Below are 88,139 nucleotides of genomic sequence, written 5' to 3'. Positions count from 1 at the left end.
GTATTAGGAACAACAATTGATGTTTATGTAAAAGACAATAATGGTTGTGTTGCTCCAAAAAAGACCATCACAATAGCATCAGAAACACCTCCACAGATTAACACACCTGCGGCTCAATGTTATACAGGATCACTTGTTTCTGTTAAGATAACAGGAACGGTTCTTGGAACTCCGACTTACAGTATTGATGATGTTACTTATGGCGGCAATGATACCTTCTTATTAGGAGTTGGTACACATACATTATATATCAAAGACGGTTTTGGCTGTAAAGCTCAAACTACATATAAGGTTGCAGAGCAGTTGACACTTGGAACAGATATAGTTCCGGATACAAGCTGTACACCAAACACAACAATTAAGCTTACTGCCAATGGCGGAACAGTACCTTATGTTAAATATGAGGTATCTACAAGCGGAGCAGGCGGACCATTCACGACTATTACAGATACTTATACTGCAACGGCAGCAGGAACTTATACTTTCAGAGTAACAGATTCGGCTACACCGGCATGTACTGCAGTTTCAGCACCGGTAACAGTTACCCTAAAAGCAACGGCATTAACAATCAATGCAACACCAACAGATGTAAAATGTAATGGAAGTGCTACCGGAGTAATCACGATTACGGCGTTATCAGGAAAAGCTCCTTTTAAATATAATGTAACAAAAGCAGGCGTTTCAGTTTCTACTTCAGCTATTACTACGGGATTACAAGCTGGTTTATACAATGTTGTTGTAACGGATGATTTAGGATGTACATCTGCATCTACACCAGTTACAATTAATCAATTGGATCCATTGACGGCTACTACTGCATTGACTACGGCTTTAACTTGTGGAACTGCAAATGCACCACAAAAAGCGGTTATTACCGTTAGTGCTCCATCTGGAGGAAGCGGTGGATATGAGTACAGCTATAATAATGGATCTTACACTACAGACACTACTTTTGAAACTACACTTTCAGGAACAGTAACAATTCGTATGCGTGACAGCAATAATTGTACACAGGATCTTGCAGATGTGGTGGTTAATACTTTAAATCCACCAGTAATTACGTCTGTAACTCCTTCGATTATTACTTGTAAAACTGGAGAAGATACAAGTACCGCGACAATAGTTGCAACTGGAGGAACAGGAACAAAAGTTTATTCTATTGTTTCAGGACCAGTTAAAAATGCAACAGGTGCATCTAATGGTATTTTTACAGGTTTAACTGCCGGTACATATCTATTTAAAGTAACAGATGATAATTTCTGTAGTGATACATTTGATTTGACTATTCCTGGAAGAGTTAATATAAATGCGAGCTGGTTATCTCAGGTTAATGTATTATGCTACGGTAACCCAACTGGAAGCGCAAAAATTACAGTTACAAATTCGACTTCATATACAGCTGCTTTAACTTCTGGAACTGGAACTGTTTTAGCTACAGGAAGTACTGTAGATGTTACAGGATTAGTTGCCGGCGCATATAATTTGAGAGTGACTGATACTGGTACAGAGTGTTTTAAAGATGTTCCATTTACTATTACACAAAGCGCAGATCTAGCTTTGTTATCAAATACAGATGTTAATGCAAATTGTAATAAACCTACTGCTACAGTTACAGTAACTGCTACAGGAGGAAAAGCTCCTTATAAATATGCTTTTGTTGCAAATGGTGTAACTCCAACTGCAGCAAATTACTTAGACACTAATGTAGGTAATCTAGATCCTGCAACTCCAGATTGGGATGTTTATGTTTTGGATGCAAATAACTGTAGCAAAAAAATCTATGATGTTACGGTTGCAAAAGATGCATTGCCATCTATCAGTGCCCCGGCTGCACAGTGTTTTACAGGTCCGTTTACAATTACACTTTCAGGAAGTGGGGGAGTTGGTACTCTTAAATACACGGTAAATGGAGCGAGTATTTCTGGTAATACTTATAAAATTAATGCACCTGGTACTTATATATTAGGCGTAATTGATGGTAATAATTGTCCGCCTGTGACAGTATCTTATGTTGTTGATAAGCAATTAATTGCAGGTGCAGAATTAAGAAAGGACATTACTTGTACAGCTCCGCAAGATGCAATAATAGATGTGACTATTACAAATGGCGTTGGACCATTTTCTTATCAGATTTATAACGGAGGAACAGCTTTTGGAGCTTTAAAAACTAGCAGTACAGCAACGTTCACAGAAACTTTTGCTACTCAGGGTAGTTATACTTTCGAAATTAAGGACAGTAAAACTTGTACTTTTACGACAGCTCCTGTAGAAGTAACGCCAACACAAACGTTAGTTTTAAACAAAACTCTTTTGGCTAAGCCAATTTTATGTAATGGTCAATCAGATGCTGAAATTACAGTTACTTACAACAATAGTCAGGGAACTGGTCCTTTTGATATTAATGTGAAGCAATATGCTGACGCTACACATTTATCATTAACAAAAGATTTTGGTACGCAAACTTCTGGATTACCAGCTGGTTTCTACGTGGTAACGCTTACCGATTCTAGAGGTTGTTTTAAAACAGATGAAATTGAAATAAAAGAACCAACCCCAATAAGCGTTACATATATACCAACAAATATTACTTGTAATCTTGGTAATTCTGGAAAAACTAAAGGAAGAATTGAAATTACTCAAATTTCAGGTGGAACAGGACCTTACAATGTATATGTAACGAATAATTCTGCTTATTATGAAGAAAGACTGGGAGTAGACGGATTAAGTAGTGAAACTTTTGATATTATTGATTTTGGTTTATACCAGATCGTTGTAACGGATGCTAATGGATGTCCTTGGATTGAAAAAGACATTCTAATTGCTCAGCCACCTGGAGGTCTAGGACTTACAGTATCTGCAACTCCACCAGTTTGTGGAAGCCTTGGTAGTGCTGAAGTTAAGATAACAACTGCCTTTACAGGTACAGGACCATTCTATTTTGCATTATATACACCTGGAATTGAATACGCTGTTGGTGATCCTAGATGGATTCCGGAAGTAACTCCAAATGTAAGTAAGAATGCTTTTTTCAATAACCTTATACCTGGAGTAACATATACTTTTATTGTGTATGATAAAGGAACAAATTGTTATTATTATGAAACGTTTAAAAACACAATACCAAGTAATTCTACTTTAACAGCTACAGGAAAAGCTGTTCCAATTAAGTGTAAAGATGATGATAATGGTTCAGTGGATTTACACATTGAAAATATATATAGTACTGATGTTGATGTCTCTTACGAAATTTTTGATTCAGCAACAAGGGTATCAACTGGAATTTCTGATAATGGTACTGTTCCTGCTAAAGTAGGTTCAGTAAATGGAGTATTAGATGTAGATGATTTTGGTTTTACACCAGGATTGAAATATGGTACTTATTATGTATTAATAACTGAGACTTCTGGCCCAAATGCTGGTTGTGCGGTTACAACAGTTCCATTTAGTATTACAGAATCAATTAATGAGTTAAAAATAATTGCAACTAAGACTAAAAACGATAATACATGTAAGGTAGCAGGTACGATTACGGCATCTGGTATAGACGGAACAAGTCCTTACACATATGCAATCGTTGATGATGGAGATCCTGAGCCTACGGCATTTGCTGGTGTTAACACTTTTACAGTAGATTCTGGAGATTATGATGTTTATGTAAAAGATGCTTATGGTTGTATTAAGAAAGCGGATGTTAATGTTCCTTTGGATGTTGCACCGGTAATTGATGTACCAGCAGCAGTTTGTTACACAGGAACTCCAATTGCTTTAACTATTACTGGAAATACTGCGGCGATTGTGGGTCCAGTAACGTACAGCGTAGACAAAGGAGCGGCAATCGGTGCTTACAAAAGCGCCGCTAATTTTAGCCTGCTTCCAGGGACTTATACATTAAATTTAAAAGACGGTAATGGTTGTGTTTCTTCTACTACTTATGTAATTAATGATGTATTGACAATTAAGAATCCTTTAAATAAACCATTGGATTGTTATACAACGGGCGCAAATGCAGAAGTAACTGTTGCAGCTGACGGTGGCTCAGGAACTTATGCATATACAATTAAGGCCGGTCCAACTACTAATGTAACAGGAGCTACAAGTGGTATCTTTACTGGTTTAGCTTCTGGAGATTATACTTTCGAGGTAAATGACGGAAACTGTACTGAAACGATCGATGTAAAAATCGCTCCGTTAAATACTATTACACCAGCTGTTGCTGAAACTCAACCGTTATGTATTGGTAATAATGGTAAAGTCGTAGTTTCTGCTACTGGAGGAAAAGGTAATTTTGAATATAAAAAAGGAGCAGCTGGTACTTATAGTACTAATGATACATTTACTCAATCTGCAGCGGATGGAACAGTTACTTACTACGTTAGAGATGCTAATCATTGTGAAGTATCTATTACAGCAACGCTTACTGATCCTTCACCAGTTATTATTACTAAGGTTGATATTAGCCAATTAACATGTGGCGCAAGTAATAGTACAAATGAAGCAACTATCACAGTTACAGCTTCAGGTGGAACAGGTGCTTTAGAATACAGTTTCGATAACGGAGGACATTTTTCTGGAAATAACATTTTTAAAACGAGTATCGCTGGTCCTTACGATATTATTGTAAGAGACGCTAATAAATGTACATCAGTTATGCAAACTGAGACGATTGATGTATTAGTTCCGCCAACAATGGTACCAACTAAAACAGTTATCGATTGTCAGCTTGGAAATGAGAAAAGTACAGTGAATTTACACAGAGGTAATGGTGTTGGACCATTTACATATTCTGTTGTGTATGCTTCTAATGGAGCAGTTATTCCTTCTCAGGTAGATAATGACATATTTACTTCTCTTGATGCTGGTGAATATTTATTCCGTGTAACAGACAATAATGGTTGTACAGATGAGGAGTTGGTTAGAATTCCTGCTTTAATTCCTATCGAATTGCATGATGCCATTGCAACAGATGTAAAATGTGTTGGCGCAGCTACAGGTAAAGCAGTATTTACCGTGACAGGGGTTTCAGCAGCAGGTTATAATGTAACTAATGTATCGCCTTCTGTTCCTTATACAATAGCGGGAGATGTTATCACTTTGCCTAATCTAACAGCTAGAACTTATACTGTTACAATCGAAGACAATACAACAAAATGTCAAAGCAGTAAATCAGTTACTATTAACGAACCTCTGGTAGCGTTGGCTATTACAGCAACAGCTTCTAATGTAAGTTGTTATAAACCAATAAGTACTATCACGGTTACTCCGGTAGGTGGGGCAGGTAATTATGAATTTGCTTTCCAAGAAGGCGGAACAGTTACACTTCCAACAGTATTTAGTAGTAATACAAAAGTAGATACCGCATTGTTGACAAACGCTGTAACAGTTGGAGCTGTAACAACTTGGAGTGTTGACGTATATGTAAAAGATGGTAATAATTGTACTGAAGTTGTCAATGTTACGATTACTAAAGATGTTGCACCAACGATTATTGCTCCTGCACCACAATGTTATGAAGGAACAAACCTAATCGTTGATTTGAATGCATTGACGACCGTACATGGAGGGCCGAAAAGTTACACATTAAACGGTTCAGATTTGACAACATCAACTGCTACGTTGACAGGTCCTGGTAAATATAGATTAGGAGTTAGAGACAATAACGGTTGTGAGGCTTTTGTTGATTATATTATTGAGAAACAATTACGAGCAACTGCTGATCTTAAAAAAGATTTATATTGTACAGGAACAACTGATGCCTCTATCTATGTTGAGATTAAAGATGGTGTTGCGCCATATAAATACCAGATGTATTTGGGAGCAGCTCCGGTTGGTGGTTTAACAACAGTTCCTACAGTTCCAGGAAACAGTTTTACTGTATCGGTTGCTACAGCTGGTGATTACACATTTGTAATTACAGACAGCAATGCTGCATCTTGTAGTGTAACAACAACGAAAGTGACTGTTAATACACCTACACCGGCAGTAATTGTTTCTACACCAGTCACACAGTCTATATTGTGTAATGGCGGAACAGCTACTATGAAAATCAATTTGAGTGCGACAGCTGGTTTGGAACCGTTTACTTATACAGTAACGAGAACATTACCAACACCTTTAGCTTCTAAGATCCAGACATCTGATAATGTATTCACTAATTTACCAGCGGGTACTTATGAAATCACTGTTACGGATAAGAAAGGTTGTGTTTCACTTGTGACAACAACGGATATTAATGAGCCTGCATTATTGACTGCAGCAGCAGATCCATTGCCAAGAAATACTACATGTAGTACTTCAACAGTAATCACTGTCGTGGCTAATGGCGGTACAAAAACAGGAAGTGGGACAGGTTATTACTATAACTTCAATAATGAGGGTTATACAACTGATAACACTTATACAGTAGAAAATGACGGAACCGTTCAGACAATAACTTACACCGTTAAGGATGCGAATGGATGTGAAACAGGTGGTCAGACAGTTGACGTTTACCCATTGAACAAACCAAACAAATTAGATTTCAGCGCAAGCACAATCACTTGTAAAGCTGGCGAAGATGTTAGTACGGTAACAGTAAGAGCAAGAAATGGAGTTGGTCAGTTGACTTTCACAATAGTTGGTACAAATACAACGACATCTAATACATTGTTTGGTCCTAAAACGACACCGGATTCTTCAGTAGCGGCAAGTTTCCCTGGATTACTTCCTGGCGATTATACTTTCCAGGTTGAAGACAGCAACGGATGTACTTTTGTAGATCTGTTCACAGTGCCTAAATTGGTAAACTTAGCTTTAGATGCACAATTAGTAAATGATATTTCATGTAACCCAGTTAATGGAATATCTAATAATGGAAAAGCAACATTTACAGTATCAAACGTTAGTACATCTGGATTTACAGTGGTTGGTGTAACACCTGCTGTTCCGTACAGTGTTGCTGGAAACGTGATTACTTTAGACAATATTTCTTCAGCAGGAACTTATACGGTTTCTATTAAAGACCTTGGAACAGATTGTCCTAAAGATGCTACTGTTAAATTTACAGTTCCTGCAGCTATAACATTTAATACAGTTTCGACTAAAGTATTCTGTTCTCGTGACGAGTCAAATATCACAATAAGCGGTGTTCTTGGTGGTACAGGAATTTATTCTTATGCAGTTGTTAAGGCAACTACTACAGCGCCTTCTGCAAGTTCATACTTGGATAGTCCTACACTTAAGGTAGACACTAATTTGACTGATTTATCATGGGATGTTTATGTAAAAGATACTAATGGTTGTATTGCTGTTAAAACGGTATCAGTGACTCACGATGCACCACCATCGATTTTGCCACCTGCACCACAATGTTATACAGGAACAAACCTAGTTGTTGATTTAAATGCATTGACTACTGTTTATGGAGGAGCGAAAAGCTACACATTAAACGGTTCAGATTTGACGACATCAACTGCTACGTTGACAGGTCCTGGTAAATATAGATTAGGAGTTAGAGACAATAACGGTTGTGAGGCTTTTGTTGATTATATTATTGAGAAACAATTACGAGCGACTGCTGATCTTAAAAAGGATCTATATTGTACAGGAACAACTGATGCCTCTATCTATGTTGAGATTAAAGATGGTGTTGCGCCATATAAATACCAGATGTATTTGGGACCAACTCCAGTTGGTGGTTTAACAACAGTTCCTACAGTTCCAGGAAACAGTTTTACTGTATCGGTTGCTACAGCTGGTGATTACACATTTGTAATTACAGACAGCAATCCTGCATCTTGTAGTGTAACAACAACGAAAGTGACTGTTAATACACCTACACCGGCAGTAATTGTTTCTACACCAGTCACACAGTCTATATTGTGTAATGGCGGAACAGCTACTATGAAAATCAATTTGAGTGCGACAGCTGGTTTGGAACCGTTTACTTATACAGTAACGAGAACATTACCAACACCTTTAGCTTCTAAGATCCAGACATCTGATAATGTATTCACTAATTTACCAGCGGGTACTTATGAAATCACTGTTACAGATAAGAAAGGTTGTGTTTCACTTGTTACAACAACGGATATTAATGAGCCTGCATTATTGACTGCAGCAGCAGATCCATTGCCAAGAAATACTACATGTAGTACTTCAACAGTAATCACTGTCGTGGCTAATGGCGGTACAAAAACAGGAAGTGGGACAGGTTATTACTATAACTTCAATAATGAGGGTTATACAACTGATAATACTTATACAGTAGAAAATGACGGAACCGTTCAGACAATAACTTACACCGTTAAGGATGCGAATGGATGTGAAACAGGTGGTCAGACAGTTGATGTTAACCCATTGAACAAACCAAACAAATTAGATTTCAGCGCAAGCACAATCACTTGTAAAGCAGGAGAGGATGTTAGTAGTACGGTAACAGTAAGAGCAACAAATGGAGTTGGTCAGTTGACTTTCACAATTGTTGGTACAAACACAACCACATCTAATACATTGTTTGGACCTATAACGACACCAGGTTCTGCATCGGCGGCAAGTTTCCCAGGATTACTTCCAGGTGATTATACTTTCAAGGTTGAAGACAGCAACGGATGTACTTTCGTGGATCTGTTTACAGTGCCTAAGAGAATAAATATTTTGGCTGATGGCCAATTGGTTGCTGGCGTTGCTTGTAAAGGTGAAGCGAATGGAAAAGTTACATTCACTGTTTCTTCAATCGGAACTTCAGGATTTACACATACTATTTCTGGTGTTACAGGAGTAGGAACAATCACTCCTGTTGGAACGAATAAATTTGAATTAACAAATCTTGTAACAGGTACTTACAAAATAGATGTGAAAGACAACGCAACTGATTGCGTATCTACTTTCTCTGTTTTTGTTCCAGAACCTAACGCACTTAGAGTAAATTATGCAACAAATAAAAATGCAAATTGCAACAAAGGTGCAGAAATTACTGCTACAGCGCTTGATGGTACTCCAGGTTATACATATGCATTTGTTAAAGCAGGTGATCCAAAAGTGTATGGAAATAGTGATACTGCAGTTTTAGACAAAGCATTCACTTGGGTAATTTGGGCTAAAGATTCTCATGGTTGTGAAACTTCTATACCAGTTACTATTATTACAGATCCATTGCCAAATATTGTAAGCGCAATAGCGACACAATGTCCTAGTTCAAATGGAACTTATGATATTACGGTTACAGCAACTGGATTTGACCCGGCGAAAGCTTTAGAATATAGTGTTGATGGAAATAGTTTCCAAAACTCTAATGTATTAAAAGTGAATAACACTGGTCAACATACAGTAACAGTACGTGATGCAAATCTATGTCCTGTATCAACTACGGTGACTATTTTAGAGCCTTTAAAATTAGATTATGAACTTACAACAACACCAATTTGTCTTGGAAACCAAGGAGTTGTAACATTAAAACCTTCTGGAGGAACAGTAACACCAAGTTATGAATTCAGTAAAGATGGTGTTAATTACGGACCTTCTCCGATCTTTACAGGTCTGGTTCCTAACACGTATACATTTACTGTTAAAGATAAAGGTACAGGTTGTACAAAATCAGTTCGTGTAGTTATCGAAACACCAAATCAGGCTATCGATTTCACATTAGAAAAGACAAATATTACTTGTAATGGATATTCTGATGGTACTGTTACAGTAAAAATGGCTGATCAGACATTAACTGTAAATAACAACCCGGTTTATACATATAGTATTAGCCCGGCAGCAGGAACGTTGACAGGTAATGTGTTTAAAAACCTTCCTGTTGGTACTTATACTATAACTGTAACTTCAGGAAAAGGATGTCCTGTTTCAAGATTAGTAGCTATTGGAGATAAATTACCAATTGTAGTTGCAAATCCAACAGTTGCTGAATACGGTTGTACGACTGGTAACGGAACAAATGATGCAACAATTACAGTAAGTTTACCATCTGGTGGTTCTAATTCATATAAGATCTATGAATTCATTAGAAACGGAAATCCTGTACCAGTTCAAAGTAATGATAGTCCTGTTTATACAGAAACTGATTTACTTGGAGGATCTTATGTAATCAATGTTTACGATACAAACGGATGTGTAGGTACAACAACTGCGACAATTAAACCATTTGTTGGAATTGAATTTGGAATGCCGTCTGCAATAACGGTTACTAAAGCAATTACTTGTATAAATGATGAAGATATTAAAGTAAACGTTGTCATGGTTGGAACGACAGTACCAATGCCTGTATTGGAGTATAATTTGAAAGGAATTACTGCCGGAAGTACTTATGACGTTACTAATAACGATGGAATTTTCACTGGATTAACTATTGGAAATTATGCTGTTACGGTTACAAATCCTATAACAGGTTGTGTATTGAGCAAAATACATTACGTAAACAATCCAAATACATTTAGTATTGTAGCAGAAAACTTGAAAAATGTTAGTTGTTTTGGAACTCCAACAGGAAGTGTTGACTTGACTTTTGTTGATAATCAAACTGATCCTACTAACGATGCAGGACCTTTTGACTATACAATTTCAGGACCAGTTAATTTAGCTGGAAGAACAACAACTGCTACAATCAATATTCCAAATTTACCGGAAGGAACTTATACGGTAAAAGCGAAATTAGTTGGTTTACCAGCTTGTGAGGTTGAAACAAGTTTTGCAATCGAACAGCCTTCAGCGGCATTAGTATTAACAGAAATTCATACACCAATTTCTTGTAATCCAGGAAACGACGGTACAATTTCATTAAGTGCTGTAGGCGGATGGCCAGGAAGTTATAAATTCGAGTTATCAGGACCAATTAGCGTTACATATTCTGATCAAACTTATTTTGAGAATTTAACTCCAGGAACTTATACAGTAAGAGTTAAAGATCTTAACGGTTGCGTTGACGTGAAAACTGTTCAATTGAAGAATCCAGATCCAATTTTGGTTACAGCAAGTGCTACAGTAAGTACACTAGTTTGTAATGGAGACACAACGGGTCAAATAACAGTTGATCTTCCAACAGGAGGTCAGGGTACGAATTATTCTTATATCCTGAATTATTTATCAACGAATCCAGTTATTTCATCTGCGCCTCAGCCTTCACCTGTATTCTCTAATTTAGGAGCAGGAACTTACTCTGTAACTGTTGTTGATGGACTTAACTGTGCGTCTCAGCCAACTGCAGATATAGTAATCGATGAGCCAAGTAAAGTTGAACCGTTATTAGCTCTGAATACTAGATTAACATGTAAAAATGCTGCAACGCTTAAATTAAGCGCGGTAGGCGGAACAGGTCCTTACGAATACAGTACCGATGCTAATTTTGCAACAGTATTAGGATCATTTGCATCTAGTACAATAATTACTGTAGGATTAGGAGATCACCAGTATTATGTACGTGATTCAAAAGGATGTATTAGTACAATTTCTAATAACATTTCAATTAACCCGCTTACACCTTTAGCATTAGAAACTATTGATGTTGATATGGTTTATTGTAAAGATGATCCGTCTGGAAGAATTGATGCATCGGCTATAGGAGGTCTTGGAGATTATATCTACACATTATTAGATGATCAGAAAAACGAGGTTAGACCTGGTCAGCTTAGTGGATATTTTGAATTACTTCCAGCAGGTAAATACATTGTTCGTGTTGATAGTGGAGATTGTCAGTTCGATTCAGCTGTAATTGAAATTACTCAGCCAACTGCGCCATTAATAGCTACGGCAAATCCTGTTGCAATTACTTGTAATGGTTTCAATAATGGTAAAATTGAGATCACTGCTTCTGGAGGAACTGGAAAAATTTTATATGCAATTTCTCCAAATATGGATCAGTTCTTCGAAGGAAATACTGCCGGTGGACATGTGTTTACAAACTTAAAACCTGGAGAGTATGATATTTTAGTAATGGACGAAAACAGCTGTAATGTTCAAGAGAAAAAAATCTTGATTACTGAGCCTGATGAGATTCTTGTTACTGAAATCGTTGCTGATCAGATTCCGGAATATTGCTTTGATGATAAAAACGGAATGGCCGTTGTAAAAGCTGAAGGAGGTACAGCACCTTATACTGCAAGTATAAAAGGAAATGGTGTTACACTAGACTACAGAGGTCCGGATATTGATGGCGATAAATTTATTTTCGACGGTCTTTCTGGAGCGGTTGATTATGAAGTGATGGTTAAAGATGCAAATGGTTGTGAGAATGGAGCAACAATAAGACTACCAGATCCTGTTAAGTTAACTGCAACAGCCGAGGTGTTTTATGATTGTTTAGATGATCATCCAGTGAATTCACTAGTGGTTGAAGTTGACAATACTATCGATGCTACAAGAAAAGCAACTATAGTTTATACTTTATTCAAAGATGGTCAGGCAACGACTACCGTTCAAACAGGAGATGGTACATTTAAGAATCTTGTTACGGGAGATTATAGTGTTCAAATGGCTTTAGAAGGCTGTACTAGATCTACAAATGAAGTTCATGTTGATGCCGTTGAAGAATTAACAGCGGTACCGGTAGTAAGTAAAGAAATGAACATTATCGAAGTGAAAGCTTCTGGAGGTGTTCGTCCATATACATACAGTTTCAATAATGAAGCGTTTGGATCTTCTAGTACATATAGAATCTATAAAGATGGTCGTTATGATGTAATTGTTAGAGATAATAACGGTTGCGAATTCAAATTGCAAGTGCCTGGAGATTTTGTTGACATTTGTTTCGCGAATTTCTTTACACCAAACGGCGACGGAGATCACGATACAATCGGTCCGGACTGTGGAGCATTGGCATACAAAGATTTGACTTTTGATATTTTCGACAGATATGGTAGAGTTGTTGCTAAGTATCACGTAGGAGAAAAATGGGACGGTAAATACAATGGTGCCGAACTACCTACTGGAGATTACTGGTATGTTCTTAAACTAAATGACGAGAAAGATGCGAGAGAGTTTGTTGGACATTTCACTTTATACAGATAACAAATTTTAGCCCCGAAGTATGTTATCTAAAAAAATTATTACAATGAGAAAGTTATTATTATCCTTAGTACTCATGGCTGTAACATCAGGTTACAGCCAAGAGTTAAACCTACCAGTTTTTACGCAATACCTTGCTGACAACCCATTTATTCTTTCTCCTGCTTATGCGGGTATAGGTGATAACCTTAGAATTAGAGCAAACGGATTAACACAGTGGGTCGGAATTAAAGATGCTCCCGAAAACCAGTCTTTATATGCTGATTTCAGGATATTGGATCGTTCCGGTGTCGGAATTTCACTTTACAATGATAAGAATGGTAATACTAGACAGGCGGGTGCAAAAGTTTCCTTTGCGCATCACATCATTTTGGATTATTATTCAAAACAATATTTGTCTTTTGGTATTTCGTATAACTTCAATAGTTTCCGTATAGATGTAAATAATTTCACTGGCGACGTAAATCAGCCTGGCACACCTGCGCAAGATATTTATGTTTCAGACAATCGTTATACTTCAAATAACAACTTTGATATTAGTGCTTTATATCGTAATAAAGGGTTTTACTTAAGTTTTAATGCAAACAACGTTTTAAAGAAAAATGTTGACAATTACAGTAAAACAGAACCTTATGTACTTTCTAATTATCAGGTTTATACTGGTTTTACTTTCAGAGATGGAGAAAATAACCGAATCGAATACGAACCATCAGTATTCTACCAGTATTTTGCAAGTGACGGACGTTCGAGTACCGATTTTAACTTTAAGTACAGAAGATACAATCGTTATGAAGATTACTACTGGATTGGAGCTTCGTACCGTTTCTTAAACGATCAATTTCCAAAACCATTATCTGTAGGACCAATGGCCGGTTTCATGAAGTCTAAGTTTTATTTCGCTTACTCGTATCAAATTATGTTCAATGATCTAGGTAACTATAATAGCGGAACTCACATGATCACAATCGGATTTGATTTCTTACAATCTATCAGTAACTGTCCTTGTACGCAAGGCCCGGTTCACGATTAAAAATAAAACCATTCAGAGGCAAATTATGCCTTAATTATAGAGCGAGTCGCAACATTATGTGTTTTTACCGCAATAATTTGAAATAAACTTGTAATAACGTTAAATTTGAGTTGTATCATTTTGTATTGTCAAAATGAGAGATCAAATTTGATTTATGAAAGCAAAATTTTCACTTTATGCGAAACATATAGTTTTGTGTCTCGCTTTTCTTTTTTTGCCGTATGCTTTTACGTCGACAAATACGATTTTTTCATTGCCGCATTTGTATACCAATGCGCATGATCGAATCTACTTTTTTATCTATTTTACACTGCTTTGTTTTTTCTATTTTAACTACTATTTTTTAATTCCAAAGTTCTATTTTTCTGAAAAGAAGATTTTATATTATCTGATTATCACGCTTTTTCTACTTTTTTTTCTTTGGATTTCAACCACTTTAGATCATCCGGATCGGAATTTTTTAGATTTTAGATCTTCGCCACAGCATTTTGGAAATCCTCCTCATCCGTTTCCGAAGGATTTTCCTAAACCACCTTCTTTTGTAAAAGAAATGCCTTTTGATTTTGTAGGCGGCCCGCCAACGCAATACGGACATACTGCTTTGGTTTATTTGATTGGCGTAATTTCAAGTTTGCTTTTCGCTATAAGCGGAAGATTGCAGAGTGTTGAAAAAGAAAAAGTAAAATCGGAATTGGCATTTCTGAAGGCACAAATAAATCCACATTTTTTGTTTAATACTTTGAACAGTATTTACGCTTTGGCTTTAAAAAAAGACGATAAAACGCCAGATGCCGTTGTTCAGCTTTCAGAATTGATGCGATACATTATGACCAATTCTAATGATGAAGTTATCAATTTGACTAAAGAAATAAACTACATCAACAATTTTATTTCACTCCAGAAAACACGTCTCGGAAATACCGTAATTGTAGATTACAAAGTCAACGGGAATACTTTCGGAAAACAAATTACGCCACTTATTTTAATATCATTTATTGAAAATGCGTTCAAATATGGTGTAAATCCAGATCAAACTTCAGAGATTTGTATTAGTATCGATATAAAAGAAGAGCAACTTGCTTTGTTCGTTTCGAATAAAAAGACTTTTTCAGTACATTCTGAGTCCGGAATTGGACTCCAAAATACAATCGAAAGATTAAAATTGGTTTATCCGAATAAACATCAGCTCAAAATAGAAGATACGCTTGAAAAATACGTTGTGAACTTAAGTATTAAATTAGGATGATTAAAGCAATTGCATTAGATGACGAGCCATTGGCACTGGAGATTCTCCAGAGTTTATGTGATACAATTGATTACATCGAATTGGTAAAAACCTTCACAAAATCGGATGAAGCTTTAAAATACCTCAAAAAATATCCAGTCGATTTATTGTTTTTGGACATAAATATGCCATCCATTTCTGGATTGGATTTTCATAAAAAACTGCCTCACAAAACAATGGTTATTTTTACAACAGCCTATTCTGAATTTGCTGTTGAAGGTTTCACACTAAGTGCAACCGATTATCTTTTAAAACCAATTTCATTAACAAGATTTCAGCAGGCAGCAGAAAAAGCTTTTCTACAATGGAAACAGCAAAACCAGAACATCGAGCAACAATATCTTTTCATTCGCGCCGATTATAGTCTGATTAAAATCTTATTTTCTGATATTCGTTACATTGAAGGTTTAGACGATTATTTAAAAATACACATTCAAAACCAGAAAACCGTTGTAGCCAGAATGACGCTGAAAGCAATACTTCAGAAATTGCCCGAAACCGAGTTTATACGAGTACATCGTTCGTTTATAATTCCGGTTTCTAAAATTGAGAAAATCAGAAATAAAATAATCTTTATCGAACAGGCCGAAATTCCGGTAAGCTCAAGTTATGAAGATGCTTTTTTTAAACTTTTGGATCAAAAGTAAAACTGTTTTGTTTGAATTATTTTTACTACAAAATAAAATATTCTCCGAGTTTACCGCATAATTTTTAGCCTTTACCTCAAACTTTTTACAACGCTGCAATTTCAGATAATTTTGCTTGAAAATAACTGTTAATCATTCTATTGACATAACATTTAAATCAAAAAGCAATGAAAAGAAAAGAGTTTTTAAGAGGTTTGGGTTTAATGGGAATTGGTTCTTTGGCCATTCCAATTATAAACTCATGCAGTAAGGATAACGATTCTTCAGACACTTCAACAGACACAGGTTCAGATTCGGGTTCAAGTACCGGTTCTGGCGATTGTTCGGTTACCAATTCAGAAACGGCCGGACCGTTTCCAACAATTTCTCCGTCTTCTTTAGTAAAATCGGATATTGTGATGGATAGAACAGGTGTTGCTTTTACTATAAAAATTACAGTCAACAATACAAAAGCAAGTTGCACAGCGCTCAAAGATGCGATCGTAGATATCTGGCATTGCGATAAAGACGGATATTATTCAGAATATGGTGGAACCGGAATGCAGTCTGTAAATTACACTTCAGTACATTTTTTAAGAGGAAGACAAACAACAGACGAAAACGGACTGGTAACGTTTACCTCTATCTTTCCAGGTTGGTACAACGGCAGAGCGACTCATATTCATGTTCATATTTACAATGCATCCGGAACTTCATTATTGGTAACTCAAATTGCTTTTCCGGAAGGAGCAAATAGTGCAGTTGCATTAGTTAATGCATCAACAGAAAATGGTTATACAAAAGGATTGTCCGGTTACACTTATAATGCGACAGATAATGTTTTCTCAGATTCTACGGCAAACGAAATGGCTGCCGTGACAGGAAGCGTAAGCGATGGTTTTGTTTTAACACATACTATAAACGTTGCCAGCTGATTTTAAAAATAAACTTTAGACAGTTTTCAAAAGTTAAATTAAAATGATAACACAAATTTCGGCTCAAATTTACAAATCAGATGCTCGTGGCTTTTTAGATTCAGAGAAGCACAATTGTTTTGCGACTTTCAATTTTGAGGAATATCAGGATCTTTCGAGAAACGCATTCGGATCTTTGAAAGTGTTAAACGAGGTAATATTGGCTCCCCGACAACATATTGCCCGATTTGTAAATTCGAGTACGAATCTCATTATTCTTCCTTTGTTTGGCGGAATTGAATTCAAAGATAATTTTGGCAATGAAGATTTTCTGCATCTAGAACAAATCAGGGTTTTAGCTGCAGATGAAGATTTGTCTTTATCATTTTTTAATCCGTACGAAAAAGAAAATGTGAGTTTTTTGGAAATTGAGTTCCAAATGGGAAAACAATATTTCAAGAACTATTTTCAGCAATATAAATTTGATTTTTCGACCAGGAACAAACTCAATTCGTTGTTTGAAGTGGAAAGAGCCATCGGTTTTATTGGCGTTTACGATGGAAGAAAGGAAGGATTTTATACGTTGAAAAACAGTAAAAATGGTGTTTTTGTGTTTGTCGTTCACGGTGCTTTTGAAGTAGAAAACAGACTTTTAGAAGCCAAAGATAGTTTAGCAATTACAGAAACGAATAGTATCGAATGGGAAGCGCTTTCAGAAAATGCCGTTTTGATGGTGATGGAAGTTGCACAGAAACTTTAGAAACAGAAAATGGAAATGAGAAAAATAAAATTGGCTTACCGAATCATTTTAGATAGTTCGTCAACTTTTCTATGGGATAAATATGTTTTTGAAGATACTTTCAAAGAATATCAAATGCAAAGCCAGCAGTTTAATTCAGAAACAAATCCGAAGAATACTTTTCGGGAATTGTTGTCCGAAAATCCAAAAGCCGAGAAATTACATTTTTTAACAGGAATGGCGGCAAGCGGTTATGTAGATCAGCTTAAAGAAAATTTTCATCGTGTTTCGGATGTTTTAGGAAACAATTATTTTCCGTTTATCAATTACAAACTTGATATCATAAATACCGATACGACGGCAATAGCGAAACACCGAATCGGAATTACTTTTTATTCGCCTTTATTAAATTATTTCGGAATTATTGAAGGAAATTATCTCGTGTCACTAAATACAGATGATGGAAATGAATTTGAAACCTTAATGTTTCCGGTTCAGAAGAATTTATCCATTTGTTTCGTCCAAAAAGAATAGTAAGCACAATCTCCAAAAACAAAAATAATTGATTTGATTTTTACCTTTTCTGTTGATCTGTAGACAGAAAAGGTTTTTTTATTGTAAAGCCGATGTAAACTTTGCACGTAAAATTGTGTTTAATATTCAATAAACGATTTTATTTGTGAAATTATAACGTTTTCGTTGTTTTACTTATGGATTTTTTAGTTTATTCGAATTTATTAGTACTGCAAAAGTTCTATATTTGTTGTTCTTTCTAAAAAATTAAAAAACAATCAAAATGAAAACTTTAAACGATTTCGATTTTAAAAATAAAAAAGCAATTATCCGTGTTGACTTTAATGTGCCTTTGGACGAGAATTTTAATGTAACGGATGCAACACGTATTGAGGCTGCTAAACCAACTATTGATGCTATTTTGGCACAAGGAGGAAGCGTAATTTTAATGTCGCATTTAGGAAGACCAAAAGGTGTTGAAGAAAAATACTCTTTAAAACATATCTTAAAAACAGCTTCTGAAATTTTAGGAGTTGAGGTTAAATTTGCTGAAAACTGTGTAGGCGAAGCTGCTCAGACTGCTGCAAAAGATTTAAAACCGGGAGAAGTTTTATTGTTGGAAAATTTACGTTTTCATGCTGAAGAAGAAGCTGGAGATGTTGCTTTCGCGAAAGAATTAGCTTCACTTGGCGATATCTACGTAAACGATGCTTTTGGTACTGCGCACAGAGCGCACGCTTCAACAACGATTATTGCTCAGTTTTTTCCAACTGAAAAATGTTTCGGAACTTTATTGGCTAAAGAAATTGAAAGTTTAAATAAAGTATTGAAAAACAGTGAAAAACCGGTTACTGCTGTTCTTGGAGGTTCTAAAGTTTCTTCAAAAATTACAGTTATCGAAAACATCTTAGATAAAGTTGATCACATGATTATTGGTGGAGGTATGACTTTTACTTTCATCAAAGCACAAGGTGGAAAAATTGGTGAGTCTATCTGCGAAGATGACAAACAAGATTTGGCTCTTGAAATTTTAAGATTAGCAAAAGAAAAAGGAGTTCAGGTTCATATTCCAGTTGATGTAATTGCTGCTGACGATTTCTCAAATACTGCAAACACTCAGGTTGTTGATGTAACTGCAATTCCTGACGGATGGCAAGGTCTTGATGCAGGTCCTAAATCTTTAGAAAACTTCAAAAAAGTAATTTTAGAATCTAAAACTATTTTATGGAATGGTCCATTAGGTGTTTTCGAAATGGAAACTTTCTCTAAAGGAACAATTGCTTTAGGTGATTATATCGCTGAAGCTACTGCAAATGGGGCATTCTCATTAGTTGGTGGAGGTGATTCAGTTGCTGCTGTAAAACAATTTGGTTTCGAAGATAAAATGAGCTACGTTTCAACTGGTGGAGGAGCTATGTTGGAGATGTTAGAAGGAAAAGTTTTACCTGGAATTGCTGCAATTTTAGACTAAAATATCACAATTAACATTTTTTTACGTATTTTTAAGGCTTAAACTTTTTAAGTTTGCAAAAATAGGAACTCTATAATGATCTGAATTATAGAATTTTAAAAAAATGTTATATGATTGTAAAGAAAATATCCTTAGTGGTTACGGCCCTCTTTTCCATGACGATGTTTGCTCAGGAAACTGCTTCATCTTCACAGGAAATTAAGCCGGAAGTAAAGTTATCGTATTTAGATTCAGTTAAAAGCACTTTCAAAAAAAATGATATGGCTGCGCGAGTAGACAGTCTTTGGATGAAAGAACTAACAAGTCTGGATATTTACGATGATTTATCGAAAGATATACAAACCATTAATTCTGATGTTACGGTTGATGAAGAATTGCCTACTGAATTGCTAAAGCAGCGTTTACAGGCGATGAACGAAAAATCACCATTCAATATCGAATATAATCAAGGATTAGAAAATATAATAAAGTCATTTCTTAAGAACCGAAAAAAATCGTTTTCTCGATTAATGGCTTTATCAGAATATTACTTCCCAATTTTTGAGGAGTCTTTCGCAAGACACAATATTCCTTTAGAAATTAAATATTTAGCCGTTGTAGAATCTGCTTTAAATCCTAAAGCAGTTTCTAAAATGGGCGCCACAGGACTTTGGCAGTTCATGTACGGAACAGGAAAACAATACGCTTTAAAAATCGATTCGTATGTTGATGAGCGTAGTGATCCAATGAAATCTACAGCAGCAGCAAGCGATTATTTTACTAAAATGTTTGAGGTCTTTAATGACTGGGAACTTGTTTTAGCTTCTTATAATTCAGGACCAGGAAATGTTACTAAGGCCATTCGTCGTTCTGGAGGACAAACAAAATACTGGGATATTCGCCCAAATCTTCCAAAAGAAACTCAAGGTTATGTTCCGGCATTTTATGCTACAATGTATCTTTTTGAATACCACAAGGAACACGGAATCAATCCGGAAAGAGCGGTTGTCAAAAACTTTGAAACCGATACGTTGAACATTAAAAAAGAAATGACATTCAAACAAATTGCTGATTTGCTTGATATGCCACAATCTCAGATTCAGCTTTTAAATCCTTCTTATAAATTAAATGTTGTGCCTTATTATCAGGGTGAAGAGCATTGTCTGCGGCTTCCGAAAGATAAAATCGCCACTTTCGTTTCTAACGAAAAACAAATTTACGCTTACGTAGATTATCAATCAACGATTCGTACTATTCCGTCAAGACTCGCTGCAAAAGTGGCACCAAAAGTTAGAGCGGTACAGCCTGAAAAAATCAACGATTCAGAACTTCAATTATACAAAATACAAAAAGGTGATAACCTTGGAGCAATTGCTGAAAAGTATGATGTTAGTATTGCAGATATAAAAAAATGGAATAATCTAAGAACAAATGCGGTAGCATTGGGAAGAACATTAAGAATTAAATCAAATGTTGATCCGCTTAAAAAAGAGGTTAAATCAATTCCTGCTATCGAGAAAAAATCTGACGAAGCCATCGCTAGCACTGACGATAAAGACAAAAATGCAACGCAGTCTCAGGAATATGTTGTGGCTGCCGGTGATAATTTAGGAAGCATTGCGAAGAAATTCGGTACGACTATTGCGGAGTTAAAAGAACTTAATAATCTTGCTTCTAATAATATTGGTTTAGGCAAAACATTAATTGTTTCTAAAGAAGTTCCAGTTATTGAAGAAACTGCTTCTGTAAATTCGGCTTTAGCATCAAATGCTTCAGTTGATTCATTTAAGAAAGGCGCAACATCTAAAAAGATGAGCGAAGATTATTACGTTAAAAAAGGAGATTCGTTATATAGTATTTCAAAAAAATATCCTGGAGTTACGATTTCAGATATTAAAAAATGGAATGGCATTAAAGACGGAGATATTAAACCCGGAATGAAACTTAAAATAAACGGATAATAAAAAAAACATCTAAATTTGGGTTTTATTTCATAAATTAAAAAAATGAATAAAACCCATTTTTTATTTATAATACTGCCCTTTTTGCTTGTTTCGTGTTTAAAAACCGACAAGCAGCCGAAGCCCGTATCTGGAAAAACCAATACAATTTCGATAATTATCGATGACCAATTATGGTATGGCGAAGTAGGTGACAGTATTCGAAATAAATTTGCTTCTCCGGTTTGGGGACTTACCCAGGAAGAACCGCTTTTTACAATTAATCAATATCCGGCGCGACTTTTAGAAGGTTTTGTAACAGACAGCCGCAGTATTATTGTGGTAAAAAAAGCGCCTACAGATAAATTTGAAATCATTCGAAGCAAGAATCTCCCGCACAATACTTTTAGGATTTACGGAAAATCAGTCGATGATATCATTTGTAGTCTTGAATTGAATTCGGCCCAAATTATCAAAATGATTCGTGATGCTGAAATCCAGAAAATTCAAGAGGACAACAGTAAATCTTTGTTGAATCCTGCCATTATCAAGAATAAATTTCATGTCGAGATTCAAATTCCGATAGGATATGAATATATGTTACATAAAAAGAATTTTATCTGGCTCAAAAAAAATATCATAAGCGGAAATACAAGTTTGTTGATTTATCAAATTCCGTTGCGCACTTTCAAAAAAACAAATGTAGTTGGCGATATTATCAAAATGCGTGATTCTATTGGTAATTACATTAAAGGAACAGAACCGAATACCCGCATGATTACCGGTGAAGCTTACGCACCGTATTTCTCCAATACTTTTTTAGACGGAAAACAAGCTTATGAAACTAAAGGAACTTGGGAACTTAAGAATGATTTCATGGCCGGACCTTTTATTAATTATGCGATTCTAGACAAGCCCAATAACCGAATTTTGGTAATCGAAGGCTTTTGTTATTCACCTTCAAATCAGGAACGCGATCTTATGCTGGATTTGGAAGCGATTATAAAATCGGTTAAAATTGATAAACGGTAATTTTTTGTTTCAAGTTTCAGGTTTCAAGTTTTATGCACTAACCTGAAACCCGAAACTTTAAACCCGAAACTTCAAACCCGAAACAAAAAAACCTAAGAACATTTTTCTTACATTTGTTTATAACAAACATAAAAACAAATACTTATGAAAAATGTGACCACAATTTTAGTAATGATAGTATTGTGTTTTATTTCCTGTAAAAAAGAAGTAAAAACCGAAACCGTAACGACAAAAGATTCAGATAGTATTAAGACCGAAGAACCAATTGCCGAAGAACCTGTAGATTCTGCTACACAAATGAAAGCCTGGCAAGCCTACGCAACTCCCAGCGATGCACACAAATGGCTAACGGAAGAAGTTGGAACATGGAGTTGTGATATGACTTTTTGGTACGAACCAAATAGTAAACCTGAAAAAGCAACTGCAACTGCAACTGTAAAAATGATTCTTGGTGGACGTTATCAGGAAACCGATTATAAAGGAACGATAATGGGAGCGCCTTTTGAAGGAAAAGGAACTGTAGCATACAATAACGCTAGTAAAGAATATACCAATACTTTTATCGATAATATGGGTACCGGAATGATGGTTTCCTATGGAACATATGATGAAGCTACCAAAAGCATGCAAATGAAAGGCGAAGTGGTAAATCCTGTATCGGGAAAAAAAGCGCCATATCGCGAAGTGTATACCATTGTCGATGCAACTACGCGTAAAATGGAAATGTACGATACGAAAAATGGTACCGAATATAAAAGCATGGAAATTATTATGAAGAAAAAATAGTTTTTAAAATAGTTACAGAGATACAGAGTAACAAAGTGACAAAGTTTTTCAATATTGGAAAATTTTATAAAGTAAATCGCCCGATTCCAGTTTGGAATCGGGCTTTTTATTGAAATCAGTATTATTAGCCAAAAAATAAAAAGTTAACTTTGCGACTTTGTGCCTTTGTGGCAAAACTTTAGCAGAATGGAACTAAAATGGAAAATAAAGCCTTTTGAGGCATTAACAGTAAACGAGCTATATGATTTGCTCAAACTGAGAAGTGAGATCTTTGTAGTAGAGCAAAATTGCGTTTATTTGGATCTTGACGGAAAAGACAAGAAAGCATTGCATCTTTTAGGTGAATTTGAAGGTAAAATTGTTGCCTATTCGCGTTTATTCGATGCCGGAATCAGTTTTGATAATGCATCAATTGGGCGAGTGGTTGTTGATGCAAATTATCGCGATAAAAAATGGGGACATGAATTGATGATAAATGCTATTGCCGGAATAAAATCTAATTTCGATAAGGATAAAATTACAATTGGTGCTCAGCTTTATTTGCAGAAATTCTACGAAAGCCACGGATTTGTACAAACCAGCGAAATGTATCTTGAAGATGATATTCCGCATATTGAAATGATTCGCGGTTAAGAACAACCAATAATTCAAAAACAAAATAATTTTTAAAACCCTTAGGCGTTATCTCGCATCTGAGGGTTTTTTATTTAAGATTCTTTTGTGAAAGGGCTAACATTTTTTAAAGATCCTTTTAGGGTATTTTAGATTCACCAATATTTTAACTAAATCTTTGTAAATGAGTAAAACTACTTTTTCTGTTGTGTTTTTTATTTTTAGCTTTTTAACTTTTGGTCAAAATGAATCCAATTCAAAAATAGAAACCAAAAAAGTCGAAAACTTGACCAGTCTGGCAAAAGTCTGGGGATTTCTGAAATATTATCATCCAAATGTAGCAAAAGGCAATTTTAACTGGGATGAACAATTAATTCAGATGATTCCAAAAGTAGAGCAAGCGCAAAACAAGGAAGAATTATCTAAAATTTACATCAATTGGATTGCTGGTTTGGGTGAAGTAAAAGAATGTAAATCGTGTAAAAACACTTCAAAAAGAGAATCTTTTGATGAGAATTTTGATCTTTCCTGGACACAAAATCCTGATGCGTTCACAACCGAACTTTCTCAAAAACTCAAATTTATTGAAGAAAATAGGTTTCAAGGAAAAAACAAATACATCACAACAAGTTCTGATGAAAATGTTTTAGTGACCAATGAACCGTCATACACAGACTTCAAATATCCGGATCGCGCACATCGTATCGCAAGTTTTTTTAGATATTGGAATATCGTCGAATACTTTTTTCCCTATAAATATGTAACCGATCAGAAATGGGATTCGGTATTGACAGAAATGATTCCGAAGTTTGAGAATGCAGGAAATGAAGTAGAATATCATTTAGCAATGCTTGAAACAGTCGTAAAACTAGGCGATTCTCATGCTAATTTTTTTACTGAGGAACTCTATGATTATTTTGGCAGAAAGTACATTCCGGGATTTATTAATGTAATTGAAAACAAAGCGGTTATAACAGGATTTTATAATGATTCTTTAGCGAAACTAAATGATCTTAGAATTGGCGATGTGATAGAAGAAGTAAACGATAGACCAATGCAGCAGATTTTAGAAGAAAAGGCCAAGTTTTCGCACGGATCAAATAAGAGAACGAAAAATATAAATTACGATTTTACGATTTTTAACGGAAGCACTGATTCTGTAAAACTTAAAATTACCAGAAATGGTATTGCTTTTACTAAGATGATGGGGCGTTATAAAGAAATAGTTTATCATAGAGCAAAAGCGAAATCGGAAAAATATAGTATCGATGAAAACAACATCGGCTATATCAATATGGATGCATTAAACAGATTGGACGTTGATGAAATGATGGAAAAAATGAAATCGACAAACGGAATTATTATTGATGTTCGAAATTATCCTAACTTTTTTGGTTTTGATATTGTAAGAAGAATAATTAGTTCAGAACGACCTTTCGCAAGGCTTATATATCCTGATTTGACATATCCCGGAAAGTTTTTTTGGGAAAAACCAGTAGTGTTTACTCCAAATAAAAGTAAATATTATTCAGGTAAAGTAGTGGTATTGGTTAACGAAGAAACCCAAAGCAGAGCAGAATTTTTTGCGATGGCATTGCAAAGTGGAGATAATGTTACTACTATTGGAAGCCAAACTGCGGCTGCAGACGGAGATATTACAAAAGCAGAGTTTTTTGGCTTTAAGGCTTTTATGAGCGGACTTGGTGTTTTTTATCCTGACGGAAGAGAAACACAAAGAGTTGGCGTAAAAGTTGATGTTGAGGTTTTTCCAACAATAAAAGGAATTCAGGAAGGAAAAGATGAGGTTTTAGAGGCAGCAAAAGAATATCTAAAGAATATCTAATTTAAAAAAACTTTGCGCCTTAGTGGTCTTCGTGGCAAATCAATTAAATCTTCGTAATCAAAAATTCAACCCGCCGATCGAAATCATCGCCTTTGCCCAATGGATATTTATTCCCGCAGCCTTGATAACTCATTCTGTTTTTGGACACTTTTTGAGAACTCAGATAATTAAATACCGTTTTTGCACGATTCCAGGATAGTCTTCTTTCGTTGGTGTCTTTGTCGATTCCGTCGCTGTATATTTCGGGTGTACAACAAACATGACCTCTAATTTCAAATTGTATGTTTTTTTGATTTTGAAGTTTTGCGGCAATTTTATCAAGTTCTTTTTTTGAAGCCGCAGTCAGTTTTGAACTTCCAATATCAAATAATATATTATTCATATAAATTTTATCACCGACTTTCAAATTGTCTTTGAAAGAAGTATAAACCCCTTTTCCAAAACTGTTTCGTTTTACCACAATCAAATCGACGCGACGGTTTTTGGTTCGGGTTTCATGAAGGTTTTCAATTGTATCGGGTTTTACGACAATGCGTCCTTTTCCTTCAAGAATTACAATTTTGCTTTGGTTAAAGCCAGTAGATACAAGCAGTTTCTGAATAGTATTAGCGCGATTGTTAGACAAAGTATAGTTATAGCCGTCGTTACCACGATCATCGCAGTAGCCATAAATTTGTATCGACTCCACTTTCGCAGTATCAATACTTTTAATGAAATTAGTTACAACTTCGGTTTGTTTGGGAGTCAGATCATATTTATCAAACTCAAAATAAATGGTTTCAATGGGTTTTTGCTGTGCCGATAAATTGTAAATAGAAAACAGAAATAGGGCTAAACAAAGTTTCATTTTTTCTACATTTTTAAAATCGTTTTATATTCCGCTTGATTATTTAAAACACTAACTGCTTTTTTAATTTCTGAATTGTTTTTAATGTAAAATTGATATAAACCTTCCTGATATTGATATCTTTTAATCAGTTCTTCTTGAATCAGGTTTCGAATTTCTTTTTGGTTTTTGTCGAGTAAAGTATTTTCGCTTTTTTCTAATGCAGCTAATAATTGCTGGTATTCCGGGGCAATTGTTTCGTCTATTTTTTCATTTTTAGCTGCCGCTAATGTGTTTTTTAATGCGATTTCGGTTTCGGTATCAAAAGTGATTTTGTTGGTTTTCAGATATTGTTTAAAAGCAGTATAATCAGCATCTGTTACAACCGGAATTTTGTCTCCCAGATTTGGATTTTTGTAATAATACGTTGTCGCATAGTCAAAAATACCATCGTTTTTTAATAAAGCGCTGGTAATTGGACTCATTTTGGTTTCGTCCAATTCGATATCCGGCAAAACGCCTCCGCCATCATAAACGGTTCTTCCTTTTCGGGTTTTAAAGGCATTGAAATTTTTGGCATCTGTTTTTTGAGCAACACCATTTTTGTCTTTATGTGCATAATCAAGCGCCTGAATACAACGTCCTGATGGTGTGTAATAGCGCGAAATTGTAACTTTCAATTGTGTTCCGTAAGTTAAATCAACAGAACGCTGTACCAATCCTTTTCCGAAACTTCTACTTCCTAAAATAACCGCTCGGTCTAAATCCTGCAACGCTCCGGATACAATTTCAGATGCCGAAGCACTTCTTCCGTTTACTAGAATAGCCAGCGGAATTTCTGTATCAACAGGTTCTTTCGTAGTTTTATACGTATTGTTGTGTTTTTCTATTCTTGATTTTGTAGTTACAATAACTTCATTTTTCGGAACAAATAAATTACAGATATCAATAGCCTCGTTCAGTAAACCTCCCGGATTTCCTCTTAAATCAAGAACAATCTGAGTTGCACCGTCTGCTTTTAGTTTTTCCAGCGCGTCTTTTACTTCTGCGGAAGCTTTTCTGCTAAAATGTGCCAGAACAATATATCCGGTTTTGGCATCTATTTTTCCGTAAAATGGAACCGATTTGATATCAACTTCATCCAAAATCAATTCAGTTGTATTCATTTTTCCCTGACGAAGGTATTTTATGGCAATTTTGGTATTTTTAGTTCCTTTCAGCAATTGCGAAGCGTCATCTTTGAAATCGGCAATTAAAACATCTCCAATTTGTATGATTTCATCGCCCGCTTTTAATCCGGCTTTGTCTGCAGGATAATTTTTATAAGGTTCGCGAACAATCAGACGGTCTTTTTTTCTGGCAATCATCGCACCAATTCCGGTATATTCTCCGGTATTGTTGATTTTGAAATTGACAACATCCTGTTCGTTAAAGTAAACCGTATACGGATCCAAGCTTCCTAACATGCTCTTAATGGCTTTGTCCATCAAATCGCCCGGATTTGTTTCGTCTACATAATTGGTATTAACGGCTTTAAATAAAGTCGTGAAGATTTCAATTTGCTTGGCAATCTCAAAAAAATCTTCTTTGAAACTGGTTCCAACAAACAACATTCCCGCCGCAGCGACAGGTATTATAAATTTCTTTTTGAAATACGGATACATGATTATTCTTTTTTTCTTCTTTTTAATCTTTTTCTAATAAAATATACAATGGCGCCAAAAAGTATAAGAAATGGCCAAACACTCACAATAGAAATTAAAAAATCGGATAAACTAAAAAATCCGGTTTTAATTGCTGTTAGAATTTTTGATCCGTATGATACTTTAACATTCTCTTTTTGGGCTATTGTTTTATAAAATTCAATACTAATAGTGCTTTCCGAAACGTGGCTTTCTAAATATTTTAGCTGATTTTCTTTGGCCTCAATTTCTTCTCGAATGGTTGAAATCTGTTTTTCGATTTCTAAAATCTCACTTATTTTAGTGGCTTTTTGTAATATTTCTAAGTAACGTTTTTCTAGTTTACGTTTTGTACTCAGTCTTGAATTTAAGTCAATATATTGTTCAGTAACATTATCTGAAGTGATGTTTTTTTCATCAAAATAAGATACTCCTTTACTTATCGCTTCCAAGAAAGAATCAAATTTTTCACTCGGAACACGAATATTTAGAGTCCTGCTTATTTGGTTATTGCTCTTTTCTTGATAATCATTTTGAACATTTCCTTTATTTGCAGTAATCGTTTCGTTTATTTGATCAAAAGTAGCCTCTAAATCATTAGTTTCAAATTTAAGACGAGCTTGTTTGATGATCTTTTCGGGAATAACAATTTCGCTGGGAGCAGATTGGCTGGGAGTTGATACTTTTGCAAGCGTTATTGCAGAATCATAAACAACATCAGCTTTTGTGGCTTTTTTTTCACAGCTGGAAAAGGTCAAAATAGCAAAGAGAAAAAAGAAAATATATCGCATAAAATTTCAATTTAGAGCTAAAACTACGATTTTTTTGTCTAAGTTGAATAATAATCTTACGTTTTGGAATTTACGATTCGGATTTATTTTCAGAATCCGGAGTTTTGTTGACTTGCTGTAGAAATTTCTCGAACAATTGTATCGTTTTGGTGTTGATTTCTTCGAAGGTTAAACGGTCTTTGCTTTGGTAGAAAAACATTAAAGAATAGTTGCCTTCTGCATTGTCCCAAAGTAAATGTTTGTTTAATCTGTAGGTTTCTCTAAGCACTCTTTTGAAGTAATTTCGATCAACGGCTTTTTTGAAATATTTCTTTGAAACTGAAACACCAATCTTGATTTTTTCTTCTGAATTTTCTTCCGCTTGACGAAAAACCAAACGAAGCGGATATTTTGACACTGATTTCCCTTCAGAAAACAGTAATCCGATCGTCGTTTTGCTCTTTAAGCGTTCTTTTTTTGGGTAAGTGAAGTTCATTTAATTCAGAAAAAATTTGCAAATTTTGTGACAAAGGTACAATTAAACCATAAAAACACTTATTGTTTTCAAATTTTATACGGCTAAAAATATATTTATTACTTTTGGCAATTAATTTTTGAAGCATGCAAAAGATAATTTCGTATCCCATCTCCGTTATTTACTATTTATGTTTTGGATTGTGTTTGGTTGTTTTTCATCCAATTCAATGGATTTGCCTAAATGTTTTTGGTTATCAGGCGCACAAAAAAAGTGTAGATTATCTTAATTTTTGTTTGCTAAGATGTACCAATCTGGTTGGAACGACTTATAAAGTTAGCGGTGTTGAAGATATTCCGAAAGGAGTTCCGATTATTTTTGTTGCCAATCATCAAAGTATGTACGATATCGTGACAATGATTTGGTACTTTAGACGTTTTCATTGTAAATTTGTAAGTAAGAAAGAGTTAGGTAGCGGAATTCCAAGTGTTTCTTTCAATTTGAAATACGGCGGATCAGTGCTAATTGACCGTAAAGACCCTAAACAAGCGATTCCTGTAATCAAAGGCTTGTCTGAATATATCGAAAAAAATACCAGATCTGCAGTGATTTTCCCGGAAGGGACACGTAGCAAAACTGGAAAACCTAAAGAATTTGCGCAAAGCGGTTTAAAAATCTTGTGTAAATATGCACCGTCAGCATACGTTGTGCCTGTGAGTATTAATAATTCATGGAAAATGGTACGCTTCGGAATGTTTCCTGTTGGTTTAGGAAACCATTTAACTTTTACTGCACACAAAGCAATGGCAGTAAAAGATTATGATTTTACAGATTTAATGGCTTTGACAGAAAAAGCCGTGGTTGAAGGAGTAAACGAGTATAAATAGATTTTTGTTTTTAGTCCGAGCTAAAACAAAAATCCCAAATCAAAAATAAGTAATGTCTATAAAAAACATTAGATTAGAAGTAATGCAGTTTTTGGAAAAAAACGTGGATAGCTTCGTTGAACAGTATTTAATTCCAGTGGAAAAAATTTGGCAGCCGTCAGATTTCTTGCCTAATTCTGAAGGAGAAAATTTCTTTGAAGAGGTTAAAGAATTGCGCGAAATTGCTAAAGAATTACCATATGATTTCTGGGTTACGCTTGTTGGTGATACCATCACTGAAGAAGCTTTGCCTACTTATGAATCATGGTTAATGGATGTAGAAGGTGTAGATCAGGTGGAGAACGGTGGAAATGGCTGGTCAAAATGGATCAGACAATGGACTGGTGAAGAAAACCGCCACGGAGATCTTTTAAATAAATACTTGTATTTGTCTGGTCGTGTAAATATGCGTGAAATCGAAATGACAACGCAACATTTGATCAACGACGGTTTTGATATCGGAACTGGAACTGACCCGTACAAAAACTTTGTATACACAAGTTTTCAGGAATTAGCAACTTATGTTTCGCACAATAGAGTGGCGCAAATCGCAAAGAAATTTGGTGATAACAAGTTGTCTAAAATGTGTAAAATGATTGCTGGTGACGAAATGCGTCATCACCATGCATACAGCGAATTTGTAACTCGAATTTTCCAGGTTGATCCAAGCGAAATGATGTTGGCGTTTCAATACATGATGAAACAGAAAATCGTTATGCCGGCTCACTTTTTAAGAGAATCAGGACAGAAGATAAGTACTGCATTTGAACAGTTTTCAGATTCGGCACAACGTATCGGAGTTTATACAGCAAACGATTATGTTGATATCATGCAGAAATTAATGAATAAATGGGAAATTGATAAAATTTCTAATTTGACAGACGAAGCTGAAAAAGCTCGTGATTATTTGATGAAATTACCAGCGCGTATGGCTAGAATTTCAGAGAGATTGGTTATCCCTGCAGAAGGTCACATCTTTAAATGGGTGGAGCCAGCTAAATTGTAATTTCTATTTGAAATATAAATACTTTTCTACTTGCAACTTTGTTGCGATTTTAAGAAAAGTTTAAAATATATGTTGATTGTTAAGGTTTTAAAAGCTTTGACAATCAACATTTTTTATAAAGCAGAGATACATTATCTTTGCAATCCGTTTAATTTGCCAAATTTGTCTGTATTGAAATAGAGACAGAAAAACTAAATGCCATGAATAATCCTCAATTAATAATTAAGACGATTGCTTTTGTAAAAGAAAAACTAAATGATGCCGAAGGCGGACATGATTGGTTTCATATTGAACGTGTTTATAAAAATGCTATTTTGATTGCAAAAGAAACCGAATGTGATCTTACAATTGTACAATTGGGAGCTTTATTGCACGACATTGCAGATAGTAAATTTCATAATGGAGATGAAACTATAGGACCAAAAACAGCAAGAGCGTTTCTAGAGTCCGAAAATGTTTCTGAGGACACAATTGTTCATGTTGTGAATATCATTGAAAATATCTCCTATAAAGGCGGAAATTTCGAAAAGAAGTTTTCTTCTGTCGAATTAGATATTGTTCAGGATGCGGATCGTTTGGATGCTATTGGTGCCATTGGCGTTGCTAGAGCATTTAATTACGGAGGATTTAAAAACAGAGCGTTGTATAATCCGGAAATTGAGCCGGTAACGAATATGACAAAAGAGGAGTATAAAAAAAATAACGCTCCAACAATAAATCATTTCTACGAAAAGCTGTTGCTCTTAAAAGACAAAATGAATACAGAAAAAGGAAAGGAAATTGCTGCTGAAAGACATCGTTTTATGGAATCGTTCCTAGCGCAGTTTTACGCAGAATGGGAGGGAGTGAAATAGTATCCAGTTGCAGTTCAGTCTCGGTTTTCAATATTGGACTGGGAATGCTCCGGCGGAGTAATATATTTATAGAATATAGTATTACGAAAGACTATAAGTAAAAAGGCTGTTCAAAATTGAACAGCCTTTTTACTTTGTCCCTACTTTAAGAACACCCACAATCAGTTCCGTTGCCACAATCTTTTTTCTTTTTCGATTTAAAGAAGAACTTCTTAATCAAAAAAGCAACGGCTAATCCTAATATTGTAAAGGCTATAATTTCTTGAAACATAACTTTTTATTTTAAAAGTTGATACGCAATTAATGCAGCAAAATAAGCTAGACCGCTCATGAAAACTAACTGCATTGCAGGCCATTTCCATGAATTGGTTTCTTTTTTGGTAATCGCCAGTGTACTGGCGCACTGCATAGCAAAAGCATAAAAAAGTAATAACGAAATTCCTGTTGCAAAGTCAAATACTTTTTTTCCTGTGTCAGGACGAACTTCTGCTTGCATTTTGCTTTTTATGGTCGATTCGTTATCGGTATCACCAACGCTGTAAATGGTGGCTAATGTTCCAACAAAAACTTCACGCGCTGCAAACGAACTGATTAATGCAATTCCGATTTTCCAATCGTAACCTAAAGGCTGAATTGCGGGTTCGATCGCTCTTCCCATTAAACCAATATATGAATTTTCTAGTTTTTGAGAAGCTACTTCATTTTCATATCGGGTTTCGTCTAAAGCAGTAGTTGCAAATCTTTCTTTTACGATGTTCTCGGCATCATTAAATTCTTTTCCAGGTCCGTAAGATGCTAAAAACCATAAGATAATTGAAATCGCTAAGATGATTTTTCCAGCTCCAACTATAAAGGCTTTTGTTTTTTCTACCACATTAATTCCAACATTTTTCAAAAGTGGCATTTTATAACTTGGCATTTCGACTACAAAATACGTTTTAGAGTTTATCTTTAAAACTTTGTTCAAAATGTAAGCGGATAGGATTGCAGCAACAAAACCTAAGACATAAAGTGCCATTAAGGTTAATCCCTGAAGGTTTAAAACTCCAAAAACTCGTTTGCTCGGAATTACAAGTGAAATAATAATGGCGTAAACCGGTAACCTTGCAGAACAAGTTGTAAACGGTGTTACTAAAATGGTAATTAAACGTTCTTTCCAGTTTTCAATGTTTCTTGTTGCCATAATTGCCGGAATCGCGCAGGCAGTTCCTGAAATCAAAGGCACAACACTTTTCCCCGAAAGACCAAATCGGCGCATGATTTTATCCATCAAAAATACGACACGACTCATATAACCGCTTTCTTCCAAAATGGAAATAAACAGGAATAAAAAGGCAATTTGTGGAATGAATATAATAACTCCGCCAATTCCCGGAATAATTCCCTGCGAAAGTAAATCGGTTAAAATACCGCTTGGTAGTTCTTCGGCAACCCAGCTGCTTAAAGAAGCAAATGTGCTGTCAATGAAATCCATTGGAATCGTTGACCAACTGAAAATCGATTGGAATATCAAAAACAAAATCGCAAAGAAAATAACGTAACCAAAAATTTTGTGCGTTAAAACGCGATCTAATTTGGCACGAATGTCTTTTGCAATTGAAGTATCAATTTTTAAACCTTCTTTTAATACATCATTGATGAATTGATATCTTTTGATAGTTTCTTTTTGTTGTAGTCGCTTAAGTTCTGAATGTGATTTGGTAAAACTGCTTCTGACTTCATTTCGATCCAAATTAGAAAAATTGACATCCTGCGTAATTACAAGCCATAATTTATACATCAATTGATTTGGAAAAGCTTTTTGTAAATGCTCAAAATATTCCGGATCAATAACTGATGCATTTAAACAAGGTTCATGCGCAATGTTTTTATACGAAACGATTAACTCTTTTAACTCATCAATTCCCAAACCTTTACGAGAACTTACCAACGCGATTTTGGTTTTCAGTTTGTCTTCTAAATACGGAATGTCAAGGGTAATTCCTTTTCTTTCCATACGATCAGACATGTTAATCACTAAAATCGTCGGAATTTCAAGGTCTTTTATCTGAGTGTAAATCAGTAAATTTCGCTTTAGATTTTCAACGTCGGTAACGACAACCGCCACATCTGGATATAATTTGTCGTTTTTGTTCAGCAAAAGTTCGATTACAACGCTTTCGTCCATCGAACTGGCATTCAGACTGTAGGTTCCCGGTAAATCGAGAATGTTGGCTTTTACATTATTTGGTAATTTGCAAAATCCTATTTTTTTCTCAACCGTAATTCCCGGATAATTTCCAACTTGCTGATTTAAGCCTGTTAACTGATTAAAAACTGAGGTTTTTCCTGTATTTGGATTTCCAATAAGAGAAACATTAATATTTTGAACACTCATTATAAATTGTTTTTGATAAGTTCAACTTCAATTTCACGAGCAGTTTCAATACGAATCGCAACGTGCGAACCGTTGATGTCCAGATATAATGGATCTCCAAAAGGAGCAATTTGAAGTAATTCAACTATGCTGCCCGGCAAACAACCCATTTCTAATAATTTTAGAGGAATAAGATCGATATCAAAATCTTTGATAATGGCTTTCTCGCCTTTTTTCAGAGTGTGGATAGTATTTTGCAAGCTTATTTAGATTGAATTTAGATTGCAAAAATAGGTAATTATTCTTTATTTAAAGGCATTTAACACTTTTGAATATGCTAAATCTTTCTAAAAATGCCTTATTTTACTCATTACTTAAGAAATCAATGTCTTCTAGTAGACGTTTAATTTCTTCTTTGTTTGTTCCGTCGTAAAATCCACGAACGCGTCTTTTTTGGTCAACCAATACAAAATTCTCCGTATGTACCATATCGTACAGTTGATCCGGTCTTCCCAATTTTACTGCCAAATAAGATTTTCTGGCCATAGTGTAGATTTCTTTTTTGTCTCCTGTCACTAAATTCCATTTGCTGTCAACCACATGATGTTTGATGGCATACGCTTTTAGAACCGGAATACTGTCAACTTCGGGAAAAACCGTATGAGAAAGCAGCATTACTTTTGGATTATTTAAAACTGCTTTTTGGACATCTTCAAGATTGGTTGTCATTTTAGGACATATTGAACCACAGGTCGTAAAGAAGAAATCGGCAACATAAATTTTTCCTTCGTAGTTTTTTTGTGTAATCGTATCGCCATTTTGATTTACAAAAGAAAAATCAGCAATAGTGTGGTATTTGCTTTTGTATTGAATCGTGCTATCCACTAATTCCGGATTTACATCGGCTGGATTGTAAATAGGAAGTGTTTTTTGTGGTTTTAATGCCGAATAAAATAAGGATATAGTAACTACCGAAAACACTATTAAAACAATAAAGAATTTGCGGTATTTGTAAAGCAACGATTTCATAAAAAGAATTTGGCGCAAAAATACGAAAAGCGCTTTTTAAATGTCACAATTATAACTCTTTTTAACAAGCTTGAGATGAAATAGAATCGAATTCTTGAAGTAATTTTAACACTTTTTTCCAATTATTAGCAATATGTTTGTGTAAGAACGAAAAACTTAAATATAAATGAGAAAACAACTTGGTAAACCTCTTTTTTGTGCTTTTTCTGTAATGTTTTCATTTACAGCTGTTGAGGCTCAGAATGTTGCTTCAAAAGAACCTGGGATTAATCTTTCGTATATGAATCGAAATATCAGTCCGAGTGAAGACTTTTTTAAATTTGTAAACGGGACCTGGCTGGATCAAACCGAGATTCCAAGTGACCGAACTTCATGGGGAAGTTTTAATGAATTGCGCCAGAAAACGGATGATAATTCGATGGCGATTTTAAAAGAAGCTTCAAAAAATCCAAAATACAAATCAAATACAGATCAGGGAAAAGCAGTTGCTTTATTCAATACCGTTCTGGATACCATAGGAAGAAACAAGAAAGGTATTTCACCTTTAAAACCCTATCTTAAAAAAATTGATGCACTAAGAAATGTTGCTGATTTGCAAAAACTGCTAATTGAGATGGAACCTGAAGGCGGAATTGGTTTTTTCTCCATTTCTATTGGATCTGATGCCAAGAACAGTAATGCTTATGCTGTAAATATTAGTCCGGGACGTTTGGGTTTGTCTGATAAAGATTATTATAATTCTGACGATAAAGATTCTAAAGAAAAACGTGAAAAATATCAACTTCACGTTGCCAGAATGATGCAGTTTATTGGCGAATCTTCGGCTCAAGCCAAAGAAAGCGCTGCTAAAATTGTTGCATTAGAAATCGAAATGTCTGCACCAAGATTGGATCGTGTTGAACGTAGAGACAGAAGAAAACAATATAATCCAACAGCAATAAAAGATTTGAAAAAGAGTATTCCGTCAATAGAATGGGATAAATACTTTACCGGAATCGGAATGACAAAAATCGATACGGTAAATGTGACGCAACCAAGATACATGATGGCTCTTGAAAAAATCTTTGCAGAGAAAAAAATCGATGATCTAAAGCCGTACTTAAAATGGTGTGTTTTAAATAATTCGACTTCTCAGTTAACTACCGATATTGAAAATGCAAATTTCGATTTTTACGGAAAAACACTTACTGGAGCTTTAAAACAACGCCCAAGAGAAGAAAATGCTTTGCAGGTTGTCAATCAATCTACGGGAGAAGCTTTAGGAAAATTGTATGTCGAAAAGTTGTTTCCGGCTGAAGCAAAGACGAAAGCGGTCGACATGATTCACAATGTTATTGCGGCTTATCAAACCCGTATCAATAATTTGGTTTGGATGTCTAACGAGACAAAAGCAAAAGCAATTCAGAAACTAAATAAAATAAACATTAAAGTTGGTTACCCTGATAAATGGAAAGATTATTCGGCACTCGAAATTAAAAACGTTTCAGAAGGCGGAACTTATTTTGAAAATGCAAAGAACCTTGCAAAATGGAATTATAAAGAAAGTGTAGATAAACTTGGCAAACCAGTTGATAAAACGGTTTGGGGAATGTCTCCGCAAACTGTAAACGCTTATTACAGCCCGTCTTACAACGAAATTGTGTTTCCAGCGGCAATTTTGCAACCGCCTTTTTATAATTATCAGGCTGATGAAGCAGTAAATTATGGTGGAATCGGAGCGGTTATTGGTCATGAAATTTCACATGGTTTTGATGATTCAGGAGCACGCTACAACGCCGAAGGAAATCTTGTAGATTGGTGGACAGCTGATGATTTAAAACAATTTACACATCTTGGTTCTGAATTGGCAGATCAATACAGTGCCTTAGAGCCGTTGCCGGGAATTCATGTAGATGGGAAATTTACTTTGGGAGAAAATATTGGTGATTTGGGTGGAATTAACGCTGCTTATGACGGTTTGCAATTGTATCTGAAAGCACACGGAAACCCAGGATTGATAGACGGATTTACTCCGGAACAGCGTTTCTTTATTTCATGGGCAACAGTTTGGAGAACAAAATCGAGAGATGAAGCGATTAAAAGTCAGGTAAAAACAGATCCGCATTCGCCTGGAATGTACAGAGCTTATGTTCCAATCCAGAATGTAGATGCTTTTTATGAAGCGTTTGGTATTAAAAGCGGAGACAAAATGTTTGTTAGTCCGGATAAACGAGTTAAGATCTGGTAAATTCATAAACAGAAAAGGGCGCTGATTTCAGCGCCCTTTTTTTTGAATATATTTTCTTTTTATTTCAAATGACTGTTGATATAAGCTTCAATGGCTTTTAATTCTGCATCAGACATTTCTTTGGTAATCGCTAAATTGGTCTGCATTACAGCAAACTGACTCGGATCAACAATTGGATCTGCGTTTCCTTTTAAGAAAGTAGAAATGTCACCTTTTTTGTCTTTGTATATTTTTGCTATTTCCTGAATACTTGGCCCAATAACTTTTTGATCTGGCTGATGGCAAGAAGTACAATTTCCTCTTCCTTCAAAAATTTCTTTTCCTAAATCTACTGGAGTTTTGGCTTTCGCCGATTCTCCTTCAGCAGAAGTTTCGGTTGTAGTTTCAGATGAATTTCCAAAAGGTTCCTGACTCTCTTTTTTGCAGGACGCAAATACTAAAACTGCGGCTAAGAAAACTGCTTTTTTCATTTTATTTATTTAAAATTACAGCAGCTTCTTTTGCAAAATAAGTAGAGATAATACTAGCGCCCGCACGCTTAATGCAATAAAGTTGCTCTATCATGATTTTGTCGTGATCTAACCACCCTCTTTCTGCTGCGGCCTTTACCATAGCGTACTCACCAGATACTTGATAAACTGCAACCGGCACATGAACGGCATTTTTTACCTCACGAACGATATCCAAATAAGCCATTCCCGGTTTTACCATTACGATATCTGCACCTTCTTCAACGTCTAATAAAGCCTCACGAATTCCTTCAATTCTGTTAGCATAATCCATTTGATAAGTTTTCTTGTCTTTTGGAATATTTTGAGAATCTACCGGAGCAGAATCCAAAGCATCACGAAACGGTCCGTAAAATGCCGAAGCATATTTTGCACTGTAACTCATAATCCCCACGTTATGGTGACCATTTTCTTCCAGTGCTTTTCTGATCGCCAAAACTCTTCCGTCCATCATATCGCTTGGTGCTACAAAATCGGCTCCGGCTTCAGCGTGGCTTAAACTCATTCTTGTTAAGGCGTCTACAGTTGCGTCGTTGATCAATTGACCGTTTTCGATAATTCCGTCGTGACCATAAATCGAATATGGATCTAAAGCGACATCCGGCATAACAATCATTTCTGGAACTGCATCTTTAATCGCTCGGATAGTTTGTTGCATCAAACCGTCTTTATTCCAGGCTTCAGTACCTTTATTGTCTTTTAAATTATCGCTTACTTTCACATAAATATTTACCGCTTTGATTCCTAAATCCCAAGCTTCTTTTACTTCTTTGATTGTATTGTCTAAAGAATGACGATAAATTCCAGGCATTGAAGGAATGGCAGATTTTATATCTTTTCCTTCAGCAACAAACATTGGAAGCATAAAGTCCTGTGGGCTTAAACTTGTTTCGCGAACTAAAGAACGAATTGATTCATTAGTTCTTAAACGACGGTTTCTTTGTAATGGGAACATTTTTTTGAATTTTAGATTTTAGAGTGCAGATTTTAGATTTTTCTACAATCTTATTTTTAAATTTTTATTTATTGATTTAAAGACTTTTGACTTTACGACTTTAATCTTTTGACTTATTTATGTAATTGATGCTTCGTAGATTTCGTTAATAGTTTGGCCAATTTTAGTATTAAAATCAGCATCCGATTGATTGGCAGAAAGTCCTTCAGAAAGCGCTCTTGAAAAACTGGCAATCAATCCGTGGTTTTCTGCTAATTTTTGATTGGCTTCGTCTTGTCCATATCCACCGGATAATGCGACAACTCGAACAACATGCGGATCTGACATTAATTCTTTGTAAAAATCATTCACCGTCGGAATCGATAATTTCAGCATTACTTTTACATCTTTGTCCAATAAACTAAGCTGTTTTTTGATTTCTTCCTTTAGAATTTCTTCTGATTTTTCTTTGTCGGAACTATAAATATCAACTTCAGGTTCAATAATCGGAATTAATCCTTTTTCGAAAATTTGTAAACCAACTGCAAATTGCTGTTCAACAACTTCGCGAATTCCAACAGGATTGGCTTCTTTGATAACAGAACGCATTTTGGTACCAAAAACATTTCGCGCTACAGCTCTTGTCAGTAAATCATCCAAATTAGAAATTGGCTTCATGATTTGCACTCCGTTATTTAGATCGGCAAGACCTTTGTCTACTTTTAAAAACGGAACTATATTTTTCTTTTCCCATAAATAATCGGCCGTCCATTGTCCGTCGATTTTACGATCCATTGTATTTTCAAACAAAATCGCTCCAAGAATATATTGACTGTCAAACGCAGGACTCTTAATTATTCGCGTTCGCATTTCATGAACAAGTGTGTACATTTCTTCTTCATTTGCATAACTGCTTTCCTGAACTCCGTATTGTGCCAAAGCTTTTGGAGTACTTCCACCACTTTGATCAAGTGCGGCGATAAAGCCTTTTCCGGAATGCATACGATTTAATTGTGCCGTTTTTACATCTTTATTTTCCATAATAATGATTTTTAATTATTAGAAATCCCTGCTTATGCTTGTTTTTGCTATTTTAAAGGCCTTTTAAAGCCCTATTTTCTCATTTGCCTTGTCGTATATTTCTTTTACTTTTTTTGGAGGATCAAATCGATAACCTGCAGAAAGTTTTAAAGTGACAATATTATCATTTAGTCGCGGATCGACTTTTTCATCCTGATCAAAGCTTGTCGCATTAAGACTTGCAAAAGCAAAGAAACGATCTTGATTATAGGCTAATTTTAAATTTAAATCGGCTTGATATAACGCTGAGGTATCACCGTCAATATCATTGATTCCGGCGCCCAAACCAATTCCAGCTCCAATTAATACACGATCACTGATTACAAAATTGTAAAAATAGGAAGGGGTTAAGGTAAATACGTAAATGTCGCCAGGTGATGAATCGGGTGTATTGAAGTCTATATTAGTGTAATAAAAGGAAAAAGTTGGAATAAAACTTCCGGAACTTTTAGTTTGCCATTCGTTTTGGTTAACTAGTGTTTTAAAAGAGAATTTATCATTAAAAATGTACGATGTCGATCCGCCAATTTTTGTAGTCCGCATCTGTGGCAGTTGAGCGGTAAAATTATCTTCGCTAATATAAAAGCCTTTTTGATTGATGAAAGTGAAAGACTGCATCCATTTTTTATAATAAAAACGGGTATTGAAATTAAAGTTTTTAGAATGAGAATCTCCTTTATTTCCACCAAGAAATTTGGGAGCAAAACCAATCGTAACGTCAATGATTTTATAATTCAAATTAAAACCAATTTGTTCTCGTCTATTTGGAATAAGATTGAGATATATTTTCGGATCTGTATTATCTGAGGCAATCTCGAAACTATTTGAAGTGTCCAAATAATAAGCGCTCGCGGTGATTTTATCACTATATGATTTAATATAGGGATTTTGCAAAGTATCGTTTTGGGCAAAACACCCAAAAATACTTGTAAAAAACGCTATGTAAATCAGTTTTAAATCCATTCGCGTGGGTTTTCTAACACATTTACCAATTTTTCTTCTTCGCTTCCGGCTTCTGCATGATGATCATAAACCCATTGCACGTGTGGAGGCAAACTCATTAAAATACTTTCAATTCTTCCGTTTGTTTTTAATCCGAATAAAGTTCCTTTGTCATGAACCAGATTAAACTCAACATAACGACCACGACGGATTTCCTGCCAAGTTCTGTTTTCAGGCGTATATTCTAAATTTTTTCTTCTTTCCACAATCGGAACATAAGCTTCAAGGAAACTATTACCAACCTCAGTTACAAAGTTATACCAATTTTCCATTGACATTGATTCATTTGCTTTGCAATAATCAAAAAATAAACCGCCAATTCCGCGAGCTTCATTTCTATGCGCATTCCAAAAATACGAATCGCATTGTTTTTTATATTTCGGATAAAACTCTGGATTGTGTTTGTCGCAAGCTGTTTTGCAAGTTTGGTGAAAGTGTTTTGCATCTTCTTCAAACAAATAATAAGGCGTTAAATCTTGTCCGCCCCCAAACCATTGTTCGATTACTTTTCCAGATTCATCATACATTTCAAAATAACGCCAGTTTGCGTGAACCGTTGGAGTCATTGGATTTTTTGGATGTAAAACCAAACTTAATCCGCAAGCAAAAAAATCAGCTTCGCCAACGCTGAACATTTTTTGCATCGTTTCAGGAAGTTTTCCGTGAACGGCAGAAATGTTTACACCGCCTTTTTCGAAAACAGCACCGTTTTCAATAACGCGTGTTCTTCCGCCACCGCCTTCCGGACGTTTCCATAAATCTTCACGGAATTTCGTCGTTCCGTCAACGGCTTCTAATCCAGCGCAGATTTGGTCTTGTAAGTTTTGTATGTATGCGTAAAATTTATCTTTCATTTTTCTTCTAATTCTAAATAAACATCTCCATTTGGATTCTTAAGTGTTATAGTTTTATAACCTGGTTTAGAAAATTCGGCATCAAAATCAGGACATTCAGAAACGCACCCTCCAAATTTGCCTTCTACATAATATTTTCCAAGAGAATCGGTGTATTCAATATAATCAATTCCAACAGCATAATAACGCACACTGTCCAAAGGCTTATTGGTAGATTTGTCATAAACGATTCCTGCGCCTGTTTTATAACCTTCACAACTAATTAAAAAGATAAAAGCAACTATTAAAACTATATTTTTTATCATAAATAAATTATTTCAAGCTTTTAGTTAGTGTGATTGTATTCTGATTTAAGCAATCCGAAATAAACAGTATTCTGTAATGTTCCGTCGCCATTTCTAAATTCGTCTCTTAAAATTCCTTCTTGTTTGAAATTATGTTTTAATGCGATTCTTTGGCTTGCCAGATTAATTTCTGAAGTACAGATGAAAACTTTATTCAGCTTTAATTCATTGAAACAAAACTCAAGCGCATCAGAAACCATTTTTGATGTGATTCCTTTTCCTTGAAAATCTTCATCAATAAAATAGCCTAATTCACATTTTGAAATGCGGTAATCAATAGTTTTTATGCATAAATAACCAATTAGATTATTGGTTATTATTTCTCGGGCGAAAAAATAATATCCTTCGCTATTTTTTTCTTTGTCTTTATTAAAGGAGATAAAATTTTCTGCTTTTTCTGGTGAATCAGAATTGGCAAGTGTTACAGGAAAAGTTTTTGCAATGTGATTTCTATTCTTATCAATCAGTTTATAAAACTCGTTGGGAAGAATAAGGTCAATTCGGTCTATTTTCCAATCTGTAAAACTCATTTTTTGTTTGTTTTTAGAGAAGCAATTTTAGTATTGATTCCGAAAGAAAAAACTTTGCTTTCTTGCTGGATATATTGATAAATGGCCAAAGCTTTATTTTCAAAATTATAGTTTTCGGCTTTAGAAAATTCGACTAGAATATCAGCAAATTGTTCCAATTGTTCCCAATCAAAAGAAAGACGAATCAAGAAATCGATTAAATCGCCATTTGAGTAATCAATTAAACTTTCAATGTTTAATCCGAATTCTTTTAGTTGATTTTCAATATCAGTTTTTTGTAAAGAAGTCAAAGGATAAGGTACAAAAACAAGAGTTCGCAATGTTTTTAGGACATTGTCAATTCTAATTTTTTCTTCGTCTCTTAGGCCTTTGTTGAGCATTGTGTTTCATTTCCTGCAAGGTTTTAAAAACCTTGTGGGTATTGTTGTTAAATATTAAATATTGTAATCTTGTTTTAGACCTACAAGGTTTTTAAAACCTTGCAGGACAGACCTGAATTACTCAAAAGTATAAGTTTCATTTAAAAACTCATTTTTCTGATTATGACAAAAGATGAAATTTTCTAAATCTCCAAATAAAGTCAAAACTTCAGCTCGTTCTACTTTTGTTTCCCGATTTGATAAAAAAGCTTGATAAGATGAAAACTTAAAATCTGTAAAATCTATATCGAAATGATGTCTTGGATTTAAATGAACATAAACAATCAGTCGTCTTAAATAATTTTCATCTTTTAAATTTATTCTTTTAAAATGCTTTTCGAATAAACTTCCGGTTCTGTTGGTTTGTTTATTAAATGCTTTTGCGTAAGAATTAAATAAATTTGAGAATGCTTGTGTAACCTCTTTTTCTTCAGTGTTCAACCGAATAACCAAATGAAAATGATTGTTCATCAAACAATAACCGAAAATGGAAATTTTATTCTCCAAATATTTAGCTAATTGCTTTAAGAAATAAAGTTTATTAGCGTCATTTTCAAAAATGTTTGTTCCATTAATTCCTCGATTATAAATATGATAATAATAATCTTTTTTCAATACTTCAAGTTTCATTTTTAATTTGTTTTATATTTACTGTAAGTTTTTACTGTAAATATAAAACAAATTTAAACCTACAAGGTTTTGAAAACCTTGCAGGAATGCCAATGAGACTGAATACTAGTTCCCGTATTCCTTAACCGCGTCAATAAACGCTTTGGCGTGATCTACAGGGATATTTGGTAAAATTCCGTGACCTAAATTTACAATATATTTATCTTTTCCGAACTCGTCGATCATTTCGTGAACCATTTTTTTGATAGTCGGAATTGGAGAAAGCAATCTTGACGGATCAAAATTCCCTTGTAAAGTAATATTTCCACCAGACAAATAACGAGCATTTCTAGCTGAACATGTCCAGTCAACTCCTAATGCAGAAGCTTTACTTTTACCCATTTCGCCAAGCGCAAACCAACATCCTTTTCCGAAAACAATAACCGGCGTAATATCCGCTAAAGCGTCAACAATCTGATTGATGTATTTCCATGAAAATTCCTGATAATCAACCGGAGAAAGCATTCCTCCCCAAGAATCAAAAATCTGAACAGCATTCACTCCCGATTTTACTTTTTCCTTTAAGTATAAAATAGTTGTATCTGTGATTTTTTGCAATAAAGTATGCGCTGCAACTGGGTTTGAAAAGCAGAAACCTTTTGCTGTATCAAAGCTTTTAGAGCCTTTTCCTTCAACAGCATAACAGAAAATTGTCCAAGGCGAACCTGCAAAACCAATTAATGGAACTTCATCATTCAACATTTCCTTAGTCAATTTCACAGCATCAAAAACGTAACCTAAAGTTTCATTTACATCTGGAACAATAACCTGATTCACCTGTTCCATTGTACGGATTGGATTTGGAATAATCGGTCCCAAATTATCTTTCAATTCAACGTGAATTCCCATTGCACGAGGCACTACCAAAATATCCGAGAATAAAATCGCAGCATCTGGAGCGATTCTACGAATTGGCTGAACTGTAATTTCCGCAGCTAATTCAGGAGTTTCACAACGCGTAAAAAAATCATATTTATCACGAAGTTCTCTAAATTCAGGTAAATATCTTCCTGCCTGACGCATCATCCATACCGGCGGACGCTGAACAGTTTCTCCTTTTAATGCTCTTAAAAATAGGTCGTTTTTTAACATCTCTTATTTGTTTTTCCTGCAAGGTTTTCAAAACCTTGTAGGTATTGTTGTTGATTTATATTTAAACCTACAAGGTTTTGAAAACCTTGCAGGAGGTCATTTACATTATTTGTATTCGTGAATTACATCTTCGATCACGTCTTCAATTGTAGGTTGATCTGCGATGATGATGTTTTTTGTAATTTTTGATAAAGCTTCTGCGGTGGTATCGCCAATGCAGAAACAGATTTGTTTACTGATGGTATTGTGTTTCAGATAACTTTTAACTCCAGACGGACTAAAGAACAAAATCGCTTCAGGATTTGCTTTTATTTTCTGTGGCTGAAGCGTAGTTTCGTAAACCTGAATTTCATTGAATTTAATTCCAGCTTCTTTTAAAGCTTCGGGTAAAGTGTCTCTTCTGAGGTTTCCGCTGAAAAAAGTATAACTGTCGTTTCCGTAAATCAAAGTGATGATTTCGGCTAAATCCGAAGCGTAGCCAGTATAAGCCACAACATTAAATCCATTATCTGTCAATAAAGTTTTGGTTTTAAGACCAACGCAGTACACGTTTTTCTTTTTTAATTCTTCTGATTTTGGATCAGATAAAACACTTCGAACAGCATTCTGACTTGTAAAAATCAAACTTTCGTTGAGGTCTTTTAATTCGAAAGGTTTGTTTTCAGTTTTAATGAAATCGGCTTCGATTAATTCGACGCCATATTTCATTAGTTCTTGCTTATGAAGAGGAGATAATATTTTAGTGGATACTATTTGTACTGATTTTGCCATTATTTTTTCAGAGATTCTTTAATAGTTGCCATCAATTCAGTTCCGCCATTATTCAAAATCTCCTGAGCCGAATGAAAACCTAGTTTTTTCCATTCTGAAATATCAACGGTTTTATTGATTTCCAGTTTTTGTTTTCCATCAACAGAAAGTAAAACGCCTTGAAAATGAAGTGTATCTTCGTCCTCATTATAAGTAACCAAAGCTCCAATTGGTGCTGTACAACCGCCTTCTAAAGTTCGTAAAAACTGACGTTCGATGTAAGTACAGATTTCAGTTTCGATATGATTTAATTGCGAAAGTGCATCTAAAGTATAATTGTCATCTTCCATCGCCACAACAAGCATTGCTCCTTGTGCTGGCGCCGGAATCATCCAATCTAAATTAATGTAATTTTCAGGTTTTAAGTTAATTCGCTCCAAACCTGCAGCAGCAAAAACAGCTCCGTCCCAATTATTGTCTTGTAATTTCTGCATGCGTGTATTTACGTTTCCACGTAAATCAACTACAGTATGATTTGGGTATTTGTTGTACCAAAGTGCCTGACGACGTAAACTTCCTGTCGCAATCGTACTTGGGTTCGTGAAATCGTGGTTTCCTTTATGAACCAAAATGTCTAAAACATTGGCTCTTTCTAAAACTGCTGCCTGAACAATTCCTTTTGGTAAAGCAGTAGGAACATCTTTCATCGAATGCACGGCAATATCAATATCACCGTTGATCATTGCAATGTCAAGCGTTTTAGTGAAAATTCCAGTAATCCCTAATTCATAAAGAGGTTTGTCCAGAATAATATCACCTTGAGATTTAACGGCAACAATTGAAGTTTTATAACCTAAATCGTTCAGTTGTTTTTCGACAGTATGTGCCTGCCAAAGTGCTAATTCGCTATCGCGCGTTCCTATTCTGATTGTTTTTTCAGCCATTTTTTGTTTTTTACCATTAAGGGCATTAAGAGAATTAAGTCAATCTTTGTCAAGAAAATTAAGCTTAACTTTCTTAATATCTTAAGGGTTTAAATTTAATCTATTAATCTTGCGAAATGATCATTTACAAGAGGTTTCATTGATTTTGTAATGTTTGTTGTGTTGAAATTTATTAATAGTCCTTGAGGTCTTTGTAATAATTTCATATATGTCAATAATTGTGCTTCGTGAATTGGCAAAAGATTTTCAATAGCTTTTAATTCAACAACGACACAATCATTAACCAATAGATCTATTCTTAAATCAGATTCAAATTCAAGATCGTAATAATCAATTTTAACAGATAATTGTTGTTTTACATCATATCCGTTTTGTTCTAATTCATATTTGAGGCACTTCTCATATATGCTTTCTAAAAGCCCAGGTCCCAAAGCTTTGTGCACTTTTATAGCAAAACCTGTAATTTCATAAGCCAATTGCGTAACCTCTTTTTTTGTCATAGAACTTTTTGCTTTTTACCATTAAGGGCATTAAGAGAATTAAGCTTTTGCGGTGAATTTTAAGATTATTAAGCTTTGTATTACAGCGTGGCTTAATTCTCTTGACAAAGATTGGTCTTAATTTCCTTAATATCTTAATGGTTTAAATTAAAAACTAAGATGCTTTTATTTTGAAGACTTTTTCGATCCATTCGATGCTTTCATCGACCATGGTGTCGTCGTCTTTTAAATGATTTGCGAAATGTGTAGTGATTTTTTGGATGATTCTGTTGCTGATGATTTCAGCTTGTTCTTCATTAAAATCAGCGATTTTTTTGCTTTGAAAATCTAATTCCGAGTTCTTAATAGCGTTTAGTTTTTCTTTTAAGGCGTTAATTGTTGGGGCAAATTTTCGGCCTTTCATCCAGATTACAAATTCTTCTTTGATTTCTTCGATAATTGCTTCCGCTGCCGGAATGTGTAATTTTCTGTTTTCCAAAGTTTCATCTGTCAATTGAGACAAATAATCCATGTGGATCAACGTTACGCCTTCTAAATCCTCAACATTTTCATGAACGTTTTTAGGAATAGACAAATCCAGAATCAACAAAGGTTTTTTAAGATTCAAAATCGCTTTGTCAACTGTTGGGTTTTGCGCGCCTGTTGCCACAACCACAACATCCGCTTTTTGAAGTTCTAAATGTAATTCAGAATAATCTTTAACAATAAGATTTAATTTTCCGGCCAATTTCTCAGCCTTGTCTTTCGTTCTGTTTATTAAAGTAATATGCTCGTTTTTAGTATGTTTTACTAAATTCTCACAAGTATTTCTTCCGATTTTTCCAGTTCCGAAAAGCAAAATATTTTTGTTGCTGATATCTTCAACATTCTTCAAAATATATTGTACCGATGCAAAAGAAACCGAAGTAGCACCAGAGCTGATCTCCGTTTCATTTTTAATTCTTTTGCTTGCCTGAATCACCGCATTCACCAATCTTTCCATGAAATTATTAGCTAATCCCATTGATTTTGAATGAACAAAACTAGTTTTGATTTGAGATATAATTTCAAAATCGCCCAGAATCTGACTGTCTAAACCAGTTCCTACACGAAATAAATGATTTATTGCTTCTTGATTTTTGTAAACGAAACCAACTCTTTGAAAAGCGTCAACAGAACCGTTGCTGTTGTCGCAGATAAGTTTTATTAATTGAAATGGATGTTCAGCAAAACCGTAGATTTCAGTTCTGTTGCAAGTTGAAGTAACTATTAAACTTTCTATTCCATCGTTTTTAGCCTGTTCCAGCAAACGCGTTTTCGCAACTGCATCCAAACTAAATTGACCTCTGACCTCAGCATCAGCTTTTTTATAACTCAGACCAACTGAGTAAAAATAAAGGTGTTTCGGTACATTATTGTTTTCCATAAATTCACTTTCATAAAGTGCAACAAAATTATTACTATACCATTGATAAAAATAACGCTAAAAGTACTTTTTATATCGCTGTATGTTTTTTTGAACCTAAATGGGTGTTTTTGAGTAAAAAGGACTATTTTTGTAGCAAAATCAGCTCATTTCAAGTGATTAGTTTAGAGTGATTCTAAATAACATTTTAAACTTGTTTTGATTTTTGTAAAAAAAAAATATCGCTATGAGTTCTCAAGAAGTTATAAAAATTGAAGACGACTTTACGCTGATCCGTTTTCAAAATGATAGTTTAGAGCCTTTTTCTGCACAGCATGAAATAGGTACTGGACTGATACAGTTTCACTTCGGGATAAAAGGCAATGCGAAATTCTTATTCAATCAAGGTTCTTATGCTTTGGATTTGAAAGAGGAAAAATCGTTGCTTTTGTATAATCCACAGAAAGAATTACCGCTTAATTTAGAATTGGCTCCAAACTCGTGGGTGATTTCGGTAATTGTTTCCATCAAAAAATTTCACGCGTTGTTTTCTGCGGAAGCAGATTATATTACGTTTTTAAGTCCTGATAATAAGGATAAAAAGTATTATAACGAAGGAAATATAAGTCCGTCAATGGCAATTGTACTTAGTCAGTTATTCCATTATAATCTTCATCCGTCTATTAAAAACCTTTATTACAAAGGAAAAGGATACGAATTATTGAGTCTGTATTTTAATAGAACCGAAGATCCAAACGCAGAACAATGTCCGTTTTTGATTGATGAAGATAACGTGCTGAAAATCAGAAAAGCAAAAGAGATCATTATCGCTAATATGGCCGAACCGCCAGGATTACAAGAATTGGCAGATGAAATTGGTTTGAATTTGAAGAAACTAAAAATGGGTTTCAAACAAATTTACGGCGATACGGTTTACGGTTTCCTTTTCGATTACAAAATGGATTTCGCAAGAAAATTATTAGACAGCGGTTCTTATAATGTAAACGAAGTTGGGCTTAAAATTGGCTATAGTACTGGAAGTCATTTCATCGCGGCGTTTAAGAAAAAGTTTGCCACAACTCCAAAGAAGTATTTAATGTCGATTAATGCGAATGTTTAAGTTTTTTCGCCACGACCCGAGCGATAGCGAACAGGCGAAGCAATTCACGAATTAATCTGCAACATCTGCTCTAATCTGTTTAGATCTGCGTGAAAAATTTCACGAATTGTTCAAATCGATTTTGAATATTCAACAATAATTAAAAAGTAATAATTATCATATTTCTAAAAAGTTCAATAGAATACTTTTGACGAAATTTTTAAAAACAAATAAAAAGCTTAAAGCCTAGCGCTTAAAGCCTAAAGCAAAAAAAATAATGAAAGGCGTATTATTAATAAACTTAGGATCTCCAGATAGTCCAACTCCAAAAGATGTAAAACCTTACTTAGATGAATTTTTAATGGATAAATACGTGATCGACGTTCCGTATTTATTGAGAGCATTATTAGTTCGTGGAATTATTTTAAGAAAAAGACCAGAAGAATCAGCGCACGCTTACGCGAAAATTTGGTGGAAAGAAGGTTCTCCGTTAATCGTTCTTTCTGAAAGAATGCACAAAAAAGTACAGCCTTTAGCCAATGTTCCAGTTGAATTGGCGATGCGTTACGGATCAATGACAATCGAAAAAGGTTTACAGAAACTGCACGATCAAGGCGTTACTGAAGTTTTACTTTTCCCGCTTTATCCGCAATATGCGATGGCTTCTACATTGACGATTTTAGTTTTGGCAGAAGAAATCCGTAAAGCGAAATTTCCTCACATGAAATTCTCTGATGTTCCGGCGTTTTACAACAAACCGGATTACATTAAAAATGTAGCCGATTCAATTAAAACACATTTGCGTGATTTCGATTATGATCAATTGGTGTTTTCATACCACGGAATTCCAGAACGTCACGTTCGTAAAACCGATAAAACAAAATCACATAAAAAGTTTACAACCAATGAAATGTGTTGCGAAGTAGGAACTCCAGAAGCGGAATTCTGCTACAGAACACATTGTTACGAAACAACGCGTTTGGTTGTAGAACAATTAGGAATTCCAAAAGACAAATATTGTGTGACTTTCCAATCAAGATTGGCGGGCGACAAATGGCTAGAGCCTTACACAGATGTTGAAATCGACAAAATGCCTTCAAGAGGAATCAAGAAAATTGCGGTTGTAACTCCAGCTTTCGTTACAGATTGTTTAGAAACTTTAGAGGAAATCGCGATGCGCGCCAAAGAAGATTTTGAAGCAAACGGAGGCGAAGAATTCTTGGCAATTCCGTGTTTGAATGATGATGATGAGTGGTGTCAAACGGTTTCTAACTGGATTAATGATTGGGCTAAGTAAAATTTGTTTCAGGTTTAAAGTTTAAAGTTTTTCTCAAAAGTTGATTAACTTGAAACTTGAAACCTGAAACCTGAAACAAAAAATAATGGAATACTATAACTATCTAAAATCACTGCATTTAATATTTGTAATCACTTGGTTTGCAGGTTTGTTTTATATTGTGCGTTTGTTTGTGTACCAAATTGAAGCCAATGAAAAACCTTCGCCGGAAAAAGAAATTCTGCAGGCGCAATACAAAATAATGGCCTATCGTTTGTGGTATATTATTACGTGGCCGTCGGCGGTTTTGGCAAGTATTTTTGCTTTTTGGATGCTGTTTTTTACAGAAGCCGGTCATATTTGGATACAAATGCCGTGGATGCATGTAAAATTATGTTTCGTTTTTCTTTTATATTTATATCACGGAAAATGCCATCAGATTTTTAAACAATTGCAAAACGATGAGGTAAAATATTCCAATAATTTTATGCGTTTATGGAATGAAGGCGCAACGATTATTCTGTTTGCCGTTGTCTTTTTAGTAGTTTTAAAAAGTGCTATCAACTGGATTTTCGGCGTAATCGGAATAGTTTTATTTTCGGTTTTAATAATGTTGGGATTCCGTTTTTACAAGCGCATACGAGAAAAAAAATAAAAAGTTTGCCACAAATTACACAAATTAGCACGAATTTATTTTTATACTTTTTGCCACAGATTAAAATGATTAATGGGATTATACACAAAGCTTAAAAATCATTAAAATCTTTTTAATCTGTGGCTAAAATAAAAATTAGCGTAAATTCGTGTAATTCGTGGCAAAAAATAAAACTATGTTTAACAACTTCAAAATGACAATGCTTTCTCTTCGTACCAGGATTTTCCTGTCGATGATTGTATTGATTGTTGTGGCATCTTTTTTATTGGCTTCGATTTCGATTATTCAGTTTAAAACCGAGGCCAAAGAATATCATCAAGAACGTTTAGAACGAAAAGAAAATGCGGTTAAAGAACACATCAATTATGTGCTTTCAACTACGACTTATCCGCTTAAAACTCAAAATCTGGATTTGATTTTTAAAGATAAAATCCACGAACTAGCTCAGATTCACAAAATTGAAATCAACATTTACAGCCTTGACGGAAAACTTTTAAAATCCTCAAAAGAGTCTTTTGCTGTTGATAAAGCACCGCCACCAATTCCGGAATATATTCTGAAGTTAGTCCGTTCTTCTATCGAAAAGCGTTTTGTTGATATTAAAACCATCGATGGGGTAAAAAACAGATCATCTTATAGTTTAATTAAAGATGAGAAATTCAAACCACTCGGAATTCTAAATCTTCCTTATCTAGAAGATGACGGATATTATGACAATGAGTTGAATACCTTTTTAATTCGTTTAAGTCAGGTATATTCTTTTATGTTGATTGTGGCTTTTGGATTGGCTTATTTCCTTTCGACTTATATTACAAAATCGCTGAAAACCATTTCTGATCGTTTGGAAGAAACCAATTTGGATCAGAAAAATGAAAAAATTGTTTTAGAAGCCAACAGTAAAGAAGTGAACTTCCTTATAAAAGCCTATAACGGAATGGTCGACAAACTGGAAACGAGTGCCATAAAATTAGCGCAAAGCGAACGTGAAGAAGCCTGGCGCGAAATGGCGAAACAAGTCGCGCATGAAATTAAAAATCCGCTTACGCCGATGCGTTTGACCGTTCAGAGTTTTCAACGAAAGTTTGATCCTTCAGCTCCAGATGTCAAACAGAAAATGAATGATTATTCAGAGACTTTAATTCAGCAGATTGACACCATGACCGCAGTAGCTTCAGCATTTTCGAACTTTGCTTCGATGCCGGCACAGCAAAACGAAACGTTGAATGTTGTTGAAGTTGTCGAATTGGCTTTGGATATTTTCAATGAAGATTATATTGTTTTTGAAAAAGAAGAGGAAGAAATTATCTCCAAAATGGATCGTACGCAGTTAATCCGCGTTATTACCAACTTGGTTAAAAATGCAACACAAGCCATTCCTGAAAGTCAGTTTCAAAAATCAATAATTGTTACGGTAAAAAGACGAAACAATAATGTTGAAATTGCTGTAAAAGACAACGGAATCGGAATTCAAAAACAAGATATTAGCCGAATTTTCGAGCCAAAATTTACCACAAAAACAAGTGGAATGGGACTTGGACTCGGAATTATCAAAAACATTATAGAAAATTACAAAGGAACAATTACCTTTGAATCAACATACGGAAAAGGAACTACATTTAGAGTTTCTTTGCCTATTACAAACTCATAAAATCAGCGTCATGAATTACGAAAATATTTTAATTGCGATAGAAGAGCGAATTGCAACAATTACAATTAACAGACCGGCTAAATTGAATGCTTTAAATAAGGAAACAATTAGCGATTTGAGTAAAGCGATCAAATTATTAAGCAAAAACGAGGAAGTTCGCGCTATAATTTTAACCGGAAGCGGAGAAAAAGCTTTTGTTGCTGGAGCCGATATTTCGGAATTTGCAAATTATACGATTGTTGAAGGTGCGCAATTAGCTGCAGAAGGTCAGGAAATTTTATTCGATTTTATCGAAAATCTTAAAAAACCTGTAATTGCAGCAGTTAATGGTTTCGCTCTTGGAGGCGGATTAGAATTGGCAATGGCGTGTCACTTTAGAGTGGCTTCAGACAATGCAAAAATGGGATTACCAGAAGTTACTTTAGGATTAATTCCTGGTTACGGAGGTACACAGCGTTTGCCGCAATTAGTTGGAAAAGGCCGTGCAATGGAAATGATCATGACAGCAGCGATGATTTCTGCAGAAGAAGCCAAACAATACGGTTTAGTAAATCATGTTGTGCCTCAAGCTGAACTTTTATCATTTACGACAGTTATTGCTCAAAAAATCATTAAAAACGCTCCATTTGCAATAGCAAAAGCGATAAAAGCAATCAATGCAAATTATGAAGACGGTAAAAACGGATTTGATACTGAGATAAAATCGTTCGGAAAATGCTTTGGAACACAAGATTTTAAAGAAGGAACAACAGCATTCTTAGAAAAACGTAAAGCTGAATTTACAGGGAAATAATAATTATACTGCAGAGTTTGGCTAAGTTTCCACAAAGAAATTAAAACTTAGAACCTTAGTATCTCAGCAATTTAGAATCTTAAAAAAATGTACGAACCAATATTTGCCCTTTTTTGTGAACGAGTTAAAGAAAGTATCCAAGCCGGAACTTTCGCAAAACTGACTTTGGCAAAAACAATGGGCGACAACGAAATCAAAAACATCTATTTCAGACTGGTTCTGAATGAAGATAATTCGTTTTCTATTTCATTAACAACTCGTTACAAAACCGAAGAAATCGAAAGCATTCATACTTTAGATGAAGCTTTATTGGTTTTGGGAACTTATATTAAAAATCCGTTTTTGACAGCGCTTTTGTTTACTACAGATAACGATGTTACTTTCAAAGTAAATAAAAAGAACGCCGGAAGTATTATTGAGCAACCGCCAACATTTAAAAATGCATCGCCGGTTATGTTGGAGATGATTGAAAAGGGGATTGTTTAATAACCATATTATTAGCTTTGTCAGGCTGAGCGGAGTCGAAGCCCCGTTTGCTGAATCACTTTGCACGGCTTCGACTCCGCTCAGCCTGACAAATGAATAAATCTTTGTGAACCTTTGCGAAATTCTTTGCGAATCTCGGCGAAATAACCCTAAACCAGCTTCACAAACAAATTAGAAGCAATTTTATTCGAAATTGATAATTCCCTTCCATCAACCTTAATTTTTATCGATAAATCAAAGGATTCTTTAGAAAGAAATTCGATTTTAGAACCCAAAGCAATTCCTTGTTTGTCTAAATATTTCAAGAATTCTGAAGAAGTGTCCTTCACGCCAACACAAACGCCAGTTTGGTTTTCTTCTAATTCTGATAAAAGCTGTTTTTCAATTTTTATAATTCGGCCATTTGCATCCGGAATTGGGTCACCATGCGGATCTTCAGTAGGATTTCCCAGAAAATCATCCAAACGATTAATCAATTGTTCTGATTTGATGTGTTCCAATTGTTCGGCAATTTCATGAACCTCATCCCAGCTGAAATTTAGTTTTTCCACTAAAAACACTTCCCATAAACGATGTTTTCTAACAATCATCTTGGCGGCAAGTTTTCCGTTTTCGGTTAACGAAACACCTTGGTATTTTTTATAATTTACTAAATCCTTTTCTGCGAGCTTTTTAAGCATATCAGTAACCGATGAAGCTTTGGTTTCCATCACTTCAGCAATAGCATTGGTACTCACCTCGGTTTCCAAAGAAGCCGTTAGGTGATATATAGATTTTAGGTAGTTTTCTTCTGAGAAAGTCATTTTTTTCTTTTTTTAGGGACAAAGTTGCAGACAAAGGTTCAAAGTAGAAAACCTTTGTCCCTTTGTTACTTTGAATCTTTGAGCCTTTTTTATTTAACAATCAACAAAGGTATTGAAATTTTATGTCTCAATTTATCTACCGTTGTGCCAAAAAGAATATCTTTTAATCCAGTGTGGCCGTGGGTTCCCATAACTAAAATGTCAAAATTTCCTTCGTTTATAATTTTCGGAATTACTTTGTTGGGTTTTCCAAAACCAAGTTCAGTTTTGATTTTGAATCCCTTTTCTGAAAGCATATTTTGATATTCTAAAAGCAATTTTTCGTCGATTGTTGTTTCATGATCGTGAATGTTAACACCGTACATTAATGCGCCAACCGTTTCAACAATGTGAATCAATGTGTATTGTGTATTGCTTCCTCCTAATTCAAAAGCTTTGTTTAGCGCTGCTTCGTCAGCTTTGGAGAAATCCACAGAAACCGCTATGTTTTTAATACTTTGGCTTTCTTTTGGTGTAAACTGAAGTTTTAAATTATGCGGTGAATGATTGATGGTTTTTGATTTGGCTTTTGTAATAAAAGGTTTAAACACAATGTACAGCAATAATCCTGCGAATGCAAAAGCAAGCGGAACGACTGTAAACCACAGCACAGTCGGGTTGCTTGAGTTTTGAAGCCAAGATGTAATTTCATCGTAAACTAATTTTGCATTTAGCGAAACAATGATCGAAGCAATAATCCAGGAAACGACTTGAGTAGTTTTGGAAATATGAAAACCATTCATTTTTGATTTATCACTAACAAAATGAATCAGCGGAATAATGGCAAATCCTAATTGGAGACTTAAAACGACCTGACTCAAAATCAGTAATTTTCCTGTAACGCTTTCGCCATAAATGTAGATTACGATCAAAGCAGGAACAATTGCGATTAAACGTGTAATAATTCGACGAACCCAAGGTTGAATGCGTAAATGCAAATAGCCTTCCATTACGATTTGTCCGGCTAAAGTTCCCGTAACAGTTGAACTTTGCCCGGCAGCGATTAAGGCAACGGCAAATAATATTGGCGCCCATTTGGTTCCTAATAAAGGTTCTAGAAATTGATGTGCATCTTGAATTTCAGCAACTTCAAACATTCCGTTTTTGTGAAATGTTGCTGCAGCGAGGATTAAGATTGCAGCATTTACGAAGAAAGCGAGATTCAACGCGATTGTAGAATCGATGAGGTTATATTTTAGAGCTTGCTTGATTCCGGCTGGCGTTCGGTCAAATTTTCTGGTTTGCACCAAAGAGGAATGCAAATACAGATTGTGAGGCATTACCGTTGCGCCAATAATTCCGATTGCAATATATAAAGCAGCCGAATTTGGAATAGACGGTATAAGTCCGGCTAGGATTTTTGGAACTTCAGGTTGTGCAAAAATCATTTCGAAAATAAAAGAAAAGCCAATAATTGCGACCAAAACAATTATAAACGCTTCCATTTTGCGAATACCTTTATTGATCAGGAATAATAGGAGGAAAGTGTCAAGAACAGTAATTAAAACACCTTCAAGCAATGGAATTCCAAATAAAAGATTAATTCCGATTGCCATTCCGAGAACTTCGGCGAGATCACAGGCGGCGATGGCAATTTCTGCCAAAAAGTATAAAATGTAGTTGATGAATTTCGAATAAGTTTCTCTCGAAGCTTGCGCCAAATCGCGCTGTGTTACGATTCCAAGTCTTGCACTTAGACTCTGCAAAAGCAAAGCCATTAAGTTACTCATCAATAAAACCCAGACAAGTGTGTATCCAAACTGACTTCCGCCGGCGATATCTGTTGCCCAGTTTCCAGGATCCATATAACCAACGCTAACTAAATATGCGGGACCTAAAAAGGCTAATATTTTCCTGAATCCTGTTTTTTTATGCTCCGTAGCAACCGATTGGTTTACTTCTTCTAAAGATTTGGTCATTTTGCAATTGTTATTTTAACAAATATATGTAAAAATTATATTCGTATAACAATATTTTTAGGCGAGTCTAAAACTTAGATGTTAGAATTCAAACATTTTGGACATAATCCTGATAAAGTAAAATTTATCTCGTTTACTTTATAATTATGAGGCATAATATAACTTGGTTTTACAGTATCAAGACAAGTAATTTCATGGCAGTTTTCGCAACTAAAATGAGCATGATTATGTATGTGAACACGCTGATGAGAATGATTGCATTTTGCATATTTTACCGTTCCGTCAAGGTTCGAAATTTTGTGTACTATATCGTCGTTAACCAAACGGTCGAGGATTCTATAAATGGTGACGCGATCGCATACGTCGTTCAATTGTTTTTGAATTTCGGCGTGTGATAATGCGGTTTTGGATTTCTCAAAAACCTCTAAAACGGCCGTTTTTGCTGTGGTGTTCCGTGTAGTTTTCATTTTTTAAAATTAAAAATTTTATCGCAACATTGTTGCAAATAATAAAATTATGATATATTTGCAACTAAATTGCATTAAGCAAATCTACAAAATATGAAGAAAACAACAACATCTTTTTACGATATTTTAGGAATTTCAAGCGCGACATTTTGCCTCGTTCATTGTTTGATTTTTCCTGTTCTCACGATTCTTCCTTTAGGACTAATTCATAATCCAATAATCGATTTGATTTTTGCTTCTTTTGGTTTATTTGCAATAATCAAAATTATGAAAAAATCATCGCTTTTGGTGTCGTCAATTTTAGTTGTTTCGATGGGTTTAATTTGGATCAGTATTTTGAGTGAAATAATATTTAAAATACATCTTGATCTAATTTATTTGGGCGGAATCGGAATGATCATTGGTCATTTACTGAATTATAAATTGCACAAAAAAGAAAATCATTAAAAAATAACAGTATGAAACAGAAAGATTTTGATGTGATTATCATTGGCGGAAGCTACAGCGGACTTTCAGCTTCTATGAGTTTAGGACGTTCCCTTCGTCAGGTTTTGGTTATCGACAGCGGTTTGCCTTGCAACAGGCAGACACCGCATTCACATAATTTTATTACCCAAGATGGGGAAAAGCCCGTTGTTATTTCGGCGAAAGCCAAATTACAAGTTGAGCTTTATAAAACGGTTCAGTTCTACAATGGACTTGCAATACGAATGCAAAAAATTGAAAACGGATTTGAAGTTTCGACGGAATCAGGTGAAGTTTTCACTTCCAGAAAAATCTTGTTCGCAAGTGGCGTCAAAGATTTGCTTCCAGAGATAAAAGGTTTTGCAGAATGTTGGGGAATTTCGGTTTTGCATTGTCCGTATTGTCATGGTTATGAAGTGAAAAATGAAAAAACAGCGATTATTGCAAATGGCGAAATGGCTTTTGAATATTCAAAACTAATTTCAAATTGGACAAAAGACTTGAGATTATGCACGAATGGAAAATCAGCTTTGACTTTGGAACAAACTCAAATTCTGAAGGAGAAAGGAATTTCAATTTTTGAAGAAGAAATAGATTCGTTTGAACATAAAGACGGATATATTTCTAATATTGTTTTCAAAAATCAGGAAAAAGTTGAAGTAAAAGCCATTTATGCAAGACCGCCATTTGAACAGCATTGTTCATTGCCAGCGGATTTAGGTTGCGATATAAACGAGCAAGGTTTAGTAAAAGTCGATGCCATGCAAAAAACAAATATTCCTGGAATTTATGCCAGCGGAGATTGCACAACGCAAATGCGATCTGTAGCTATTGCGGTTTCTACCGGTTCTTTCGCCGGAGCGGTTATTAATAAAGATCTTATTGATGAAGATTTTTGATATTTTAAACCCGACAGGTTTTTAAAACCTGTCGGGTTTGTGAAATTCATCATTTTGATTTTAATAGCCCCTAGCTTCAGCTAGGGGAATAAGATTCGAATTGAAAAAAGGCTTTAGCCAAACTTTATATATTCGGCTAAAGCCCTTCTGTTTGATTTATGTTAACATCCAGCTAAAGCTGGACGCTATTCAACTTATTTTGTTTTAGATCTTAAAAAACAAAAATCTAACACATTGAATTCAATCCGTTTAAAATTAATGCAAATAGAAACAATATTTGTCAAATTTAATTTTTAGTTTTGTCTAAATTTAATTTTATAAGAATGAAATATTTATTTTTGACAATATTAATAATTTCTGCTACACGCCTTTATTCGCAAAATATCTCGGGAAGAATTGACGGATTAATTCCTGCAGGACAGGAAATTAATATCAGTTTATTAAATACAAACTTTAAAACTCAAGCCGATTCAGTTGGATTTTATAAACTCGAAAATGTTCCGAAAGGAAATTATAAAATACACGTGACCTCGACTGGATTCAAACCTCAAACCCAAAAAATTTCGGTTTTAGAAAATCAAAATTTAAAACTTGATTTTGAATTGACAGAAGATCAAAATGAACTTAACGAAATTGTAGTTTCAGGAACTTTAAAAGCAGTAAAACGTTTGGAAAGTGCTGTTCCGGTTGAGGTTTATTCACCGGTTTTTTTCAAAAAAAACCCGACTCCAAGTATTTACGATGCATTGCAGAATGTGAATGGCGTTCGACCTCAGCTTAATTGCGGTGTCTGCAACACGGGCGATATTCATATTAACGGATTGGAAGGTCCTTATACTTTGATTTTAATTGACGGAATGCCAATTGTCAGCAGTCTTTCGACGGTTTATGGTCTATCCGGAATTCCGAATTCTTTGGTTGAAAGAATTGAAATCGTAAAAGGCCCCGCTTCGTCTCTTTACGGAAGTGAAGCAGTTGGCGGTTTGATCAACATTATTACTAAAAATCCAACAAACGCTCCAATGTTTTCTGCCGATTATTTTACGACGACTTATTTCGAAAATAATCTTGATTTGGGAATGAAATTTAATGTCGGGAAAAAAGCCAATGCACTTTTGGGCCTTAATTATTTCAACTACAATCAGGTTATTGATAAAGATAAAGACAATTTTACGGATGTGACGCTTTCTGATCGAATTTCGATTTTTAATAAATGGAGTTTTCTGCGAAATAACAATCGCCTTTTTACGGTCGCGGTACGCGGAATGTATGAAGATCGCTGGGGCGGAGATGTGCGCTGGGAGAAAAAATTCCGCGGAGGCGACGAAATTTACGGTGAAAGTATTTATACCAAAAGAGCCGAATTGATAGGAAGTTATCAATTGCCATTTGAAGAAAAACTGATGCTTTCATTCTCTGGAAATGTGCATTATCAAGACAGCCGTTACGGAACAACATCATATATCGCGAATCAGAAAATTGGTTTTTTGCAATTGACTTGGGATAAAAAAATCGGAAGAAATGATTTATTAGCCGGAATTGCAAGCCGATATTCGTATTATGATGACAATACAACAGCAACCAAAGAAGCAGAAAGCACTTGGCTTCCGGGAATTTTTGTTCAGGATGAAATTACATTTTCGCCAAAAAGCCAGGTTTTGCTTGGAATGCGATACGACTATAATTCAATTCACGGTTCTATTTTTACGCCAAGATTTGCCTATCGATTCAAAGCCAATGAAAACACGATTTTCAGATTAAATGCCGGAACAGGTTTTAGAGTTGTGAATTTATTTACCGAAGATCACGCGGCGTTGACAGGTTCGAGAGATGTTGTGATTGCGAATGATTTGAAACCGGAACAATCTGTAAATGTGAATTTGAATTATATTCAGAAAATTAATTTTGGCAACGGAACGTTTATGGGTATCGAAACAACCGCTTTTTATACCCGCTTTAGCAACAAAATCATTTCTGACTACGAAAGTGACCCAAACAAGATTATTTATGATAATATCGACGGATATGCTTTGAGTCAGGGAATCAGCACGAATGTGGATCTTAATTTTCCTTCCGGTTTAAAGTTTATCGTAGGGGCAACAGTTTTAGACAATAAAAATGTGCAAAGCGGAATTTCTGAGAGACCTTTTCTAACGGAGAATTTTACCGCAACTTGGAGCGTTTCATATAAAATACAACCGTGGAATTTAGGAATTGATTACACCGGGAATGTTTACAGTCCGATGAAATTGCCTTTGCTGAGCGAAACCGATCCGCGAAGTCCAAATTCGCCTTGGTACAGCATTCAGAATATTCAGTTTACATTTACCGGCTGGAAGAATTTTGAACTTTATGGTGGCATCAAAAATTTGCTGAATTTTACACCAATGCAAAAGAATCCGTTTTTGATTTCGAGAACAAATGATCCTTTTGATAAAAATGTGCAATACGATTCGGCCGGAAAAGTTTTGGTCACGCCTGATAATCCTTATGGTTTAACTTTTGACACGACTTATGTTTATGGGCAAAACCAAACGATTCGTGGGTTTTTGGGATTGCGATACACTTTGAGGTAAATGAAATAAGGCAATAATGCAATTCATAATTAAACTGGACTGAAGTCCAGCCCTACAATATAAATCGAGCCTCTGGCTCTTTAAGTTCCAACGGAACGAACTATTTTGTAGGGCTGGACTTCAGTCCAGTTTACTTAGAACAATGAAAAATCGGCAAAAAAACAAAAAACAAATGAAAAAGCTTTTTCTATTAATCTTCTTCTTCGGAATTTCAACGACAGGTTTTTGTCAGCTGAAAAGCTATTCTTTTGAAGAAATTGACAGTTTACAGCAAATTCAAAAACGAAAAGTCATTGTTTTCATTCACACTGATTGGTGTCAGTTTTGCCAAAGAATGAAAACGACAACATTCAAAAATCAAGAAATAATCGAAAAACTAAATTCAGAATTTTATTTCATTGATTTTAATGCCGAGGAAAAACGAGATATTACTTTTAATAATCACGTTTTTAAATTTCAGCCTTCGGGAAATAATGTTGGCGTTCATGAACTGGCTTTACAACTCGGAACAATTAATAATCAAATAACATATCCGACTTTATGTGTTTTGAACGAGAAAAATGAAATCATTTTTCAATACAATATCTATTTGAGTCCAAATGATTTTAAAATTCTTTTAGAAAAACTGGAAAAATAAAATTCCTTATTTTTGAGAATGAATTCTTCGCAAATCAAACATTTCGATTACATTTTTACCGGCGCCGGATTGGCTTCTTTGATGACCGTTTATAAAATGGTTTTGTCTGGCAAATTTTCAGATAAATCAATTTTATTGCTTGATAAAGATTCAAAGAAAACTAATGACAGAACTTGGAGTTTTTGGGAAAAAGAAGAATCAACTTGGAATTCGATTATCTCCAAAAAATGGGATTCTGCCTTATTTGCCAATGAAAATTTCAAACGTGATTTAGAGCTAGAACCTTATTCATACAATAAAATCAATGGTTTAGATTTTTATAACTTCGTTTTTGAGACTCTTTCAAATCAGGCGAATATTACTTTTCTACATGAAAAAGTAACGGATATCAACGAACTCGAAACGCACGTTTTTGTTGGAACAGAAGAAAACAGATATACTTGCAATTATTTGTTCAATAGCATTTATACAAAGGCTTTCGCCGAAAGTCAAACGAAATATCCCGTTTTGCAACAGCATTTTGTGGGTTGGTTTGTGAAAACGGAAGTTGAAGTTTTCAGTCGGGAACAAGCTACATTCATGGATTTTTCGGTGGAGCAAAAAGGAAATACAAGATTTATGTATGTTTTGCCAACTTCTAAAACTGAAGCTTTAGTGGAATATACTTTGTTCTCAGAAAAACTTCTTCCGAAAGAAGAATATGAAAATGAGATTTGGCTTTATTTAGAAAAACTCGGAATAAATCAATTTGAGATTATAGAAAAAGAGCAGGGAAGTATCCCGATGACGAGTTATCCTTTTTGGAAGAAAAACACCAAAAGAGTTTTAAATATTGGAACTGCCGGCGGTTGGACAAAAGCGAGTACGGGTTATACGTTCAAAAATTCGGATAAAAAATCTTCGGAATTGGCAGAGTTTCTTTGCGTTCCTTCGACTTCGCTCAGGATGACAAACTTTCATAAAAAATGCCGATTTTGGTTTTATGATTTACTGCTTTTGGATATTCTGTATCGTCAGAATGAATTGGGAAGTTCTATTTTTTCTTCTTTATTCAAAAACGGAAATCCCAAACTAATTTTTAAGTTTTTGGATGAAGAAACGAATCTCTTTGAAGATTTTCAAGTGATTTTAAAATGTCCGAAAGTACCATTCATAAAAGCTTTATTTCGAGCAATATTCAAATAAAAGCAAACCAAATTTAGACTTTAGACTTTATGACTTTCCAAGTTTCGACTTTTTCAATCGAACTATAACAAAACTTTATACTTCAAATTAAGTAGTTGCGAGTAAACTTTGTAACTTTGCAGTTCAAAAGTAAAATTTAAAAAATAAGAAATATGTATCCACAAGAAATGGTAAAACCTATGGAAGCTGAATTAACTTCTGCTGGTTTTCAAGATTTACATAGTGCTGAAGCAGTTGATAACGCTATCAAAGCTGAAGGTACCACTTTAGTTGTTGTAAACTCTGTTTGCGGTTGTGCTGCTAGAAATGCACGTCCGGGAGCAAAAATGAGTTTAGAAGGCGCTAAAAAACCAGATCACCTTATTACAGTTTTCGCTGGTGTTGACAAAGAAGCAGTTGATGCTGCAAGACAACATATGTTTCCTTTTCCTCCATCATCGCCATCTATGGCTTTGTTCAAAAACGGAGAATTGGTTCACATGTTAGAGCGTCACCACATCGAAGGACGCCCAGCTGAAATGATCGCTGAGAATTTGCAAGATGCGTTTAACGAATTCTGTTAATTTTTAAGATGCTAAGTTGCTGAGATTCTAAGATACTAAGTTTTTTTAAGAAGCAGATTCGCAACATAAAGATTTAAAACAAAAGCACTATTTTCATAGTGCTTTTGTCGTTTTATGCGTTTAGCAAGAAACTTAGTATCTTAGAATCTCAGCAACTTAGCATCTTACAGATTCCATCCCCCGCCAAGTGCTTTATACAACTCAACCATTGAACTTAATTGTCGTTCAGATAATTGAGCAAGGCTTAATTGAGCGTTGAACAAATTAGTTTCAACATCTAGAACTTCTAAGTATGAAACATAACCGCTGTCATATCTTTCGCGGGAAAGATTAAAGTTTATCAAGGCAGCCTTAACTTGTCTGTCGCGGGCTTTCCATTCTTCTTTATACGTTCTGATGTTTTGTATGGATTGTTCTACTTCAGAAACGGCGCCAATATAAGTTCTTTGGTAAATGAATTTGAATTGTTCAGCTTGTTGCCTGTTGATTTCGACTCTTCTTTTGTTTTTTCCGAAGGCAAATATCGGACCTGCAATTCCAGCCGATGCGTTTTGTAAATAAGAACTTCCCAGAAATAAATTGCTTAAATCTGCACTTGCAAATCCGGCTATTGCAGCTAGATTCAGAGAAGGGAAACGCATTGCTTGTGCTACACCAATTCTTTCATTTGCTGCTTTGTATCGTAATTCAGCCGCTTTTACATCGGGTCTGTTTTCTAATAATGCCGATGGAAGCGAAAGCGGAATTTCACTAACGATTCTCAGTTCGGTATTGCTTTTTCCTCGTGGAATTTCGGTAGGAAGCTGACCTGTAAGCAACGCAATTGTATTTTCCTGATACGTTATTTGTCGCTGGATGTTCGGAATTGCAGCTTCTGCAATCGCAACTTGCTGTTCGATTTGAACTTTATCAACTTCGGAGATATAACCACTTTTAAATCTTTCGTTTATAATTTCATAGTATTTCTCTCGGCTGGCAAGTGTTGACTTAGTAATTTCCAGCTGATCGTCCAGATTTCGCATTTGAAAGTAAGCGACAGCAATATTGGTCACGATTTCTGAAAGTACAACTTTGCGGGCTTCTTCTGTAGCCAAAAGTTCGGCTTTTACAGCGTTATTTTCATGGCGGTATTTCCCCCAGAAATCAAGTTCCCATGACATACTTGCGCCGGCCGTTGAAGGCGTAAAGTTTTTGTCGTTACTGTTTATCGTTGCACCATATTGAAAAGCAGGGAATAAATCGGCTTTAGCATAACCTAATTCGGCGCGAAGCTGATCGATTCTGGACACTGCAATTTTTAGATCGTAATTGTTTTGAAGGCCTTTTGTAATCAGATCTTTTAAAACATCATCATTAAACAAATCAAACCATTTTAAATTGGTAACATTTGCCAGACTGTCTAAATTTCTTTCGTTTTTATAAGAATCTGATTTTTGCTGTTCTGGTTTGCTATATTTTGGCCCCACCATACAACCGACAGGAAATAGGATGAGGATAAATAAAACAACGATTATTTTATGTCTCTTAATCATGGTCAGAAGTATTTGATTCCACATTATGTCCTTCAGTCAGAGTTGAATCATCTTTCTTTTTTCCGATGTTTTCAATCATTACAAATAAACCAGGTACAATTAATACACCCAAAACCGTGGCGATTAACATACCGCTGAACACCGCCATTCCCATTACGATACGAGCTTGTGAACCCGCACCAGTTGCTGTCAATAACGGAACTACTCCAAGAATGAATGCAAACGCCGTCATTAGAATTGGCCTGAAACGCAACTTTGCAGCTACCATCGCCGATTCGTAAAGTGGTTTTCCTTTTTCGTATTCTTCTTTGGCAAACTCTACAATCAGAATGGCATTTTTGGCGACCAATCCAATCAATAATACGAGTCCAATTTGAGCAAATACATTATTTACGTAAGCATCGCTTCCAAGTCTTGCCAGCATTAATCCTAAAAATGCACCAAAAACGGCAAAAGGAGCACCAAGCAATACACTGAAAGGTAGTTTCCAACTTTCGTATTGTGCAGCAAGAATTAAGAATACAAATACCAATGCCATTATGAAAACCGAACCACCGCCTGGTGAATGTTTTTCCTGATAAGATAAGTTGATGTAATCGAAACTCATATCGGCTGGCAAGGTCTGTTTGGCAACCTCTTCGAGAGCGGTTAAGGCTTGCGCACTACTATAACCGTCATTTGGGCTTCCGCCGATTTCTGCTGATCGGAATAAGTTTAGACGATTGGTAAAATCCGGTCCCGTAACCTTAGTTGCCGTAACCAATGTCGAGACAGGAAGCATATCGCCCAAATTATTTTTTACATAAATAAGATTTAGATCTTCCGGACTGACACGATCGGCTGCTTCACCCTGGAGGTAAACCTTGTACTGACGGCCAAAACGGTTGAAGTCATTCACGTAACTTCCTCCCAAAAAGGCACCTAATGCTTCGGTAACTTTTGAAACAGGTATACCTAATTTCATGGCTTTGTCATTGTCAATTTCTAATTTGACTTGTGGAGTACCGGCATTAAAAGTGGTGTAAATTCGTTTAATTTCTGGGCGCTGCTGAGCCGCAGCAATAAAAGCCTGAGTTTGTTCAGCCAAATATTGAGGTGTATTTCCACCTCTGTCCTGTAGCATCAAACTAAAACCTGCCGATGCACCCAAACCTTGAATTGCCGGTGGACCAAATGAAAAGCAAGTTGCTGTTGTAATTTGGGTGGCAAGTTTAATATTTAGTCTGTCTACAAATTGTTTCGCTGTTTCTGCTCGGTCTTCCCATGGTTTTAATGAGATGAAAATAAAGGCATTATTTGGTTGATAAGAGTTAGTAAGCATACTAAATCCATTGATTGTTGTATAAGATAGGATTGATTTTTCTTCTTTTAAGAAACTGTCTACCTTTTTCGAAATTTCATCTGTACGTTGTAATGACGATGCAGGAGGCAAGGCAATATTTACTAAAACATAGCCTTGATCTTCTTCAGGAATAAATCCTAGTGGAATCTTCTTTCCTAAAAATGCGGTAGCTACTAATATTACTACCAGTAAAAGAACAATTCGCATGGCTTTTTTAGCAAAAAATGTTGCTCCACTAATATATTTTCCGGTAACTTTTTCGAAGATTCTATTAAATCCGGCAAAAAACTTCGCCAGCCATCCTGATTGTTCTTCAATAGGTTTGGTCGGTTTTAATAACATAGCACAAAGCGCGGGACTTAGTGATAATGCACTAAATGCCGAGAACGCGACCGAGACGGCAATCGTTATGGCAAATTGTTGATAAAATCGTCCGGTAATTCCAGGTGTCATCGCAACCGGAATAAACACAGCACATAAAATCAAGGCAATCGCAATTACGGGGCCAGATACTTCGCGCATGGCCTGAACGGTAGCTTCTTTTGGAGTTTTTCCGTGTTCGATATGATGAATAACAGCTTCCACAACCACAATAGCATCATCGACCACAATACCAATTGCTAACACTAATCCTAAAAGTGACAATGTATTGATAGAAAATCCTAGCATAGGGAAAACCGCAATGGTTCCGATAAGAGAAACAGGAACGGTAATCAACGGAATTAAAGTAGCGCGCCAGTTTTGAAGAAAGATAAACACTACTAAAATTACTAATATAATGGCTTCAAAAAGCGTGTGTACAATGTCGTCAACTCCTGCAGTAATGGCTAAAGTTGTATCTAAAGATTCTTGATATTCTATATCTTTTGGAAACTTTTCGGATAAAATTTTCATTGTGCTTTTTGCTGTTTCAGCTACATCAAGAGCATTACTTCCTGGCATTTGATAAACGGCTAAAACGGCACTTGGTGAACTGTTTCTTCGGGCTGTCGAACTGTAGTTTTCTGTTCCTAACTCGATTCGGGCAATATCAGCCATTAAAACCTGCGCTCCGTCTTGTTTACTTCGAACGACGATATTTCCAAATTCCTTTTCCGTAACTAATCGATCTTGCAGTGTTACACCATATGTGAATTCAGTATTGGCAGGAGCCGGTTCAGCACCAAATTTTCCCCCAGGACTAATCATGTTTTGGGAGTTCAGCGCATTTTTTACATCATCAACTGTGACTCCAAGTTTGCTCATCATATCGGCCTTGAGCCAAATTCTCATTGAGTAATCACTTCCTCCAAACAGCGTAACTTCTCCAACTCCTTTTATACGAGCCAATTGATCTACGATGTTAATGCTGGCGTAGTTGTTCAAAAACTTAGCATCATATTTTGGATTAGTTGATGTTACAGTGAAAAGCATCATCGGGAAAGACAAAGATTTCTTTACTACAACTCCCTGTTGTTTTACACTCGAAGGCATAAAAGGAGCCGATTGGTTTTGTCTATTCTGCGTAAGCATATTGGCATTATCCAGATTAGTTCCTACATCAAAAGTTACCTCGATTGTACAGGCACCGTCAGAAGTGTTGATGGATTTCATGTATAACATGTTTTCAACACCATTTACTTTTTGCTCAATTGGCGTTGCAACTGCCTGCTCAACATTCAGGGCATTTGCTCCTGTGAAAGAAGTAGTAATTTTTACAACAGGAGGATTAATATCCGGATATTGCGAGATAGGCGTTTTTTGTAAAGCTAGTAATCCAAGTATCACAATAATAATACTGATTACAATAGCAACTATTGGTCTTCGAACGAAAAATTCTCCCATAATACTATGTATCTAGATTATTATTTAGTAACTGCAGTTTCTGTTTCACCTAATTGCCATTGTGTGACTTTTGGTGTAATAACGCTTCCGTTTTTCAATAATGAAGTACCTCCCATGGCTATCTTGTCGCCAGGTTTTAAACCTTCTTCTATAATGTATCCATTTTGAACCGCCGGACCAGGTTTTACAATTTGCATTTGCACTTTGTTGTCATTTCCTAAAACATACACCTGATAAATTCCCTGCACCTCAATAACGGCGCGTTGCGGAATTACAATGGCATCTTTGCGAATATCTGTAAGCAATGCAATTTTTGCATATTGTCCTGGACGAAGCAATTTGTCGGGATTAGGAAATGCAGCTTCAAATGTGATGGCACCTGTAGAGGGATCTATTTGTCTGTCAGTAAAACTAACTTTACCTGTTTGTGGATAAATGGATCCATCTGATAATTTTAAAGTAACAGATGCGCCGGAACCTTTTAAAACCGAATTAGGTTTGTTGAATTCTCTGTAAAGGCGCAAAAATTCCTGCTCGCTCATGGTGAAACGAACTCTCACATCTCCTAAATCAGAAATGGTGTTTAAAATTGAGGCTGGACCCGGACGAACATAATCTCCAACTCTTACTTTAGAAATTCCTATTAAGCCGGAAATTGGTGCAACAATTCGGCAATAGCCCAATTCAATTTTGGCATTTTGCACTGATGCGTCTGATGCTTTGATCTGTGCTATAGAAGCTGTGTAAGCTGATTTGGCAGAAACTAATTCTCTTTGGCTGACCGCGTTAATTTTTGCTAATGGCGTAATCATGTCCAAATCTGATTTGGTTTTTGATAATCGTGCCTGAGATTCTGCAGCACCGCCTTCTGCTTCGTTGAGTTTGGCTCTATAAGGCAGAGCATCAATGGTGTACAATAGTTGTCCTTTGGTGACAAAACTACCTTCCCTAAAATTTATACTTTCGATAAGGCCATCAACTCGAGGATTAATTTGGATATCTGATTGACCAAAGGTTTGTCCAGTATATTCAGATTCAATTTTAACATCCTGCTGTAATACGGTAGTTACTGAAATTTCTAAAGGCTTGGGTTGTGGCGGGGCTTCTTTTTTGCAGGATAGCATTAAAAAAAGTAAGAAAATTGCTGGGGAGTAAATCTTGTTCATTTTTAATTCTTTATTAAAATCGATTAAAACTCAACTAACTAAAAACCAAATAAATCCTAAGCTAAGTTAACATTTTTTTAATTAAAATTTTAAATATTATTTCCACTTTGCTTTTTTTTCTAAATTTATATTCAATTGAGCTTCAGTGGATAAAAAAACGTTGAAATGCTATAAATTAACGTCAAAATGCACTAATTGTAAGAAAAAATATTTCGATGTATACAATAACAATTTCAAAAATGTGTAAGTATGTCAAAAAAGGATAAAAAAAAATCGCATGATCTGGATGAAATTCCAAACGATTTAAAATCGTTAAATAAGAAAGAATTGCTGCACAGAGCAAAGAAATTTTCAGAACAATATTGTGTTGGTGACGGAAAGGATTTTACACTCAAGGGCAAATCTACCTGTGATTATGCTGGCGAAGAAAAATCGAGAATAAAAAAGACATTGAAAATGGGAGTCAAAGCATTGGCAGCAATGCAGGAGACTCTTTATGCCCAAGATAAATGGTCGGTTCTACTCATTTTTCAGGCCATGGATGCTGCGGGAAAAGATGGAGCAATTAAACATGTAATGTCTGGTATAAATCCGCAGGGTTGTCAGGTTTCTTCTTTCAAAGGACCAAGTTCTGAAGAATTAGATCATGATTATCTTTGGCGTTGCCAAAAACATTTACCTGAAAGAGGCCGAATCGGAATTTTTAACCGTTCTTACTATGAAGAAGTATTGGTGGTTCGTGTACATGAACAAATTTTGAGAGGACAAAAAATACCTGAAAAACTAATCACTGAAAATATCTGGGAAAATCGTTTTGAGGATATTCGAAATTTTGAAAAATATTTAAATCGAAACGGAACGATTGTAATTAAGTTTTTTCTGAATCTTTCGAAAGAAGAACAAAAGAAAAGATTTATCGAGCGAGTAGATAATCCTGATAAAAACTGGAAATTTAGCGCTGCCGATGCCAAAGAACGAGGCTTTTGGGATGATTACATGTTTGCCTATGAAGAATTAATCAAAAATACATCGACCAAAAAATCGCCATGGTATGTAATTCCGGCCGATAATAAATATTATGCCCGAATTGCAATCGCCTCAGCAATTATTCACGCCTTAGACGAAATGGATTTAGAATATCCAAAAGTTAGCGCGGAAAAACTCGCGGAGCTCAATGCAGTCAAACAAGCGCTATTAGACGAAAAAGAGTAGTATTTTTGATATTTTATAAATTATGCGCTAATCGCAAATGGCAGCAACTATTATAAATTATGGTTTCTAAACTTATACCCGCTTTAGACTGGATTAAAGAGTATAAAAAAGAGTATCTCAAAAGTGACTTTATAGCCGGAATTACGCTAGCAGCATACGGAATTCCTGTATCTTTAGCTTATGCAACTCTTGCAGGATTACCTCCGCACTACGGAATTTATGGTTATTTAATAGGCGGAATATTTTATGCTTTTTTGGGCACTAGCAAACAACTTGCTATCGGGCCAACCTCGGCTATTTCGTTATTAATTGGTACGACAATAGCAGGTATTGCTCATGGAGATTTGCAACGATGGGCCGAAATTGCATCACTCACTACTTTGGTATTTGCTGTAATGGCGGTAATTGCTTATCTGCTAAAGCTAAGCGGAATTATAAATTTTATAAGCGAAACTGTTTTGTTGGGCTTCAAGGCAGGCGCGGCAATTACTATTGGCTTAAGCCAATTACCCGAATTGTTTGGCATAAAAGGTGGAGGGCATAATTTCTTGGAAAGTTGTGTAGCACTTTTTGAGCAGATTCATAATTTGAATTTTGCGGTTTTTCTTTTTGGTGTAGTTGCCATAATACTGTTATTAGGTGGAGAGAAATTTGTTCCAGGACGCCCAGTTGCCATCTTAATTGTTGTATTATCAATAGTTCTCATTTCTGTAACTTCTTTAGAGAATAGCGGATTTGATATTGTTGGTGCAATTCCAAAAGGGCTTCCTGAATTCTACATACCTTCGATCTCAATTCATGATGTAGATGGAGTATTACCGTTAGCAATGGCTTGTTTTCTGCTATCTTATATCGAAAGTGTGTCGGCGGGTAGAACATTGGCACAAAAAAATGGCTATGTTATTGATCCGCGACAAGAACTTTTGGCATTAGGTATTGCCAATGCAGCTGTTGCACTAGGACAAGGTTATCCTGTTGCGGGTGGACTTTCGCAATCTGCTGTAAACGATACAGCGGGTGCCAAAACTCCTTTATCGCTTTTATTTTGTTCGGTAACAATTGCTTTTTGCTTACTGTTTTTAACAGATTTTCTTCAAAATCTGCCAACCGTAATTTTGGCTGCGGTCGTTTTGGTTTCAATTAGGAGCTTGGTGGATATAAAAGAAATCAGACATCTTTATAAGATTGATAAACAAGAATTTAGTGTCGCCATGATTGCATTAATTGGTGTTCTTATATGGGGGATTCTTACGGGTGTTTTGTTGGCAGCGATGGTTACGTTGTTATTGTTATTGAAAGCAGCTTCAAAACCTAATGTGGCTTTTTTAGGTAGAATTCCGGGTACTAAAATTTATACCGATATGGAAAGACATCCTGACAACGAAAAGATTGATGGAGTACTTATCGTTAGGATTGAATCTTCTATATATTATTTTAATGCAGCGTATATCAAAGAAAAGATTTGGGAAAAAATCTATAGTGAACAGGCTTCCTTAAAGACAGTAATATTAGATCTTAATTCTTCTCCAAGAATTGATATGTCTGGTGCTCGATTCCTAAAACAGCTTTTTATAGATTTGAAGGCCAAAAATATTACATTAAGAATAGCAGAAGCCCGTTCTGAAGTTCGGGATAGTCTCAGAGCAGAAAATATGGAGGCTTTGGTAGGACACATTAGTCGCTCTGTTTCTGTGGATGATTTTGTTGTTCGCGCGATTCAAGACAATTCGAAGTAAAATTAAGGTTAAAGACAGAATAGTGTTTTGCCATTTTTTGATATAATTCAATTTACAAAAGATGTTAAAAAAAACAGATAATTAGGTCAATACAATTTTTAATCTCAAAATAAACCCTAAATTTGCCGCAGATTTTAGAGAAAATCTAATAAAACATACATTCTTAACTTAAAACTGTTTATAGCATGCAACTGTATAACACTTTGAGCGCAGAAGAAAGAGCCATCATGATCGATGATGCAGGACAACAACGACTTACGTTGTCTTTCTATGCGTACGCCAAAATTCAAGATCCTAAAAAATTTCGCGATGACTTATTCGTAGCCTGGAATGCACTCGATGCGTTAGGCCGAATTTACGTTGCCAACGAAGGAATAAATGCTCAAATGAGTGTTCCTGCTGAAAATTTTGAAGCTTTTAGAGAAACTCTCGAAGCGTATGATTTTATGAAAGGCTTACGATTGAATGTCGCTGTAGAACATGATGATCATTCGTTTTTAAAATTAACTATTAAAGTAAGACACAAAATTGTCGCTGATGGTTTAAACGACGATACTTTTGATGTAACGAATATAGGCGTTCACTTGAAAGCCAAAGAATTCAACGAAATTCTTGATGATCCAAATACAATTGTTGTTGATTTTAGAAATCACTACGAAAGTGAAGTTGGACATTTTAAAGGAGCAATTACTCCGGATGTTGAAACTTTTAGAGAGAGTTTGCCAATTATCAACGAACAACTTCAAAACCATAAAGAAGATAAAAATCTGGTAATGTATTGTACTGGAGGAATTCGTTGCGAAAAAGCAAGTGCTTATTTCAAACACCAGGGCTTTAAAAATGTTTATCAATTAGAAGGTGGAATCATCAACTATGCGAAACAGCTGAAGGAAGAAGGTCTGGAAAGTAAATTTATTGGAAAAAATTTCGTGTTTGATAATCGCTTGGGCGAAAGAATTACAGACGATATTATTTCGCAATGTCACCAATGCGGAAAACCTTGTGATAATCATACTAATTGTGAAAACGATGGTTGCCATTTATTGTTTATTCAATGTGATGATTGTAAAGCGGCTATGGAAAACTGTTGTTCTACAGAATGTTTGGACATTATTCATATGCCATTGGTTGATCAAGTTCGTTTGAGAACAGGTAAACAAGTTGGAAATAAGGTTTTCAGAAAAGGAAAATCTGAAAACTTGAAATTCAAACATTCAGGAGAATTACCAGAAACGGCATTGGCCACAGCACAAAAACCAGCTGATATCCGTCAGAAAATAAAAGTAAAAAAAGTACTTCTTGGAAAAGCAGAACATTATTATGTGAAAGCTCAAGTGGGACAATTTACAGTTGAAAATCACGAATTAAACGTTGGCGATAAAATCCTTATTTCTGGCCCAACAACAGGTGATCAGGAATTGGTTTTAGACAAAATCATCGTTGACGGTGTAGAAACTCAATCTGCTAAAATTGGTGATAAGGTAACTTTTGAGGTTCCTTTTAGAATTAGATTGTCGGATAAAGTTTATAAGATTTTAGATTGAATTTAATAGGAGTGTTACGGCATTTACGTTAAATTTTGATAATATAGAACAAAGCCCACTGTTTCAGCAGTGGGTTTTTTTAATATGAGAATATACTACGAATAATTTTTAAAATATAAACTATGATATAAATCATAGGAATCTAATCTACACCCACATTATTTTTGTCAATTGTTAGATGACTGATTGAAAAATCACATCATTGGAATAATAAAACAAAAATGACACTTACCAACAAAATTGAACTCATGGCTCCCGCAGGGAGCTTTGAGTCACTTCAGGCTGCACTAGATAATGGTGCGGATTCTATCTACTTTGGAGTAGAACAACTCAATATGCGCGCTCGCTCAACGGTTAATTTTACCATTGATGATTTAAAAGAAATTGCCAATCGCTGCGAAGTTAAAAACGTTCGAAGCTATCTTACTTTAAACACGATTATTTACGATCATGATTTATCGGTTGTAAAAACATTATTGACCAAAGCCAAAGAAGCAAACATCACAGCAGTAATTGCTTCCGACCAAGCCGTAATTGCTATGGCAAGATCGATTGGAATGGAAGTTCATATTTCAACTCAGCTCAATGTGACGAATATCGAAACTATAAAATTCTATAGTTTATTTGCCGATACGATGGTTTTAAGCAGAGAATTGAGCTTGCGCCAAGTAAAAAATATTACGGCTCAAATTGAAAAAGAACAAATAAAAGGACCAAATGGTAATTTAGTCGAAATCGAAATTTTTGGCCATGGTGCTTTGTGTATGGCGGTTTCAGGAAAATGTTATTTAAGTCTGCATTCAAATAACTCATCCGCAAATCGTGGTGCTTGCAAACAAAATTGCCGAAAAAAATATACCGTTATTGATCAGGAAACTGGTTTTGAAATCGAATTGGATAACGAATACATGATGTCACCAAAAGATTTGTGTACAATCGATTTCTTGGATCAAGTTATAGATTCAGGGATTCAGGTTTTAAAAATTGAAGGACGTGGTCGTGCCCCAGAATATGTTTCAACCGTTATTAAAACCTATCGCGAAGCAATTGACGCCTATTATGATGGAACTTTCTCAAAAGAAAAAATAGCAGTTTGGATGCAAGCATTAGAAACTGTTTACAATCGTGGATTCTGGTCAGGATATTATCTTGGTCAGGAATTAGGTGAATGGAGTGATATTCCTGGATCTGCAGCAACGCAGAAAAAGGTTTATGTTGGAAAAGGAACACATTATTTTCCAAAAGCGGAAGTTGGTCAATTTAAAATTGAAGCTTACGATATTAAAATTGGAGATAGAATTTTAGTTACGGGACCAAGTACGGGTGCTCAGGAAATGATTATCGACAAAATGTTTGTAAATGATCTTACGGCAGAAAAAGCGACAAAAGGTGATGATTGTACTTTTAAACTTCCATTCAGAATCAGAATGTCGGACAAATTATATAAAATTGTCGAGGCGTAATGGTAATCGTAACTTTACAAAGAGACAAATGCATTGGTTGCAATTACTGCGTCGAAATGGATCCGGTGCATTTTCAGATGTCAAAAAAAGATGGAAAATCAGTTTTGATTCATTCGATAAATGCGAAAGGTTTTTTTACACTTAAATCTCCAAATCATACTATTGCTGAGAGCTGTGAATTGGCAGCAAAAGCTTGTCCGGTTAAAATTATAACCGTCAAAGAGACATAAATAAGATGTTAATAAAAAAGCCTGTTTTGTGGGGGCAAAACAGACTTTTTTCAACATGTCATTAAGATTTAATAATGAACAGGGCTTTGCGTACAAGGGCAATTGCTTATTCCTTGAAGAAAATCCAATCCGATCGTGACAACATGTGTTCCAGAATTATAAGCTCCAAGTTGATTTAGAGAAGCTTGATAAGAATATCCAAAATAAAAATTTGATTTTTTAAAACCAGCCATTGGCCCTAAAACCAAAGGATTTAAAAATTGATCATTTAAGAATCGGTAAGATACCCCGACCCAAAAATAATCTTCGAAACGATTAAATTGTCGGTATTTGAAATTTAGGTCAGTGCTGGAACGGCCATCACTGGCAAATTGCTGATAATATATTGATGGCTCCAACTCAACTCTATCGTTGTATGGTGCCTTAAAGATATAACCTGTATAAACTTGGTAATTTCGAAGCAATGCAGGTTCATTAGCCATAAACATATCAGTCTCTTTGTTTAGAATATTGGCGATGTTTAAATTGAGGTAAAATCCTTTATTTCTGTATAAAACTCCTGTATCAAAATTGTTATTAGAAACAGATCTGTTATTTGTAATGCTTGGATCTGAAGCATAATTACTGCCATTTCCTGAATTAAAATTATTAATATCGAGTTTAAAATTGTTGATATTGAATGAAATTCCAAAAGACAGATATTGTTTGGTATAGTAGTCTAAAATTAAATGATGTGCAAAAGAAATTTTAGCTCCGGTTTGTCGCGTATTACCATTTTTATCATTGTAAAGTGAGATTCCAACTCCAGAACGATCTAATACCCTAAGATCTGCATAAAGAGATTGATTGTTTGGGGCATCTTTTATCCCTACCCATTGCGTCAATCCGTTTGCTCTTATTCTTAAATTATCTCCAATACCTGCAAAAGTAGGCGAAATAATAAATGAATTATCGGCTAAATACTGAGTAAATACAGGCAAATTTAATTCCTGACTATAACTTGTATTGACTCCCAGAAGAATCAATAGTATAATAATTTTTTTCATTTTTTTATTTAATTTAGATAACATGATAGATGTGTAGTTATCTGTAAAGTGTAAAATGTCCAACAAACTCTCTATCGTCTTTCGGATCATTTAGCTTAATTACATACCAGTAATCTCCTGAGGTTAATTCTGCACCATTGTATTTTCCATCCCATTTTTGACCATAATGATAATTGGCTACTTTACGGCCATATCTATCAAAAATCGAAAAGGTCAAGTTTTTATAATTTGTACTGCAATCAGGGCCCCATTCGTCGCTAATTCCGTCCCCGTTTGGAGTAAAGTAATTCGGAATGCATACATCTATATATTCAAAATATCTTGAAGCGGTAGCTGTACATCCATTATTATCTATTACTGTTACGGTATAGATTCCTGACTTATAGATAATCAGTTTGTTATTATGGGTTTGTTCACCTTCGAATGAGAATTGATAATTTCCAAAACCTCCAAATGCTGTTGCAACAATTTCATTTAATTCTCCATCAGAAAGTTTCACGCTCAGTGGTTCAACTTGATCAATAGTAAATGAAGGCGTATTTTTTGTGCAACCATTTAAATGTCTAGCTGTTATAGTATGTGTTCCCGAAGGAACATTTGTAAAAATGTTATCAGATTGAAAGGTGCCATTATCAAGAGCATAATCTACATTCTCAAGATCTGTGATATTTAAGTCAAGCTTAACTTTAACTGAATTGTTTGTTTCGCAGTCATAATTGATTTCTGTAATAGGATCAAGCAGAATAGCATCCGGCATAGTTACTTCCAATTGCACAGTGCAGTTTAGTGCATCTTTAATTTTAACAATTTGATTAGTTCCTGTAATTTCATTAAAAGTATATTCGCTACCTGTTACTGGTTTGTACGGTTCATTGTTATTTAAACTAACTTCATAAGGTAGAATGCCACCTGTAATTTCAATACTAAATGAACCATTATTGTCATTGTAGCAAAGTTCAGGTATTATACTTCCTGTAATAACTGAAGAGTTTAATGGTAAAGCTATAGCTAGGTTCAATACCTGATCTGCTGTACATCCGTCGTTGTTTATTCTCAATCCGTTCTGCGACGTTGTATAGGTTACCCCGTCAATCCACTTAAATGATCCGCCTGCACATACGAACATATCGGTAACCTCATCAGCAGGTTTTGTTCCTACCGTCAGGTTCAGTACTTTGTCGGCTGTACATCCGTCGTTGTTTATTCTCAATCCGTTCTGCGACGTTGTATACGTTACCCCATCGATCCACTTAAATGATCCGCCTGCACATACGGACATATCGGTAACCTCATCAGCAGGTTTTGTTCCTACCGTCAGGTTCAGTACTTTGTCGGCTGTACATCCATCGTTGTTTATTCTCAATCCGTTCTGCGACGTTGTATAGGTTACCCCGTCAATCCACTTAAATGATCCGCCTGCACATACAGACATATCGGTAACCTCATCAGCAGGTTTTGTTCCTACCGTCAGGTTCAGTACTTTGTCGGCTGTACATCCGTCGTTGTTTATTCTCAATCCGTTCTGCGACGTTGTATAGGTTACCCCGTCGATCCACTTAAATGATCCGCCTGCACATACGAACATATCGGTAACCTCGTCTGCAGGTTTTGTTCCTACCGTCAGGTTCAGTACTTTGTCGGCTGTGCATCCGTCGTTGTTTATTCTCAATCCGTTCTGCGACGTTGTATAGGTTACCCCGTCAATCCACTTAAATGATCCGCCTGCACATACGAACATATCGGTAACCTCGTCTGCAGGTTTTGTTCCTACCGTCAGGTTCAGTACTTTGTCGGCTGTGCATCCGTCGTTGTTTATTCTCAATCCGTTCTGCGACGTTGTATAGGTTACCCCATCAATCCATTTATAAGATCCACCTGCACATACGAACATATCGGTAACCTCATCTGCAGGTTTTGTTCCTACCGTCAGGTTCAGTACTTTGTCGGCTGTGCATCCGTCGTTGTTTATTCTCAATCCGTTCTGCGACGTTGTATAGGTTACCCCATCAATCCATTTATAAGATCCACCTGCACATACGAACATATCGGTAACTTCGTTGGCAGGTTTAAGATTTAAAGTAACCGTCACAACTCTCCTGTCCTCTGGAGTATTTTCGCAATAATTTGTCCCACTAACGGCTAGATAATAGGTTTTAGATGTTGTTAGTATTCCTGTAGAATAAGATGAATTATTACTTAAAAGTGTTGCACTATTTGTAGGTCCATCATACCAATAAAAATTAGTTCCAACATTAGAAGTAGGTGTTAATGTGATTTGAGACCCCTCACAAACAGGATAATTTGATGATAATACTATATCTTGAGCTTTGGCTCGGGGAGTAACTTGTAGTTCTACCTCCTTAATGCCAGAGCAACCTAAATTGTTATTATTGGTGATGTCAATTCCTGCAGGCGCATAGCGTATTCTGTATTTTTTGTTTTCAAATAATGCTGGAGTTTCATATTGCGTTAAAGTAGCTCCAGGAATGTCTTCCCATGCTGTTCCGTTAAATTGTTGCCATTGATAATTGTAAACTACTGAAGGTGTGTTATTAAGAGCCGACGTAATAGTGTTGCTTTCTCCTGAACATATTTTTTCACTGGCAGTTGAAAGTGTCAATACTGGAACACATATACTAAATGAAACATCATCAAAAGCTACATCATTGCCATTTGTATTGGTGTCAGTCTGGGCATTACTAACTCTAAGTGTTACAGAATCTAGGCCTAATGGAATTGTAAACGACAAGCTGAGCTCGTTCCAAAGAAGTAGGTTTTGTTGACTTAAAGGGAGTTCATTGGAAGTTATTGATTTTATAATCATCCCGTTTGCTGGATTGATTAAATCAATTTTAATAATGGGTTTAATTGTTGTAAAAGTATATGTGGTTGGAACTAAATTTGCAGCATAAATGGAGAATTTGCATAAACTGCCTGAACAAAGATTAGAATATTTTTTTTCGTAAAAAACACTTCCAAAAACATTGTTTGCATCAAAAATTAACATGTATCCATCTCCACCTCTTCCTGTATTATGATCTCCTCCAGAGGACCATGCATTATTGCCCAGTTTAGGATTTTTTATCAAACTATACCCGTTTGAAGCAACAGTTCCAGATGGGGAAAAATTGTATGTAGTACTAAAATCTGACATAGAAGGTCTTGGGCCATAATCTGAAGCTCCAGAACCAAAATCATCTTTTATAATGGTGTGCATTTCTCCCTCGCAGATTGGTGTATTGACAATGAATCTTTGTGTTGTAGAAGTACAGTTGTCTAATTTAGCGCTTATTGTATAGTCTCCTTCTGGAGCGGTTACTCGATTACCGGTTTGACTAACTCCAGTTGAGGGATTGAACACATAAGTATATGTTGAATCATAATTAAGAATAGTAAAACTTCCATCTGATGTTGAAGTTGGTTGTGTAATTGCACTTAAAGTTGGCGGAGCAGGTGTTATTGGCTGTGCATTAATAGAAGTAAATGCTGGTGACGATTCACAATTTCCCAATTTAGCCGTGACGGTATAATTTCCTGCCGGCGCAGTAATTGTTTCTGCGTTTTGAATAACTCCTGTTGAAGGTGATATGATATAAGTATTTCTACTATCATAATTAGTTATAGTAAAACTTCCATTTGAATTGTTGCAAGTAGGATGATTTGAAGTAGTTAAACTAGGAGTAGCAATTGATGTATTTACGATAATCGACACAACATTACTACTAGTACTACAAGATTCAGAGGTTGTTATTCTTCTGTAGTAGGTTGTAATATTTGTATTAGGAGGTGAGTAGTTTTTGTCTGTTGCACCTGGTATCGATTGAAAAGTTATATTGTTTAAACTTTTTTCCCATTGAAAAGTAAAGGATAGATTTCCTCCAACCGGATTTGTACCTTCAACAAGAACATTATTTCCTGTGTTTTCACAATAATCAGGCACTAATGTTTGAATATTATTATTACTAATGGGTGTGTAAATATTGTATGTTAGAGTGGTAGCGTTAGAGGTTTTCCCATAAGAGTCATTAAATGTATAATTTATAGATACAGGACCCATTACAGTATTGTCTACAGGCATAAAAGTAACTTTGCCAGTTAAATAATCATATGCAAAGGTTCCTTTTCCGGTTACTGATTTAGTAGTTTGAATTCCATCAATAGAAGGGTCGAGATCAATACTCTCTTTATTTATTGTACCTAATCTATTTACTGTGCCATTATCATTGGCAGTTATATCTTCTGAAGTAGCAGGTAGACCAATGCATCCTGAAAACGAGTCAGCAACAGCTACTGGAGTAAGTAATGTTGATAAATCGACATTGATTTCTAAATTACGAATTTCATGAAAATTAGTAACATTTCCTGTTGAGGAAGCAATAGCTATTTTTAGATTATCGGGAGATAGGGTTGTATATTCATAATTATTAATTATTAAGGTTTTTGAACTTCCATGAGTTATATAAACATCAATAAAAAAACCGCCGGCAGAACGTGGTTTTAAACTAATGTCGATTTTTCTAAATTGAGGATTAGAAGCATCTGTTGCATTTCTGTCATAACCTGAAACATTAAAACCATATGGTGAGGTTGCTGCTGTAGTCAAGTGATTATATCCACTGTTTTCATCTCCTCTTAAGGTTATATTGCTGGGTGTTTGAGAAACGCCACCAATTTTCCAATCATTGTTTGAAGCAAAATTACCGTATTCATCAATTCCAATTCCCAAGTAACCTTTTGAAAAACCATTTTCCCACATAGATTGAGCATATCCTAAAGAACCTCCATATGCGCCTGCAGTAACCAAAGGAGCTGCGGCATCAAACAAAATGAAAGATATGCCGTCTGCACCACTGCCTCCAAAATCATAATATTCGAATGAAATATTCATTCCATAAGCAGATGGAAATGAATAATTATCCCACCATACAAGTCCTTTTTGATTGGTACGGTTACTTGTTAAGCGTAAATATCCGTTTCCTATAGGATCGTTATAACCGTCGTTAGATCCGGCACCTCCAGTAAGAAAGGCTGTTGGAGATCCTCCAAATATCATTCCCGGAGCTGTTGCGTTTTTAAAGCTTTCCGAAAATGGAAATTGTGCTCTAAGAGAGAATGAAACAAAGAATAATAGCATGAAAAGAACATACTTAAAGGAATTAAGCTTAATTGTAGTAATGATTTGCATAGACAATAAAGTAAAGGTTCAGAATATATGTAAGTGCTTATTTATTTGATATTTAAAATGTATATGCGAGAAAGTGGGTGTGTTTTTTTGTTTTTAAAAGCAAAATATATTTTGGAGATATTTTCTTGAAAAAAGTTGCAAAGGTCATGTCTTTATAAGGCAAAAAACACCAGTAAAAGTTAAAAAGGTTACAGAATAAGCCTAAATTTTTAAGGTAAAACCGCAGACTGTTTTTCAACTTATTTTTTAATAAAGTCTTACGAATAATGCTTAAAATACAAACTAAAAAAAATACTATCTTTACCGATCAAACGTTTATGAACTTAAGTTGCTTTCATGCAACACTACATATATAATTATGGCATGTACAAGTTGTTCAACCTCAGATGGTGGCGCACCAAAGGGTTGTAAAAATAATGGGACTTGCGGCACCGATAGCTGCAATAAATTGACTGTTTTTGACTGGCTTTCGAACATGAGTCCGTCTAATGGAGAGGCAATTTTTGATTGTGTTGAGGTTCGTTTTAAGAACGGACGTAAAGAATTTTTTAGAAATTCAGAGAAATTAACTTTAAGTATTGGTGATATTGTAGCAACTGTTGCTTCACCAGGACACGATATTGGTATTGTTACTTTGACAGGTGAATTGGTAAAAATTCAAATGAAGAAGAAAGGGGTAAATCCTGATAGTAACGAAGTGCCTAAAATTTACAGAAAAGCATCTCAAAAAGATATCGATATTTGGTCTGTAGCGCGTGATCGTGAAGAACCAATGAAAGTTCGTGCCCGTGAATTGGCTATCCAGCACAAGTTGGAAATGAAAATTTCAGATATTGAATTTCAGGGTGACGGATCAAAAGCTACGTTTTACTACACAGCAAATGATCGTGTCGATTTTAGAATGTTGATTAAAGATTTCGCAAAAGAATTTAGTACAAGAGTTGAGATGAAACAAGTTGGTTTCCGTCAGGAAGCGGCTCGTTTAGGCGGAATCGGTTCTTGCGGACGCGAACTTTGCTGTTCGACTTGGCTTACCGATTTTAGAAGTGTAAATACATCGGCAGCGCGCTACCAACAACTTTCGTTGAATCCACAAAAATTAGCCGGACAATGCGGAAAATTGAAGTGTTGTCTGAACTATGAGTTAGACACTTACATGGATGCTCTAAAAGATTTTCCTGATTATGACACTAAATTAGTGACTGAAAAAGGAGATGCAGTTTGTCAAAAACAAGATATTTTTAAGGGATTAATGTGGTTTGCTTACACAAATAATTTTGCAAACTGGCATGTTTTGAAAATTGATCAGGTTAAAGAAATTATTGCCGAAAATAAACAAAAAAACAAGGTTTCTTCTTTAGAAGATTTTGCGATTGAAGTAACTTCTGAGCCTGAAAAAGATTTTAATAATGCAATGGGTCAGGAGAGTTTAACTCGTTTTGATCAGCCAAAAAGAAAGAAAAAACCAAACCGAAAACGCAAACCAAATGCAGAAAATGCGGTGGTAGCTGCGGCACCAAACAAAACGCAACAGGCAGGAAATAATAACAATAATAATAAGCCTTCTGGCGGGAATCCGAATAAATCGAACAAACCGCAAAACAAGCAAAATCATTCAAATAAAAATAAACAGAATGAAAATAAGCCTGCTGAACCTAGAAAACCAATAATTATTACTAAAAATGAGAATAAAAAATAGCGCAATTCTTCTTTTGGCTGCGATACTTCTTTTTTCATGTGATAAGAAAAGAGTATTCGACGAGTACAAATCGGTTGGAAGTGCATGGCATAAAGACAGCGTTGTTACGTTTGATTTGCCGGTTTTGGATTCGACCAAACGATATAATTTATTTGTAAATTTGAGAGACAACAACAATTACCCTTTCAATAATTTGTTTTTGATTGTTGCTATAGAGACACCAAGTGGTTTTACCAAAGTTGATACTTTAGAATATCAGATGGCAAATCCTGACGGAACTCTATTGGGAAATGGTTTTACAGATATTAAAGAAAGTAAACTTTTTTATAAAGAAGATGTGAAGTTTAAAGGAACTTATAAGGTTCACATCAAGCAAGCTGTCAGAGAATCTGGGAAAATTCCCGGTGTTGAAGCTTTGGAAGGTATTACAGACGTAGGTTTTAGAATAGAACAAAAAGATTAGAAATAGTTATGGCAGCTAAGAAAAACAATCAATCAAATAGCGTTAAAGATATTAATTACTATAAAAAGAAGTTCTGGCGGGTTTTTGCTTATACTTTGCTAGGTATTCTTGCTTTCTTTTTATTTGCCTCTTGGGGATTATTTGGCTCAATGCCGTCATTTGAAGATCTGGAAAATCCAGACTCTAATTTAGCTACTGAAATTATTTCTTCTGATGGAGTTGTAATTGGTAAGTATTTTAAAACCAATAGATCACAACTAAAGTATTCAGATTTGCCAAAAAGTTTGGTTGAAGCTTTGGTTGCCACCGAAGATGCCCGTTTTTATGAACATTCAGGAATTGATGGACGCGGAACTTTAAGGGCCGTTTTCAGTTTAGGAACTAATGGTGGAGCAAGTACGTTAACACAACAGCTTGCAAAACAATTGTTTCATGGTGAAGGATCTAAGTTTCTTCCTTTCAGAATTGTTCAGAAAATAAAAGAATGGATTATCGCTATTCGTCTTGAAAGGCAATATACCAAAAATGAAATCCTGGCAATGTATTGTAATGTCTACGATTTCGGGAATTATTCGGTTGGAGTAAGTTCTGCTGCTCAAACTTATTTCTCAAAAGATCCAAAAGATTTGACAATGGACGAATCGGCAATCTTAGTCGGAATGTTCAAAAACTCGGGATTATACAATCCTGTTCGCAATCCGCAAGGTGTAAAAAACCGTCGTAATGTGGTGCTTTCGCAGATGGAAAAAGCAAAGATGATTAGTAAAGCCGAAAAAGAAAGATTACAGGCGTTACCAATTACTTTAAAATTCAAATTAGAAAGTCACCGCGAAGGAACTGCAACTTATTTTAGAGAATACCTTCGTGATTACATGAAAAAATGGGTAGCGGAGAATAAAAAGCCAGACGGTTCTGATTATGATATTTATAAAGATGGTCTGAAAATTTACACGACAATCGACTCAAGAATGCAGTTGTACGCAGAAGAAGCGGTATCGGAACACATGAAAAATTTACAGGAGCAATTTTTTATTGAAATGAAAACCAATAAAAATGCGCCTTTCGTAAATATTACACAAGCTGAAACAGAACGAATTATGATGCAGGCGATGAAAAATTCTGTTCGCTGGGCTCAGATGAAAGATATGGATAAAAGCGAGGATGATATTATCGCTTCTTTCAAAGCGAAAACACCAATGCGAATTTTTACCTGGAAAGGAGAGCGTGATACAATCATGACGCCTATGGATTCGATTCGTTATTACAAACACTTTTTACAGTCTGGTTTAATGGCAATGGAGCCACAAACCGGAAATATTAAAGCTTGGGTTGGTGGAATCAATTACAAATATTTCCAATACGATCACGTAGGTCAGGGAGCAAGACAAGTTGGTTCGACTTTCAAACCATTCGTTTATGCAACTGCAATCGAACAATTGAACATGTCACCTTGTGATTCAATTTTAGATGGACCTTTCATGATTCATAAAGGTCGTCATCACGTTACAGAAGACTGGGAGCCTAGAAACTCTGACAACAGATATCGTGGAATGGTAACGTTAAAACAAGGTTTAGCAAATTCGATCAATACCGTTTCGGCTAAATTAATTGATAGAACTGGTCCTGAAGCAGTAGTAGAATTGACTAAAAAATTAGGCGTTAAAACTGAAATTCCGGTACAGCCATCTATTGCATTAGGAGCTGTAGATATTACGGTTGAAGATATGGTTGCAGCATACAGCACATTTGCAAACCAAGGAGTTTATGTGAAACCGCAGTTTTTAAGCCGTATTGAGAATAAAAGTGGAGAGGTTATTTACGAACCAATTCCTGAATCGCATGATGTTTTGAATAAAGATATCGCTTTTGCTGTAATCAAATTATTAGAAGGAGTTACTGAAACTGGTTCTGGTGCACGTTTGCGTACAGAAGGTGGAGGAAGTGGAGATAATCGCTGGACCGGATATCCATACATGTTTAGAAACCCAATTGCAGGTAAAACCGGAACAACACAAAATCAGTCAGATGGTTGGTTTATGGGAATGGTACCAAATTTAGTAACTGGGGTTTGGGTAGGATGTGAAGATCGTTCGGCACGTTTCAAAAGTTTGACTTACGGACAAGGAGCCACGGCAGCATTACCAGTTTGGGCGTACTTTATGAAAAAATGTTACGCTGATGAAGCGCTTCAGATTTCAAAATCGGAGTTTGAACGTCCGGCAAATCTTTCTATTAAAGTAGATTGCTACCAAAGACCGGCAGTGGTAAAAGATACCACACAAACAGAACAAAATACGGACGAATTTGAGCTATAATTTAAGTTCAATTTTTTAAATGATAAATCCTTTTGTGATCTTCTAAATTTGGAAGACTACAAAAGGATTTTTTTTGGAATACCATCGGTATTATATTTAAGCTTTATAAAATTTTATGAATACTCCGTTAGGAGTTAAATATCGGTAGCGAATAGTGATATGATTTGGAAGATGTCCCGTAGGGACTACTATTCACAATAAATTTTCTACCGATATGTAATCTCTACGAGATATATTTATATCAGTGGATTATTGCTTAATAAATTGCTAAAATAAAATTCATTAAAACTATTACGAAATCGTTATAATTTAATCTAAAAATCTTATTTTTATCAAAAATATACAGTAATAAAGACCCTTTGTTATGATAACAAAAAAAGTTAATAATGTTCAGGAAGCTATTGAAGGAATTGAAACCGGAATGACAATTATGTTTGGAGGTTTTGGTTTATGCGGAATTCCTGAAAATACAATTGCAGCCTTAGTAAATACTTCGATTTCAGATTTAACCTGTATTTCGAACAATGCCGGTGTTGACGATTTTGGTTTAGGTTTGCTTTTGCAGAAAAAACAAATCAAAAAAATGATTTCATCATACGTTGGTGAAAATGCTGAATTCGAGCGTCAAATGCTTTCTGGAGAATTAGAAGTGGAGCTAACTCCGCAAGGAACTTTAGCAGAAAGATGCCGCGCCGCTCAAGCCGGAATTCCTGCATTTTTTACGCCGGCAGGTTACGGAACCGAAGTTGCCGAAGGAAAAGAAGTTCGTGAATTCAAAGGTAAAATGCACATTATGGAAAAAGCTTTTGAAGCTGATTTTTCAATTGTAAAAGCATGGAAAGGCGATGAAGCTGGAAATCTTATCTTTAAAGGAACTGCCAGAAACTTTAACGCTTGCATGGCAGGCGCCGGAAAAATTACAATTGCCGAAGTTGAAGAACTGGTTCCTGTTGGGACTTTAG

The 88,139-nt window shown here is 35.3% G+C and carries 67 protein-coding genes (1 of these 67 cut by a window edge); 38 read left to right on the top strand and 29 right to left on the bottom strand.

All coding sequences use genetic code 11. The features are described from left to right. From BD847_RS07890 to BD847_RS07830, 13 genes are all read left to right on the top strand, one after another. A partial coding sequence (locus BD847_RS07890; RefSeq protein ID WP_167443840.1) for a T9SS type B sorting domain-containing protein occupies positions 1 to 12,981 on the top strand: 12,981 nt, incomplete at its 5' end. 43 nt (positions 12,982 to 13,024) lie between these two features. Beyond that, positions 13,025 to 14,008, top strand: a complete 984-nt coding sequence (locus tag BD847_RS07885; protein ID WP_244201570.1) for a PorP/SprF family type IX secretion system membrane protein — start codon at positions 13,025 to 13,027, stop codon at positions 14,006 to 14,008. Between the two features lie 154 nt (positions 14,009 to 14,162). Then, positions 14,163 to 15,254, top strand: a complete 1,092-nt coding sequence (locus BD847_RS07880; RefSeq protein WP_115887746.1) for a sensor histidine kinase — start codon at positions 14,163 to 14,165, stop codon at positions 15,252 to 15,254. Beyond that, entirely contained in the window at positions 15,251 to 15,940 is a 690-nt protein-coding gene (locus tag BD847_RS07875; RefSeq protein ID WP_115887745.1) for a LytR/AlgR family response regulator transcription factor, read from the top strand. Before BD847_RS07880 ends, BD847_RS07875 begins: the two co-directional genes overlap by 4 nt. A 167-nt stretch (positions 15,941 to 16,107) precedes the next feature. Next, positions 16,108 to 16,854, top strand: a complete 747-nt coding sequence (locus BD847_RS07870; protein WP_115887744.1) for a dioxygenase family protein — start codon at positions 16,108 to 16,110, stop codon at positions 16,852 to 16,854. Between the two features lie 43 nt (positions 16,855 to 16,897). Next, positions 16,898 to 17,593 (top strand): pirin family protein, encoded by a 696-nt coding sequence (locus tag BD847_RS07865; RefSeq protein WP_115887743.1) that lies wholly within the window; start codon positions 16,898 to 16,900, stop codon positions 17,591 to 17,593. 15 nt (positions 17,594 to 17,608) lie between these two features. After that, positions 17,609 to 18,106 (top strand): hypothetical protein, encoded by a 498-nt coding sequence (locus BD847_RS07860; RefSeq protein WP_147298500.1) that lies wholly within the window; start codon positions 17,609 to 17,611, stop codon positions 18,104 to 18,106. Between the two features lie 262 nt (positions 18,107 to 18,368). Next, entirely contained in the window at positions 18,369 to 19,556 is a 1,188-nt protein-coding gene (locus BD847_RS07855; RefSeq protein ID WP_115887741.1) for a phosphoglycerate kinase, read from the top strand. A 110-nt stretch (positions 19,557 to 19,666) separates the two neighbouring features. Further along, complete coding sequence (locus BD847_RS07850) at positions 19,667 to 21,496, top strand: LysM peptidoglycan-binding domain-containing protein (RefSeq protein ID WP_115887740.1); 1,830 nt, start codon at positions 19,667 to 19,669, stop codon at positions 21,494 to 21,496. A 45-nt stretch (positions 21,497 to 21,541) separates the two neighbouring features. Then, positions 21,542 to 22,507 (top strand): DUF4837 family protein, encoded by a 966-nt coding sequence (locus tag BD847_RS07845; protein WP_115887739.1) that lies wholly within the window; start codon positions 21,542 to 21,544, stop codon positions 22,505 to 22,507. Positions 22,508 to 22,651: 144 nt separating this feature from the next. Then, the gene (locus BD847_RS07840) at positions 22,652 to 23,293 is read left to right on the top strand and encodes a DUF1579 domain-containing protein (protein WP_115887738.1); all 642 of its coding nucleotides are present in this window, start codon (positions 22,652 to 22,654) and stop codon (positions 23,291 to 23,293) included. 186 nt (positions 23,294 to 23,479) lie between these two features. Beyond that, positions 23,480 to 23,926, top strand: a complete 447-nt coding sequence (locus BD847_RS07835) for a GNAT family N-acetyltransferase (protein ID WP_115887737.1) — start codon at positions 23,480 to 23,482, stop codon at positions 23,924 to 23,926. A 163-nt stretch (positions 23,927 to 24,089) separates the two neighbouring features. Continuing rightward, a complete protein-coding gene (locus BD847_RS07830; protein ID WP_115887736.1) occupies positions 24,090 to 25,748 on the top strand; it encodes a S41 family peptidase in 1,659 nt (552 codons plus the stop codon). Positions 25,749 to 25,791: 43 nt separating this feature from the next. On the opposite strand, the gene BD847_RS07825 is transcribed toward BD847_RS07830, so the two are convergent. The 4 genes from BD847_RS07825 to rnpA form a co-directional block, all read right to left on the bottom strand. Further along, positions 25,792 to 26,595: an OmpA family protein gene (locus tag BD847_RS07825; protein WP_115887735.1), complete on the bottom strand. Its 804-nt coding sequence runs from the start codon at positions 26,593 to 26,595 to the stop codon at positions 25,792 to 25,794. A gap of 5 nt (positions 26,596 to 26,600) precedes the next feature. Beyond that, complete coding sequence (locus BD847_RS07820; RefSeq protein ID WP_115887734.1) at positions 26,601 to 28,238, bottom strand: S41 family peptidase; 1,638 nt, start codon at positions 28,236 to 28,238, stop codon at positions 26,601 to 26,603. Positions 28,239 to 28,240: 2 nt separating this feature from the next. Then, positions 28,241 to 29,047, bottom strand: a complete 807-nt coding sequence (locus BD847_RS07815) for a DUF4349 domain-containing protein (protein ID WP_115887733.1) — start codon at positions 29,045 to 29,047, stop codon at positions 28,241 to 28,243. A 70-nt stretch (positions 29,048 to 29,117) separates the two neighbouring features. Further along, on the bottom strand, positions 29,118 to 29,522 hold the full coding sequence (gene rnpA, locus BD847_RS07810) for a ribonuclease P protein component (RefSeq protein ID WP_115887732.1): 405 nt from the start codon (positions 29,520 to 29,522) through the stop codon (positions 29,118 to 29,120). A gap of 125 nt (positions 29,523 to 29,647) precedes the next feature. On the opposite strand from rnpA, the gene BD847_RS07805 reads away from it, so the two are divergent. The 3 genes from BD847_RS07805 (at position 29,648) to BD847_RS07795 (ending at position 32,287) form a co-directional block, all read left to right on the top strand. Beyond that, positions 29,648 to 30,388, top strand: a complete 741-nt coding sequence (locus BD847_RS07805) for a lysophospholipid acyltransferase family protein (protein ID WP_115887731.1) — start codon at positions 29,648 to 29,650, stop codon at positions 30,386 to 30,388. Positions 30,389 to 30,440: 52 nt separating this feature from the next. Beyond that, on the top strand, positions 30,441 to 31,433 hold the full coding sequence (locus BD847_RS07800) for an acyl-ACP desaturase (RefSeq protein WP_115887730.1): 993 nt from the start codon (positions 30,441 to 30,443) through the stop codon (positions 31,431 to 31,433). Positions 31,434 to 31,633: 200 nt separating this feature from the next. After that, a complete protein-coding gene (locus BD847_RS07795; protein ID WP_115887729.1) occupies positions 31,634 to 32,287 on the top strand; it encodes an HD domain-containing protein in 654 nt (217 codons plus the stop codon). A 277-nt stretch (positions 32,288 to 32,564) separates the two neighbouring features. Here BD847_RS07795 and feoB read toward each other — a convergent pair whose 3' ends face one another. From feoB to BD847_RS07775, 3 genes are all read right to left on the bottom strand, one after another. Beyond that, a complete protein-coding gene (feoB, locus tag BD847_RS07785; RefSeq protein WP_115887727.1) occupies positions 32,565 to 34,664 on the bottom strand; it encodes a ferrous iron transport protein B in 2,100 nt (699 codons plus the stop codon). Next, on the bottom strand, positions 34,664 to 34,903 hold the full coding sequence (locus BD847_RS07780) for a FeoA family protein (protein ID WP_115887726.1): 240 nt from the start codon (positions 34,901 to 34,903) through the stop codon (positions 34,664 to 34,666). Before BD847_RS07780 ends, feoB begins: the two co-directional genes overlap by 1 nt. Before the next feature lie 103 nt (positions 34,904 to 35,006). Beyond that, entirely contained in the window at positions 35,007 to 35,672 is a 666-nt protein-coding gene (locus BD847_RS07775) for an SCO family protein (protein WP_115887725.1), read from the bottom strand. A gap of 166 nt (positions 35,673 to 35,838) precedes the next feature. Between BD847_RS07775 and BD847_RS07770 the strand changes: the two genes are divergently transcribed. Beyond that, positions 35,839 to 37,899, top strand: a complete 2,061-nt coding sequence (locus BD847_RS07770) for a M13 family metallopeptidase (RefSeq protein WP_115887724.1) — start codon at positions 35,839 to 35,841, stop codon at positions 37,897 to 37,899. A 59-nt stretch (positions 37,900 to 37,958) separates the two neighbouring features. On the opposite strand, the gene BD847_RS07765 is transcribed toward BD847_RS07770, so the two are convergent. The 14 genes from BD847_RS07765 to hemA all read right to left on the bottom strand — a co-directional run bounded on the left by BD847_RS07765 (position 37,959) and on the right by hemA (position 48,931). Continuing rightward, entirely contained in the window at positions 37,959 to 38,369 is a 411-nt protein-coding gene (locus tag BD847_RS07765) for a c-type cytochrome (protein WP_115887723.1), read from the bottom strand. Position 38,370: 1 nt separating this feature from the next. Beyond that, complete coding sequence (gene hemB / locus BD847_RS07760; protein ID WP_115887722.1) at positions 38,371 to 39,363, bottom strand: porphobilinogen synthase; 993 nt, start codon at positions 39,361 to 39,363, stop codon at positions 38,371 to 38,373. 117 nt (positions 39,364 to 39,480) lie between these two features. After that, a complete protein-coding gene (locus BD847_RS07755) occupies positions 39,481 to 40,383 on the bottom strand; it encodes a fructose bisphosphate aldolase (protein WP_115887721.1) in 903 nt (300 codons plus the stop codon). Between the two features lie 63 nt (positions 40,384 to 40,446). Then, positions 40,447 to 41,385, bottom strand: coding sequence for a DUF4421 family protein (locus BD847_RS07750; RefSeq protein WP_115887720.1), 939 nt, complete (start codon positions 41,383 to 41,385; stop codon positions 40,447 to 40,449). After that, a complete protein-coding gene (gene hemF, locus BD847_RS07745; RefSeq protein WP_115887719.1) occupies positions 41,376 to 42,278 on the bottom strand; it encodes an oxygen-dependent coproporphyrinogen oxidase in 903 nt (300 codons plus the stop codon). The genes BD847_RS07750 and hemF overlap by 10 nt, the downstream gene beginning before the upstream one ends. Further along, positions 42,275 to 42,583, bottom strand: a complete 309-nt coding sequence (locus tag BD847_RS07740) for a hypothetical protein (RefSeq protein ID WP_115887718.1) — start codon at positions 42,581 to 42,583, stop codon at positions 42,275 to 42,277. The genes hemF and BD847_RS07740 overlap by 4 nt, the downstream gene beginning before the upstream one ends. A gap of 20 nt (positions 42,584 to 42,603) precedes the next feature. Next, positions 42,604 to 43,152 (bottom strand): GNAT family N-acetyltransferase, encoded by a 549-nt coding sequence (locus BD847_RS07735; protein ID WP_115887717.1) that lies wholly within the window; start codon positions 43,150 to 43,152, stop codon positions 42,604 to 42,606. Continuing rightward, entirely contained in the window at positions 43,149 to 43,532 is a 384-nt protein-coding gene (locus BD847_RS07730) for a hypothetical protein (RefSeq protein ID WP_115887716.1), read from the bottom strand. The genes BD847_RS07735 and BD847_RS07730 overlap by 4 nt, the downstream gene beginning before the upstream one ends. A 117-nt stretch (positions 43,533 to 43,649) precedes the next feature. Further along, a complete protein-coding gene (locus BD847_RS07725) occupies positions 43,650 to 44,201 on the bottom strand; it encodes a transposase (protein WP_115887715.1) in 552 nt (183 codons plus the stop codon). Positions 44,202 to 44,306: 105 nt separating this feature from the next. Next, on the bottom strand, positions 44,307 to 45,332 hold the full coding sequence (gene hemE / locus BD847_RS07720) for a uroporphyrinogen decarboxylase (RefSeq protein WP_115887714.1): 1,026 nt from the start codon (positions 45,330 to 45,332) through the stop codon (positions 44,307 to 44,309). Positions 45,333 to 45,437: 105 nt separating this feature from the next. After that, complete coding sequence (locus BD847_RS07715) at positions 45,438 to 46,103, bottom strand: uroporphyrinogen-III synthase (protein ID WP_115887713.1); 666 nt, start codon at positions 46,101 to 46,103, stop codon at positions 45,438 to 45,440. Next, positions 46,103 to 47,026, bottom strand: coding sequence for a hydroxymethylbilane synthase (gene hemC, locus BD847_RS07710; RefSeq protein WP_115887712.1), 924 nt, complete (start codon positions 47,024 to 47,026; stop codon positions 46,103 to 46,105). The genes BD847_RS07715 and hemC overlap by 1 nt, the downstream gene beginning before the upstream one ends. Before the next feature lie 95 nt (positions 47,027 to 47,121). After that, positions 47,122 to 47,526: a GxxExxY protein gene (locus tag BD847_RS07705; RefSeq protein ID WP_115887711.1), complete on the bottom strand. Its 405-nt coding sequence runs from the start codon at positions 47,524 to 47,526 to the stop codon at positions 47,122 to 47,124. A 154-nt stretch (positions 47,527 to 47,680) separates the two neighbouring features. After that, on the bottom strand, positions 47,681 to 48,931 hold the full coding sequence (hemA, locus tag BD847_RS07700) for a glutamyl-tRNA reductase (protein WP_115887710.1): 1,251 nt from the start codon (positions 48,929 to 48,931) through the stop codon (positions 47,681 to 47,683). Between the two features lie 226 nt (positions 48,932 to 49,157). On the opposite strand from hemA, the gene BD847_RS07695 reads away from it, so the two are divergent. From BD847_RS07695 to BD847_RS07670, 6 genes are all read left to right on the top strand, one after another. After that, the gene (locus BD847_RS07695; protein ID WP_115887709.1) at positions 49,158 to 50,030 is read left to right on the top strand and encodes a helix-turn-helix domain-containing protein; all 873 of its coding nucleotides are present in this window, start codon (positions 49,158 to 49,160) and stop codon (positions 50,028 to 50,030) included. Positions 50,031 to 50,286: 256 nt separating this feature from the next. Further along, on the top strand, positions 50,287 to 51,306 hold the full coding sequence (gene hemH, locus BD847_RS07690) for a ferrochelatase (protein ID WP_115887708.1): 1,020 nt from the start codon (positions 50,287 to 50,289) through the stop codon (positions 51,304 to 51,306). An 85-nt stretch (positions 51,307 to 51,391) separates the two neighbouring features. Next, complete coding sequence (locus tag BD847_RS07685; protein WP_115887707.1) at positions 51,392 to 51,940, top strand: CopD family protein; 549 nt, start codon at positions 51,392 to 51,394, stop codon at positions 51,938 to 51,940. A 232-nt stretch (positions 51,941 to 52,172) separates the two neighbouring features. After that, positions 52,173 to 53,588 (top strand): sensor histidine kinase, encoded by a 1,416-nt coding sequence (locus BD847_RS07680; protein WP_115887706.1) that lies wholly within the window; start codon positions 52,173 to 52,175, stop codon positions 53,586 to 53,588. A 10-nt stretch (positions 53,589 to 53,598) separates the two neighbouring features. After that, positions 53,599 to 54,381: an enoyl-CoA hydratase/isomerase family protein gene (locus BD847_RS07675; RefSeq protein WP_115887705.1), complete on the top strand. Its 783-nt coding sequence runs from the start codon at positions 53,599 to 53,601 to the stop codon at positions 54,379 to 54,381. Between the two features lie 87 nt (positions 54,382 to 54,468). Then, positions 54,469 to 54,867 (top strand): hypothetical protein, encoded by a 399-nt coding sequence (locus BD847_RS07670; protein WP_115887704.1) that lies wholly within the window; start codon positions 54,469 to 54,471, stop codon positions 54,865 to 54,867. Between the two features lie 149 nt (positions 54,868 to 55,016). On the opposite strand, the gene BD847_RS07665 is transcribed toward BD847_RS07670, so the two are convergent. From BD847_RS07665 to BD847_RS07655, 3 genes are all read right to left on the bottom strand, one after another. After that, positions 55,017 to 55,670, bottom strand: a complete 654-nt coding sequence (locus BD847_RS07665) for a metal-dependent transcriptional regulator (RefSeq protein ID WP_115887703.1) — start codon at positions 55,668 to 55,670, stop codon at positions 55,017 to 55,019. A gap of 89 nt (positions 55,671 to 55,759) precedes the next feature. Beyond that, positions 55,760 to 57,628, bottom strand: coding sequence for an Nramp family divalent metal transporter (locus BD847_RS07660; RefSeq protein ID WP_115887702.1), 1,869 nt, complete (start codon positions 57,626 to 57,628; stop codon positions 55,760 to 55,762). Between the two features lie 74 nt (positions 57,629 to 57,702). Beyond that, a complete protein-coding gene (locus tag BD847_RS07655) occupies positions 57,703 to 58,095 on the bottom strand; it encodes a Fur family transcriptional regulator (protein WP_115887701.1) in 393 nt (130 codons plus the stop codon). A gap of 93 nt (positions 58,096 to 58,188) precedes the next feature. On the opposite strand from BD847_RS07655, the gene BD847_RS07650 reads away from it, so the two are divergent. From BD847_RS07650 to BD847_RS07625, 6 genes are all read left to right on the top strand, one after another. After that, positions 58,189 to 58,542 carry a MerC domain-containing protein gene (locus BD847_RS07650; protein ID WP_115887700.1) on the top strand — a complete coding sequence of 118 codons (354 nt, stop codon included), beginning with the start codon at positions 58,189 to 58,191 and terminating at the stop codon, positions 58,540 to 58,542. 11 nt (positions 58,543 to 58,553) lie between these two features. Beyond that, entirely contained in the window at positions 58,554 to 59,459 is a 906-nt protein-coding gene (locus BD847_RS07645; protein ID WP_115887699.1) for an NAD(P)/FAD-dependent oxidoreductase, read from the top strand. A gap of 323 nt (positions 59,460 to 59,782) precedes the next feature. Further along, positions 59,783 to 62,035: a TonB-dependent receptor gene (locus tag BD847_RS07640; protein ID WP_115887698.1), complete on the top strand. Its 2,253-nt coding sequence runs from the start codon at positions 59,783 to 59,785 to the stop codon at positions 62,033 to 62,035. 172 nt (positions 62,036 to 62,207) lie between these two features. Continuing rightward, the gene (locus BD847_RS07635) at positions 62,208 to 62,672 is read left to right on the top strand and encodes a thioredoxin family protein (protein WP_115888339.1); all 465 of its coding nucleotides are present in this window, start codon (positions 62,208 to 62,210) and stop codon (positions 62,670 to 62,672) included. 18 nt (positions 62,673 to 62,690) lie between these two features. Further along, a complete protein-coding gene (locus tag BD847_RS07630; RefSeq protein WP_115887697.1) occupies positions 62,691 to 63,857 on the top strand; it encodes a lycopene cyclase family protein in 1,167 nt (388 codons plus the stop codon). 152 nt (positions 63,858 to 64,009) lie between these two features. Continuing rightward, complete coding sequence (locus BD847_RS07625; RefSeq protein ID WP_115887696.1) at positions 64,010 to 64,420, top strand: BrxA/BrxB family bacilliredoxin; 411 nt, start codon at positions 64,010 to 64,012, stop codon at positions 64,418 to 64,420. A gap of 164 nt (positions 64,421 to 64,584) precedes the next feature. Here BD847_RS07625 and BD847_RS07620 read toward each other — a convergent pair whose 3' ends face one another. From BD847_RS07620 to BD847_RS07610, 3 genes are read right to left on the bottom strand one after another with little or no spacing between them, the layout of a single operon-like run. Next, positions 64,585 to 65,952 carry an efflux transporter outer membrane subunit gene (locus tag BD847_RS07620; RefSeq protein WP_115887695.1) on the bottom strand — a complete coding sequence of 456 codons (1,368 nt, stop codon included), beginning with the start codon at positions 65,950 to 65,952 and terminating at the stop codon, positions 64,585 to 64,587. Then, the gene (locus BD847_RS07615) at positions 65,945 to 69,118 is read right to left on the bottom strand and encodes an efflux RND transporter permease subunit (protein ID WP_115887694.1); all 3,174 of its coding nucleotides are present in this window, start codon (positions 69,116 to 69,118) and stop codon (positions 65,945 to 65,947) included. Before BD847_RS07615 ends, BD847_RS07620 begins: the two co-directional genes overlap by 8 nt. Before the next feature lie 20 nt (positions 69,119 to 69,138). After that, entirely contained in the window at positions 69,139 to 70,284 is a 1,146-nt protein-coding gene (locus BD847_RS07610; protein ID WP_115887693.1) for an efflux RND transporter periplasmic adaptor subunit, read from the bottom strand. Between the two features lie 249 nt (positions 70,285 to 70,533). On the opposite strand from BD847_RS07610, the gene BD847_RS07605 reads away from it, so the two are divergent. From BD847_RS07605 to BD847_RS07585, 5 genes are all read left to right on the top strand, one after another. Next, complete coding sequence (locus BD847_RS07605) at positions 70,534 to 71,496, top strand: polyphosphate kinase 2 family protein (RefSeq protein ID WP_115887692.1); 963 nt, start codon at positions 70,534 to 70,536, stop codon at positions 71,494 to 71,496. 59 nt (positions 71,497 to 71,555) lie between these two features. After that, the gene (locus tag BD847_RS07600) at positions 71,556 to 73,232 is read left to right on the top strand and encodes a SulP family inorganic anion transporter (protein WP_115887691.1); all 1,677 of its coding nucleotides are present in this window, start codon (positions 71,556 to 71,558) and stop codon (positions 73,230 to 73,232) included. Between the two features lie 185 nt (positions 73,233 to 73,417). Continuing rightward, positions 73,418 to 74,776 (top strand): oxygen-dependent tRNA uridine(34) hydroxylase TrhO, encoded by a 1,359-nt coding sequence (gene trhO / locus BD847_RS07595; RefSeq protein WP_115887690.1) that lies wholly within the window; start codon positions 73,418 to 73,420, stop codon positions 74,774 to 74,776. A 221-nt stretch (positions 74,777 to 74,997) separates the two neighbouring features. Then, entirely contained in the window at positions 74,998 to 76,239 is a 1,242-nt protein-coding gene (locus tag BD847_RS07590) for a peptidase U32 family protein (protein ID WP_115887689.1), read from the top strand. After that, the gene (locus BD847_RS07585; protein WP_115887688.1) at positions 76,239 to 76,469 is read left to right on the top strand and encodes a ferredoxin; all 231 of its coding nucleotides are present in this window, start codon (positions 76,239 to 76,241) and stop codon (positions 76,467 to 76,469) included. Before BD847_RS07590 ends, BD847_RS07585 begins: the two co-directional genes overlap by 1 nt. A gap of 68 nt (positions 76,470 to 76,537) precedes the next feature. On the opposite strand, the gene BD847_RS07580 is transcribed toward BD847_RS07585, so the two are convergent. Together BD847_RS07580 and BD847_RS07575 are read right to left on the bottom strand one after the other, a co-directional pair. Further along, positions 76,538 to 77,515: a PorP/SprF family type IX secretion system membrane protein gene (locus tag BD847_RS07580; protein WP_115888338.1), complete on the bottom strand. Its 978-nt coding sequence runs from the start codon at positions 77,513 to 77,515 to the stop codon at positions 76,538 to 76,540. Positions 77,516 to 77,552: 37 nt separating this feature from the next. Continuing rightward, positions 77,553 to 82,649, bottom strand: coding sequence for a T9SS type B sorting domain-containing protein (locus tag BD847_RS07575; protein WP_167443839.1), 5,097 nt, complete (start codon positions 82,647 to 82,649; stop codon positions 77,553 to 77,555). 409 nt (positions 82,650 to 83,058) lie between these two features. Between BD847_RS07575 and BD847_RS07570 the strand changes: the two genes are divergently transcribed. From BD847_RS07570 to BD847_RS07555, 4 genes are all read left to right on the top strand, one after another. Beyond that, complete coding sequence (locus tag BD847_RS07570) at positions 83,059 to 84,399, top strand: PSP1 domain-containing protein (protein ID WP_115887686.1); 1,341 nt, start codon at positions 83,059 to 83,061, stop codon at positions 84,397 to 84,399. Beyond that, entirely contained in the window at positions 84,383 to 84,862 is a 480-nt protein-coding gene (locus BD847_RS07565; RefSeq protein WP_115887685.1) for a gliding motility lipoprotein GldH, read from the top strand. The genes BD847_RS07570 and BD847_RS07565 overlap by 17 nt, the downstream gene beginning before the upstream one ends. An 8-nt stretch (positions 84,863 to 84,870) precedes the next feature. Continuing rightward, positions 84,871 to 87,177 (top strand): penicillin-binding protein 1A, encoded by a 2,307-nt coding sequence (locus BD847_RS07560; protein ID WP_115887684.1) that lies wholly within the window; start codon positions 84,871 to 84,873, stop codon positions 87,175 to 87,177. A 364-nt stretch (positions 87,178 to 87,541) separates the two neighbouring features. Beyond that, on the top strand, positions 87,542 to 88,139 hold the 5' portion of the coding sequence (locus BD847_RS07555; protein WP_115887683.1) for a CoA transferase subunit A. The gene runs 104 nt beyond the window's last position; 598 of the gene's 702 nt are visible here — the first part of the coding sequence; it begins with the start codon at positions 87,542 to 87,544; its stop codon lies beyond the right edge, outside the window.

The organism is Flavobacterium cutihirudinis, from assembly GCF_003385895.1.
Classification (GTDB): domain Bacteria; phylum Bacteroidota; class Bacteroidia; order Flavobacteriales; family Flavobacteriaceae; genus Flavobacterium; species Flavobacterium cutihirudinis.
This window is presented reverse-complemented; position numbering and strand designations above follow the sequence as displayed.

What these genes read in the sequence shown, in the direction of transcription:
- BD847_RS07885 (WP_244201570.1), top strand. Translation starts at nt 13,025, where the DNA reads ATGAGAAAGTTATTATTATCCTTAGTACTCATGGCTGTAACATCAGGT.
- BD847_RS07880 (WP_115887746.1), top strand. Translation starts at nt 14,163, where the DNA reads ATGAAAGCAAAATTTTCACTTTATGCGAAACATATAGTTTTGTGTCTC.
- BD847_RS07875 (WP_115887745.1), top strand. Translation starts at nt 15,251, where the DNA reads ATGATTAAAGCAATTGCATTAGATGACGAGCCATTGGCACTGGAGATT.
- BD847_RS07870 (WP_115887744.1), top strand. Translation starts at nt 16,108, where the DNA reads ATGAAAAGAAAAGAGTTTTTAAGAGGTTTGGGTTTAATGGGAATTGGT.
- BD847_RS07865 (WP_115887743.1), top strand. Translation starts at nt 16,898, where the DNA reads ATGATAACACAAATTTCGGCTCAAATTTACAAATCAGATGCTCGTGGC.
- BD847_RS07860 (WP_147298500.1), top strand. Translation starts at nt 17,609, where the DNA reads ATGAGAAAAATAAAATTGGCTTACCGAATCATTTTAGATAGTTCGTCA.
- BD847_RS07855 (WP_115887741.1), top strand. Translation starts at nt 18,369, where the DNA reads ATGAAAACTTTAAACGATTTCGATTTTAAAAATAAAAAAGCAATTATC.
- BD847_RS07850 (WP_115887740.1), top strand. Translation starts at nt 19,667, where the DNA reads ATGATTGTAAAGAAAATATCCTTAGTGGTTACGGCCCTCTTTTCCATG.
- BD847_RS07845 (WP_115887739.1), top strand. Translation starts at nt 21,542, where the DNA reads ATGAATAAAACCCATTTTTTATTTATAATACTGCCCTTTTTGCTTGTT.
- BD847_RS07840 (WP_115887738.1), top strand. Translation starts at nt 22,652, where the DNA reads ATGAAAAATGTGACCACAATTTTAGTAATGATAGTATTGTGTTTTATT.
- BD847_RS07835 (WP_115887737.1), top strand. Translation starts at nt 23,480, where the DNA reads ATGGAACTAAAATGGAAAATAAAGCCTTTTGAGGCATTAACAGTAAAC.
- BD847_RS07830 (WP_115887736.1), top strand. Translation starts at nt 24,090, where the DNA reads ATGAGTAAAACTACTTTTTCTGTTGTGTTTTTTATTTTTAGCTTTTTA.
- BD847_RS07825 (WP_115887735.1), bottom strand. Translation starts at nt 26,595, where the DNA reads ATGAAACTTTGTTTAGCCCTATTTCTGTTTTCTATTTACAATTTATCG.
- BD847_RS07820 (WP_115887734.1), bottom strand. Translation starts at nt 28,238, where the DNA reads ATGTATCCGTATTTCAAAAAGAAATTTATAATACCTGTCGCTGCGGCG.
- BD847_RS07815 (WP_115887733.1), bottom strand. Translation starts at nt 29,047, where the DNA reads ATGCGATATATTTTCTTTTTTCTCTTTGCTATTTTGACCTTTTCCAGC.
- rnpA (WP_115887732.1), bottom strand. Translation starts at nt 29,522, where the DNA reads ATGAACTTCACTTACCCAAAAAAAGAACGCTTAAAGAGCAAAACGACG.
- BD847_RS07805 (WP_115887731.1), top strand. Translation starts at nt 29,648, where the DNA reads ATGCAAAAGATAATTTCGTATCCCATCTCCGTTATTTACTATTTATGT.
- BD847_RS07800 (WP_115887730.1), top strand. Translation starts at nt 30,441, where the DNA reads ATGTCTATAAAAAACATTAGATTAGAAGTAATGCAGTTTTTGGAAAAA.
- BD847_RS07795 (WP_115887729.1), top strand. Translation starts at nt 31,634, where the DNA reads ATGAATAATCCTCAATTAATAATTAAGACGATTGCTTTTGTAAAAGAA.
- feoB (WP_115887727.1), bottom strand. Translation starts at nt 34,664, where the DNA reads ATGAGTGTTCAAAATATTAATGTTTCTCTTATTGGAAATCCAAATACA.
- BD847_RS07775 (WP_115887725.1), bottom strand. Translation starts at nt 35,672, where the DNA reads ATGAAATCGTTGCTTTACAAATACCGCAAATTCTTTATTGTTTTAATA.
- BD847_RS07770 (WP_115887724.1), top strand. Translation starts at nt 35,839, where the DNA reads ATGAGAAAACAACTTGGTAAACCTCTTTTTTGTGCTTTTTCTGTAATG.
- BD847_RS07765 (WP_115887723.1), bottom strand. Translation starts at nt 38,369, where the DNA reads ATGAAAAAAGCAGTTTTCTTAGCCGCAGTTTTAGTATTTGCGTCCTGC.
- hemB (WP_115887722.1), bottom strand. Translation starts at nt 39,363, where the DNA reads ATGTTCCCATTACAAAGAAACCGTCGTTTAAGAACTAATGAATCAATT.
- BD847_RS07755 (WP_115887721.1), bottom strand. Translation starts at nt 40,383, where the DNA reads ATGGAAAATAAAGATGTAAAAACGGCACAATTAAATCGTATGCATTCC.
- BD847_RS07750 (WP_115887720.1), bottom strand. Translation starts at nt 41,385, where the DNA reads ATGGATTTAAAACTGATTTACATAGCGTTTTTTACAAGTATTTTTGGG.
- hemF (WP_115887719.1), bottom strand. Translation starts at nt 42,278, where the DNA reads ATGAAAGATAAATTTTACGCATACATACAAAACTTACAAGACCAAATC.
- BD847_RS07740 (WP_115887718.1), bottom strand. Translation starts at nt 42,583, where the DNA reads ATGATAAAAAATATAGTTTTAATAGTTGCTTTTATCTTTTTAATTAGT.
- BD847_RS07735 (WP_115887717.1), bottom strand. Translation starts at nt 43,152, where the DNA reads ATGAGTTTTACAGATTGGAAAATAGACCGAATTGACCTTATTCTTCCC.
- BD847_RS07730 (WP_115887716.1), bottom strand. Translation starts at nt 43,532, where the DNA reads ATGCTCAACAAAGGCCTAAGAGACGAAGAAAAAATTAGAATTGACAAT.
- BD847_RS07725 (WP_115887715.1), bottom strand. Translation starts at nt 44,201, where the DNA reads ATGAAACTTGAAGTATTGAAAAAAGATTATTATTATCATATTTATAAT.
- hemE (WP_115887714.1), bottom strand. Translation starts at nt 45,332, where the DNA reads ATGTTAAAAAACGACCTATTTTTAAGAGCATTAAAAGGAGAAACTGTT.
- BD847_RS07715 (WP_115887713.1), bottom strand. Translation starts at nt 46,103, where the DNA reads ATGGCAAAATCAGTACAAATAGTATCCACTAAAATATTATCTCCTCTT.
- hemC (WP_115887712.1), bottom strand. Translation starts at nt 47,026, where the DNA reads ATGGCTGAAAAAACAATCAGAATAGGAACGCGCGATAGCGAATTAGCA.
- BD847_RS07705 (WP_115887711.1), bottom strand. Translation starts at nt 47,526, where the DNA reads ATGACAAAAAAAGAGGTTACGCAATTGGCTTATGAAATTACAGGTTTT.
- hemA (WP_115887710.1), bottom strand. Translation starts at nt 48,931, where the DNA reads ATGGAAAACAATAATGTACCGAAACACCTTTATTTTTACTCAGTTGGT.
- BD847_RS07695 (WP_115887709.1), top strand. Translation starts at nt 49,158, where the DNA reads ATGAGTTCTCAAGAAGTTATAAAAATTGAAGACGACTTTACGCTGATC.
- hemH (WP_115887708.1), top strand. Translation starts at nt 50,287, where the DNA reads ATGAAAGGCGTATTATTAATAAACTTAGGATCTCCAGATAGTCCAACT.
- BD847_RS07685 (WP_115887707.1), top strand. Translation starts at nt 51,392, where the DNA reads ATGGAATACTATAACTATCTAAAATCACTGCATTTAATATTTGTAATC.
- BD847_RS07680 (WP_115887706.1), top strand. Translation starts at nt 52,173, where the DNA reads ATGATTGTATTGATTGTTGTGGCATCTTTTTTATTGGCTTCGATTTCG.
- BD847_RS07675 (WP_115887705.1), top strand. Translation starts at nt 53,599, where the DNA reads ATGAATTACGAAAATATTTTAATTGCGATAGAAGAGCGAATTGCAACA.
- BD847_RS07670 (WP_115887704.1), top strand. Translation starts at nt 54,469, where the DNA reads ATGTACGAACCAATATTTGCCCTTTTTTGTGAACGAGTTAAAGAAAGT.
- BD847_RS07665 (WP_115887703.1), bottom strand. Translation starts at nt 55,670, where the DNA reads ATGACTTTCTCAGAAGAAAACTACCTAAAATCTATATATCACCTAACG.
- BD847_RS07660 (WP_115887702.1), bottom strand. Translation starts at nt 57,628, where the DNA reads ATGACCAAATCTTTAGAAGAAGTAAACCAATCGGTTGCTACGGAGCAT.
- BD847_RS07655 (WP_115887701.1), bottom strand. Translation starts at nt 58,095, where the DNA reads ATGAAAACTACACGGAACACCACAGCAAAAACGGCCGTTTTAGAGGTT.
- BD847_RS07650 (WP_115887700.1), top strand. Translation starts at nt 58,189, where the DNA reads ATGAAGAAAACAACAACATCTTTTTACGATATTTTAGGAATTTCAAGC.
- BD847_RS07645 (WP_115887699.1), top strand. Translation starts at nt 58,554, where the DNA reads ATGAAACAGAAAGATTTTGATGTGATTATCATTGGCGGAAGCTACAGC.
- BD847_RS07640 (WP_115887698.1), top strand. Translation starts at nt 59,783, where the DNA reads ATGAAATATTTATTTTTGACAATATTAATAATTTCTGCTACACGCCTT.
- BD847_RS07635 (WP_115888339.1), top strand. Translation starts at nt 62,208, where the DNA reads ATGAAAAAGCTTTTTCTATTAATCTTCTTCTTCGGAATTTCAACGACA.
- BD847_RS07630 (WP_115887697.1), top strand. Translation starts at nt 62,691, where the DNA reads ATGAATTCTTCGCAAATCAAACATTTCGATTACATTTTTACCGGCGCC.
- BD847_RS07625 (WP_115887696.1), top strand. Translation starts at nt 64,010, where the DNA reads ATGTATCCACAAGAAATGGTAAAACCTATGGAAGCTGAATTAACTTCT.
- BD847_RS07620 (WP_115887695.1), bottom strand. Translation starts at nt 65,952, where the DNA reads ATGATTAAGAGACATAAAATAATCGTTGTTTTATTTATCCTCATCCTA.
- BD847_RS07615 (WP_115887694.1), bottom strand. Translation starts at nt 69,118, where the DNA reads ATGGGAGAATTTTTCGTTCGAAGACCAATAGTTGCTATTGTAATCAGT.
- BD847_RS07610 (WP_115887693.1), bottom strand. Translation starts at nt 70,284, where the DNA reads ATGAACAAGATTTACTCCCCAGCAATTTTCTTACTTTTTTTAATGCTA.
- BD847_RS07605 (WP_115887692.1), top strand. Translation starts at nt 70,534, where the DNA reads ATGTCAAAAAAGGATAAAAAAAAATCGCATGATCTGGATGAAATTCCA.
- BD847_RS07600 (WP_115887691.1), top strand. Translation starts at nt 71,556, where the DNA reads ATGGTTTCTAAACTTATACCCGCTTTAGACTGGATTAAAGAGTATAAA.
- trhO (WP_115887690.1), top strand. Translation starts at nt 73,418, where the DNA reads ATGCAACTGTATAACACTTTGAGCGCAGAAGAAAGAGCCATCATGATC.
- BD847_RS07590 (WP_115887689.1), top strand. Translation starts at nt 74,998, where the DNA reads ATGACACTTACCAACAAAATTGAACTCATGGCTCCCGCAGGGAGCTTT.
- BD847_RS07585 (WP_115887688.1), top strand. Translation starts at nt 76,239, where the DNA reads ATGGTAATCGTAACTTTACAAAGAGACAAATGCATTGGTTGCAATTAC.
- BD847_RS07580 (WP_115888338.1), bottom strand. Translation starts at nt 77,515, where the DNA reads ATGAAAAAAATTATTATACTATTGATTCTTCTGGGAGTCAATACAAGT.
- BD847_RS07575 (WP_167443839.1), bottom strand. Translation starts at nt 82,649, where the DNA reads ATGCTATTATTCTTTGTTTCATTCTCTCTTAGAGCACAATTTCCATTT.
- BD847_RS07570 (WP_115887686.1), top strand. Translation starts at nt 83,059, where the DNA reads ATGGCATGTACAAGTTGTTCAACCTCAGATGGTGGCGCACCAAAGGGT.
- BD847_RS07565 (WP_115887685.1), top strand. Translation starts at nt 84,383, where the DNA reads ATGAGAATAAAAAATAGCGCAATTCTTCTTTTGGCTGCGATACTTCTT.
- BD847_RS07560 (WP_115887684.1), top strand. Translation starts at nt 84,871, where the DNA reads ATGGCAGCTAAGAAAAACAATCAATCAAATAGCGTTAAAGATATTAAT.